This window comes from Aeromonas sp. ANP5, assembly GCF_963870295.1.
Classification (GTDB): Bacteria; Pseudomonadota; Gammaproteobacteria; order Enterobacterales; family Aeromonadaceae; genus Aeromonas; species Aeromonas veronii.
Genome location: NZ_CAWMRY010000009.1, coordinates 55,141 through 137,922, shown reverse-complemented (window position 1 = coordinate 137,922; position 82,782 = coordinate 55,141). Strand labels below are relative to the sequence as shown.

The 82,782-nt window shown below is 57.2% G+C and carries 86 protein-coding genes, 1 other RNA gene and 1 riboswitch (1 of these 88 only partly in view); of the genes, 18 read left to right on the top strand and 69 right to left on the bottom strand.

Annotation, left to right across the window (positions count from 1 at the left end; all coding sequences use genetic code 11):
• Window positions 1–257 precede the first annotated feature (257 nt).
• The 5 genes from lpdA to ampD form a co-directional block, all read right to left on the bottom strand.
• Window positions 258–1,685, bottom strand: coding sequence for a dihydrolipoyl dehydrogenase (gene lpdA, locus AACT07_RS07785; protein WP_005341659.1), 1,428 nt, complete (start codon window positions 1,683–1,685; stop codon window positions 258–260).
• Window positions 1,686–1,833: 148 nt separating this feature from the next.
• Window positions 1,834–3,705, bottom strand: coding sequence for a pyruvate dehydrogenase complex dihydrolipoyllysine-residue acetyltransferase (aceF, locus tag AACT07_RS07780; protein WP_069527082.1), 1,872 nt, complete (start codon window positions 3,703–3,705; stop codon window positions 1,834–1,836).
• A gap of 119 nt (window positions 3,706–3,824) precedes the next feature.
• Entirely contained in the window at window positions 3,825–6,485 is a 2,661-nt protein-coding gene (gene aceE, locus AACT07_RS07775) for a pyruvate dehydrogenase (acetyl-transferring), homodimeric type (RefSeq protein ID WP_005355086.1), read from the bottom strand.
• Window positions 6,486–6,564: 79 nt separating this feature from the next.
• Complete coding sequence (gene pdhR / locus AACT07_RS07770; protein ID WP_005336127.1) at window positions 6,565–7,329, bottom strand: pyruvate dehydrogenase complex transcriptional repressor PdhR; 765 nt, start codon at window positions 7,327–7,329, stop codon at window positions 6,565–6,567.
• A gap of 278 nt (window positions 7,330–7,607) precedes the next feature.
• Entirely contained in the window at window positions 7,608–8,183 is a 576-nt protein-coding gene (gene ampD / locus AACT07_RS07765) for a 1,6-anhydro-N-acetylmuramyl-L-alanine amidase AmpD (protein WP_069527081.1), read from the bottom strand.
• A 130-nt stretch (window positions 8,184–8,313) separates the two neighbouring features.
• On the opposite strand from ampD, the gene AACT07_RS07760 reads away from it, so the two are divergent.
• From AACT07_RS07760 to yacG, 9 genes are all read left to right on the top strand, one after another.
• On the top strand, window positions 8,314–8,784 hold the full coding sequence (locus AACT07_RS07760; protein ID WP_069527080.1) for a retropepsin-like aspartic protease family protein: 471 nt from the start codon (window positions 8,314–8,316) through the stop codon (window positions 8,782–8,784).
• Between the two features lie 3 nt (window positions 8,785–8,787).
• A complete protein-coding gene (gene nadC / locus AACT07_RS07755; protein ID WP_069527079.1) occupies window positions 8,788–9,651 on the top strand; it encodes a carboxylating nicotinate-nucleotide diphosphorylase in 864 nt (287 codons plus the stop codon).
• Between the two features lie 315 nt (window positions 9,652–9,966).
• Window positions 9,967–10,398 (top strand): type IVa pilus major pilin TapA, encoded by a 432-nt coding sequence (gene tapA, locus AACT07_RS07750; protein WP_083249929.1) that lies wholly within the window; start codon window positions 9,967–9,969, stop codon window positions 10,396–10,398.
• 6 nt (window positions 10,399–10,404) lie between these two features.
• Complete coding sequence (gene tapB, locus AACT07_RS07745) at window positions 10,405–12,111, top strand: PilB family type IVa pilus assembly ATPase TapB (RefSeq protein ID WP_069527078.1); 1,707 nt, start codon at window positions 10,405–10,407, stop codon at window positions 12,109–12,111.
• 239 nt (window positions 12,112–12,350) lie between these two features.
• On the top strand, window positions 12,351–13,592 hold the full coding sequence (locus AACT07_RS07740) for a type II secretion system F family protein (RefSeq protein ID WP_005336136.1): 1,242 nt from the start codon (window positions 12,351–12,353) through the stop codon (window positions 13,590–13,592).
• 61 nt (window positions 13,593–13,653) lie between these two features.
• A complete protein-coding gene (locus AACT07_RS07735) occupies window positions 13,654–14,526 on the top strand; it encodes a prepilin peptidase (protein ID WP_069527077.1) in 873 nt (290 codons plus the stop codon).
• Window positions 14,527–14,539: 13 nt separating this feature from the next.
• On the top strand, window positions 14,540–15,154 hold the full coding sequence (coaE, locus tag AACT07_RS07730; RefSeq protein ID WP_069527076.1) for a dephospho-CoA kinase: 615 nt from the start codon (window positions 14,540–14,542) through the stop codon (window positions 15,152–15,154).
• 37 nt (window positions 15,155–15,191) lie between these two features.
• Window positions 15,192–15,914, top strand: a complete 723-nt coding sequence (gene zapD / locus AACT07_RS07725; RefSeq protein ID WP_005336141.1) for a cell division protein ZapD — start codon at window positions 15,192–15,194, stop codon at window positions 15,912–15,914.
• A gap of 9 nt (window positions 15,915–15,923) precedes the next feature.
• A complete protein-coding gene (yacG, locus tag AACT07_RS07720) occupies window positions 15,924–16,118 on the top strand; it encodes a DNA gyrase inhibitor YacG (RefSeq protein WP_069527075.1) in 195 nt (64 codons plus the stop codon).
• 77 nt (window positions 16,119–16,195) lie between these two features.
• On the opposite strand, the gene mutT is transcribed toward yacG, so the two are convergent.
• The 18 genes from mutT to mraZ all read right to left on the bottom strand — a co-directional run bounded on the left by mutT (window position 16,196) and on the right by mraZ (window position 37,278).
• The gene (gene mutT, locus AACT07_RS07715) at window positions 16,196–16,600 is read right to left on the bottom strand and encodes an 8-oxo-dGTP diphosphatase MutT (protein ID WP_019444787.1); all 405 of its coding nucleotides are present in this window, start codon (window positions 16,598–16,600) and stop codon (window positions 16,196–16,198) included.
• Between the two features lie 74 nt (window positions 16,601–16,674).
• Entirely contained in the window at window positions 16,675–19,395 is a 2,721-nt protein-coding gene (secA, locus tag AACT07_RS07710; RefSeq protein WP_069527074.1) for a preprotein translocase subunit SecA, read from the bottom strand.
• 59 nt (window positions 19,396–19,454) lie between these two features.
• The gene (locus AACT07_RS07705) at window positions 19,455–20,360 is read right to left on the bottom strand and encodes a M23 family metallopeptidase (protein ID WP_005355107.1); all 906 of its coding nucleotides are present in this window, start codon (window positions 20,358–20,360) and stop codon (window positions 19,455–19,457) included.
• A 140-nt stretch (window positions 20,361–20,500) separates the two neighbouring features.
• Complete coding sequence (gene lpxC / locus AACT07_RS07700) at window positions 20,501–21,424, bottom strand: UDP-3-O-acyl-N-acetylglucosamine deacetylase (protein WP_005336146.1); 924 nt, start codon at window positions 21,422–21,424, stop codon at window positions 20,501–20,503.
• 99 nt (window positions 21,425–21,523) lie between these two features.
• Window positions 21,524–22,675, bottom strand: a complete 1,152-nt coding sequence (ftsZ, locus tag AACT07_RS07695; RefSeq protein WP_005336147.1) for a cell division protein FtsZ — start codon at window positions 22,673–22,675, stop codon at window positions 21,524–21,526.
• A gap of 39 nt (window positions 22,676–22,714) precedes the next feature.
• On the bottom strand, window positions 22,715–23,974 hold the full coding sequence (ftsA, locus tag AACT07_RS07690; RefSeq protein WP_069527073.1) for a cell division protein FtsA: 1,260 nt from the start codon (window positions 23,972–23,974) through the stop codon (window positions 22,715–22,717).
• Window positions 23,955–24,707 carry a cell division protein FtsQ/DivIB gene (locus AACT07_RS07685; protein ID WP_005336149.1) on the bottom strand — a complete coding sequence of 251 codons (753 nt, stop codon included), beginning with the start codon at window positions 24,705–24,707 and terminating at the stop codon, window positions 23,955–23,957. Before AACT07_RS07685 ends, ftsA begins: the two co-directional genes overlap by 20 nt.
• Window positions 24,708–24,804: 97 nt before the next feature.
• Window positions 24,805–26,259 carry a UDP-N-acetylmuramate--L-alanine ligase gene (gene murC, locus AACT07_RS07680; protein ID WP_005336150.1) on the bottom strand — a complete coding sequence of 485 codons (1,455 nt, stop codon included), beginning with the start codon at window positions 26,257–26,259 and terminating at the stop codon, window positions 24,805–24,807.
• Window positions 26,260–26,370: 111 nt separating this feature from the next.
• Entirely contained in the window at window positions 26,371–27,453 is a 1,083-nt protein-coding gene (murG, locus tag AACT07_RS07675; RefSeq protein ID WP_069527072.1) for an undecaprenyldiphospho-muramoylpentapeptide beta-N-acetylglucosaminyltransferase, read from the bottom strand.
• On the bottom strand, window positions 27,453–28,634 hold the full coding sequence (ftsW, locus tag AACT07_RS07670) for a cell division protein FtsW (protein ID WP_005336154.1): 1,182 nt from the start codon (window positions 28,632–28,634) through the stop codon (window positions 27,453–27,455). The genes murG and ftsW overlap by 1 nt, the downstream gene beginning before the upstream one ends.
• Entirely contained in the window at window positions 28,631–29,914 is a 1,284-nt protein-coding gene (gene murD / locus AACT07_RS07665) for a UDP-N-acetylmuramoyl-L-alanine--D-glutamate ligase (RefSeq protein ID WP_069527071.1), read from the bottom strand. The genes ftsW and murD overlap by 4 nt, the downstream gene beginning before the upstream one ends.
• Window positions 29,915–29,918: 4 nt before the next feature.
• The gene (gene mraY, locus AACT07_RS07660) at window positions 29,919–31,001 is read right to left on the bottom strand and encodes a phospho-N-acetylmuramoyl-pentapeptide-transferase (protein ID WP_005356635.1); all 1,083 of its coding nucleotides are present in this window, start codon (window positions 30,999–31,001) and stop codon (window positions 29,919–29,921) included.
• Window positions 30,995–32,350 carry a UDP-N-acetylmuramoyl-tripeptide--D-alanyl-D-alanine ligase gene (locus tag AACT07_RS07655; RefSeq protein WP_069527070.1) on the bottom strand — a complete coding sequence of 452 codons (1,356 nt, stop codon included), beginning with the start codon at window positions 32,348–32,350 and terminating at the stop codon, window positions 30,995–30,997. The genes mraY and AACT07_RS07655 overlap by 7 nt, the downstream gene beginning before the upstream one ends.
• Window positions 32,347–33,879 (bottom strand): UDP-N-acetylmuramoyl-L-alanyl-D-glutamate--2,6-diaminopimelate ligase, encoded by a 1,533-nt coding sequence (gene murE / locus AACT07_RS07650; RefSeq protein WP_069527069.1) that lies wholly within the window; start codon window positions 33,877–33,879, stop codon window positions 32,347–32,349. Before murE ends, AACT07_RS07655 begins: the two co-directional genes overlap by 4 nt.
• Window positions 33,812–35,566, bottom strand: coding sequence for a peptidoglycan glycosyltransferase FtsI (locus AACT07_RS07645; protein WP_005336163.1), 1,755 nt, complete (start codon window positions 35,564–35,566; stop codon window positions 33,812–33,814). The genes murE and AACT07_RS07645 overlap by 68 nt, the downstream gene beginning before the upstream one ends.
• The gene (ftsL, locus tag AACT07_RS07640) at window positions 35,563–35,877 is read right to left on the bottom strand and encodes a cell division protein FtsL (RefSeq protein WP_005336166.1); all 315 of its coding nucleotides are present in this window, start codon (window positions 35,875–35,877) and stop codon (window positions 35,563–35,565) included. The genes AACT07_RS07645 and ftsL overlap by 4 nt, the downstream gene beginning before the upstream one ends.
• Before the next feature lie 3 nt (window positions 35,878–35,880).
• Window positions 35,881–36,819 carry a 16S rRNA (cytosine(1402)-N(4))-methyltransferase RsmH gene (gene rsmH / locus AACT07_RS07635; RefSeq protein WP_005336168.1) on the bottom strand — a complete coding sequence of 313 codons (939 nt, stop codon included), beginning with the start codon at window positions 36,817–36,819 and terminating at the stop codon, window positions 35,881–35,883.
• Complete coding sequence (gene mraZ / locus AACT07_RS07630; RefSeq protein WP_013723406.1) at window positions 36,820–37,278, bottom strand: division/cell wall cluster transcriptional repressor MraZ; 459 nt, start codon at window positions 37,276–37,278, stop codon at window positions 36,820–36,822.
• 114 nt (window positions 37,279–37,392) lie between these two features.
• On the opposite strand from mraZ, the gene AACT07_RS07625 reads away from it, so the two are divergent.
• A complete protein-coding gene (locus AACT07_RS07625; protein ID WP_019444793.1) occupies window positions 37,393–37,842 on the top strand; it encodes a hypothetical protein in 450 nt (149 codons plus the stop codon).
• Window positions 37,843–37,922: 80 nt separating this feature from the next.
• The gene (locus tag AACT07_RS07620) at window positions 37,923–38,930 is read left to right on the top strand and encodes a lytic transglycosylase domain-containing protein (RefSeq protein WP_253182234.1); all 1,008 of its coding nucleotides are present in this window, start codon (window positions 37,923–37,925) and stop codon (window positions 38,928–38,930) included.
• On the opposite strand, the gene AACT07_RS07615 is transcribed toward AACT07_RS07620, so the two are convergent.
• From AACT07_RS07615 to lfgB, 22 genes are all read right to left on the bottom strand, one after another.
• A complete protein-coding gene (locus AACT07_RS07615) occupies window positions 38,863–39,324 on the bottom strand; it encodes a hypothetical protein (protein ID WP_083249928.1) in 462 nt (153 codons plus the stop codon). The two genes, AACT07_RS07620 and AACT07_RS07615, sit on opposite strands and share 68 nt — an antisense overlap.
• The gene (gene lafU / locus AACT07_RS07610; protein ID WP_021231289.1) at window positions 39,311–40,258 is read right to left on the bottom strand and encodes a lateral flagellar motor protein LafU; all 948 of its coding nucleotides are present in this window, start codon (window positions 40,256–40,258) and stop codon (window positions 39,311–39,313) included. Before lafU ends, AACT07_RS07615 begins: the two co-directional genes overlap by 14 nt.
• Window positions 40,258–41,115: a lateral flagellar motor stator protein LafT gene (gene lafT / locus AACT07_RS07605; RefSeq protein ID WP_019444796.1), complete on the bottom strand. Its 858-nt coding sequence runs from the start codon at window positions 41,113–41,115 to the stop codon at window positions 40,258–40,260. Before lafT ends, lafU begins: the two co-directional genes overlap by 1 nt.
• 50 nt (window positions 41,116–41,165) lie before the next feature.
• Window positions 41,166–41,882 (bottom strand): lateral flagellar system RNA polymerase sigma factor LafS, encoded by a 717-nt coding sequence (gene lafS, locus AACT07_RS07600; RefSeq protein ID WP_069527068.1) that lies wholly within the window; start codon window positions 41,880–41,882, stop codon window positions 41,166–41,168.
• Window positions 41,883–41,889: 7 nt separating this feature from the next.
• The gene (gene lafF / locus AACT07_RS07595) at window positions 41,890–42,312 is read right to left on the bottom strand and encodes a lateral flagellar basal body-associated protein LafF (protein ID WP_269428984.1); all 423 of its coding nucleotides are present in this window, start codon (window positions 42,310–42,312) and stop codon (window positions 41,890–41,892) included.
• A 71-nt stretch (window positions 42,313–42,383) separates the two neighbouring features.
• Entirely contained in the window at window positions 42,384–43,496 is a 1,113-nt protein-coding gene (locus tag AACT07_RS07590) for a flagellar hook-length control protein FliK (protein ID WP_069527067.1), read from the bottom strand.
• Window positions 43,487–43,888 carry a LafX gene (locus AACT07_RS07585; protein ID WP_253182233.1) on the bottom strand — a complete coding sequence of 134 codons (402 nt, stop codon included), beginning with the start codon at window positions 43,886–43,888 and terminating at the stop codon, window positions 43,487–43,489. The genes AACT07_RS07590 and AACT07_RS07585 overlap by 10 nt, the downstream gene beginning before the upstream one ends.
• Window positions 43,889–43,947: 59 nt before the next feature.
• Window positions 43,948–44,340 (bottom strand): lateral flagellar export chaperone LafC, encoded by a 393-nt coding sequence (lafC, locus tag AACT07_RS07580; protein ID WP_005336195.1) that lies wholly within the window; start codon window positions 44,338–44,340, stop codon window positions 43,948–43,950.
• 49 nt (window positions 44,341–44,389) lie between these two features.
• A complete protein-coding gene (gene lafB / locus AACT07_RS07575) occupies window positions 44,390–45,676 on the bottom strand; it encodes a lateral flagellar capping protein LafB (RefSeq protein ID WP_069527066.1) in 1,287 nt (428 codons plus the stop codon).
• Between the two features lie 121 nt (window positions 45,677–45,797).
• A complete protein-coding gene (locus AACT07_RS07570; protein ID WP_083249927.1) occupies window positions 45,798–46,913 on the bottom strand; it encodes a flagellin N-terminal helical domain-containing protein in 1,116 nt (371 codons plus the stop codon).
• Window positions 46,914–47,166: 253 nt separating this feature from the next.
• The gene (locus tag AACT07_RS07565) at window positions 47,167–48,174 is read right to left on the bottom strand and encodes a hypothetical protein (RefSeq protein WP_253182232.1); all 1,008 of its coding nucleotides are present in this window, start codon (window positions 48,172–48,174) and stop codon (window positions 47,167–47,169) included.
• Between the two features lie 14 nt (window positions 48,175–48,188).
• A complete protein-coding gene (gene lfgL, locus AACT07_RS07560; RefSeq protein WP_069527064.1) occupies window positions 48,189–49,106 on the bottom strand; it encodes a lateral flagellar hook-associated protein LfgL in 918 nt (305 codons plus the stop codon).
• Window positions 49,107–49,117: 11 nt separating this feature from the next.
• Window positions 49,118–50,455, bottom strand: coding sequence for a lateral flagellar hook-associated protein LfgK (gene lfgK / locus AACT07_RS07555; RefSeq protein WP_069527063.1), 1,338 nt, complete (start codon window positions 50,453–50,455; stop codon window positions 49,118–49,120).
• Window positions 50,455–50,853 (bottom strand): rod-binding protein, encoded by a 399-nt coding sequence (locus AACT07_RS07550; protein ID WP_019444809.1) that lies wholly within the window; start codon window positions 50,851–50,853, stop codon window positions 50,455–50,457. The genes lfgK and AACT07_RS07550 overlap by 1 nt, the downstream gene beginning before the upstream one ends.
• 8 nt (window positions 50,854–50,861) lie before the next feature.
• Window positions 50,862–51,968, bottom strand: coding sequence for a lateral flagellar basal body P-ring FlgIL (fgIL, locus tag AACT07_RS07545; protein ID WP_069527062.1), 1,107 nt, complete (start codon window positions 51,966–51,968; stop codon window positions 50,862–50,864).
• An 8-nt stretch (window positions 51,969–51,976) separates the two neighbouring features.
• Window positions 51,977–52,648, bottom strand: a complete 672-nt coding sequence (gene flgH / locus AACT07_RS07540) for a flagellar basal body L-ring protein FlgH (RefSeq protein WP_040068881.1) — start codon at window positions 52,646–52,648, stop codon at window positions 51,977–51,979.
• Window positions 52,648–53,433, bottom strand: coding sequence for a lateral flagellar basal-body rod protein LfgG (gene lfgG / locus AACT07_RS07535; RefSeq protein WP_069527061.1), 786 nt, complete (start codon window positions 53,431–53,433; stop codon window positions 52,648–52,650). The genes flgH and lfgG overlap by 1 nt, the downstream gene beginning before the upstream one ends.
• 78 nt (window positions 53,434–53,511) lie before the next feature.
• A complete protein-coding gene (gene lfgF / locus AACT07_RS07530) occupies window positions 53,512–54,246 on the bottom strand; it encodes a lateral flagellar basal-body rod protein LfgF (RefSeq protein ID WP_058057538.1) in 735 nt (244 codons plus the stop codon).
• Between the two features lie 9 nt (window positions 54,247–54,255).
• Complete coding sequence (flgEL, locus tag AACT07_RS07525; protein ID WP_069527060.1) at window positions 54,256–55,446, bottom strand: lateral flagellar hook protein FlgEL; 1,191 nt, start codon at window positions 55,444–55,446, stop codon at window positions 54,256–54,258.
• Window positions 55,447–55,464: 18 nt separating this feature from the next.
• Window positions 55,465–56,172 carry a flagellar hook assembly protein FlgD gene (locus AACT07_RS07520; protein WP_069527059.1) on the bottom strand — a complete coding sequence of 236 codons (708 nt, stop codon included), beginning with the start codon at window positions 56,170–56,172 and terminating at the stop codon, window positions 55,465–55,467.
• Between the two features lie 3 nt (window positions 56,173–56,175).
• Window positions 56,176–56,601 carry a lateral flagellar basal body rod protein FlgCL gene (gene flgCL, locus AACT07_RS07515; RefSeq protein WP_019444815.1) on the bottom strand — a complete coding sequence of 142 codons (426 nt, stop codon included), beginning with the start codon at window positions 56,599–56,601 and terminating at the stop codon, window positions 56,176–56,178.
• Between the two features lie 2 nt (window positions 56,602–56,603).
• The gene (lfgB, locus tag AACT07_RS07510) at window positions 56,604–56,993 is read right to left on the bottom strand and encodes a lateral flagellar basal body rod protein LfgB (RefSeq protein ID WP_019444816.1); all 390 of its coding nucleotides are present in this window, start codon (window positions 56,991–56,993) and stop codon (window positions 56,604–56,606) included.
• Between the two features lie 50 nt (window positions 56,994–57,043).
• On the opposite strand from lfgB, the gene flgA reads away from it, so the two are divergent.
• The 3 genes from flgA to AACT07_RS07495 all read left to right on the top strand — a co-directional run bounded on the left by flgA (window position 57,044) and on the right by AACT07_RS07495 (window position 58,636).
• The gene (gene flgA / locus AACT07_RS07505; protein ID WP_290439027.1) at window positions 57,044–57,844 is read left to right on the top strand and encodes a flagellar basal body P-ring formation chaperone FlgA; all 801 of its coding nucleotides are present in this window, start codon (window positions 57,044–57,046) and stop codon (window positions 57,842–57,844) included.
• Between the two features lie 76 nt (window positions 57,845–57,920).
• Window positions 57,921–58,196: a flagellar biosynthesis anti-sigma factor FlgM gene (flgM, locus tag AACT07_RS07500; RefSeq protein WP_005336222.1), complete on the top strand. Its 276-nt coding sequence runs from the start codon at window positions 57,921–57,923 to the stop codon at window positions 58,194–58,196.
• Window positions 58,193–58,636 (top strand): flagellar protein FlgN, encoded by a 444-nt coding sequence (locus AACT07_RS07495; RefSeq protein ID WP_069527057.1) that lies wholly within the window; start codon window positions 58,193–58,195, stop codon window positions 58,634–58,636. The genes flgM and AACT07_RS07495 overlap by 4 nt, the downstream gene beginning before the upstream one ends.
• 8 nt (window positions 58,637–58,644) lie before the next feature.
• Here the strand turns inward: AACT07_RS07495 and lfiJ are convergent, their stop codons facing one another.
• From lfiJ to rsmI, 16 genes are all read right to left on the bottom strand, one after another.
• Window positions 58,645–59,058 carry a lateral flagellar protein LfiJ gene (lfiJ, locus tag AACT07_RS07490; RefSeq protein WP_005336226.1) on the bottom strand — a complete coding sequence of 138 codons (414 nt, stop codon included), beginning with the start codon at window positions 59,056–59,058 and terminating at the stop codon, window positions 58,645–58,647.
• 9 nt (window positions 59,059–59,067) lie between these two features.
• A complete protein-coding gene (lfiI, locus tag AACT07_RS07485; RefSeq protein ID WP_005336228.1) occupies window positions 59,068–60,399 on the bottom strand; it encodes a lateral flagellar FliI-like assembly ATPase LfiI in 1,332 nt (443 codons plus the stop codon).
• Window positions 60,392–61,084, bottom strand: a complete 693-nt coding sequence (gene lfiH, locus AACT07_RS07480; protein ID WP_005336232.1) for a lateral flagellar assembly protein FliH — start codon at window positions 61,082–61,084, stop codon at window positions 60,392–60,394. The genes lfiI and lfiH overlap by 8 nt, the downstream gene beginning before the upstream one ends.
• A 12-nt stretch (window positions 61,085–61,096) precedes the next feature.
• Window positions 61,097–62,125 (bottom strand): lateral flagellar motor switch protein FliGL, encoded by a 1,029-nt coding sequence (gene fliGL / locus AACT07_RS07475; RefSeq protein ID WP_069527056.1) that lies wholly within the window; start codon window positions 62,123–62,125, stop codon window positions 61,097–61,099.
• Complete coding sequence (gene fliFL / locus AACT07_RS07470; protein ID WP_171902760.1) at window positions 62,112–63,860, bottom strand: lateral flagellar M-ring protein FliFL; 1,749 nt, start codon at window positions 63,858–63,860, stop codon at window positions 62,112–62,114. Before fliFL ends, fliGL begins: the two co-directional genes overlap by 14 nt.
• Window positions 63,861–63,877: 17 nt before the next feature.
• Entirely contained in the window at window positions 63,878–64,204 is a 327-nt protein-coding gene (gene lfiE, locus AACT07_RS07465) for a lateral flagellar hook-basal body complex protein LfiE (RefSeq protein ID WP_005336241.1), read from the bottom strand.
• Between the two features lie 3 nt (window positions 64,205–64,207).
• Complete coding sequence (gene lafK / locus AACT07_RS07460) at window positions 64,208–65,593, bottom strand: lateral flagellar response regulator transcription factor LafK (RefSeq protein ID WP_052200061.1); 1,386 nt, start codon at window positions 65,591–65,593, stop codon at window positions 64,208–64,210.
• Between the two features lie 135 nt (window positions 65,594–65,728).
• Window positions 65,729–65,816: riboswitch (cyclic di-GMP riboswitch) on the bottom strand.
• A 174-nt stretch (window positions 65,817–65,990) separates the two neighbouring features.
• A complete protein-coding gene (gene lfhA, locus AACT07_RS07455; RefSeq protein ID WP_021231850.1) occupies window positions 65,991–68,066 on the bottom strand; it encodes a lateral flagellar biosynthesis protein LfhA in 2,076 nt (691 codons plus the stop codon).
• 3 nt (window positions 68,067–68,069) lie between these two features.
• Window positions 68,070–69,206: a flagellar biosynthesis protein FlhB gene (flhB, locus tag AACT07_RS07450; RefSeq protein ID WP_069527055.1), complete on the bottom strand. Its 1,137-nt coding sequence runs from the start codon at window positions 69,204–69,206 to the stop codon at window positions 68,070–68,072.
• Window positions 69,203–69,985: a lateral flagellar biosynthetic protein LfiR gene (gene lfiR, locus AACT07_RS07445; RefSeq protein ID WP_005336245.1), complete on the bottom strand. Its 783-nt coding sequence runs from the start codon at window positions 69,983–69,985 to the stop codon at window positions 69,203–69,205. Before lfiR ends, flhB begins: the two co-directional genes overlap by 4 nt.
• Window positions 69,982–70,251 carry a flagellar biosynthesis protein FliQ gene (gene fliQ / locus AACT07_RS07440; RefSeq protein ID WP_005336246.1) on the bottom strand — a complete coding sequence of 90 codons (270 nt, stop codon included), beginning with the start codon at window positions 70,249–70,251 and terminating at the stop codon, window positions 69,982–69,984. The genes lfiR and fliQ overlap by 4 nt, the downstream gene beginning before the upstream one ends.
• A 1-nt stretch (window position 70,252) precedes the next feature.
• The gene (fliP, locus tag AACT07_RS07435; RefSeq protein WP_005336248.1) at window positions 70,253–70,987 is read right to left on the bottom strand and encodes a flagellar type III secretion system pore protein FliP; all 735 of its coding nucleotides are present in this window, start codon (window positions 70,985–70,987) and stop codon (window positions 70,253–70,255) included.
• Window positions 70,987–71,364 carry a lateral flagellar motor switch protein LfiN gene (lfiN, locus tag AACT07_RS07430; RefSeq protein WP_019444828.1) on the bottom strand — a complete coding sequence of 126 codons (378 nt, stop codon included), beginning with the start codon at window positions 71,362–71,364 and terminating at the stop codon, window positions 70,987–70,989. Before lfiN ends, fliP begins: the two co-directional genes overlap by 1 nt.
• A gap of 8 nt (window positions 71,365–71,372) precedes the next feature.
• A complete protein-coding gene (gene lfiM, locus AACT07_RS07425) occupies window positions 71,373–72,245 on the bottom strand; it encodes a lateral flagellar motor switch protein LfiM (RefSeq protein WP_171902758.1) in 873 nt (290 codons plus the stop codon).
• A gap of 227 nt (window positions 72,246–72,472) precedes the next feature.
• An RNA gene (gene rnpB, locus AACT07_RS07420) (RNase P RNA component class A) lies at window positions 72,473–72,859 on the bottom strand.
• Window positions 72,860–73,016: 157 nt separating this feature from the next.
• Window positions 73,017–73,850, bottom strand: a complete 834-nt coding sequence (rsmI, locus tag AACT07_RS07415; RefSeq protein ID WP_069527053.1) for a 16S rRNA (cytidine(1402)-2'-O)-methyltransferase — start codon at window positions 73,848–73,850, stop codon at window positions 73,017–73,019.
• Window positions 73,851–74,049: 199 nt separating this feature from the next.
• Here rsmI and AACT07_RS07410 point away from each other — a divergent pair, with 199 nt between their 5' ends.
• The 4 genes from AACT07_RS07410 to dolP are packed head-to-tail and all read left to right on the top strand — an operon-like array spanning window position 74,050 to window position 77,333.
• Entirely contained in the window at window positions 74,050–75,837 is a 1,788-nt protein-coding gene (locus AACT07_RS07410; RefSeq protein ID WP_069527052.1) for a penicillin-binding protein activator, read from the top strand.
• The gene (locus AACT07_RS07405; RefSeq protein ID WP_005341723.1) at window positions 75,779–76,150 is read left to right on the top strand and encodes a YraN family protein; all 372 of its coding nucleotides are present in this window, start codon (window positions 75,779–75,781) and stop codon (window positions 76,148–76,150) included. The genes AACT07_RS07410 and AACT07_RS07405 overlap by 59 nt, the downstream gene beginning before the upstream one ends.
• Before the next feature lie 9 nt (window positions 76,151–76,159).
• Window positions 76,160–76,750, top strand: a complete 591-nt coding sequence (locus tag AACT07_RS07400; protein WP_005336275.1) for a D-sedoheptulose-7-phosphate isomerase — start codon at window positions 76,160–76,162, stop codon at window positions 76,748–76,750.
• A 4-nt stretch (window positions 76,751–76,754) separates the two neighbouring features.
• Window positions 76,755–77,333 carry a division/outer membrane stress-associated lipid-binding lipoprotein gene (gene dolP / locus AACT07_RS07395; protein ID WP_005336277.1) on the top strand — a complete coding sequence of 193 codons (579 nt, stop codon included), beginning with the start codon at window positions 76,755–76,757 and terminating at the stop codon, window positions 77,331–77,333.
• 43 nt (window positions 77,334–77,376) lie between these two features.
• On the opposite strand, the gene AACT07_RS07390 is transcribed toward dolP, so the two are convergent.
• The 8 genes from AACT07_RS07390 to zapE form a co-directional block, all read right to left on the bottom strand.
• Window positions 77,377–77,802: a ClpXP protease specificity-enhancing factor gene (locus AACT07_RS07390; RefSeq protein WP_005336278.1), complete on the bottom strand. Its 426-nt coding sequence runs from the start codon at window positions 77,800–77,802 to the stop codon at window positions 77,377–77,379.
• A complete protein-coding gene (gene sspA, locus AACT07_RS07385) occupies window positions 77,799–78,428 on the bottom strand; it encodes a stringent starvation protein SspA (protein WP_005336279.1) in 630 nt (209 codons plus the stop codon). Before sspA ends, AACT07_RS07390 begins: the two co-directional genes overlap by 4 nt.
• A gap of 87 nt (window positions 78,429–78,515) precedes the next feature.
• Window positions 78,516–79,250 (bottom strand): cytochrome c1, encoded by a 735-nt coding sequence (locus AACT07_RS07380; protein WP_005336280.1) that lies wholly within the window; start codon window positions 79,248–79,250, stop codon window positions 78,516–78,518.
• Window positions 79,247–80,464 carry a cytochrome b gene (locus AACT07_RS07375; protein ID WP_005336282.1) on the bottom strand — a complete coding sequence of 406 codons (1,218 nt, stop codon included), beginning with the start codon at window positions 80,462–80,464 and terminating at the stop codon, window positions 79,247–79,249. The genes AACT07_RS07380 and AACT07_RS07375 overlap by 4 nt, the downstream gene beginning before the upstream one ends.
• Before the next feature lie 2 nt (window positions 80,465–80,466).
• Window positions 80,467–81,057: a ubiquinol-cytochrome c reductase iron-sulfur subunit gene (petA, locus tag AACT07_RS07370; RefSeq protein ID WP_005336284.1), complete on the bottom strand. Its 591-nt coding sequence runs from the start codon at window positions 81,055–81,057 to the stop codon at window positions 80,467–80,469.
• 295 nt (window positions 81,058–81,352) lie between these two features.
• Window positions 81,353–81,745, bottom strand: a complete 393-nt coding sequence (rpsI, locus tag AACT07_RS07365) for a 30S ribosomal protein S9 (protein ID WP_005336286.1) — start codon at window positions 81,743–81,745, stop codon at window positions 81,353–81,355.
• A gap of 15 nt (window positions 81,746–81,760) precedes the next feature.
• A complete protein-coding gene (rplM, locus tag AACT07_RS07360; protein ID WP_005336289.1) occupies window positions 81,761–82,189 on the bottom strand; it encodes a 50S ribosomal protein L13 in 429 nt (142 codons plus the stop codon).
• 266 nt (window positions 82,190–82,455) lie between these two features.
• Window positions 82,456–82,782: the final stretch of a cell division protein ZapE gene (gene zapE / locus AACT07_RS07355; protein WP_069527051.1), read on the bottom strand. Its footprint extends 768 nt past the window's final position; the window shows 327 of its 1,095 coding nt (coding positions 769–1,095); its start codon lies beyond the right edge, outside the window; its stop codon occupies window positions 82,456–82,458.

Below are 82,782 nucleotides of genomic sequence, written 5' to 3'. Positions count from 1 at the left end.
GCTCATTCGAGCTAATGCAAGTCAGTTAAGAGAATTTGAGTCCCAACCCGCGGGGTATAAGGGCTAACGAGTGAGGGAGGCATGATGCCTCCCTCTTTATTATTGCATGCCAGTCAGGGCAAGGGTTGGAGTCAAATTGACTCTTTAATCATGGAGCTACTTTTGATATTCAATATCTCGAATATTTAGTCATAAAAGTGCTTAACTGACTGGCATTAGCTCATTCGAGCGGCTTTTTAGACAAGCGGGGAAGAAAATTACTTTTTCTTCTTGGCCTTGGCGTTCGGCAGGTCGGTGATGGAGCCTTCGAACACTTCGGCAGCCAGACCCACGGACTCGTGCAGAGTCGGGTGAGCGTGGATGGTCAGCGCGATATCTTCGGCGTCGGCACCCATCTCGATGGCCAGACCGATTTCACCCAGCAGTTCACCACCGTTGGTACCGACGATGGCACCACCGATGACGCGGCCGCTCTCCTTGTCGAAGATCAGCTTGGTCATGCCGTCGGAGCAGTCGGACGCAATGGCGCGGCCGGAAGCAGCCCACGGGAAGGTGGCGACTTCGAAGTTCAGGCCCTGTTGCTTGGCTTCCTTCTCGGTCAGACCAACCCATGCCATCTCTGGCTCGGTGTAGGCGATGGACGGGATCACTTTCGGGTCGAAGTAGTGCTTCTTGCCGGCGATCACTTCGGCGGCAACGTGACCTTCGTGAACACCTTTGTGCGCCAGCATCGGCTGACCCACGATGTCACCGATGGCGTGGATGTGCGCCACGTTGGTACGCAGCTGCTTGTCCACCTCGATGAAACCGCGCTCGGTCACGGCAACGCCAGCTTTCTCGGCATCCAGCATCTTGCCGTTCGGCACACGGCCTACGGCAACCAGCACGTTGTCGTAACGAACCGGCTCGGCCGGGGCGTGCTTGCCTTCGTAGGAGACGTACAGGCCGTCTTCGCGCGCTTCAACTGCGGTGACCTTGGTCTCCAGCATGATGTTGAATTTCTTGGCGACGCGCTTGGTGTAGATCTTGACGATGTCTTTGTCGGCAGCCGGAACCAGCTGGTCGGCAAATTCCACCACGTCGATCTCGGAACCCAGAGAGGAGTAAACGGTACCCATCTCCAGACCGATGATGCCGCCACCGATAACCAGCAGTTTGCCGGGAACGGTTTTCAGCTCAAGTGCATCGGTAGAGTCCCATACGCGCGGGTCATCGTGGGGGATGAACGGCAGCTTCACCGGACGGGAACCGGCCGCGATGATGGCGTTGTCGAAGGTCACGGTAGTCTTGCCGTCTTCCCCGGTCACTTCGAGCGTGTTCGGGCCGGTAAATTTACCCAAGCCGTTAACAACCTGAACTTTACGCATCTTGGCCATGCCAGCCAGACCGCCGGTCAGCTGGTTGATAACCTTCTCTTTCCACAGACGGATCTTGTCGATGTCGGTCTGCGGTGCACCGAAGACGATGCCGTGCTCGGCCAGCGCCTTGGCTTCTTCAATCACTTTGGCAACGTGCAGCAGCGCCTTGGAGGGGATGCAGCCCACGTTCAGGCAGACGCCACCCAGGGTGGAGTAACGCTCGACGATAATAGTATCCAGACCCAGATCGGCTGCACGGAAAGCAGCGGAATAACCGGCAGGGCCAGCACCCAGTACTACGACCTGGGTTTTGATTTCTTTACTCATCATGACCTCTTTGTCGTTCTTATATCCCCGGACAGCGCAGTCTTATACCGAAACGGGTGGCTGCAGCCGTGAAAAAAACGGGGCAAGTTTACGATCATGTTAATGAAATGAGAAGTAAAAAGGGCAGGCTCTGGGCCCGCCCTCTCACTTACAGGACCAGTCGACGAATGTCGGACAGCACGCCGTTCATGGTGGTGATGAAGCGAGCCCCATCGGCACCATCGATCACGCGGTGGTCGTAGCTCAGAGCCAGCGGCAGCATCAGGCGCGGCGCAAACTCTTTGCCGTTCCACTTCGGCTTCATCTCGGACTTGGAGACACCGAGGATGGCCACTTCCGGCGCGTTGACGATCGGGGTAAAGCTGGTACCGCCGATGCCACCCAGGCTGGAGATGGTGAAGCAACCGCCCTGCATGTCGGCAGCGGTCAGCTTGCCGGCACGGGCCTTCTTGGAGATCTCGGCCAGATCGCGAGACAGCTCCATGATGCCCTTCTTGTTAACATCACGCACCACGGGCACAACCAGACCGTTGGGGGTATCTACCGCCACACCGATGTGGATGTACTTCTTCATGATCAGCTTGCTGCCATCTTCGGACAGGGAGCTGCAGAAGCGCGGGTGAGCTTCCAGCGCCTTGGCGGCGGCTTTCAGGATGAACACCAGCGGGGTGATCTTCACGTCTGCCTTCTGCTTCTCGAGCATCGCGTTCTGCTCTTTGCGGAACGCTTCCAGCTCGGTGGTATCGGCTTCGTCGAACTGGGTGACATGAGGGATCATGACCCAGTTGCGGTGCAGGTTCGGACCGGAGATCTTCTGGATGCGGGTCAGCTCGACCTCTTCCACATCACCGAACTTGCTGAAGTCTACCTTCGGCCACGGCAGTACGCCCAGACCGTTACCACCGGCTACGCCGGCAGAGGCAGGAGCGGACTCGGCACGCTTGATGGCATCCTTCACGTAGGCTTGCACGTCTTCTTTGACGATGCGGCCCTTGCGACCGGAGGCCCTCACCTTGGCCAGGTTGACACCGAACTCGCGCGCCAGACGGCGTACCGCCGGAGAAGCGTGCACGTAGGCGTCGTTGGCAACAAAATCGGTCGCAGCGGCAGTGGCCTGGGCAACCGGAGCCGGAGCAGCGGCAACAGGGGCTGTTGCGACCGGAGCGGCAGCTTGAGCAACCGGCGCGGCAGCAGGAGCAGCGCCAGCCACTTCGAATACCATGATCAGGGAACCGGTGGAGACCTTGTCACCCGCCTTCACCTTGATCTCTTTGACCACACCGGCGAACGGCGCAGGCACTTCCATGGAGGCCTTGTCACCTTCCACGGCGATCAGGGACTGGTCGGCTTCAACCTTGTCACCCACGGCAACCATGATCTCGGTGACTTCCACTTCGTCGCCACCGATATCCGGTACGTTGACCTCTTTGGCAGCAGCGGCAGCCGGGGCAGCTTGAGCCGGAGCAGCAACGGCAGCAGGCGCAGCGCCAGCCACTTCAAATACCATCACCAGAGAGCCGGTAGAGACCTTGGCGCCAGCGGCAACCTTGATCTCGACCACGCGGCCTGCGAACGGTGCCGGTACTTCCATGGAGGCCTTGTCACCTTCCACGGCGATGATGGACTGGTCAGCTTCTACCATGTCGCCCACGGCAACCATGATTTCAGTCACGTCCACTTCGTCGTCGCCGATGTCCGGTACGTGCACATCTTTGCGCACGGCAGCGGCAGGTGCGGCGGCCGGAGCAGCAGCAACCGGTGCAGCGACTTCCGCAGGGGCGGCAGCGCCTTCGGCTTCGAAGATCATGATCTGGGAACCGGTGGCAACCTTGTCGCCCACCTTGATCAGGATCTCTTTAACGATACCGGCAGACGGAGCCGGTACTTCCATGGAGGCCTTGTCGCCTTCTACCGCGATGATGGACTGGTCCAGCTCGACCTTGTCACCCACGGCCACCATGATCTCGGTGACTTCAACTTCATCGGCGCCGATATCCGGCACCATAATCTGTTTGGACATTGTGCTTTATCCTCTTGCGTCGATCCGCGTGGCTGGCTGATGCCGCCACGCACATCTCGCGTTAACCGTTTTAAATCCTGGCAGGGTCGCGCCGTATGACGGCGCGCCCCTTGATCAACTTACGCGTACAGCGGGTTGACCTTGTCGGCATCGATGCCGTACTTGGCGATGGCGTCGGCCACAACCTGCTTGTCTACCTCGCCGCGCTTGGCCAGTTCGGTCAGAGCAGCAACCACCACGTAGAACTCGTTCACTTCGAAGTGACGACGCAGGTTGGCACGGCTGTCGGAACGGCCGTAACCGTCGGTACCCAGCACGCGGTAGTTCTCGGTCGGAACGAAGGCGCGAACCTGATCGGCGAAGGACTTCATGTAGTCGGTCGCAGCGATGGTGGCTTCGGAACCCAGTACCTGAGCGATGTACGGTACGCGAGCTTCGGCAGTCGGGTGCAGCATGTTCCAGCGATCCGCGTCCTGACCGTCACGGGCCAGCTCGTTGAAGGAGGTGACGCTGAACACATCGGAACCGATGCCGTACTCGCTGGCCAGGATCTGGGCAGCCTTGCGCACGTGACCCAGGATGGAACCACAACCGAGCAGCTGAACTTTCGCCTTGGCACCGGCGACGGATTCCAGCTTGTAGATACCCTTGCGGATGCCTTCCTCGGCGCCTTCCGGCATGGCCGGCATAGCGTAGTTCTCGTTCAGGGTGGTGATGTAGTAGAACACGTTCTCCGGGTTCTCACCGTACATGCGGCGCAGGCCGTCCTGTACGATCACCGCCACTTCATAGGCGTAGGACGGGTCGTAGGAGATGCAGTTCGGGATGGTGTTCGCCAGGATGTGGCTGTGACCATCTTCGTGCTGCAAACCTTCGCCGTTCAGGGTAGTACGACCGGAGGTCGCACCCAGCAGGAAGCCACGGGCTTGCTGGTCACCGGCTGCCCACGCCATGTCGCCGATCCGCTGGAAGCCGAACATGGAGTAGTAGATGTAGAACGGGATCATCGGGCAATCGTTGGTGCTGTAAGAGGTCGCAGCAGCCAGCCAGGAGGACATGGCGCCCAGCTCGTTGATACCGTCTTGCAGAACCTGACCCTGCTTGTCTTCCTTGTAGTAGGAGACGATGTCGCGGTCTTGCGGGGTGTACTGCTGACCGTGCGGGCTGTAGATACCGATCTGGCGGAACAGGCCTTCCATACCGAAGGTACGGGCTTCGTCAGCCAGGATCGGAACGATGCGCTTGCCGATGGACTTGTCTTTCAGCATCACGTTCAGGGAACGCACGAACGCCATGGTGGTGGAGATTTCGCGCGCCTGCTCACCCAGCAGCGGACCGAAGGCATCCAGTGCCGGGATTTCCAGCTTGGTGGTACTTTCGCGCAGACGGGTCGGCACATAGCCTTTCAGGGCGGTGCGACGGTCGTGCAGGTATTTGTGCTCAGCAGAACCGGCTTCGATCTTCAGGTACGGCAGATCGGCCAGCTGCTCGTCGGCCACCGGCAGGTTGAAGCGGTCACGCAGGTGACGCACGGAGTCCAGCTCCATCTTCTTGACCTGGTGAGCGATGTTCTTGCCTTCGGCCGCTTCACCCATGCCGTAACCCTTGATGGTCTTGGCCAGAATAACGGTCGGCTTGCCCTTGGTCTGGGTCGCCTTGTTGAATGCGGCGAACAGTTTGCGAGGATCGTGACCACCGCGGTTCAGGGCGAAGATCTCCTCGTCGGTCATGTCTTTGACCAGCGCGGCAGTTTCCGGATAACGGTTGAAGAAGTGCTCGCGGATGTAGCCACCGTCGCGGGACTTCATGGTCTGGTAGTCACCGTCCACGGTCTCGTTCATCAGCTGGATCAGCTTGCCGGAAGTGTCTTTCTTCAGCAGCTCATCCCACTTGCGACCCCAGATCACCTTGGTCACGTCCCAACCGGCGCCGGCGAACAGGCCTTCCAGCTCGTTGATGACCTTGCCGTTACCGACAACCGGACCATCCAGACGCTGCAGGTTGCAGTTGACCACGAACACCAGGTTGTCGAGCTTTTCACGCACGGCAACGGTCAGGGCACCCTTGGCTTCCGGCTCGTCCATCTCGCCGTCACCCAGGAAGGCGTAAACGGTCTGCTCGGAGCAATCTTTGATACCACGGTCGGTCAGGTACTTCAGGAAGCGAGCCTGATAGATGGCGGCGATGGGGCCCAGACCCATGGAGACGGTCGGGAACTGCCAGAAGTCCGGCATCAGTTTCGGGTGCGGATAGGAAGGGATACCCTTGCCATCCACTTCCTGACGGAAGTTGTCCAGCTGCTCTTCGGTCAGACGACCTTCAGCAAAGGCGCGAGCATAGATGCCCGGGGAGATATGACCCTGGAAGTAAACCAGATCGCCACCATCCTTCTCGTTGCGAGCACGGAAGAAGTGGTTGAAGCAGACATCATAGATGGTCGCAGAAGAAGCGAAGGAAGACATGTGACCACCCAGGTCCAGGTCTTTCTTGGACGCGCGCAGCACGATCATCATGGCGTTCCAGCGGATGATGGCGCGAATGCGGCGTTCCATCTCCAGGTCACCCGGGTAGTCCGGCTCGTCGCTGGACGGGATGGTGTTGATGTAATCGCGATTTGCCTTGGCAGCCACGTCCACACCGCTTACGCGGGCTTTCTCGGCCAACTGTTCAAGGATGAACTGAGCGCGTTGCGGACCCTCTTCACGCAGCAGGGATTCCAGAGAGGCAAGCCACTCCAGCGTTTCTATCGGGTCCACATCGTTCTTCAGGATATCAGACATGGCTGGTTCCTATGTTGTTGTGATTGCACGGCATTGCACGGCGAAGGGCGCAAGCATTCGACAATAAAGCCTTGTGGGATTAGTTTTCCTGCTGACGGATCCGACGCATGGATCGCTGGATCCGGCTGTCTTCCCTCTGCATATCCAACAAGGTGTCCTCGATAAAGGCCAGATGCTCATGACAAGCTGTTCTGGCCCGCTCCGGAGCCCCCGAAAGAATAGCCTCGATCAGATTCGCGCGATGGCGACGTATCTTGGCTACCACTCCCGGGCGGCGATTCAAAATCTCGTTATTCTGCAGAATGTTCTGTTCGAGCATCGGGCTCATGGCCCGCAGCAGGTGCAGCAGCACCACGTTGTGGGACGCCTCGGCCACCGCCAGATAGAACTGGGTCACGGCTGCCGATTCGGCCACCAGCGAGCCCAGCTGGCCCGCCTCTTCGATGGTGGTTTGCACCTGACGAATGCGCTCGAAATCAGACCCGGTTCCCCGCAACGCCGCGTAGTAGGCACAGATGCCTTCCAGCGCGTGGCGAAACTCCAGCAAGTCATACTGGGCTTCCGGGTGGGTACTGAGCAGTTCGAACAGAGGATCGGCGATCCCCTTGCTCAGGGCATTCTGCACATAAGTGCCGCCGCCCTGACGGCGATAAAGCAATCCGCGCGCTTCCAGTCGCTGGATGGCTTCGCGCAAGGAGGGGCGCGATACCTGAAACTGGATGGCGAGTTCCCGCTCGGGAGGCAATTTCTGCCCCGGCTGCAGGCTGCCTTCCAGAATCATCTGTTCCAGCTCGGCGACAATGGAGTCGGCCAACTTGGGTTGCGTAATCTTGCGATAGGGCATGAGGCTACTTTGTTAAATTGGTATTACCAATTTTATGGATGGGGCGAAAATTAGCAGAGGCCTTTTGAAAAGTCCACTCAAAAGATGATCTGAGTCAAGAATCAGCCCCACCACTTAAGAGGTAAAGCAGGGGAAACATGATTTAACTCATAGAAAATGGTCTGACCAATATTCTTGACCGCGCTCACAAATAACATTTGCGCAACCAGAGACAAAAATGGCCTGCCAGATAGGCAAGCCATTGATTTTAAAATCCAAACTAAATTTGAATATTTGCTTTAGCTGTTTAGTAACTGACGGTAGTAATCCCACTGGAAACTGGCTCCGGGATCCGTCTTGCGTCCTGGTGCGATATCGCAATGGCCGACAATTTTTTCGTGGGTAATCGCCGGATAGCGCTCCGAGATGGCTCGGGTGAGCCCCGCCAGCGCCCGGTATTGAGCCTCGGTATAGGGGGTTTCGTCAGTCCCTTCCAGCTCGATGCCGATGGAGAAGTCATTACATGCCTCCCTCCCCTGCCAGCTCGAGACACCTGCATGCCAGGCGCGCGCGCCGAACGGCACATACTGCACCAGCTCGCCATCACGGCGGATCAGGCAGTGGGCCGAGACTCGCAGCTGATGGATACCGGCAAAATAGGGGTGAGCCTCGGGGTCGAGTCGCCCCATAAAGAGATCGTCGATAAAGGGGCCACCAAACTCCCCCGGCGGCAGGCTGATGCCATGCACCACCAGCAGGGAGATATCGTCCGGCGCGGCCCGTTCGTTGTGATGGGGAGAAGGCACCCGGCGCGCCTGCTGGCACCAGCCAGCGGCATCGATAGAGAAACAAGGTTGCGAAGGGAGTTGAGTCATCGGCTACTCGAATTGGCTGATAAATGGCGAGAAAACGAAGATACCTGATAGGCAACCCGACACCAACTCACTGAATCAAAGGGAAATGGTATGTTAGGCTGAGTCATCTTCCGCTCGATATGGATGGGGTATGCAGCACATGGCACGCTGGATGTGGTTACTGGCCTGGCTCTCTTTGATGGGCCTGCTGACCCTCTATTTTCACTCCCGCAACCAACCAAGCGTCACCGCCAGCGGCGAGCTGTTGCTGCGAGCCGACCAGAGCGGCCACTATCGTCTGGAGGGTGCCATCAACGGTCAGCCGGTGCAACTACTGCTCGATACCGGCGCCACCCGTATCACCATCCCGCAGCAGGTTGCCGAGCGGCTCGGCCTGACCGCTTATGGCAGCAGCCAGGTCAATACCGCTGCGGGGCAGATCCGGGTCGGCAACGGCACCATCGAAACGCTGGCGATGGGGCCATTGACCTTGTACGATCTGGCCATCTTTATCAATCCGGCGGCAGACGGTGACGAAGTGCTGGTTGGCATGAACGCCCTCGGTCGGCTGGAGCTGGTTCAAAAGGAGCGGCAACTGCTGCTCAGACCCTTGCAGGAATAAGGCATGTTTCAACAGGATGTCAGCCGCGCCGTGCGCGCCGCACTACTCGAAGATCTGGGCGATGCCCTCACCACGCTGGACCAACCGGACGCCAGCGCCGATATCACCGCACAGCTGATCCCGGCCGACCGGATGGCCAGCGCCCGGGTCATCACCCGTGAAGCAGGCGTATTCTGCGGCCAACCCTGGGTGGATGAAGTGTTCGTACAACTCGGCGGCGACGTGAAGGTGGAGTGGAAGGTGCAGGATGGCGAAGTGCTCTCCCCCAATCAGGAGCTGTTTCGCCTCCACGGCCCTGCCCGCCTGCTGCTGACCGGCGAGCGCAATGCCCTGAACTTTGTCCAGACCCTCTCCGGCGTCGCCACCCTCACTGCTCGCTATGTGGCAGAGCTGGAGGGTACTGATTGCCGTCTGCTCGACACCCGCAAGACCATCCCCGGGCTTCGCACCGCCCAGAAGTACGCGGTTACCTGCGGTGGTGGCAAGAATCACCGCATCGGCCTCTACGACGCCTATCTCATCAAAGAGAACCATATCCTCGCCTGTGGCGGTATTGCCGAGGCGATTAATGAGGCTCGTCATCTCAATCCGGGCAAACCGGTAGAGGTAGAAGTCGAAACGCTGGCAGAGCTGGAACAGGCGCTGGCGGCACACGCCGATATCGTGATGCTGGACAACTTCGACGTGACCATGATGCGGGAAGCAGTCGCCATCAATCAGGGCCGCGCCAAGCTGGAGGTCTCGGGCAATGTGACGCTGGATACCCTGGCCGAGTTTGCCGCCACCGGCGTCGATTTTATCTCGGTCGGGGCGCTGACCAAGCATGTACGGGCGCTCGATCTCTCCATGCGCTTTATCCAGCAGTGAGATTCACCCCGCAGGCCTGAGCAAATACTCGACCTAACCGGATAAACAACTTGCAAAAGGCGCCATAGGCGCCTTTTCTTTATGCAGGATCCCTCAGCAAAGGAGTGTAATGACGGACCCGCTTTCACCCGTAACAAAGAGTCATAAGAAGCCACTTATTTTATGACTCGCATCAAGTTTTTGGTAAATGACATGAAAGTGGTTAACAAAGGCAGCAATCTCTGTTGCCACCCCTGACAGCTCGGATAAGATACTGACGTTCGGATGGTTTTCTACCGACACTTCCCAGGAACCAAGGATAAAAGGATATTTCAAATGAAGAAACAATCGGGTTTTACCCTTATTGAACTGATGATCGTGGTCGCGATCGTGGCCATTCTGGCTGCAGTCGCACTGCCGGCGTATCAGAACTACACCGCCAAAGCCAAGTTTACTGAGGTGGTTGCAGCCACAGGGGCAGCAAAAGCATCAGTCGAACTCTGTTACAACAATTTGTCCACATTAACTGGATGTAGCGGCGGATCAAATGGCGTACCAGCTAACATAACGAATACTGGAAACGTAGCCTCTTTGACCACTACAGATGGAGTTATTACAGCGACAGCAGTTGGTGCGACTAATGCGCCAGTAAATGGTTTGAAAGGGCAAACATACATACTTACTCCAACCCTAACAAACAACAAAATCATTTGGAGTAATAATGCATCAGGTGCAGTCAGCTCCTGTATTGCAGATGGTGTTTGCTAATTTAGCATGACTTCTAGCCCTAATAGCGGCCTGGCGTTAAGCCTGGCCGCCTCTTCATTGATCAGTGAAGAGGACTCCCAGCGCTATCTGAGCCAAGCCAAGGCCCAGCGCAAACCTTTTGTGACATTTCTGATAGAGAACGAGATCCTCGACAGCAAGGCGCTCGCCGATTTTTGCGAGCTAGAGTATGGGGTACCTCTGCTGGATCTTGCCGCCTTCGACTTGGCCGAGATCCCGCAGAAGTACCTCAATCAGAAGCTGATTGAGAAACACCACGTCCTGCCCATCTACACCCAGGGCCACACCCTCTATATCGCCATGTCGGATCCGACCAATGTCTCGGCGTTGGAGGACTTTGGCTTCAGCTTCGGTCTTCATACCGAGGCGCTGCTGGTGGAGGAGAACAAGCTCACCGCCGCCATTGGCAAGCTGCTGGAGAGCGAAAATGACGCCCTCGGCATGGAGGATATCGACGAGTCCGATATTTCGGATCTCGAGGTCTCTGACGAGAACAGCCGGCTGGACGAGAGTGTCAATACCGCCGATGACGATGCTCCCATCGTCAAGTACATCAACAAGATCCTGATGGATGCAATCAAGCGCGGCGCCTCAGACCTGCACTTTGAGCCCTATGAGTTCAAGTATCGGGTACGCTTTCGCATCGACGGCATTCTGCATGAAATTGCCACCCCGCCGGTTAACCTCTCCAACCGCTTCTCCGCTCGCCTCAAGGTCATGGCACGACTCGATATTGCCGAACGGCGGCTACCGCAGGATGGCCGCATCAAGCTGAAGCTGTCGCGCAACAAGTCAATGGATATGCGGGTCAACACCCTGCCCACCATGTGGGGGGAGAAGATCGTTATCCGTCTGCTCGACTCCTCGGCGGCACGCCTTAATATCGAGCAACTCGGCTTTGATGACCGGCAGAAGGCGCAGTACCTGCGCGCCCTCTCCAAGCCACAGGGAATGATCCTGGTGACCGGCCCCACCGGCTCGGGTAAAACGGTCTCGCTCTATACCGGCCTCAATATTCTCAACACCACCGAGGTCAATATCTCTACCGCCGAAGATCCGGTGGAGATCAACCTGCCCGGCGTCAACCAGGTGCAGGTCAACCCCAAGGCGGGGCTCACCTTCGCCAGCGCCCTGCGCTCCTTCTTGCGGCAAGATCCGGATGTGGTGATGGTGGGTGAAATTCGCGATCTCGAAACCGCCGAGATCGCTATCAAGGCGGCGCAGACCGGTCACCTGGTGCTCTCCACCCTGCATACCAACTCCGCCGCCGAGACCCTGACCCGGATGATGAACATGGGGGTTCCGGCCTTCAACATCGCCTCCTCGGTCACCCTGATCATGGCCCAGCGGTTGGCCCGTAAACTGTGCGACCACTGCAAAGCGCCGGAAGTGGTGCCGGAAGCAGAACTGCTGGAGCTGGGCTTTACGCCGCAGCAGTTGGCGGCAGGGCTTCGACTGTTCAAACCGGTCGGCTGCAAGGAGTGTTCCGGCGGCTACAAGGGGCGGGTCGGCATCTACGAAATCATGCTGATGTCGGAGAACATCGCCAAATTGATCATGCAAGGGGCCAACTCCCTGCAAATCGCCGCTATCGCGCAGAAGGAAGGAATGCGCACCCTGCGCACCTCGGGACTGGAGAAGGCCCGGCTCGGGGTCACCAGTCTGGCCGAAGTCAACCGGGTCACCACCAACTGATCCACGTGCGGAACGACCCGCAGGTTTGGTTGGCACAAAGCATCATTCACCCACAAACTCGCTATGGATGACAACCCGAGCGACAGAATAATCAGGTATTAAAGTGACCGGGCTGGCGCCAAGAAGGTACCACCCACCCTATCAGTACCCCGCAGGCATCAAGCCAGTCGGGCACCTTGACCAGGTTGGTGACGTGCGGAGTCCGACTCTGACAACCAACCCCATTGCAGGATGCAAAGATGGCAACCCTAACGAAAAAGAACAATGCCCCCAAGAAAGTCTTCGCCTTCCGCTGGCACGGGGTAAACCGCAAGGGGCAGAAGGTCTCCGGCGAGCTGCAGGCCGACAGCATCAACACCGTCAAGACCGAACTGCGCAAGCAGGGGGTCAACGTCACCAAGGTGGCCAAAAAATCCCAGGGGCTCTTCTCCAAGGGCGGCGCCAAGATCAAGCCGATGGATATCGCCATCGTCTCCCGTCAGATCACCACCATGCTCTCCGCCGGCGTACCACTGGTGCAGAGCCTGCAGATCATCGCCCGCAGTCACGAGAAAGCCTCGATGCGCGAGCTGATGGGGCAGATTGCCGCCGATGTGGAGACTGGCACCCCCATGTCGGAGGCGCTGCGTCGCCATCCTCTCTATTTCGATGATCTCTACTGCGATCTGGTGGAAGCCGGTGAGCAATCCGGGGCGCTGGAGACCATCTACGACCGTATCGCTACCTATCGGGAAAAGTCGGAAGCGCTCAAGTCGAAGATCAAGAAGGCGATGTTCTACCCCACCATGGTCATTCTGGTCGCCATTGTGGTCACCTCCATCCTGCTGCTGTTCGTCATTCCGCAGTTCGAGGATATCTTCAAGAGCTTCGGCGCCGAGCTGCCGGTGTTCACCCAGTTTGTTATCGGCATCTCCCGCTTTATGCAGAACTGGTGGTATGTCTTCTTTGGTGGCACGGCCCTTGGCATCTTCCTTTACGTGCGAGCCTGGCGGGCCTCCCAGAAGGTGAAAGACAATACCGACAAGTTCGTCCTCACCATTCCGGTGGTCGGGATGATCCTGCACAAGGCGGCGATGGCCCGCTTTGCCCGCACCCTGTCTACCACCTTCTCCGCCGGTATTCCGCTGGTGGATGCGCTGATTTCGGCGGCTGGCGCCTCCGGCAACTATGTCTATCGCACCGCGGTCATGGCCATCCGCAACGAGGTGGTGGCCGGTATGCAGATCAACGTGGCAATGCGCACCGTCGATCTCTTCCCCGACATGGTGATCCAGATGGTGATGATCGGTGAGGAGTCCGGTGCCATCGATGATATGCTCTCCAAGGTCGCCACCATCTTCGAACAGGAGGTGGATGATCTGGTCGATGGCCTCACCAGCCTGCTGGAACCCCTCATCATGGTGGTGCTCGGGGTGCTGGTCGGCGGCATGGTTATCGCCATGTACCTGCCCATCTTCAAGCTTGGCGACGTGGTAGGCTGATTTATCAGGGCATGGCACCACCGCCATGCCCTCCCCCTCATCCAATAACTGACGGTTGGTTATGACACTTCTTCTCGAGCTGGCTCACAGCTTGCCCTGGCTCTACTTCTCGCTGGTTTTTCTTTTCTCCCTGATGATCGGCAGCTTCCTTAACGTAGTGATCCACCGCTTGCCCATCATGCTGGAGCGGGAGTGGCAGGCCGAGTATCACGGCTACTTTGCCCCCGATGAGGAGGCCGCTGCGCCAGAGCGCTACAACCTGATGGTTCCGCGCTCCGCATGCCCTCACTGTGGCCACGCCATCACTGCGCTGGAGAACATCCCGCTGTTGAGCTGGATCTGGCTCAAAGGGCGCTGCCGCGACTGTCAGGCCCCCATCTCGGCCCGCTATCCGCTGGTAGAGCTGCTGACCGCCCTGCTCTCGGTGGCCGTTGCCATGGTCATAACGCCGGGTTGGGGGACACTGGCTGCCCTGCTGCTGACCTGGGTGCTGGTCTCCCTCACCTTCATCGATCTCGACAAGATGTTGCTGCCCGACCAGCTCACCCTGCCCCTGCTGTGGGGCGGGCTGCTGTTCAATCTGGCAGGTGGCTTCGTGCCGCTGGCGGATGCCGTGATCGGTGCCATGGCGGGCTATCTGGTGCTCTGGAGCCTCTACTGGGCTTTCAAGCTGCTAACTGGCAAGGAGGGGATGGGCTATGGCGACTTCAAGCTGCTGGCGGCGCTGGGCGCCTGGCTCGGTTGGCAGGCGCTGCCCATAATTCTGCTGCTCTCATCTCTGGTCGGTGCCGTGATCGGCATCAGCCTGATCGCCTTGCAAAAACATCATCAGGGCAAGCCCATCCCCTTCGGCCCCTACCTCGCCATCGCGGGCTGGATTGCGCTGCTATGGGGCGATACCATCACCCGCTGGTATCTCTCTACCCTGCTTTGAGCAAGAGGCCCCCATGTATGTAGTTGCTATCACAGGTGGTATCGGCAGCGGCAAGACAACTATCGCCAATCAGTTTGCCGCGCTGGGTATCGAGGTGGTGGATGCCGATGTGATCGCCCGTGAAGTGGTCGAGCCGGGCACCCCGGCCCTTGCCGCCATCGCCGACCATTTTGGCCCTGATGTGATTGATCCGAGCGGTCAACTCGACCGTCGCGCCCTGCGCGAGCGGGTCTTCAGCGACCCGCAGGCCAAGGAGTGGCTCAATGCTTTGCTCCACCCGCTGATTCGCAGCGAAATGCTGCGCCAGTGCGCCGCGGCCAGTTCACCTTACTGCCTGCTGGTGGTACCGCTGCTGGTGGAGAACAAACTCACCGGCCTAGCCAATCGGGTACTGGTGATCGATGTGGACGAAGCCACCCAGATTGAGCGCACCTGCCGTCGGGATGGGGTATCGGCCGAGCAGGCCAAGGCCATCATCGCCGCCCAGGCGAGCCGGACAGAGCGCCTCGCGGCGGCGGATGATGTCATCGAAAACCACAATGACAGCGAAATGGCGATTAAAACGCGGATTTTGGCGCTGCACGAGACATATCTGGCAATTGCCTCTCAACAAGGCCGCCAAGTGTGAGTACACTAGGCCGGTTTATGGCTGGCCAGGATTAGGCATGATTTACGATTTCCCCCTCAATGAAAAAAGCCGGACCTATCTTCGTCTGGAGTCCCTGTTTTCCCAGATCCGCGACAATCTGGAGAGTGAACAATCCTGGGCACATATCGCCTTCTTCAAGGGGCTGTTCGATCTGCAGGAGTTGCTGGAGCGCGGTGACCTGCGCGCCGACCTCATCAAGGATCTGGAGCGTCTCGGCCAGCGTCTGAGCCACTGGGCCAGCCTGCCCGACGTCGATCTGGAGCAGATCAAACTGATGCAGCAAGAGAGCAGCCAGCTCTCTCGCAACCTGCTCAACTCGCCACGCCCGGGTGCCCGCCTGAAAGAGGATCGTCTGCTCGGCTCCATCCGCCAGCGCTTCTCCATCCCGGGTGGTCTGTGTGCCTTCGATGTGCCGCAGCTACACCACTGGCTCGGTACCCCGGCCATCACACGTCACCAGCAGATGCAAGGCTGGCTGAGTGACATTAACCTGCTGATGAATGCCATCACCCTGCTGCTGCGCCTGTGGCGTGAATCAGGCAGCTTCAGTGAGCAGGTTGCCAGCAACGGTTTCTTCCAGGACACCGCCGAGAGCGCCGAGCTGATCCGCATCAAGCTGCCGGGCAATCTGTTCTGCTACCCGACCCTGAGCGGCCACAAGAACCGCTTCGCCCTGCGCTTTCTGCCCACCGCAGAACAGCCAATTGGCGACGTGCCGTTCCAGCTCGCCTGCTGCTAAGGAGGGCTTATGGTCACCAAGGTAAAGTGTCCGACCTGTCAGAGCGAAGTGGAATGGGGCCTGCAGAGCCCGTTCCGCCCCTTCTGCAGCAAACGCTGCCAGCTGATCGATCTCGGCGAATGGGCCGATGAAGAGAAGCGGATCCCGGGGGAGATCAACCCGGATCTGCTGCCGGAGCCGGAAGAGGGCGATCAGTGGCTATAAGCCCCTGGTCACGCACCTCTACAACATGAAAAAAGGGCCGATTGGCCCTTTTTTGATGCTTGTTGATTGCTACCGGCTCACGCCAGCAGACCCTGTAGCCGCGCTACAATCGGGCCATTGGCATCGGGGAAGTGGTAGTTGTGCAGCTCGGCCACCGGCACCCACAGACACTCCTGCCCCTCCTTGCCGAACGGCTCACCGCTGAAACGGGTCACCTTCCAGATATCCAGCAATACCTGCTTCTCGGGGTAGTCGTGCTGCAGTTCCATAAAGGGGGCACAATCCAATACCCGGATGCCGATCTCTTCCCACAGCTCCCGATCCAGTGCGGTGAGCAGATCCTCACCCGACTCCACCTTGCCTCCGGGAAACTCCCAGCGATCACCCTGATGGCGATCGGAGGAGCGTCGGGCGATGAAGATATCGCCCCGTTCATTCTCGATGACGCCAACCGCCACCCAGATCCGTTTTTTCTGTTCCATCAATTACCTCTGTTCGCTTGTTGCCACCAATAACAAGGCGGGCACTTGGCCCGCCTGTTATGGCATAGCGTCGATCAGGTCAACTGACCGTGGCAGTGCTTGTACTTCTTGCCGGAACCGCACGGGCAGGGATCGTTGCGACCGACCTTCTGCTCGTCGCGCACGAAGGTGGTGTGCCCCTCTTCGCCTGCGGCCTGCTCATCGGCCAGCTGGCTCTCGGCAGCGGCGTGGGTATAGGTACGGGGAGCGGCTTCCGCCTGCTGGCGCTGCTGCTCTTCCATCGCTTCCACATCGCGCTCCTGCACCTGAACACGGCTCAGGATGCTGACCACGTCGCGCTTGAGGGTTTCCAGCATCTGGGTGAACAGATCGAAGGATTCGCGCTTGTACTCCTGCTTGGGGTTCTTCTGGGCATAACCGCGCAGATGGATGCCCTGACGCAGGTGATCCATGGCCGCCAGATGCTCTTTCCACAGACCATCCAGGGTTTGCAGCATCACCGCCTTCTCGAAGTTGCGCAGCACCTCTTTGCCGACCAGCTCTTCCTTGTGGGCATAGAGCTTGGTGGCTTCGTCCAGAATGCGCTCGCGCAGCTTCTCTTCATACAGCTTGTCATCTTCCGCCAGCCACTGTTGCAGCGGCAGATCCAGCGCGAAGTCGGCCTTCAGGCGTGCTTCCAGACCCGGCACGTCCCACATCTCTTCCAGAGACTGGGGCGGAATGTACTCGTCGATCACCGCGCCGTAGACGTCGTCACGGATAACGTGGATGGTCTCGGAGATGTCGTTGGTATCCAGCAGCTCGTTGCGCTGCTCGTAGACCACCTTGCGCTGGTCGTTGGCCACGTCATCAAACTCCAGCAAGCTCTTGCGGATGTCGAAGTTGCGACCTTCCACCTTGCGCTGGGCATTTTCGATCGCCTTGGTGACCCATGGGTGCTCGATGGCTTCGCCCTCTTCCATGCCCAGCTTCTTCATCATGCCGGTCACGCGGTCGGAGGCGAAGATCCGCATCAGGGTATCTTCCATGGAGAGGTAGAAACGGGAGGAGCCCGGGTCACCCTGACGACCGGAACGGCCGCGCAGCTGGTTGTCGATACGACGGGATTCGTGACGCTCGGTACCGATAATGTGCAGACCACCGGCGGCCAGCACCGCATCGTGACGCACCTGCCAGGCGGCTTTCAGCTCGGCAATCTGCTCGCTGGTCGGGTTCTCCAGCTTGGCAATCTCTGCTTGCCAGTTGCCGCCCAACACGATGTCGGTACCACGACCGGCCATGTTGGTCGCGATGGTGACCGCACCAGTCTGACCGGCCTGGGCAACGATCTCCGCTTCCATGGCGTGGAACTTGGCGTTCAGCACCTTGTGCGGGATCTTCTCCTTGGTCAGGATGCCGGAGAGCAGCTCGGAGTTCTCGATAGAGACGGTACCAACCAGTACAGGCTGGCCCTTGGCCACGCACTGACGGATATCTTCGATGATGGCGGCATACTTCTCATTGGCGGTCAGGTAGACCAGATCGCCCATGTCCTTGCGCACCATCGGCTTGTTGGTCGGGATAACCACGGTATCCAGGCCATAAATCTGCTGGAATTCAAAGGCTTCGGTATCTGCAGTACCGGTCATCCCCGCCAGCTTGTTGTAGAGACGGAAGTAGTTCTGGAAGGTGATGGATGCCAGCGTCTGGTTCTCGTTCTGGATCTTCACCCCTTCCTTCGCTTCAACGGCCTGATGCAGACCATCTGACCAGCGACGACCCGGCATGGTACGACCGGTGTGCTCGTCAACGATGACGATTTCGTCTTTCTGGACGATATAGTCCACGTTGCGCTCGAACAGGGTGTGAGCACGCAGACCGGCATTGACGTGGTGCAGCAGGCTGATGTTGGAGGCGGAGAACAGGGAGTCGTTCTCGTCCAGCAGCCCCTCTTTCTTGAGCAGCTCTTCCACGAAGATCTGACCGTTTTCGGTCAGCAGGGCCTGACGGTTCTTCTCGTCCACCGTGTAGTGACCGTCGCCGGTGTACTCTTCGGTGTCTTCCTTGTCCTGCTTGACCAGCAGCGGGATCAGCTTGTTGACGCGAATATAGAGCTCGGAGCTGTCTTCGGCCGGACCGGAGATGATGAGCGGAGTCCGGGCTTCATCGATAAGCACCGAGTCCACCTCATCCACCAGCGCGTAGTTGAGCGGGCGCTGTACCCGCTGCTCCGGCGAGAACGCCATGTTGTCGCGCAGGTAGTCAAAACCGAATTCGTTGTTGGTACCGTAGGTGATGTCGGCGGCGTAGGCGTCACGCTTCTGGGACGCATCCATACCGGGCACGTTGCAATCGACGGTCATGCCGAGGAAGGCAAACAGCGGGCGGTTTGCCTCAGCGTCACGTTTGGCCAGATAGTCGTTCACCGTCACCACGTGCACACCACGGCCACTCAGGGCGTTCAGGTAAGCTGGCAGGGTTGCGGTCAGGGTCTTACCTTCACCGGTTTTCATTTCCGCGATGCGGTTGGAGTTCAGTACCATGCCGCCAATCAGCTGCACGTCGAAGTGGCGCATGCCAAACACCCGCTTGGAGGCTTCACGCACGGTCGCGAACGCTTCCGGCAGCAACTGCTCCAGGGTCTCACCCTGCTCGATACGCTGACGATATTCAGCCGTTTTGGCCTGCAACTCGGCATCGGACAGAGCCTCGAACTGCGGCTCCATGGCATTGACCTGTTTTACAATTTTGCGCAAAGCCTTGAGCGTTCTGTCGTTCCGGCTGCCGATAATCTTGGTAAGCAGTGTGCTAATCATGGGTACCAACTATTTCTGGTTATAAAAGCGTTCCGTCACTGGAACCTGAAGAAAAAAACCTAACCCCGTCTGGCACTGAGAAAGCGTGCGGGGTTGACCTGACGACCATCTTTCAACACTTCGTAATGCAGATGGACCCCGGTCGCGCGACCGGTGCGTCCCATCAAGGCAATCTTCTGACCCTGATCAACCAGGGTGCCCACCTCGACCAGCAACTTGGAGTTGTGGGCATAGCGGGTGACCAGGCCATTGCCGTGATTAATCTCCACCATATTGCCAAATTCCGGATGACGGCCCGCCCAGCTGACAATGCCGGGCCCGGTGGCCAGAATCGGGGTTCCGGGTTTGCCACGGAAATCGACCCCTTTGTGCATCTTGGCACGCCCGTTGAACGGATCGACCCGTCCACCAAACCCGGACGAGACCCAAACTCGCTCCTGTTTGACTGGCGTGCCGGAAATAAAACCGGCATCGGTGATATGGTGATTCATGATGAAAGATTCAAGTACCGACAGCTGCTCTTCACGGCTGCTGAGCTGCTGGCTGAGGTGCTTCATCGAGGCTTGCAGCTCGTTGAGGCTCACTTCCAGCTCTTCATCATAAGAAGGGCCGCCCATGGGGGGCAGCTCTTTGAAATTGAACTCGTCGGGATCGAGATCGGCCTGCTCGGTCAATCGTTCACCGAGGGCATTGAGACGGCCAAGCTGGCCCTGCATGGTGCCCACCTGCGCAGCCAGCATTGCCAACTGTTCACGGGCTTCGTCGCCACTCTGGTCGACGGACTGTTGCTCGGCAACGGCAAGCGCCACTTCCAGCGCCTCCATTTTCTGGTGCCAGCTCTGCCAGAGCCAACCACCACCAAGGGCTAACAGGGAGAAGAGAATACCGCCGACCCAGGCCAGACGTTGTTTGGGCAGGTGCAACTTGCGTCGCTGCTTGCCGTGGAGGATCAGGGTAATGCTCATAGAAATCAGTCTGCTCGGTCAGGTGCGGCCAGGAGCCTGCACGGGAAATAAAACCGGGAGATAATCGGTATTAAAGGATGGAGTAAACAAATGACGGAACGTCGGTGCGGAGAGAGGACCGACGTTCCGTTGCACAGCTATCAGGCCAGAACCAGACCGTTATCGTAGTAAGCGATAGGCGCTTTGTCGCCCTCACCCTCGAAGGTCACCAGTTCCCAAGCCTCCTGCTCGGCCAGCAAGGCACGCAGCAGCTTGTTGTTCAGGGCATGTCCGGTCTTGTAGGCACGGAACTCACCGATGATGCTGCGGTTACACATATAGAGGTCACCGATCGCGTCCAGCATCTTGTGCTTGACGAACTCGTCCTCATAACGCAAACCGTCTTCGTTCAGCACCCGATAGTCGTCCAGTACCACGGCATTTTCCAGGCTTCCGCCCAGCGCCAGGTTCTGGGAACGCAGGTACTCGATATCACGCATGAACCCGAAGGTACGGGCACGGCTGATCTCTTTCACGAAGGAGGCACCGGAGAAATCCAGTACGCAACGCTGATTGCGCCCTTCAAAGACCGGATGCTGGAAATCGATCTCGAGGTCCATCTTGAAGCCGTTGCGATAAGGGTGGAATTCCGCCCACTTGTCGCCGTCTTCAACTCGGATGCTCTTCTTGATCCGCACAAACTGCTTGGCAGCATTCTGCTCACGGATCCCGACTTCCTGCAGCAGGTAGATAAAGGGATGCGCACTGCCGTCCATCACCGGGATCTCGGGCGCGTCAACCTCAACGTAGAGGTTATCGATCCCCATCCCGGCCAGCGCGGCGGAGAGGTGCTCAATGGTAGAGACACGGACACCGGCTTCGTTGACCAGAGCGGTACAGAGCACGGTATCGCGCACCTGATCGGCATTGGCTGGCAGCTCCACCACAGGATTCAGGTCGGTACGCAAGTAAACGATCCCTGTGTTCACAGGTGCCGGACGGAACGTCATGGTGACTTTCCGACCCGAATGCAGGCCGACACCAGTCGCCTGTACACTCGTTTTCAAGGTTCTTTGTCTAATCATGGGTGTACCCTAAACAGCTTAAAATCCGGACCAGATGGTCGTTGGCAGGCCATCTTAGCACATTCCTTGAACAACAAACAAACGAGAGCCATAAGAGGCTTAGTCAGCTTGCTTGCGCAGGAACGCCGGAATATCCAGGTAATCCGGTTCACGACGAGCTTGCGGCTCGGCGTTGACCACCTTGGCCGGGGCTTCGTCCATCACACGGCCTTGCATCATGTCGCTGACCAGCGGCTGACGTACCGGGCGCTCTTGCACCTGGCTGCTCTTGACTAGCGTGATGTCGGGCTTGCGCTCGGCACCGATACCGGTAGCAACCACGGTCACACGCAGTTCGTCGTGCATTTCCGGATCGATTACGGTACCCACAACTACAGTGGCGTTCTCGGAAGCGAAGGCCTTGACCGCGTTACCCACGGTTTCGAACTCTTCGATGGTCATGTCCATACCGGCGGTGATGTTGACCAGGATGCCACGGGCACCAGCCAGATCCACATCTTCCAGCAGCGGGCTGGAGATGGCTTTCTCGGCTGCTTCTTCGGCACGGTCATCACCAGAGGCGGAACCGGTACCCATCATGGCGGTACCCATTTCGCGCATAACGGTACGCACGTCCGCGAAGTCGACGTTGATCAAGCCAGGACGGGTGATCAGCTCGGCAATGCCCTGTACCGCGCCAAGCAGTACATCGTTGGCCGCCTTGAAGGCATCCAGCAAGGAGATACCGCGACCCAGCACCTTCAGCAACTTGTCGTTGGGGATGGTGATCAGGGAGTCGACGTTCTTGGAGAGCTCTTCGATACCGTGCGCGGCGAAGCCCATCCGCTTCTTCCCTTCGAAGGAGAACGGCTTGGTCACCACAGCAACGGTCAGGATGCCCATCTCGCGTGCCACTTCGGCCACGATCGGCGCAGCACCGGTACCGGTACCACCACCCATACCGGCGGCGATGAACACCATGTCGGAACCGGTCAGCAGCTCACGCAGTGCTTCGCGATCTTCCATGGCCGCATCACGACCCACTTCCGGATTGGCTCCGGCACCCAGACCCTTGGTGATCCCACCGCCGATCTGCAGGGTAGTGTTGGCGCTGGAGTTACGCAGTGCCTGGGCATCGGTGTTGACGGTAATGAACTCAACACCCTCAATATTTTGACGAACCATGTGCTCGACAGCGTTACCGCCGCCGCCACCTACACCGATCACTTTAATGACGGCTTCGTCAGTGTGGCTATCCATAAATTCAAACATGTTGTCTCTCCGCTTTATTTGCCTGACTCAGCAAAATTCTTAGAACTCGCCACGCAGCCAGTTGCTAACCCGTTTGACCAGGCCACCGACGCTTGCCTTGGCGGCATATTCTTTGTTGCTACCTGTGGCTTGATGGGTGCGGCCATATTGCAGCAACCCGACCGCAGTCGAGTACACCGGTGCCTGCACGTAATCACTCAAACCACGTATGTTCATGGGCTCTCCCACCCGGACCTGGCTCTGGAAGATCTGCTCTGCACACTCCACAATGCCTTCAATCTGGGCAGCGCCGCCGGTCAAGACCAAACCGGCTGCCAGCTGATGCTTGACCCCCTGCGCTTTCAACTCGCTTTGTACCCGCACCAGCTCATCATTCACCATGGAGAGCAACTCGGTGTAACGGGGCTCAATCACTTCAGCCAGTGTCTGCCGTTGCAGGCTGCGCGCCGGGCGACCGCCGACACTGGGTACTTCAATATTGTCTTCCTTGCTGACCAGACGGCCGAGGGCGCAACCGTAGCGCACCTTGATCGCTTCCGCGTCGAGCGGCGGCGTGCCGAAGGCGTACGCGATGTCGCTGGTCACAGTGCTGCCAGCGTACGGGATCACCTTGGTGTGGCGCAGGGCACCGCCGGTAAACAGCGACATATCCATGGTGCCGCCACCGATGTCCACCACGCAGACACCCAGCTCTTTCTCGTCTTCGGTCAACACGGCATAGCTGGAGGCCAGCGCGGAGAAGATCAGTTGATCCACGCGCAAGCCGACCTTCTCCACGCATTTCTCAATGTTGCGGGCCATGTCGTTGTGGCAGGTGATCAAGTGAACCTTGGCTGCCATCCGCACACCGGAGAGGCCGACCGGATTCTTGATCCCTTCCTGATAGTCGATGGCAAACTCCTGAGGCAGCACATGCAGCACACGCAGTTCATCGGAGAGGCGAACCGACTTGGCGGTGTGGATCACGTTGTCCACATCCTCCTGGGTCACCTCTTCATCGGAGATGGGCACCATACCGGTCTCGTTGCGGCAGTCGATATGCTTGCCGGACAACCCCAGATAGACCGAGCTGATCTGGCAATCTGCCATCATCTCGGCCTCTTCCACCGCGCGGCGCAGTGACTTGACCACGGAGTCGAGGTCATTGACCCCGCCCTTCTCCATTCCGCGAGAAGCGTGACTGCCCATACCGATGACGTTCAGTTCACCATCCGGCAATACTTCCCCGACCAGAACCGCCACCTTGGTTGTGCCGATATCCAGTCCGACAATCAAATTCCTATCTGCGGTGTTGGTCATGCACTTTCTCTTCGCTCTTCTTCCAGCCAACTGCCATTCCGGTGTCGTATCGAAGATCCACGTAGGCGACTTGCGCACGGGGTTCGATAACCGGGAAGGCATCGATAAACCGCTGCAGCCGGAGCGCAATGTCATTGCGTCCCAGGAACAGCTTGATATTGCCATCCAGGGTCAGTTCCCAGGCATGGCGGGGGGTCAGATTCACCCCCAGCAACTTGTATCCCTTGGCAGCCAGTTGCGACTCGTACTGCCGACTCTCTTTCAACACCCGGGCAGCCTGATCATCCGGCCCTGACAGCTGCAACAGCGGCGTCTTGACCCGATCCGGGGCACTGAATACCTTGCCCTTGGTGTTGACGAAGCGGTTGCCATTCCAGCGCGCCGCCACATCTTGTTCCGTGAGGTAGATCTTGATCTTGTTCGGCCACTTCTTGCGTACCGAGACCGAGGCCACCCATGGCAGGGCATTGAGCCTTGCCTGCAATTCGTTGACGTCCAATTCGAAGAAGTTGCGCAGCTCGGCGCCATCCAGCACGGCCATCCGCAGCTCTTCGGTTTGCAAATACTGGTGTTGCCCCTGCAGCAACAGCTCGCTCATGGGCAACCGGTTGGCATCTGTCAGCCAACCTTTAACATCCAGCGCCGTCCGGTAGCAGCCCCATATCACCAGCAGGAAAAATGCTACTCCTGCGATGAAGCCACCCTTGGTGCGCCCCTGTGCCCTTGCCTCCACCCGATCGATCCCCGTGTAACGCGCTAAACCGGCCTTTGACAGACCGGTTCGCCATTATATAGGCCCCGGCTTGGCGGTCAAAATACTCATTGGGCCCTCAGGCGCCAGATTTCATGCTATCTATGCTCAATTTCATCTCTCCGAGACGACGGGCCAGCGCCCCGACGTTCCCGGCACCTTGAGTCAGCACCAAATCCCCCTCGCCGATCAGGTCGGCCAGCACGGCTGGCACGTCATCCGGTGTAGCGACGAAGATGGGTTCCAGGTTGCCGCGCGAGCGAATGGAGCGGCACAGTGCCCGTCCATCAGCGCCCGGGATCGGCTCCTCACCGGCAGCATAAACCTCCAGCATCACCAGCACGTCTACCTTGGAGAGCACATCGGCGAAGTCCTCGTAGAGGTCGCGGGTGCGGGTATAACGGTGCGGCTGGAACACCATCACCAGACGCTTCTCGGGCCAACCGGCACGGGCGGCGTTGATGGTGACCTTCACTTCGCTCGGGTGGTGACCGTAATCGTCCACCAGCATCGCCTTGCCGCGACCGGTTTCAAACTCGCCATACTGCTGGAAGCGACGACCGACCCCTTCAAATTTGGCCAGTGCAGAGATGATGGCCTCATCGCTGACACCGTCCTCTGTCGCGACAGCTATCGCCGCTGCGGCGTTCAATGCGTTGTGAATACCCGGCAAATTGAGGGTGACCTGCAGCTCACCCGCCTCTTTGCGGCGAACACGGAAGCAGCTGTGGTTGGTGGTCTGGACAAAATCCAGCACCTGCACATCGGCATCGTCAGAGAGACCGTAGGTCAGGGTCGGGCGAGCAATCTCGGGCAACATGCCACGGATCACCGGATCATCGATACAGACCACCGCCAGCCCGTAGAAGGGCAGATTGTGCAGAAACTCGATGAAGGTGGCCTTCAGCTTGGAGAAGTCACCGCCGTAGGTATCCATGTGATCCGCTTCGATGTTCGTCACGATAGAGACCATCGGCTGCAGATGCAGGAAAGAGGCGTCGCTCTCGTCCGCCTCGGCAATCAGGTAGCGACTGCTACCCAGACGGGCATTGGTGCCGGCACTGTTGAGCAGGCCACCGATGACGAAGGTCGGATCGCGGTCGGCTTCGGCATAGATACTCGCAACCAGACTGGTGGTGGTGGTCTTGCCGTGGGTACCGGCAATGGCGATGCCGTGACGGAAACGCATCAGCTCGGCCAGCATCTCGGCGCGGCGCACCACCGGGATCCGCAGTTCACGGGCAGCCAGCAGCTCCGGGTTGTCCTGCTTGATGGCGGTAGAGACCACCACCACGCTGGCCCCCTCAACGTGTTCGGCACTGTGCCCGACGAAGATGTGCGCGCCCAGTCCGGCCAACCGCTCGGTCACGGCGTTGCGAGCCAGATCAGAACCCGTTACCTGATACCCTTCGTTGGCAAGCACTTCGGCAATCCCTCCCATACCGGCACCACCGATGCCGATAAAGTGGATGCGACGCACGCGGCGCATTTCGGGGATCACAGTGCGCAGTTTTGCCAGTTCAACCTTGGTCATAATCGTCTCTTTAGTCTGCCGCAGGCCATGTGCCGTCAAAGCGCGGCTGCACGGCGGCATCAATACATACAGGTACAAGGCTGCCCGGTGTCACCGCTGCAACCTTGCTCATCAATCTTTACCACGCTGCCCGGTTGCGAGCTGTTTGCACTCATCGGCAACCCGCTCGGCCGCATCCGTGATGGCGACGCGGCGAGCCGCTTTCGCCATGTTAAACAGGGTCTCCCGGCGACCTGCCAACCAGGTCAAGCGTGCCGCCAGTGAGGCTGTGTTCAGCTCGGACTGGGGCAGAAACTCGGCCGCTCCGCCGTCGACCAGGGTCAGGGCGTTACGGGTCTGGTGATCATCCACCGCATGGGGCAGCGGCACGAAAATGGCGGCCACACCGGCGGCAGCCACTTCGGAAACAGTCAGCGCACCGGCACGGCAGACCACCAGATCGGCCCAGGCGTAGGCGCTGGCCATATCCTTGATAAATTCGCTCACCTCGGCATTGATGCCGTGCTGGGCATAGGCAGCAGAGACAGCCTCGGCATTGCCCTTGCCACACTGGTGACGCACTTCCATGGGCACGCCGGATGCCGCCACCGCAGCAGGTACCTGCTCGTTGAGCACCCGCGCTCCCAGACTGCCACCCACGATCAGCAGATGCAGTGGCTCATCCCCGCTGCGCAGTTGCGGATCCGGCAGGGCGACCACTTCGGGACGCACCGGATTACCGACCACGGCGGTGCGACGGCTCGGCGCGAAGGCACCCGGAAATGCCATCAGCACCCGCCTGGCGATACGGGCCAGCAGCTTGTTGGTCATGCCGGCAGCGGCATTCTGCTCATGGAGCAGCAACGGGATACCGGAGAACCAGGCCGCCACGCCACCCGGGCCGGAAGCAAAACCGCCCATGCCGAGCACCACATCAGGGCGAACGGTCTTGAGTACCTGACGCGCCTGCAGGATCGATTTGACGATGCGATAGGGCGCCACCAGCAGTCGCTTGATGCCGTTGCCACGCACTCCCTGAATATCGATGAAGGAGATGGGATAACCGTGGGCGGGCACCAGCTCCGCCTCCATCCGGTCGGCAGTGCCGAGCCAGTGGACAGTCCAGCCTTGGGCCTTCAGGCGATCGGCCACGGCCAGACCGGGGAACACATGCCCACCGGTACCACCTGCCATCACCAAAAGAGTCTTGCTCACTAAACCTCCCGCACGCGCGCCTGGGCTGTCGCCTGACGCAACTCAAAATCGATTCGAATCAACATGCTCACCGCCACCGACATGATGATGAGACTGGAACCACCGTAACTCACCAACGGCAGGGTCAAGCCCTTGGTCGGCATCATGCCGCTGGCCGCGCCGACGTTGACGAAGGTCTGGAAGCTGAACCAGATGCCGATGCCGATCGCCAGATAACCGTCATAGAGCCGCTCTGCCACCAGCGCGCGATGCCCCAGCTTGAGCGCCTTGACCGCCAGCGCAAAAATCAGGAACAGGGCGCCCAGCACCCCGACGTAACCCAGCTCTTCACCGAGGATCGCAAACACGAAGTCGGTATGCGCTTCCGGCAGGTACTCCATCTTCTGGATAGAGTTGCCAAGCCCTTCGCCAAACCAGCTGCCACGACCAAACGCCATCAGCGACTGGGTCAACTGGTAGCCGCTGCCGAACGGATCGGCCCAGGGATCCATAAAGGAGGTCACCCGCCGCATCCGGTAGGGCTCGACGATGATCAACATCACCACCGAACCGAGGCCCGCGCCGATCAGGGTCAAAAACTGTCCCAGTCGGGCACCGGCCAGAAACAGCATGCCGAACGAGGTAACGAACATCACCACGGTGGAACCCAGGTCAGGCTGCAACAGCAGCAAGACCGCCAGCACCCCGAACACCGCCAGCGGTTTCAGGAAGCCGATCCAGGCTTCACGCACTTCGCTCTGGCGCCGCACCAGATAACCGGCCAGATAGACAAACAGCGCCAGCTTGCCAAACTCGGCAGGCTGCAGGTTGAAGGGGCCGAGCGGCAACCAGCGCACCGCACCGTTAACGTTTCGCCCCACCAGCAGCACCAGCACCAGCATCAAGATCGCCAGCAGCAGCATGGGGCCGTTGTGCTGTTGCCAGCGCGCCATCGGCACCTGCAACACAAACCAGGAGATACCGAGCGCCATCACCAGAAACAGGGCGTGACGCTTCACAAACATGAAGGGGTCATCCCCCAGCGCAATCCCCTCGGGGATCGACGCCGAGGCCACGATGACCACCCCGACCGCCATCAGGGAGAGCGCCAGCAGTACCAGCTGCCGATCGTAGAGACCGGCAGGACGCGCCGGTAACAACCAGCGCTGGAACAGACCTGCTGCTGCGCGAAGGGCGTTCATAGTGCCAGCACCATCTCGGTGAAACGATCGCCGCGCACCTCGAACGACTTGAACTGATCGAGGCTGGCACAGGCTGGCGCCAGCAGCACCCAGTCACCGGGCTTGGCATCGGCAGCCGCTTTGGCAACCGCAGCGGCCAGGTCGGCCACCCGTTCGGTCTGCTCGCCCAGTGCCAGCAGCACCTCGGCATCCTGACCGAAGCAGTACATGTGATCGATCTGGTTGCCCAGCAGCGCCTGGATCGGGCCAAAATCCTGCCCCTTGCCCTGACCACCGGCCAGCAGCAGCAGGCGCCCCTTGACCGACTCGCGCACACCGGCAACGGCAGCCAGCGTGGCTCCCACGTTGGTGGCCTTGGAGTCGTTGATCCAGCGCACCCCGTTCACCTCCCGCACGAAACGGGCGCGATGGGGCAAGCCCTCGAAGCGACGCAGCACGGTAAGCTGAGCCGCACGGGGAATACCGACCGCATCACACAGCGCCATGGCAGCCAGCGCGTTGGCCTGATTGTGGGCACCGACGATCTTCATCTCGTCTACCGCCAGCAGTGGTTCACCGTGCAACGTCAACCAGTAGCGGCCATCCAGCAGGCAACGGCCATAGCCATTGCAATCGAGACCAAAGCTCTGCCACACCTGACCCACATCGGGCAGGGTCTGGGCATCGTCACGATTGACCAGAATGTGTTTGGAGTGCTGATGGATCTCCATCTTGGCGGCGCGATAGTCGGCCATGCCCTGATAACGATCCATGTGATCTTCTGAGAGGTTCAACACTACGGAGGCGGCAGCACGCAAACTGTGAGTAGTTTCCAGCTGGAAGCTGGAGAGCTCCAGCACGCAGAGATCCATCGGCTGCTTGAGCAGCTCCAGCGCAGGCGTGCCGATATTGCCACCTACGCCGACATTGAGGCCGGCTTCGGCAATCATCTCGCCCACCAGGGTAGTGACAGTGCTCTTGCCGTTGGAGCCGGTAATGGCGATGACCGGAGTCTGGGTCTCGCGCACAAACAGCTCGATATCACCGACGATCTGCACGCCACACTCGGCAGCCGCTTTCAGTTCGGGGGTCGCCAGCGCGATACCCGGGCTCGCGACGATAATGTGCGCCTGCTTGAGCAGCGCCTCGTCGAGACCGTGAATGAGCTCTACCTCAGGCGGCAGTTGCTCCTTGCCGGGCGGGTTGGCACGGGTATCCATCACCAATGGCGTCACGCCACGGCCGAGGAAGTAATCGACACAGGAGAGTCCGGTTTTGCCCAATCCGATGATGATGACCATGGCCTTACCTCACCTTCAGGGTGGCAAGACCCAGCAGCACCAGCACGAGGGTGATGATCCAGAAGCGAACGATGACGCGCGGCTCCGGCCAGCCCTTCTTCTCGTAGTGGTGATGGATCGGCGCCATGCGGAAGATCCGCACGCCGCGCAGCTTGTATGAACCCACCTGCAGGATCACCGAGACGGTCTCCATCACGAAGACGCCGCCCATGATCACCAGCAGGAACTCCTGACGGACCAGCACGGCGATGGTGCCAAGCGCGCCGCCCAGTGCCAGGGAACCGACGTCCCCCATAAAGACCTGCGCCGGATAGGTGTTGAACCAGAGGAAACCAAGACCCGCCCCGACGATGGCGGTACAGACGATCACCAGCTCGGAGGTATAGGGCACGTAGGGAATGTGCAGGTAGCTGGCAAAGTTGACGTTACCGGTAGCCCAGGCGATCAGGGCAAAGCCCCCCGCCACCATCACGGTCGGCATGATGGCCAGGCCGTCGAGACCGTCGGTCAGGTTGACCGCATTGGAAGTGCCGACGATGACAAAGTAGGTCAGCACGATAAACATCAGGCCAAGCTGCGGCATCACATCCTTGAGGAAAGGCACCACCAGCTGGGTTTGGCCCTCATGGGTTGCGGTCGCATAGAGAAACACCGCCACCGCCAGCGCTACCGCGGATTGCCAGAAATACTTCCAGCGTGCGATCAGGCCGTCGGTATTCTTGCGCACCACCTTGAGGTAGTCGTCGGCAAAGCCGATGGCGCCGTAGGCACCCAGCACAAACAGCACCAGCCAGACATAGGGGTTGTCGAGGCGGCACCAGAGCAGCACAGACGTGAAAATCGCCGCAATGATCATCAGGCCACCCATAGTCGGGGTGCCCCGCTTGCTGAGGTGGGACTCGGGACCGTCGTTGCGGATCACCTGACCAAACTTCAGGATCTGCAGGCGACGGATCAGGCGTGGCCCCATCCAGAGGGCAACCCCCAGTCCGGTGATGATCGACAGGATGGCGCGAAACGTCAGGTAGGAGAAGACGTTGAAGAAGGTGAAGTGCGGGGTGAGCAGTTCGGCCAGCCAGACTAGCATGTGGCTGACTCCTGATGGCCTTTGACCATCTCGACGATATCTTCCATGCGGGAGCCACGGGCGCCCTTGACCAGAATCGAAATTTCCTGATGTGTATTTATCATTTGCGCAAGCACTTCAAACAACGACGCCTTGTTATCGAAATGTCGGCCCGCCGCGGCATCTGCGGTGTGGCGACTCTCTTCCCCCACTGTCAGCACGGCATCCAGACCGCGCTCGCGGGCATGACGGCCAACCCGGGCGTGTTGCTCGGCAGACTCCTCACCCAGTTCCCGCATATCACCAAACACCAGCACCTTGAAGCCACCCATGGCGGTCAGGGCATCGATGCCCGCCAGCACGGATTCCACGCTGGCATTGTAGGTATCATCCACCAGAGTCAGACCACCCCAGCGCTGGACGCAGAAGCGCCCCTTGACCGGCGCCATCTGTTCCAGCCCCGCCTTGACACAGGCGAGGGATGCGCAGAGGGCCAGACAGCCCGCGGCGGCAGCCAGTGCGTTGGCCACGTTGTGGCGACCCGGGATCGCCAGAGTCAGGCTCAGCTCACCCTGCGGGGTCACCATCACGAACTCGGCGCAGCCTTGTTCGTTGAGTACAAGGTTGCGCGCATGGAACGGCTGGCTCTGATCTTCGATGGAGAAGGCGCACTGAATGCCGCGTTCCCGCCACTTCGGCCAGAATTCGTTGTCGGCATTGACGATGGCGGTGCCGCCTTCGCTCAGCCCCTCAAAGATTTCGCTCTTGGCGTGAAACACGCCTTCCAGCGAGCCGAAGCCCTCCAGATGGGCCGCCGCCACGTTGTTGATGATGGCGGCATCGGGTTTGGCCAGCGAGGTAGTCCAGGCGATCTCGCCCGGATGGTTGGCACCCAGCTCCATCACCGCAAACTTGTGCTGCGGCTCGAGGCGCAGCAGGGTGAGCGGCACGCCCACCTCGTTGTTGAAGTTGCCAGTGGTGGCCAGTACTTCCCCTTCGTTGCGCAGGATGGCGGTTGCCATCTCCTTCACAGTGGTCTTGCCGCAGCTGCCGGTAATGGCCAGCACTTTCGGGTTGATGCGCTCGCGCACCAGTTTGCCGAGGCGGCCCAGTCCTTTCAGAGTGTCGGTCACCACCAGCTGGGGGATGGCCAGCGGCAGTTCACGCTCAACCAGCAGGGCAGAGGCCCCTGCCTGAACAGCCTGCTCGCAAAAATCGTGGGCATCGAAGCGCTCGCCGCGCAGAGCAACGAACAGGGCCCCCGCGCCCAGAGTGCGGGTGTCGGTACTGACGACGGTGATCTCGCCGTCGTCACCAATCAGACGGGCATCGAGTACCTGCGCCAGCTCGGCAAGCCTGAGGGTCATCATTTGAATGACTCCAATAATGTGTGCAAGGCGGCCGCGACGGTTTCCCGGTCGCTGTAGTGCCGCTTGTCGGTTCCAATGATCTGATAATCCTCGTGACCCTTACCGGCCACCAGGATGATGTCCTGTTTACTCGCCTGACCAATGGCCAGCACAATCGCCTTGACCCGGTCGTGCTCCACCTGCACCGCAGCAGGATCGCGAAGACCCGCCACCATGTCGGCCATGATCCGGGCCGGCTCCTCGGTACGGGGATTGTCGTCGGTCAGGATCACGCGATCCGCATACTGCTCGGCCATGGCGGCCATCATGGGGCGCTTGCCGCGATCGCGGTCGCCACCACAGCCGACCAGGCACCAGAGCTGGCCTGTGCAGTGCACCCGCAGGGCCTGCAATGCCTTCTCCAGCGCGTCCGGTGTGTGGGCGTAATCGACCACCGCCAGCGGCGTATCGCCACCGCCAAAACACTCCATGCGACCGGTCACCGGCTGCAATTGAGGCGCTGTCGCCAGCAGCTCGTTGAAGTCGTAACCGAGCACCAGCATCACGCCCATCGCGGCCAGCACATTGCTGACGTTGAAGCGCCCGAGCAAGGGGGCGGATAATACACCATTCCCCCAGCTGGAGTTAATCTGCGCGCGAAAACCTTGCTGGTGAAAATCGAGCTGCTGCGCCGTTAGTTGACGGCCAGAATGGTTTTCGATCGGGCCATTAACGCTGAACGCCACCGCTGCCGGGTATTTTTCGATCCACTTGGCACCCAACTCGTCATCACGGTTGATCACCGCATTCGACTCATCGACCAGCTGCAACAGCTGCTCCTTGGCGGCGCCATAGGCTTCCATGGTGCCGTGGTAGTCGAGGTGATCCCGGCTCAGGTTGGTGAAAACGGCAGCGGCAAACGGCAGTGCGGCAACACGGTGCTGTACCAGACCGTGGCTTGAAACTTCCATCGCCACCAGATCCGCCCCCTGCACTTGCAGCGCAGCCAGATTGGCTTGCACCTGCACGGCGCTACCGGTGGTATTTTCCGCTTCGATCAGATTGCCAAACAGGCCGTTGCCGATGGTGCCCATCACACCCGCCTTGCCACCCAGCAGGGTGCGCCAGTTGGCGACCAGCAGTGCCGTGGTGCTCTTGCCATTGGTGCCGGTGATCCCCACCAGTTGCAGCTTGTTCGCTGGCTGGTCGTAGAAATATCCGGAGAGCTCAGAGAGGTGAGCGGGCAGATCCCGCATCCCGATACAGGGAACCGGAGTCGATGGTGGGATAAATTCACCATCCTCCTCAAACACAACAGCGGTCGCTCCCTGAGCCACCGCCTGTTCGATAAACCGTCTGCCATCCACCTGGTGACCACGAATGGCCACGAAGAGCGAGCCGGGGCCAACCCGCCGACTATCCAGCTGGATATCGGTCAAGGTGAGCTCCGGCGCCAGGATACCGAAGGGGCGCAGTAATGCATCAAGTGCGCGGGACAAGAGAAGCCTCCGTACGGGCAAGTTTGGTGGGCACCGCTGGCGGCACCGCATCGGGACGAATATTGAAGAGCTGCAGCACCCCGCCCATGGCCTCTGCAAACGGTGGGGTAGCCACGGCGCCGCCATAATAGGCGCTGCCTTTTGGCTCGTTGATCACCACCACCATGACGAAACGGGGATCACTGGCGGGTGCGAAACCGGCAAACCAGGCCATGTAATCCTTGCCATAGCCACCGGCGACGGCGACCTTGGCGGTACCACTCTTGCCGCCAACCCGATAGCCCGGGATCTTGGCTTTGGGAATGGCGTTGTCGACCACATACTCCAGCGCCTGCAACATGGCAGCGGCGTTGTTGTGATCGATAACCTGCTCACCCTTGGGCGGCGTAGTCACCTTGACGATGGAGAGCGGCACCCGCTTGCCCTTGTTGGCCAGGGTGGCGTAGGCGGAAGCCAGCTGCAGCGGGGTGACCCGCAGACCATAACCGAACGAGAGGGTTGCCCGCTCGATATCGGACCAACGACGACGCTGAGGCAGCATGCCGCTACTCTCGCCCATCAGCCCGCTGCCGGTATCCATGCCGAAACCGAACATGCTGAGGGTATTGATCATCTCCTGCGCCGGCATCCGCAGCGCGATGCGCGACATACCGATGTTGGAGGAGTAACGCAGGATGTCGTAGAGGTTGGTCGCCTTGTGGATACTGACGTCCTTGATCTGCTTGGCACCGATAAAAAGCGGCCCACCGGGAATGAAATCCTTCCAGCTGGTGACACCTGCCTGCAAGGCACTGAGCAAAATCAATGGCTTGACGGTCGAACCCGGCTCGTAGGTATCGGTCACCACCCGGTTGCGTACCCGGAAGCTCTGATACTGGCCTCGGTTATTCGGGTTATAGGAGGGGGTGTTGACCATGGCGAGCACTTCACCGGTCTTGATATCCAGCATCACCATGGAGCCGGAGGTCGCCTTGTTCTCGTCGGTTGCCCGCTTGAGGGCACGGTAGGCCAGTGCCTGCACCCGCTGATCGATACTGAGCTGCAGATCGTTGGCGTTCTTGCCCTCTTTGACGATGCCAAGCCGTTCGATGACGCGGCCCTGCCGATCCTTGCGCACCCGCATTTCGCCGGGTGTCGCCGTCAGCCACTCGTTGTAGCTGCGCTCGATCCCTTCAATACCGCTGCCATCGATGTTGGTCACCCCCACCAGATGGGCACTGATTTCGCCGGTCGGATAGAAGCGGCGCGCTTCGGGGCGCAGGTAGACGCCACCCAGCTTGAGCCCCTTGATATATTCCGCCACCGCAGGAGTAACCTGACGCTGCAGATAGACGAAGCGCTTGCTGGGGTTGGCGATGCGGTGTTTGAGGGTATTGATGTCGAGCTTGAGCACGGCGGAGAGCGCCAGCCAGGCTCGCTCATTATTGATGGCACCGGACTCGTGTACCGTCTTGGGATCGGCCCAGACCGCTTCGACCGGCACAGAAACCGCCAGCTGCTCGCCGTTGCGATCGGTGATCATACCGCGCACCGCCTGGGTAGAGGTGGTACGCAGGGAGCGCATGTCACCCTCCTGACGCAGACGATCCGGATTGATCACCTGGATCCAGGCCAGACGCAGGATCAGACCCACAAACGCGATGCCGATAAACACCGCAAGCGTGCGAAAGCGCCACGGATAGATCGATGGCGCTTTGACATTCGCTTTGGCAGCTTTGGCTGTAGCCTTGCGTTTCATGGTTGGGTAATTACCTTCTCGGTGGTCACCAGCGGACGACCCATCTGCAACTTGTCCATCGCCAGACTCGCCACCCGGGAGTGTTCAGCCAGGGTGCCCTGTTCCAGCAACAGGTGGCGCCATTCGATATTGAGGCGATCCTCTTCCGCCATCAGATCGTTCTGCTTGGCCGTCAGACCACGGGTCATGTTGGTCACCAGGATCACGGCAAACGCGGTCACCAGCACGGCGACCGACAGAAAAATCTGCAGCTTGTGCCGCCAGAGATCGGCAACGATCTCCTTGGCCAGATGAACACGCACTTCGCTCATCGCTTACTCCGCCAGCCGTTCGGCAACCCGCAGCACCGAGCTGCGTGACCGGCTGTTTTCAGATACTTCATGATCAGAAGGCTTGAGTGCCTTGCCGACCGACTTCAATTTGCGACCCCCAGCCAGTTGGGCCTCGGTCAACGGAATGCCGTAAGGCACTTCCGGCCCCTTCTCGTGCTTGCGGATGAAATGCTTTACCAATCGGTCTTCCAGCGAATGGAAGCTAATCACTGACAGGCGGCCATGTGGTGCCAACACTTCCAGTGCACCGTTGAGCGCGGTTTCGATCTCGTCCAGCTCGCTGTTGATATAGATGCGAATGGCCTGGAAACTGCGGGTTGCCGCATGCTTGCCCTTCTCCTTGCTCGGATTGACCCGGGCAATCATCTCGGCCAGTTGGCGGGTACGCACATAAGGCTCGGTCACACGGTCATGCACGATGGCGCGGGCGATCTTCTTGGCAAAACGCTCCTCACCGAAGGTCTTCAGCACCCAGGCGATGTCATCCACATCGGCCTTGGCCAGCCACTCGGCGGCGCTCTGACCGGAGGTGGGGTCCATCCGCATATCGAGCGGACCATCTTTCATAAAGCTGAAGCCGCGCTCGGCATCATCCAACTGGGGTGAAGAGACCCCCAGATCCAGCAGGAAGCCATCCACCTTGCCCAGCAAACCGCGCTCATCCAGATAGGAGGCAATGCCAGAGAAGGGGCCATGCACGATTTCGAAACGGGGATCCTGGATCTTGGCCGCTTCGGCGATCGCCTGGGGATCGCGGTCGATGGCGATCAGGCGGCCATTGGGGCCAAGGTGCTGCAGGATCAGACGAGAATGACCACCACGGCCAAAAGTACCGTCGACGTAGACACCGTCCGGCTTGATGGCCAGGCCTTCAACGGCTTCGTGCAGCAGCACTGTGATGTGTTCAGCGGCTTGGGTCATTTATAAAGAGAAATCCTGTAGTCGTGGTGAGCTTGCCCAATCGTCCCCGGGCAGACCCAAGATGTCGTCATTGACCTGTTGTTGCCAGCGGGCTTCATCCCACAGCTCAAACTTGTTGAGCTGGCCCACCAGCATGATTTTCTTGTCCAGCCCCGCATGGTTGCGCAGTGGCTGACTGAGCAGCAGACGGCCATTGCCATCCAACTCGCATTCGGTTGCATGTCCCAGCAGCAGACGCTGCAAACGGCGCTCTTGCGGATTCATGCTGGAGAGAGTCTTGAGCTTGCGCTCGACCTCTTCCCATTCATTCAGGGGATAAAGCAGCAGACAGGGATGGGCAATATCGATGGTGCAGACCAGCTGGCCGTCGCTTTCATCGCGCAGCCAATCACGAAATTTGGTCGGAATTGCCAGCCGCCCTTTACTGTCCAGGCTGATGGCATGAGCGCCACGCAACAAATTGCATTCCCTGAAGGTGAATGAGCAGGCAGATTGCCCCTCTAAAAACCACTTTGATCCACTTTTCCCCACCTTGAAGTTTAAGGACGTGCAGGGGGCTTTTCAAGCAAGGAGATGGGACAGAGGGAACATATTGACGCAGCAATTGCATACCGCAGATTGAGTGGGTTGATTTTCCAAGAGTTATTGCTGAAAAAACAGAAAGTGATTAATAAGCAACAAGTCGGTGAGCGGTCACTATCTGGGCGATATGATGAAACGGAACAATACCACTGCACAGAGCAAAATACTGACACATATCACTGGATAGATGATGTAACCATCTTTCGAACGGCGAGCACGCAGAGACACCAACTGACAAAGCAACAGATTGTAAATAATCAGCAGGGATGTCAGCAGAATATTGGTGGCAAATGTCAGCTCTTGAGCGTAACCAATGTACAAGCCCATCAGAATGAAATTGGCGAGTATCAGATACAGCAAAAACTTCTGAATCGCTTTACCCGAATTTGGGCTCTTTTTTACTCGTGTTATCATGCTTGCTACGTCCTGGATTACACATGATCAGACGACCTTAAATTCAAAAAACTGTTGAGATATATCATGTTTTTATTATTGCGCGATCCTTGCTCAACAATTGCCCCATGACCCGGCTCGTTTTTTTGCTAATGAGCGGGATGTTAATGATATCAACATCTTGCCATGCTTATCACAATTATCAGTGGCAAGCTGGTTTCCCTGTCCCGATTCAGGGAAAAGGGGTCGACTTGGTCAGCCAGCAGCAGCAATTCTTGCTGAAGCAGCGCCCTTATCTTCAACAACGTCTTGCGGAGACACAGCCCGTTATTCGCTGGGTCGCGGAACAGGTTCACGAACGCAAACTGCCGCCCTTGCTTGCCTTTGTTCCTTTACTGGAAAGCAGTTACCGATTGGATGTGGTCTCTGCTGCAGGCGCCGCAGGCCCTTGGCAGCTGATGCCAGATACCGCCACCCGATTTGCTATTCCCATCACCAACGAATTTGATGGGCGCTATTCACTACCACTGGCGACAGAGGCAGCCCTTTCCTATCTGGCATGGCTGTATCGCTTCTTTGGCAATGACTGGCTGCTTGCTTTGGCCGCCTACAACGCAGGAGAAGGGCGGGTACTCAATGCGGTTTTAAAAGCGGGGACACGTAATATATGGGAACTGGAGCTTCCGACTGAAACACGCTTTTATGTCGCGCGCTTTGTTGCGCTGGCAAGACTGCTTGATATGGCTGACAGCTATCAGTTTCAACTTCCGCCATGGCTCAGCGGCAATGACTTGCAAATATTCCGTCATCCGGATGGCTGCTCACTACCCGCGTGGGCTCAGGCAAAGGGCGTATCAATGAATGAAGCCAGCCGCTGGAATCCGGCCTGGCAACTCCCTGTCGCACAAGGGATAACCAATTGCCCGATCGTCTATAGCAAGGGCAAGGCCCCCACCGCCAACCAGAAGAAAGGAGCGACCGCCATTGTCAAAGCGGTCTCACTGGACAGTCTGCATGATCCCCTGTTGCTGAAAGCTGCCAGGGGGCTTGATATGAGTCGAGGCGAGATCAGGCTGGAACGCTTGCCTGATCCTCTTGGGATTCAGCAGAAGCGGCCGCTGATTGCGGCACCATGAAACAGTGGCGCCAATGGCTCAGTACCGGAGCCAAATCAACCTCTTCCGGATATGACCAGCGAGCCCCGTAAAAGCAGAGCTGCCGGCCAATGGCGCGACGATGAGTGATGTTGCAATCCAGCGCAATTCGCGGCAACAGGGAGAGCGTCACCGTTTCGGGTAATTCAAATCGAGCCGGAGCAAGGAAACCGACCCCGCCCGGGCCAATATCTTTGATCACTGCGCGGCCGATACTCTTGTCAAACAGCAATCCCGAAATCAGCAATCTGGCCGCAATCCCGCAACTCTGTGACTCGAAAGGCGTTGTTCCATCGTGCAAATACCAGCGAGGTACCTTTCTGCGTGGATCATTGTGCGAGGAATGCAGCGGAAACTCGATCTCAGGGTCGTCCATGGGAAATCATCTCCTTGGCATGGGTGGCTGCCGCTTGCGTTTGGGAGCTGAAAAGTTGCTCCAGATTGGTTTCTGCCTGAGTTGTCATGACCAACAATTCAATGCGCCGATTACGGCTGCTTTGTGGATTCCGGGTATCTTCCAGCATGGTATCGGCCATCGCGACAACCTGCCCGACCCGTTCAGGTGGCATGCCGCCTGCCAGCAACACCCGTCTTGCCATCATGGCGCGGTCTGACGAGAGTTCCCAGTTGCTGTAGTTGTCACTGGCAAACGGTGTGCTGTCGGTATGGCCAGAAATCATGACCCGATTCTCGATACGCTGGAATATGGGGGCCAATGCCATCAACATATGGCGAAAGAAAGGGCTGATGCGGGCACTTCCTCGGCTATACATTTCCCGATCCGCGTCATCACGAATCAGGATCCGCAATCCTTGGGGAACAATTTGAATCTCGAGGTTATTCTTCGCCTGCATCTGCTCAGCAAGATGGTCGATAAAGCTGGCCAGCTGCTTCATCTGGGCCTCACCCTCAAGCTTACCTATCAACAGCTTTTCATACCCGCCGCCCGGGCCGTCAGAAAAAATGCTCTGATTACGGTCCATATGCTTGGGCATCAGCTGGCCCTGCTGATCGAACTTGGGATTCAACTCATCCATCACTGAAGGATTACCCCCGAGATCGACAGGATAGGGGCTGTTGCGAATATCAAACGGGTTGGCCTCACTGTCCATGATGCTGTAGTCCCGCAGGCGGCTGGCAACGACTTCCCGCTCCTCCTGATTTGACACAGCGAGGATCCAAAGCACCATGAAGAACGCCATCATGGCCAACGTGAAGTCGGCAAATGCCACCTTCCAGGCGCCTCCCCCTTTGGGACCGCTGTTACGACGCTGCTGGCGCTTGACGATAATCTGTTCGTGATTGCGCATTACATCGCCCTGTTGGTCACCCAATCTTCCAGCTCAAGGAAGCTTGGTTTGACTTCAGGCTCCAGGATCTTGCGACCCGAATCGACGGCAAGCAGCGGTGTTTTGCCACGCAACTGGGCAATCAGGATCGACTTGATGCACATCAACAAACCGATACGGCGCTTGACCATCTCTTCCATGGCATTGCTAATTGGCTCCAGCAAGCAGTAGCAGAGGAAAATACCGATAAAGGTGCCCACCAGAGCGGCCGCCACATGGACACCGATATTGCTCAGTGGGCCATCCAGTTGCTGCATGGTGATGATGATCCCCATCACCGCAGCAAGAATGCCGAAGCCCGGGCAGGCCTCGCCGGTTTTGTGCAAGGCATGGGCCGGTTTGAGCATGTCCTCTTCAATGGCCATGATCTCCTGCTCCAGCACTGTATCCAGTTCATGGGGTGTGATCTTGCCCATTCCGAGCAGACGCAGGTTATCGATAATGAAACCAAGCAGTTGGGGATCTTCCGAAATCTGGGGATACATCAAGAAAACCGAGCTCTGCTGGGGATTTTCAATATGCTCGTCGAGCGCCTTCATCCCCTTGTTGCGTGTCTCTTCAAGCAGTTGATGCATCAGAGTCAACAGCTCACGATAGACCTCTTTCTCTTCTTTGTTCGCTTTGAAGCACATCTTTATCTGCCGCCACATTTCATGCATCACCTCTTTCGAGTTGCCCAGAAACATGGAGCCTACCGCTGCGCCGATGATGATGATGAGCTCGGCTGGCTGCCACAAGGCGGCGAGGTTTCCCCCGGCCATCATGAAGCCACCAAGCACGCACACTAATATGACGCCGATGCCAATCTGTTTTTGCATGAATGTTCCCGCACGATACAAGAAGGGTCACCAGTAAAGGTGAAGCACTACTATATGGAGTCGACCAATCGCTGCTTTAGCTGAAGTACACATTGCTTGTGCAGCTGACAAACCCGGGATTCGGTTAATCCCAGCACCAGCGCGATCTCTTTCATATTGAGCTCTTGCTGGTAATAGAGGGAAAGCAATAACTGCTCTCGTTTATCCAGAGTGGCCAACACCTTGCTGATGGTCATCGCCATATCGACATCATCAGACTCTGTGGTCGGAGCTTTGCCGCCATTCTCCAGCCACTCTTCCAGACTCTGCAGCGCTTCAGCCTGGCTGGCGTAGGACAACTGACGCACCTCATCCACCGAACAGTCGAGCGCAGTAGCAAGTTCTTGCTCTGAGGGGGGGCGCCCCAAACGATTGTGCAGTTCACGCTGCACCTGATTATGGCCATGCACCTGCTGTCGCAGCTGACGGGGTCGCCAGTCCAGACGGCGCAACTCATCGAGCATGGCACCACGGATCCGTTTGAAAGCATAACTTTCAAACTGGGCATCGGGCTCGCTGCCATAACGGCGCCACGCCTCCAGCAATCCCATCATTCCCACCTGCTCCATGTCCTCCTGATCAAAACAGGCACTGACCTGGCTGCGCAGATGGCTGGCGGCTCGCTTCACCAAGGGTAGATAGCGAGCAAGAATAGCGGGCTCTCCCGTGCGAGGAAGTTGCGGAGTATCGGCAAACTCTTGTTGAGCATCCCAAACGGAATCAGTCATATCGTGGCTACTGTACCAGCACCTTGGTGATCAGCACTTCATCCAGATAGGGCTTGTAGCCATATCCCTGTACCGTAGTGACCAGCTTGTCGCGCAGTGAGACCTGCAACTTGGAAATATTCTGCAGTTCGACTTTTACGTCGTCATGGGAACGGTGGCTAAAATACTGCACCATGGCATTGCGGATCAGTGGCGTCAGTTCATCCAGCTTGGCAACCTGCGCCGGGTTATAGGTCACCAGTGCCAGCTCCAGCACCAGATAATGGGACTGTTCACCTCCTTCCAGACTGATGACAAAGCGTTCCATCGGCTTGAATAACGGTGTACTGCTCAGCTCTGGCTTTGGCTCTGCCAACCCGAGCCAGACTTCGACCACATCGCGTTTAAGCCATGCGCCATAGGCCAGTATGGCCAACAGACACAGAGCCATGACGAATATCATCAACCACTTCATGACACGCCGCATAATGTAAAACCACTCTCGTTATTACGGGTTAAAAATCAGACCAGTGTATTGAGCCAGTCGTGCACCGTATCCCATTGGGAGTCCGGATCATCCTGCCACTGGCGGCGGCCAGCCAGGATCTTATCCTGTTGCCACCGCTCCTGCTGTCCCTGTTCGCCGCCCTGCCCCACATTGACCTCGACCCCGCCGGCATGATGGGGCGCCAGGCTCATGCGCAAGCGCTCCATCGACTGGATCATCGCATCGCGCACCGCCGGATTGGTCACGTTCAACTGGACATTAAGCCGGTCACCATCGAGCTTGACGGTCAACTCCAGTCGCCCCAGCTCTGGCGGGTCCAGCCGGATATGAGCCTGTTTCACCTGTTGATTGACCTGCAGTTCAACCTTGTCCTGAAGCAGGTTAACCAGCTGCTGTCCCCATTGGCTCTGGTTGTCTGACAACCGGACAGGAGCCCACTGATAGTCGGCAGGACGCGGCGGTACAGCAGCGAGTTGTCCGACAGCCAGCTGGCGAGCATCTGGCAACCTGTTTTCTACCGCAGCGGTATCAGGCACATTTCCAGCATCGAGACCGGCGGCCATAATCGGCAAGGTGAAGCGGCCGGGCAATACACCGGTTTGTCCATTTGATTTGGCAAGCAACGTAGAGAGCGCCTGTTCCGCAGCAGCAGAGACCGTTTCACGACGCGGCATCACCTCTTGCTCGGGCAGCGTGGTCGCACTCCCCATCAAGGCACGAAGAGAGGGCGGCAATTTGTTATCCACCACCGGCTGGCAACTTTTTTCTCTGTCCACTCTGACAAGCTCACCACCACTATGACTCTCGCCTCTGGCTTGAACGTTGCTTAAACGAAAACCATCAAGATCGGCATCACTCACTCTGACAAAGAGAGGAGGCATATTGGTAAACGCTTGCAGCTGTTCAGCCGGGTCGCCTTCCGCCCCCGGCTGTTCTCTCTCTTTTTCCTCTACCGCAACATCGCTGGCAGCCAGCTCGGGCAAGGGCAACGCAAGCAGAGGGTCAACCGCCTCATCCAGCGGTTGATACAGCTCACCTTCACTGCCGGCTTGGCCGGACAAACGGTTCAAGGCCGTGACATCCGGCGAATTCACCGCATCAAAACCGCTAAATTGAATCAATCCCATTGCTCTATCTCACCGTAAGCAGTCAAGCCTTCACGAATCGAAGAAAGCTGCTGCCACTCCTGTTTACGAATCAAGGTCTCCTGCTCGCAAAGCTGCAATGCTTGTCGATACAACACCCGGGCTTTATCTCTTGCTGGTTGCAACGCAGCCCAGAGTTGGGGATTCCGGCTAACTTGAGAGACAAATTGCGCGAAGCGTCCATCGGTTAGCCTGACTGCATCCCACTGGCCAGCTTGCGCTTGTTGCAGCAAGAGCGTACCCAACCCCAATAACTGACGCTGGCGAGCCTGCAGTTCGGTCTCACGCAACACGGGAGCAATACCTGACATGACGAGCCCTAAAAAGAAGATGAACCAGCCCACAAGCAAGGAGTGGGCCAGACCGATAACCAAGCAATTTCAATATGTTGGGCGTGAGGAAGAACAGAGAGGGAGGAAGTACTACTTCCTTATTAACGAGGATGACGCGCCATTGCTTCCCAGCCCTCTTTCAGCTCTTGCAGGATTTTGCGCACTTCGGCAAATCCCTCAACATTGTTGGAAACGCTGATTTCGAACAATTTCTGACCGCAGTAGTCATAAAGACGATGCAGGTTAACCGCCAGCTCGCCCCCCTTATTCATATCAAGCGCACTGTCCAGCCCACCCAGGATCTGCAGACACTTGTTGATGGCCAACCCTTTGCGCTCAAACTGTTTCGCCAAGATATGCCCTTCGGCTCTGGCAATCTCGTCAAGCAAGCCATCCATCAACATCAGCACCAGCTGATATGGATCGGCACTGGCCGCCTTGGCTTCTGTGGCAGCAAATCGATAGGCGTCGTAGCCATCTTCGGATTCAAACATGGGTCACTCGCTATTGCAGGTTCAAAACCAGTTCATCCAGGGAAAAAGCTTAAAGTGCTCCCATGGTCTGCATCATCTGGTTCATGGTGGTGAATTGATTGAGGTAACGCTTGTAAACAGACTCCATCCGTTTATCCAGCGACTCCATTTTATCATCAAGTCGCTTTTGATTGGCTTCCAATGTGCTCTTGCGAGTGGCCATCACACCATTAGTCTTGGAGAAAGGATCGAGCACCTTGCTCATCCGTTTGAGCAAACCGTCATCCCCCATCAGCGCCTTGCCCAGCAGTTCGGGATCCTTCTCGAGCGACTTTTTGAAATCCGAGTCACTAAACGCCAGCTTGCCCGACTTCTCAGTTTTGATGCCAAGCTGAGTCAGGGTCATGCCAGCAGGAAGATTGCGAACCGCGTTGGCCAGCGCACCTTTCAAACCTCGCACCGTGGCATCAGAAGCCAGTACGCCTTTCGCCTTGATATCGGTGGATGTCTCTTTGTTCAACAGATCCAGCAACTCATTGTAACTATCAACAAATTTCTTCAATGAGCCGGTGACGGCTTCATTGTCATAAGCCACTGTCACCTGCATCGGGCCATCGGTTGGCTTTTGCACCTTGGTGAGATCCAGCGTCAGCCCTTCAACTACGTTTTCAATTTTGTTGGTCGGCGATTTGATCTCCAGCGCACCGTCGCCAACCCCCATCTTGATGATGGAGTCCTGACCCGGGGTGATCACCTTGCCATCGATAAAAGCCTTGCCGAACGCAGAAGCCGGGTCGCCATCATAGGTGGGGGTAAACACCTTGGCTACTCCGCTCTCTTTGCTGGTCAGCACCAGGTTAACCTTGCCATCCGTGCGGATCAGGCTTGCCTTGACCCCTGGGTTATCCGCCGAATCATTTATCGCAGAAACCAGACTCTGGGCTGTCGCCCCCGCAGGCAAGGTCGCCAAGTCGATAGCAAACGCCTTGCCATCAAGGGTGAACGACACTTTGCCGGAGGTTGGCAATGGCGCCTTTTCATCTGCCAGTTGCACCCCGAACTGATGGGCCTGTGCCAGTTGCTTGACCTCAAAGTTATATTGCCCCGGGGTCGCCTTGCCATTGCTGGTGACCGTCATGATCCCCTCTTGCGAGAGGCTGGCTTTCTGGGCCTGCAAAGCCGCAGGCTTGTTCAGATCTTTCAGCAGAGTCTGAAAGCTGGAGAGTTTGGAGTTAATGGATGACAGCGAACTCTGCTGCGCCTTGACATAGGCCAGCTGCCCCTTGAGCAGCTTGTCCATGTTCTTGCGCTCATTGGTCACCATATTCATCGCGGCTGAAGCGGGATCGACCTGCATATATCAACTCCTTCGGTATCAAGGCAAGACTTGCTTGTTGAAAAACGCTGTTTCGCCAGCACTTTTCAACAAGCAATGGGAAGAAAAGAGGCCGCCACACAGGTGGCGGCCCTTATAGCGATTAACGCAGCAGCATGGTGACCATGCCGGTCATCTCGTTGGATTTACCCAGCACAGACATACCAGCCTGTGTCAGCATCTGGTTCTTGGTCATGTTGGTGCTTTCAGTGGCGAAGTCAGCATCCATGATGCGACCCTTAGCGATATCGGTATTCTCTTTCATGTTGGAGAGGTTGTTAACGGTATGCTCCAGACGGTTGATATTGGCACCGAGAGAGGAACGTACGCTGGTGATATCCTGCATAAACTCTTCCATCTTGCCCATAGCAAACTGGGCAGAGGTCTGGGTCAGGCCGATCTCCAGTACGTTGGCATCCAGACCATTCCCCGCAGTCATCGCATCTTTGACCAGAGGCTTCAAACCATCATCATAGGCCTTTTGGGCGACAGACATCGCCTCAACGGCATCATCATAGGCTTTCTGTTCTGCGGTAGTTGGCTTTGCAGTAAGTGCTTTATACGTAGCCTCTGCCGTTGCAAACGTGTCTTTTGCCGCTTTCAGCTTCCCTGCACCAGAAGTAGCTACAGCTTCGTCCTGATAGTCCTTAACTGGCTTGAGGTTTGCCTGCGCGGTGGTTTTTCCTGCGGCACTACCCACAACCTTACCCAGCACCTCCTTCACATCCAGCACCAGTGTTTCACTGCTGGTGTTACCGATCTGGAAAGTGACCTCGCCCTTGGCAAACTTGCCATTTTTGCTATCCAACAGGTTTTCACCACCAAAGGTAGTGTTGCTGGCGATATTTTTCAGCTCTTTGGTCAGCTCGCCAAATTCGGCATTCATGGCGGCGATATCTTTCTCGCTGCTGGTGCCGTTGGCAGCCTGGGTGGCCAGATCCTTCATACGCTGAACGATATTGGTCATCTCGTCCATGGCACCTTCAGCAGTCTGCATCATGGAGATGGCATCCTGGGCGTTGCGCATACCCACTTTCTGACCATTTGACTGGGATTGCAGACGGGTGGCGATCTGCAGACCGGCCGCATCGTCAGCGGCGGAGTTGATGCGCAGACCGGTCCCCAGACGCTGCATAGCAGTGCTCGCCATCTTGTTGGTAGAGGTCAGCTGGTTTTGGGTGACCATGTTGGCAAAGTTGGTGTGGATTGACAGACTCATTTTCGTTTCCTCGAAATAGATGCTGCCACAGGCAGCGTTTGGGTTGACCCCAATGAAGAACGACCACGGCGTCGTGAAAATTAAATCTTTTTTTGTTGAACAGCAGTTTCTCTTGGCCCCCCCCATTCGGATACGAAACAGTGGGCCCGCGAGCAGACAGCGTCATCATTGGCACAAGAGGACATCACAGAGATAAAAAAAACCGCACAAGTCAGCTTGTGCGGTTTTTTAACGATGAGACAAGTCAGCGCTATCAAGTGAGTAACGCAACCACCCCTTGACGAGTGACATTGGCCTGCGCCAGCAGACCGGACATGGTGCCCATATAGCCGCCTTGTGAGAGGCGGGCGGCCAGAGAGGATTGCAACTGTGCCAGCTCCTCCTGTTTCAGGTTCTGACTGCGAGCCTTGACCTTGTCCAGTTGCAGCACCATCTTCTGGCGAAACTGTTTCAGCTCCCGTACCGATTGTTCAATCTCGCCAAGTACTTTTTGCAGCCGCTGCCGCTCCTGACGGATCTCCCCTTTGGCAATCCCTTCGGCCATGTGAGTCAGCGCTCCGGCCCTGGGCTTGAACTGCACCGGGATCGGGTTGCCTGCTGGGATACGAATCCCCTCGCCCCGGATCAGTACCGGCTCATCCAGTTTGCGACGATGGGGTTCAGCGACAGAGAGCTCCAGCTTGCCCAGCTCATTCAGCCGAGCCCGGATATGCTCTTTACGCAGCGCCCGATCGAGTATGGTTGCGACCTCCCCCTCTCGTGCTCCGGCGGGGATGGTCACCTCCACCGCACTACTACTTTGGGGGAAAGAGAACACCAGTCGCTCAGTACTATTTTTGGCGCTTAATAAATCCAGATGCTCGGCACTGAAGCGGGGGCGCAGCTCCTGAGGTGAAGCAAGCAGTCTGGGCTTGAGCTCGTCAGTCAAAGGGCCTCTCGGCAGAGTGACTTTCTCTTCCAGCATTTTTAAGCGGTTGGTCACTTCATCGCTGGCCAGCTCGCGTTGACCCAATTGGCGTTCCAGCCGCTTCAGTTCGCCCCAAACCTGATTGAGTGCCTGTTCCCCACCCTGAGCATGGGCAATGCGCTGTTGCGCTGCGCCGATCAGGGCCCATCTATCCATCCGGATAATGTTGGGGTGGCGCTCAGTCTGCTTGCGGTTTTCCGGAGTGTGAGCCTGTGCAGTTGCGCGGCCCTGCAACTTGGGCTTTGCCTGCGCCTCGGCAACGCCCCCAAGACGGGTTTGCTGGATCTGCATCATGACTCCTTCACTCGTTACGGCATGTAGTTGAACAGACTAAGGCCATTAACCTTGGCAAAAGCTTGCTGTTGCACCTGTAATGCCATCAGGACGTGGGCCTGTCGGGTCGCAGCCTCGGCATAATCCAGAGACTCTATCTGGTTGCTCACTTCCTTGCTATAGACACCTTTCTCGGCATGGCTCTCATCAATCTGATCCAGCAGATTGATCCGGGCACCAATCGTGCTCACCGCCTGGCTGATACTATCTTGCAGCGTCTGGCTGCGGCCGAGCATGGCTCGGGCTTGATCGACGGCGTCAGGTGCTGCGGCATTAATTGCCGTCACCATGCTATCGAGTCGCTTGAAAAAATCGTCAGGCTGCAGAAACAGCTGGTCAGCCGTCTGGTTCAAGCCCACAGTGACGCCGTTGGCAATACTGACATCGCGAATTAGACCATCGCCGTTGTACTTATAGCTCCCAAAATCAGCAGCCTTAGGGTCAGTCACCTTGACCAATGCGGTCTGGTCAACCTTGCTACCGGTAAACAGGCTGGAGCCACTCTCGTTACGCGCATTGGCCAGATCCAGCAGACCATCCTTGATAATGGCGACCTCGCTGGCTACCGCTTTACGATCCGCATCCGACAAAGAGCCTGTTGCAGCTGTCTGGGTCAACTCCCGCAACCGCATCAGCATGTTGGTCATGGTTTCAAACTGCAGTTCCCCTTGAGAGAGCTGGCTCTTGGCGTTGGCAATATTTTTCTGGTACTGCGCCATCGCCACCTGCTCTTTCTGCAAGCCCAGCAGTTGCACACTGCCAACAGGATCATCAGAGGGCTGAAGTATGCGTTTTTGCGTGGAGATTTGGCGATCGAGCCGGGCATATTCACCGAAGCCATGCTGCAAGTTGTCTAGCATGCTGAGCTGGATCTGGTTGGTACTGATGCGCATGGTCACCCTCCTCAGAACATATTCAGAATGGAATTGAAGAGTTGTTCCGAGGTGCTGATCACCTTGGCATTGGCCTGATAAGCCTTGGTGTAAGCCATCACTTTCACCCCTTCCTCATCGGTATTCACACCGCTGACACTGCTCAGCTTGGCCGCCATCTGTTTTTCCATATTGGCATCGGCCTGCATGCTCGCTTTCGCCTGCCCGCTCAGCACCGCCATCTTGCCAAGCAGGGCACTATAAGCATCGTATTGGCCATTTTTTATCGTCAGCAGGTCCTGCAGGTTGCGGTTGTCGCCCTTGCCACCACCTGCCTTGGCAAAAGCCAGGTCGTCTCCGGTAAAATCGACAGCGACTCGTAATGTTCCAGCTGGATTTAGCTTGTCATAGGTAAACATTTTTTTGCTGGCTGGCTTACCGGCTTCACCATTCCCATTAAGGTCAACCCCACCACTCTGCTTTGCATTGAATTCATCAGCAAGTTTGCTTGCAATTTGATTCAACGCCTCTCTGGTCGGCCGCAATACTGTGGTGCGATAATCCATCACACCCGCCAGCGAACCACCATGCAATTTAGGAACTTCAAACGTCTGACCACCGAAAGCGAGGCTGAGTTTATCGCCAGCAAGCGCGAGAGTACTGCTGCTTCCTCCCAACACCAGCGGCTGTCCTTGCGGCAGGCTGATCGCGAAAGCGCCGTCACTCTGACGATTAACCCGCACTTCCATATAGGTCGACAACTCACGAACAACCTGTTCGCGACTATCTTCCAGCGCTGAGGTATTGACTCCCTTGGCGGCTTGATCGCCAATCTGGACATTCAATTCGGCCAGTTGTGACAGGTAGCTGTTCACTTGGGAAACAGTGCTGCTCAACTGATCGTCGATCTGTTTTTCCTGGGTGACCAGGCTCTCGTCAAGCTGGGTAAAACGGTTGGCAAGGGCCCCTGCTGAACTGACAATCTGGCTGCGCTGTGCCGGGGTTTCCGGACTGTCGAGCGCAGCACTAAGCGAGGCAAAAAAGCTGTCGAGCCCTTTTGCGATATTCATCGACTCACTGCCCAGCAACTGCTCTGTCGTATTGATGTACTGATGAAAGGCATAAGAAGAACCGGTGGCCGAACGGCTACGCCAGTGTTGAGCAACCAGATAATCATCCGTTACCCTGCGCACCCCTGTCACCTCGACACCGGCACCATTATCCAACCGCCCGAAACCGGACAGACTGCCCATCATGGCTTCCTGACGGCTATACCCGATGGTATTGACGTTCGCGATATTCTGGGCGGTCAGGTTCAATGCAATCTGGGCTGCATTTAGTCCGCTGGCGCCGATATTGAGCAGTGACATCAGTCAACCTTCTTCATTTTTACCGAGTTGAGAGGCTGGCTGAACGCAGCCAGGGTCTGCTGCTCTGAAGCGACCACCCCGTCCGGATTCTTTAATGACGGAGCCAGCTGGTTGACCATCTGCTCCCGCAGACCTATTCCACCTCGCTTGACCATGCTCATCGCCAACTGGCTGTCATACATATCACGATAGAGGGATTGCCCCTTGATGATCTTGTCGTCCTCATCCTGCAGGGCATCCGTCGCCGAGCGCATATGTTTGAGCACGGTTTGCAGAAAACTGACTTCAAACTGACCGGCTGCAGCATCCAGCGCGGCACGCTGATCCGGGTTGCTTTTGATTTGCTGCAATTCATTGAGATCCTGATAAAAACCGGGATCCGAGCTAATTCTGGTCATGATAGTCCTTAGATAACCACCAGCTCACCCTCAAGGGCGCCAGCCTCATTGAGCGCTTGCAAGATGGCCATAACATCATCGGGGGTTGCCCCGAGTGAATTGACAGCCTTGACGATCACTTCCAAGGAAGTGCCATCCGGCCAGACAAACATGTTGTTACGTTCCCGATCGACCTGGATCTTGGAGTTGGGGGTCGTGGTGGTCTGCCCGTTGGAGAAGGCGTTGGGCTGACTGACCGTCTGACTCTCGCCAATGGTCACCGTCAGACTGCCATGACTGACGGCAGCCTTGTGAACCTTGACCCCCTGCCCCATCACCACAGTACCGGTTCGACTGTTGAAGACCACCTTCGGCCTCTCCTGGCCCGGATCCACTTTGATATCTTCCAACAGTGCCATAAACGCGATGCGCTGGCTCTCGTCCCTGGGAGCTGCAACCTGAACCCGCCCGGCACTCACCGCGCGGGCGACCGGCCCCAGCTGATGGTTGATGGCTCGCTCCACATTGCGCGCGGTCTTGAAGTTGGGTTGATGCAGATTGAGGGTCACTTCCGGCTTTTCGGCAAAATTGCTGACCACCTCTCGTTCGATGGTGGCACCGTTGGGAATAATCCCGGCTGTCGGCACGTTAATCGTGACCGATGAACCTGATTGCCCTTCCGCTTTCACACCTGCGACAACCAGATTGCCCTGCGCTACGGCATAGACTTCACCGTCGATACCACGCAGGGGGGTCAGCAACAGAGAACCGCCACGCAGACTCTTGGCATCACCAATGGAAGTCACGGTCACGTCGAGCAACTGCCCCTTGCCAGCCAAGGCGGGTAGCGTGGCCTGGACCGAAACGGCTGCCACGTTCTTGAGCTTGGGATCGATATCGTCCGGTAACTGCACGCCAAACTGTTTGAGCATGTTGGCCATGGATTGGCCGGTAAATTTGACCTGGCTTTTGTCGCCGGTCCCGGAGAGACCGACCACCAGACCATAACCCACCAGCTGGTTGGTTCTCAGCCCCTGCACATCGGCAATATCCAGCAAGGCTCGTTTGGCCGGTGCGGCAGCCTGACTAACCCAAGGCAAGCAGAGACACAGCAGGGCGATAAACCATCTGTTCATGTGATTCCTCAAAATGGCGCAAACGCCGAGCTAAAGAAGCGGCCCAGCCACCCCATCTGGTTACTGTCGGCGAGGGCACCACGACCGGCATAGGTGATGCGGGCATCGGCAATGCGCTGGGACGAGATACGGTTGCTCTGGTCAATATCTTCAACCCGAACCATGCCACCCAAGCGGATATACTCATCCCCCTGATTGAGGCGGATCCACTTTTCACCGCGGATCCCCAGCACTCCGTTGGGCATCACTTCTGCCACGGTCACAGTAATGGAACCTGCCAGGGTATTTTGCTGACTGGAGGTCGCTCCGCCATCAAAATCCCGATCCGCACTGAGGGCGGCCCCCCAGTCGGGGCGCAGTTTACCGCCAATAGAGGGGGCCGGCACATTCATGCTGCTGTTTTTGCTCATGCTGGTATTGGCTTTCTTGCTCGACTGGGTACGCTCTTCCAGCACCACGGTGAGAATGTCACCAACACGGTAAGCACGCCGATCCTGAAACAGGGTCATCATGTAGTTGCCCCGATAGAGGCCACCATCTTCGCCCTGCGCAGTCGCGGTCACCTTGGGACGGGATGGCGCCCATTTCTCGTCACCCGGCTCGGGCGCCTGCAGCTCATAGGTGGCACAGCCGCCCAACAGCAATACCAACCAGATATAACGCAGCATCGACTTCATCATTACAGAGCCTGAGTGACAAACTTGAGCATCTGGTCGGCGGAAGAGACCACCTTGGCATTCATCTCGTAAGCCCGCTGGGTCGTGATCATGTCAACCATCTCCTCGACCACGTTCACGTTGGAACTCTCCAGCGTGAATTGCTTGACGGCCCCCATCGCCTCTTCACCCGGTACACCTTCAATAGGCTCACCGGACGCGCCGGTTGCACGGTAGAGGTTGCCACCGAGCGCTTCCAGACCGGCCGGGTTGGCGAAATTGGTCAGGGTGATACGGCCCAGCTCGACGTTCTCTTGCTGACCGGGCAACGAGGCGCTGACAGTGCCGTCGGTACCAATGGAGATCTTGGTTACGTTATCAGGGATCTGGATCTGCGGCACCATGGGCAAACCATCCGCGTTAACCAGCTGCCCCTCGGCATTGCGATGCCATTGACCATTACGGGTATAGGCCGTCTCGCCATCCGGGCGCTCGACGCCGAAGAAACCGGCACCGACCACCGCCATATCCAGCTCCTGATTGGTATTCTGGAATTGGCCGGAGGTGAAGACCTTCTGGGTACCCACTACCCGCACACCATTACCCATCTGAATACCGATAGGCGCCAGATTCTGCTGATCCTGCTGAGCACCCGGCTGGCGCTGCACCTGATAGAAAAGATCTTCAAATGCCACCCGATCTCGCTTGAAGCCAACCGTGTTCACGTTAGCCAGGTTGTTGGAGATACTGGACATCTTGGCATCTTGTGCCGACAGACCTGTTTTACTGACCCATAATGCTGCGTGCATTGTTATTCCACCTTGTTCATCAAGCCTCATCCACTGGGATGTGGCAAGGCATCGGATATCTGCCCGATGCCGTCAAAATCAACCCTGACCGGAAATCAATTTGGCCCCTTGACGAGCCTGATCATCCGCCGTTTTCATCAACTTGACCTGCAGTTCGAAATTGCGGGTCAATGACATGCTGCTGACCAGCTCATCCACTGCATTGACGTTGGCCCCTTCCAAAAAGCCGGATGCCATCACCACCTGCTCGCTGCTTTCGGCATCCCCCCCCTGGCGCATCCGGAACAGACCATCGTGGCCTTTTACCAGCTCAGCCGGATCAGGATTGACCAGCTTCAAGCGGCCTACATCAAGCCGGGCGCCACCACCCGGAGGAGTGATGCTCAGGGTGCCATCCTTGCCGAAACTGATGTCACGATAAGCGGGCAGCACCAGCTCGCCCCCCTCCCCCAGCACCGGCCGACCATTGAGGGTCAACAGCCCGTCGGCATCGGCCTCCAGATTACCAGCGCGGGTATAGGCCTCTTTGCCATCAGGCGTCTGCACCGCCAGAAAACCCTCGCCACGAATCGCCACATCCAGCTTGCGACCCGTCTGCATCAGGGGGCCAGCTTTGAAGTTGGTCCCGGCCATCTCTTCTCTGGCCATCACCCGGCTCTGATAACCATCGCCCGTCAGGGCATAAGCAGAAACCCGCTCAAAGTCAGCCCGAAAACCGGCGGTATTGACGTTAGCCAAGTTATTGGCCCGGATTTGCTGGGCCATCAGGGTATGCTGCGCCCCGGACATGGCGGTGTAGATAAGCTTTTCCACGGGTTACCCTTAGAAGGAGTTGAACAGAACCTGGGTCATCTTGTCAGCGGAACTGATGGTCTTGGCGTTGGCCTGATAGTTACGCTGGGAAGTCATCAGGCTTACCAGTTCACCGGTCAGATCCACGTTGGAGCTCTCATAGGCCCCGGCGGTCAGCTTGCCCATGGTGCCGGTTCCCGGCGCCCCCAGTACCGGCTGGCCGGAACTGAACGACTGTTGCCAGGTGGTGTTGTTGGTCTGCAGCAGACCATTGGGATTGGTGAAGTTCGCCATCACGACCTGCCCCTGCAACAGGCTCTGACCGTTGGTAAAGGTGGCATAGACACCACCATCGGCATCAACCCGCACACCGGTCAGGTCACCTGCGGTATAACCATTGGACTGGTTGCGGGTAGCGTTGAAGTCAGAGGCATACTGGCTCACCTTGCTGATATCCACTGCCAGCGTGATATCTACAGCCCCTGGCGCATTAAGGGTCAACTTGGGCATTTTGTCAGCCGCAGGCGCATTCAATGTGCCGTTTTTGGTGAATTCCAGATCCGTTTTTGCAGCCAGATCACTACCATCGAGGGTGTAATGTACTGTCCACTTGTTCTCATCGGTCTTGACAAAATACTGGGTCAGGCTGTGCTCACTGCCGAGGGAGTCGTACACCTTGCTGGTCTGGGAGTAGTTATAGGTTTCCGAATTATCTTTGTTGAACACCTGGGTAATCTTGCTGGCATCCGCTTTTAGGTTCGCCACAAACTCCAGCTTGTCTGATGCCTTGGCTGGCAGGCTGCCCGCCTTGACCTGAATATCCCCGACCACACCCGATTGCAGCTTGCCCGCGTCATCAGTGGTATAACCTTGCAGACGTGTGCCACTCGCCGTGGTCAGATAGTTACCGCTATCACGCTGGAACATACCTGCACGAGTATAAGAAGTCTGACCGCTACCATCTTTCAGCACAAAAAAACCACTGCCAGAAATGGCCAGATCCAGCCCACGCCCGGTGCGCATCACATCGCCATTGCGATCAAAGTTCTGGGAGACGTTGTTCATCTCGACACCACCAGCCTGACCACCACCATAGATGGCAGCAAACTCGGCACGGCTGGATTTGAAGCCTGCGGTACTGGCGTTAGCAACGTTGTTACTGATAACGCTCAATTCCTGGTTTACGGCACGCAGGCCGCTCAATCCGATACTGAAAGACACAGTGTCGCTCCTTTCTGATTACGCTGATTTGCCGAACTGGATTGCACTGAACAGCGGGACATCGCCCACACCGGCAACCTGCAGCATGATTTCTCCCGTACCGGGCAAGGCAACACGTTCAACCTTGCTCGCTACATAATTTTTGGTCGCCACCAAGGTCTTGCCCACCGAGGCCTTGACCTCAAAGCGGTACTCTCCGGCAGGAAGGGGGGGCAGTTCATAATCCAGCCCGCCCGCTTTGCTCTCACCCCAACTCTTGCTGGCCACCAGCACGCCGTGCTGGTCATACACTTTGAGATCCACTTGCTCCGCCGCACTTTGCAGCTCGATTTGACCGCGGATCTTGTGCTCTTGCTGTTGTTTAAGGGTTTTGCTCGGCACCATGACCTCTTTGTCGACCAAAGCGGTACTCTGCAACACCTGCTGGGTATCCATCTTGGTGTTGCTCTGTAACTGAAGCTTCTTCAGTCCCTCGACACCCTCTACCATGCTGAACTGGGCCAGCTGGGCAACATACTGGGCACCATCAAGCGGGTTGGTGGGATCCTGGTTCTGGATCTGCGCCACCATCATCTGCAGGAATTCGTTACGTAGCTGCATCCCGCTATTCTGGTTGGCTTGCGTTTCCTGAGCAGCACCGGCGCCATTGCTGGCGATCTTGGGGTCAGCAACAGCCTGACCCGTACCACGCGCCGTATCCAGACTGCTTATCTGTGGCAGACTCATGGCTTAAGCTCCCTGACCAAGACGCAGCAAACCTTGCTGCATACTGTTGATCCGGTTGATCACCTCTACCGAGGTTTCAAAACCGCGAGAGGCGCTCATCATGTCGGCCATCTCTTCCACCACGTTGACGTTGGAGTAGTAAACAAAGCCATCCTGATCGGCCATCGGGTTGGTCGGCTCCAGCCGTTTCTCGACCTGACGGTCGGACTGTACGATACCCGCCACTTGCACCGACGCAGCTCCGAGGCCATCGGCATCCTGAATCTTCTGATAGAGAGTGGAAAAAACCGGCTTGATGGCACGAAACGCGGCGTCTTCACTGGCGGCCGCGCTATCCACGTTGGCCAGGTTGGAGGCAACGGTATCCAGCCGCACGGTCTGGGCGCGCATGGCACTGCCGGCAATGTCATAAATCTTGTTGAACGACATGGTTAACGGCCCTCGATCGCCTTGGCGATCCCGGTAATCTTCATATTGAGGAAAGTGAGACTGGTCTGAAAATCGGTGGCGTTGTTGGCAAATTTGCCCTGCTCAACCCCCAATTCGGCGGTATTGCCATCCATGGAGACCTGATAAGGAATGCGATAGAGGGGGTGACGCATATCGTCACGCATGGCGCCCTGGCTGATGGCCTGACTCTCCTCGCCCGCAGCAACTTGCTGCGCGACACGGCCCAGAATCGTCTTATAATCGACATCCCGAGCCAGATAGCCCGGTGTATCCACGTTGGCCAGATTTCCCGCCAGAATACGCGCCCGCTCCGCCCTGACATCGAGGGCATAAGGGTGTACGCCGAGGGCGCTGTCAAATGAGATACTCATGCTTCATCCTTTATCGTTCACTCAGACCGGGGTTACCCTTATCAAGACTCATGCCAACCATGAAGATACCTAGTTTCAAGCGGTTACCATCCACCATCCACTGCAAGCAGATGAGAAATGAGGAAGTGCGACTTCCCGTGTGGAAATGGAGCGGCATCCTCTGGCTACTGCTGAGCGCATTGGCTCATGGTGCCCCGCACGCGCAAAGCGCCATGCTTGAACAGTTGCTTGAACAAGATGCCCGCCAGAGTCTTGATGACTACATCACCCAGCAGGGATGGCCTGCAACCTCAGGGGAGTTTCGGGTCTGGCTTGCCCCTTCCGCCGAGCACCTTCCTCCCTGCCCCTCACACTCACTCTCGTTACAAGCAGGCGGTCAGTATCGGCAACCCTGGGGACGACGCCCCTATCTCATCGAATGCACAGATCCCGTCTGGCAGGTGCGCGGGCGGGTAGATGTCTCGCTACTGTTGCCGGTCTGGGTTGCTGCACGGGATATCGCAAAAGGTCAGGCCATCAGTGCCAGCGATCTGGTGGAGAAAGAGCTGGATGTCAGCCGTATACAACGCGGGTTTATCCCGAGCAATCACTCCCTGCTAGGCCATAAAAGCAACCGGCATCTAAGAAGCGGACAGCTCATCGGTGAGCTCGATTTACAAAAAAGTTGGGCGGTCAAACAGGGGGAAGGGGTACTGATCCGCGCAGGGAAAGGTGAGTTCTCCGCCACAACCAGAGGGGAGGCCCTCGATAATGGCGGAATAGGCGACGGGATCAGAGTGAAAAATCTTAGCTCTGGCAAAGAGATACAGGCATGGGTGACTGATATAGGGGAAGTTGAAACCCGTTTTTGAACCAAGATCGCAATTTGATTCAAGTTCGACAAGCCTTGGGTCGCTTGTCATAAACAGACCATCAGGAATTTATGTTATGAAAATTACCCGTACTGACTCGCTCTATATTCAAAATCAGCCTGGCCGCAAACCGGATGTAACGACCAAGCCGGAAACCAGGTCCGCACAGTCATCCGAAGCACGGATCAGCAGCACAGCGCAGTCAGTAGCCAACGCCCGCAGCCAGCTGGCCACCACATCCGACGTCGACATGGACAAGGTCAACGAGATCCGCAAAGCCATCAGTGAAGGCAAGCTGGAGATCGATCTGGATGCGTTGGGTCAGGCCATTCTGGATATGCATCGCCGATGAGCGTGGATACCAAGGCCACCGTCAAGGCATTGATCCTCGGGATCCAGCAGGATTACGGCCACTATACCGAACTCACCGCCCTGTTGCTGCGCCAGCATGCACTGCTGGCAAGCCATGATGTCGATGGTCTGCAAGCCCATAACGAACAGCAGACAACGCTGATGGCCAAGGTGACACAACAGGCAAAATTGCGTTGCCAACAGCTGCAGACATTGGGCCTCAAACCCGATGAGAAGGGGATGGCCACCCTGATAGCCAAGCTGCCACTTCCCCTGCGCACCAAGGTAGCCAATCAATGGCAACAGCTTGAACAGCTGCTGCACCAGTGTCTGCGCCAGAATGATCTCAATGGCCGCCTGCTGGCAGGCCAGATGGAGACGATTCATTCACTGTTGGGACAAGAGTCAGGTTATCGCGACCCGGACAGCATTACGGATTAACCTTGGTCTTACTCTTTGCGGGTCAGGTGACGCAAACTCGCCAGCTCATCCAGCTGCAGTTGATCCCGCCTCTCCTGCTGCTGGCGAGCAACATCATCACGTCGTGCCAGCAATAGCTCCAGCCCCTTGACCCGCCCGAACTGCCGGACAAGTTCCCCTTCGTGGCGCTCCAGATCCAGTCTGGCCAGCGCAGATTGCTGCACCTGATGGGAGAGCAAACGGCGCAACTGGCCATCCATCTGTTGCTTGTTTTGCCATAGCAAAGGGTGAAACTTGTCGGAACCGGGCCGCAGCGAGGAGATCACTTCCTGCAATTTGTGTGCTCGCTGCTCTTCCCGCAACGCCAGCTCCCGCAAGCGTCGACGCTCGGCGCCAAGATTTTCCAGCTCTTCCTGTTGCAACCCCAGATAAGACTTCAGCATAACGAATCCTTATCCCTGCCCCAGCACCTGCTTGAGACCAACCATCACCTGCTCAAAGGCCATCTCTTCATGCAAGCCTTGCTGCAGAAATGCCGCAATCCCCGGATAACGCTGAACAGCTTCATCCATCTGCGGATCGGCCCCAGGTTGATAACCCCCCAGTGGCAGCAGTTCACGCACCTGCTGATAGCGTCCCCACAGCTGGCGCAAGGTGACCGCCAGCTTTTGCCATTCGGCAGGCACGACTTGTGGCATAACCCGACTGACCGAGGCACCGATATCGATGGCGGGATAGTGGCCCTCTTCTGCAAGACGGCGGGTCAGCACGATATGACCATCGAGAATGGCGCGCGCCGCATCGACCACCGGATCCTGTTGGTCATCCCCTTCCGCCAGCACTGTGTAGAACGCACTCAAACTGCCATCCGGATGCGTGCCGTTACCGGCTCGCTCCACCAGCTGGGTCAGCATGCTGAATACCGAGGGTGGATACCCCCTGGTGGCAGGAGGTTCACCGATGGCCAGCGCGATTTCCCGCTGCGCCTGGGCATAGCGGGTCAGTGAATCCATCAGCAGCAGCACATCCTGCCCCTGCTCACGGAAATACTCGGCAATCCGGTGGCATAGCTGGGCCGCTCGCAGCCGCATCAGGGGAGATTGATCCGCTGGCGCCGCAATGACCACAGCGCGAGCCAGACCTTCCGCCCCCAGACTGTGTTCGATGAATTCGCGCACTTCACGGCCCCGCTCACCAATCAGTCCCACCACCACAATCTGGGCTGCGGTATTGCGGGTCATCATGCCCAGCAACATACTCTTGCCTACCCCCGAGCCGGCGAACAACCCCAAGCGCTGGCCTTTGCCAACAGTCAGCAGGCCATTGATGGCGCGGATACCGACATCCAGCGGTTCACGTACCGGGGTTCGCAATAGTGGATTGGGGGGAAGAGCAAACAGGGGGACACTGTCACCAACATCGGGTAACGGCTGCCCGTCGAGGGGCTGCAGCAGTCCATCGAGTACCCGCCCCAGCAGATGACGACCAAGCCGAACAGTTTCTTCTCCATCGATCGGTTCGACCTGAGCCCCCGCGAAGAGGCCACTCATCGGCTGCAGTGGCATCAGGTAAGAGATATCCCGGTTAAAACCGACCACCTCGGCCAGCAAGGGGGCGCCACTTGCCGTGCTGACACGACAACGCTGCCCCATCACAAGTTGGCAGCCGACGACTTCCAGAGTCAAACCGGTCACTCGCACCAACCGGCCAAAGCGACGAAATGCGGGTAGCTCATCCAGATTGTCCAGCGCACTGGTCAGTGCCTGCTGCAAGGCTTCATGCATCTTGCGGCACGTCCAGCGAGCTGTTGAGCTGTTCGATGCAAGTTGCCAGGCGGGAGCTGGTGCTTACCTCAACGACGGCAGCACGCGTTTCGATACGGGCATCGCCTACCCCAAGTGCTGCATCAACTTGCAATGGCCACCCTTCGCAGCGAGTCACCCCCTGCTCGGCGAGTCGCTGTCGGTCTCCCTCATTGAGGTAGATCACCAGCTCTTCCGACTCACTCGGCAAGGTAGCCAGCGCCTGCTCGACCTGATTCATCACCTGCTGCGGATTGAGGGTGAACTCCGCCATGATGACTCGTTTAGCAACCTGCGCTACCAGCTGGGCAATCAGCTCTTTCTGCTCGGCCATCCGGGCCCGGCTCAGTGACTCCCACTGCTCTTGCAGCTTGGCAAATGGCACCATTGCCTGTTCGAAGGCAGCGCGACCCTCCGAAAGGCCCTGAGCAAACCCGCGAGTTTGCCCTTGTTGCAAACCGGTGCTCTCGCCTTCCTGCAGGCCGCTGGTCAGCCCTTGCTGATAGCCGGCCTGATAGCCTTCGTCATGACCTTGCTCCAGCCCCTGCTGATAGCCGAATTCAAACTGTTCTTGCTGGCTCCGGGCCTCTTCCCCACTCTGACCGAGCGCAGGGAAACGATACAGTCTGGTCGCTCCAGGCATCAATTTGCGCACATTGTGACTCATGAATGCCTCCTGTTAACTGACGGTGGGCTCTTCGAACAGCTGGAACTCGATCTCGCCCTGCTCCACCAACTCGCGGACCAGTTGCATGACCTCTTCCCTTGCCTGCTCGACCTTGCGCAAAGAGACACTGCCCTGGTTCTGGATCTGATCGTCCAGCGCCTGAGCCATCCGCTTCGGCATGGCACCCAACACCACTTTGCGGAAGCTGGTTTCGGTGTTCTTGAGAGCCAATGCCAGCAATTCGCTGGGCAGCTCCTGTACCAAACGTTGCAAGGTGTCGTCGCTCTGACGGCGCAACGCCATGAAATCGAACATGTTCTTCTCGATCTCCAGCGCCATGTCACCGTCGTGTTCGCGCAACAGGGAGAGCATCTGCTCCTTGTCCCCCTGATAACGGTTGAGAATATCGGCTACCTGCCGTACCCCGTTTACCTTGGCACCGGATTGATCTGCCACGTAGGTGAGACAGCGATCCAGTGTCAGCCTGAGCTCACCCAGCACATGTTCACTGACACTGGTGAGACTGGCGACGCGCACCAGCAAATCGTCATGCACCGAGCCGGGTAAGGCATCGAGCACGGCTGATGCGGTCTGGGGCGGCAGGAATGCCAGCAGCACAGCCTGCATCTGGGGATGTTCGTTACGGAAGAAACGGGCAAGCACATCGGCAGGCACCCACTGCAGGCGCTGGATATCCTGACTCATCACATCGCCGTACAGACTGTCGAGCAAACTACGGGAGAGTCGTTGTCCCAGAGCAAGGTCGAGCGTCTGTTCCAGATACTCCCGTGAGGCACTGCCAATTCCGCTCTGCTCACGGTAGTGATTGAAGAACTGCTGCAACGTCCACTTGGCTTCCATCGAGCTGACGCCAGAGAGAGAGGCCATCTTGGAAATCAAACGCTGCACCTCGTCACGGGAGAGCTTTTGCATTACCTTGGCAGCAGACTCGGTCCCCATGCTCAGCAACAAGATGGCGGCCTTCTCGAGGTTGTCGATATCGATATCAACGGCACTCTGATTCAAGTTAACGCTGTTCATTGCCACTCACCCATGCTCTGACAACCTCCGCCACCCGGGCGGTATCTTTTTCAACCAGCAACTGCAAATGCTTGAGCTGAACCTCCAGCTCGGATCCCGGTTCCGGCAACGACTCCATATCGAGTGACGAGAACTGGGGCTCCATCTTGTTGTCAGTACGGATCAGACTATTTGAAAGAGCAGACGCCAGCTGGGGATCATCGTCATCCCTGCGCATGGACAATCCGACTGTGGGCTCCGGCTCTTCTTCAGTCTCACCCATTTCCATATCCGGCTGCTGCTGGGTACGAACCAGATGTTTCACCAACGGACGAATACCGAAGAAGACCAGTGTCAGGCCAAGTAAACCACCGACCAGATAACGCAAGGAGTCTTGCCAATAAGGGGTTTCCCACCAGCTGGATTCGGGAGCGGCTACTGGTACCGCACCATTGAAATCGAAGGCCTGCAGACTAATCTGATCGCCACGCGTCTCATCGAAACCGACAGCACGCTCTACCATCTGACGGATCTGTTCCAGTTGCTCGGCACTCCAGCCACCTTTCGGAGCAATCTGCTGGTTAAGCAGAATGGATACGTTAATTCGTTCCAGACGTCCCTGCTGGTAACGGGTGTGCACTATGGTGCGACTGTTTTCGTACTGCTTGCTGACTTCCTGACGCTCGGTACGAGTGTCGTTCTGTTGTGTAGCTGTATTGGCATTTGCATTGCCTTTGTCAGCACCAGCCTTTTCATCTTTTGCCGCGGTTTCTGGCGGGCGGTTTGATAACGCCCCCGGGATCCCCATCGCCAGCGCATCGATGGTCTTGTCTGACTTGTTGGACTCGCGGGTCACTACCCCTTGCGGATCAAGCTGCTGCTGGGTCTCTTCGACAGCGTTGAAGTTAACGTCTGCCGCAATCTGCACCTTGAAATTGGTGCTGCCCAGCATGGGATAGAGCATGTCATTGGCACGCTGACGAATGTATTGTTCCAGCTTGCGGACATACTCCATCTGTTGAACGCTCTGCTTGCCAAAACCGACCTTGTCCCCCAGCTCTGCGCTGAGCAACTGGCCGGATTGATCAACCACGGTCACGGCACCTGGTTTCATTCCGGAGATACTGCCCGCCACCAGGTTGGCAATCGCCTCGACCTGACCCGCTTCGATGGATTGGCCCGGTTGCATATCGAGCATTACCGATGCGCTGGGTTTCTCCTCATCACGTCCCACGAATAGCGTGCGCTTCGGAATAGCAAGATGAACACGGGCACTGCGCACGGCATCGAGGGCAATGATGGTACGGGCCAGCTCCCCTTCCAGGGCATGACGATAACGCGCCCCTTCCATAAATTCGCTGGTACCCAGTCCGGTTACGTTGTCCAGCCCTTCCAGACCAGACGGCATGGCTGCACGCACCCCTCGTGCTGCAAGTGCCATCCGGACATGAGCCAGCTGGTTTTCAGGAACCAGTACCTGACCGGTGCTCTTTTCCAGACGGAAAGGCACCTGCTCTTTCTCCAGCATCTCCATGATGTTGGCGGTATCGTATAGCTCCTGTTTGCCATACAGGGGCACATAGTTTTTGCTGGAGGTCCACAGGATAACGACTATGGTGCCTGCCACAATGGCAGCCAGCAGAGCAATGGTCAGGATCGATTTGTTGTCACGGGAGAGGGTACGCCAGTTGCGTAATCCCTCTTGTAACCTGATTTTGAGCGAATCAGGGGCTGCCCCCTGAGGAGACGTTACCAGTTCAGTCATCTGTTACCTCAGAGCGGCATGCGCATAATGTCGTCAAAACCGGTCATCAGCTTGTTGCGAACCTGCATCAAGGCTGAAAAACTCAAGCCGGCTTTTTGACTCGCCACCATGGCGCCCACCAGATCGTCGCTCTGCCCGGCATCTACGGATGCCATTAATTTTGACGCGACATTCTGCTGTTCATTGACGCGCCCGACCACATCCCGCATGGCATCGGTAAATGATGCTCCCGACAGATCATTGGATTCGATAGAAGGGGTCTGGCTTGCGACACGCTGCATCTCCTGCATCTGCTGCAGTAGTGTCACCTGTGATGACATCATCTGAATCTTCACTCTTTATCCCTCTGCTTGAATCTGCTGTTCAATATCAATGCCTTGCTCACGCATCGCCGCAAGCTTGTAGCGCAGTGCCCGGGTTGTCATGCCCAATGCATCTGCTGTGCGGGTACGATGGCCACGAAAGCGGCGCAAGGTCTCTAATACAAATTGGAACTCGGCATGCCGCCGGGTTTCACTTAACCCCTCGGGAGCATGCCACGTGTCTGCTGCGACTGTTTCTTCGGGAAGAATACAATTTGGCAACATCAAATCGACGGACTGTATATGCAAACCACGCGCCATGATTAATGACCGTTGAATGACATTATCCAGCTCTCGTACATTTCCTGGCCATTCATATGACAGCAACAACTGACAGGCACGTTCACTCAGGCGATAGCCCTGTTGGGATGCATAACGCTCAATAAAGTAGTTGGCCAGCGGAATAATATCCTCAGGACGTTCACGCAATGCGGGCCAATTCATTGGCAATACATCAAGACGATAGAAAAGGTCTTCACGAAATAGCCCACATGCAACCAGTTTGCGCAGATCTTTATTGCTGGCGGCAATGATTCGAACATCAAGAGCAATCGTTTGATTACTGCCAAGTCGCTCAACTTCTTTTTCTTGCAGCACCCGTAATAATTTAGCCTGCAGGTTCAAAGGAAGCTCTGATATTTCATCCAGCAACAGGGTCCCCCCCTGAGCCAACTCAAATTTGCCGGGCTGGGCAGAAACAGCACCGGTAAATGCACCTTTATTGTGGCCAAAAAGAATTGACTCAAGCATTGCCTCAGGAATTGCTGCACAATTAATCGCCAGAAATGGTTTTTCCGCTCTGACAGACATTTCGTGAATATAACGGGCCAACCGTTCTTTACCTGTTCCTGACTCACCACCGATCAGAATGGTGGCAGAGGTTTTGGCTGCTCGTCGGGCCAGTTGCAAGACCTGCAGGCTCATGGGCGACACAGCGATAAGATTGGGGATCGCCTGACGAAGGCGTAGAGCACCACGGACAGCATCGAGCAATTGCTGGGGGCAGAAGGGTTTGACAATATAGTCAACAGCCCCGGCACACATAGCTTCCGCAGCAATGGTGGCCTGGTGCTCATTGACCATGATGACACAATCAAGTCCTTCGAATTCACGCAGAATACGCGGCCCAAGCTCGGTCATAGCATCCATATCGAGCAGGATCAAATTGACATTACCATCAGCAATAATGCCCTTTGATTGTTTAACAGAATTAACGCTTGATACCCTGATGCCTTCCTTGGATAGGATTTTTTCAACCTCATTTTCGGCAACTATTAGCGGCTGAATCAATAATATATGTGGCCCAGCCAAGCTATCGCCACACAACCCGATTGCTGTATTTATTGGTAATCCCGAAGACATAGACGTCTGACACCTGTGATTGTGGATAGAACAATCAATAGAGCTGAATTATCAGACACAAAGGAGAAATACAAATTCGCACTTAAAAAAGTGAAATTTGTACCTAGATGGTAACAGAATTGTATCCAAACTCACCTTGGTAACCCCGCTGTCATTAGCTTTCCTGCTGTTAGACCGGAGGCTTTGCGTCCTGACTTTTCAGTTCAGTTTGCCCTTACAATGTGATAACACGCCCCGCCTGATGGGCTAAGCGTGTGGCAACACAATTAATATTGTTTTTGTTATTTAACTTTCACACATTGCTGCGTCAATTTTCGCCACATCATATAGTATTCATACGGCAATTCAAGCTGGGGCGGAAAAAACACTTCCCTTCAGGATATTTATCCAACAGTAATTAACCAAGTGTACCAATTACCTCCACCCGTAGCTCTTCAGGTATCTCATTGTAGGAAAGCACTTTGAGTCCCTTTGAAAATGATCGGGCATAACGGGCTATTAATGGTCTCAGTTGCGGCATAACAACCAACACAGGGGCATGTCCCAACTGCTGCAACTGCTCCTTCACCAACGGCATATTTTGCTGCAATTGGGCCAGCAGTTGTGGATCAACCGGGAAGCTGTCCAGCTGGATTTTGCCCTGCTGTTGTGACTGATTCATTGCGGCCAGCAATGTCTGCTCAAGGCGATCATCCAGCGTAAACGTAGCCAGCACATCGCGATTGCCAATGGCCTGCCGAACAATCTGGCGCTTCAAGGCACAGCGCACATCGGATGCCAGCAAGACAGGGTCTTTGGTCAGCTCGCTCGCATCCAGCAGCGTCGTGGCAACGGTTCGTATATCGGTAAGACTGACCTGCTCCTTTAGCAATTGACGAAACACTCTCAATTGCTGCATCTGGGTCAGTGCCAGATTCAGCTCTTCAGCCAACCGGGGGGACTGACTGGCGAGATATTGGCCCAGTTTGCCAACTTCATCGTGACCAAACAGCGCATCAAGCTGTTCACGCAACAGCTTGCTGGCGTGAGTGGCAATCACAGTGGCCGAATCTACCACCGAGTAACCAAGATTAAGGGCCTTGGCCTTTTGCTCCGGGGAAATCCAGACCGCACTCATGCCGTAGGCCGGGTCCTGGGTCAACTCGCCATCTAAAGCGCCATAGGTCTCACCACTGCTGATAGCCATCAAGCGCTGACAATCCACATTCCCCATCGCCAACGCGACACCGGACAACTTGATCCGGTACTGATCCGGCTGCAACTGCAGATTGTCGCGCACCCGAATCTCGGGGAGCAGAAAACCATATTGTTCGGATAGGGTTTTGCGTATCCCGCGCACTCGGGCAAGCAGTTCAGCCCCTTTATCCGTTTCAGCCAAAGGCACCAGACGATAACCAAGCTCGATGGCGACCGTATCGACTGGTGGCAAATCCTGCCACTCCAGTGCCTGCTGTTCAGGCTGAATCATTTGACGAGTCAACTCTTGCGCTGCATCCAGATCCGGCACATTGACGGCTCGTTTGCTGACACTCCAGCCAGTCCAGGCCAGTACAGCTGCGAAACTGAGGAATGCGAGCATCGGCATCCCGGGCACCAGACCCAGGATCAGCATGATGGTTGCAGAGGTATAGATAACGCGAGGCGATGCCAGGATCTGCTGACCTACCTGATCAGCCATCTCCCCCTCATCACTGACCCGGGTCACGATAATAGCCGCAGCAGTCGACATCAGCAGGGACGGGATCTGGGCAACCAGACCATCACCAATGGTCAGCAGTGCATAGCGCTGGAAGGCCTCCGCGACGGGCAAGGCATGCTGGAAGATACCGATGGCCAACCCACCCACCAGGTTGATGATCAGCACCAACATGCCAGCTATCGCGTCACCACGAACGAACTTGGAAGCACCATCCATTGCACCATAGAAGTCAGCTTCTCGTGCGATCTCCTCACGGCGAGCCCTGGCCTGATGCTGATCCATGGTGCCGGCATTCAAGTCGGCATCGATGGCCATCTGCTTTCCGGGCATAGCATCCAGAGTGAAGCGGGCGGATACTTCCGAAATCCGCTCACCACCCTTGGTGATCACCACAAAGTTGATGATCATCAGGATCACGAAGACCACCAGACCGACGACATAGTTGCCACCGATCACGACTTCACCGAATGCCTGGATGACCTTACCGGCTGCTTCATGCCCTTCGTGACCGTGCAGCAACACCACCCGGGTAGAGGCCACGTTCAGCGACAGTCGCATCAAGGTGGCCACCAGCAACACGGTTGGGAATACCGAGAAATCGAGTGGTCTGCGGGCCGAGACGGATACCAGCAACACCAGAACCGCCAACACGATGTTGAAGGTAAAGAGCGCATCCAGCAGCCAACCGGGCAGAGGCAGGATCATCATGGCCAGAATGGCCAATAACATTAGCGGAATTGCGGTATAGGATTGGGTGAATACACGCCAGTTCACAACTTACCTCTCAGGTTGACGTAACTCGGGCGGTACATATAACGGGGCAAGAGGGGTCGGTTTCCTCCCCTTGCCTGCCTCATACGCCCTTAACTGCAATACATGGTTCAATACATAGGCAACTGCCGTGTACAGCCCTGCGGGGACTTCCTGATCCACCTTGGTCGAGTGATAGATGGCTCGCGTCAACTCGGGCAAGCTCATCACCATTTTGTCATGCTGTTTGGCGACCTGACGGATCCGCTCGGCCATGCTGTCAACCCCTTTGGCAATCACGAAAGGGGCATTGGCACGAGTCGCATCATATTTTATGGCCACCGCATAATGGGTCGGGTTAACGATAATCACATCTGCCTGCGGTACCCGCTGCTCGATACGCGCACGAGCAAGCATTCCCTGCACCTGGCGGATTTTGGCCTTGATCTCGGGACGCCCTTCGCTGTTCTTGTGCTCATCCTTGACCTCTTGTTTGGTCATCCTGAGCTGCTTGTTAAGCGACCAACGCTGATAGGGCACATCCAGCACGGCAATCAGCATCTGTACGCTCCCTAGCAGAATAAATGCTTGGGAGAGGATCCGTAGCGCCTGCTCGAGGGCCGCCTGAGGGGGCATCCGGTTCATCATCAACAAGGAAGGCCATTGATGATTTAACATCAACGCCAATGTGCCACCGATCAGCGTCACCTTGAGCAGTGACTTCAGCAACTCCATCAGGCTGTTCTTGGAGAACATCCGCCCCAGCCCCTTCAAAGGGTTCATCTTCTCGCCACTGGGTAGCAGCTTTTTCCAGGTCAACGCCATACCGCCCGGCACTATGCTGAGCAACACCAGCATCAGAGCCAGAAAACCAAACAGGGGCAGCAGCACCCACAGCATGTTTATGAGCGCTTCACCCAACCAATGGATCATCATCTGCGGGTCACGGGCACCTTGCCAGTCAAAACGCTGCGGACGCTTCATCAACTCGGCAAAGAACTGACCAAACCCCGGCACCATCCACTGCATCACCAACCCGCCAAGCAGCAGCAAACCGGCAGAACTGAGCTCTTTTGAGCGGGCGATCTGCCCCTCATCTCTCGCTTTCTGGCGTTTCTGGCTGGAGGCCTCTTCGGTTTTGTCCTGTGCGCTGTTCTGACTCATGCCGGGGTCAAGCCTCGCAGCTGTTCAAGCACATGGGTCACCAAATCCAGATAACGGGAGGGCACACCACTGATGGAGAGCGCCATGGTGAGCAACCCGAGCAACAGGGTCATGGGAAAACCGAGGGAGAAGATATTGAGCGAAGGGGCGGTCCGGTTCATCACCCCGAAGGTCAGGTTAACCATCAACATGGCGACAACGGCAGGCAACGTCAGCAACAGGGCGGCACCGATAGACCAGCCAAACAACCCGATCACACCTTTCATATCGATCAGATCCAGAGATGAACCCGGCGGCCAGCTACGCAGACTCTGCACCAGAATATCCAGTACCACCAGGTGGCCATTCAGCCCCAGAAAGAGCAAGGCGCAAAACACCATCATGACCTGACTGATGATGGGGGCAGAATCCCCGTTGACCGGATCATTCATCACCGCCATCGCGAGCCCCATCTGCATGGAGAGGATCTGCCCCGCAGTGGTCATCACCATATAGAGCAACTGGACACACAGACCAAACAGCAAACCAAACAGCAGCTGCTCCACCGCCAGGACCAGCGCACCGGCACTAAAAGGATCGACAACCGGCATATCCTTCATCATGGGGGCGAGCAGCAGGCTGATAATAAACGCCAGCATCAGGCGAACTTGCGCAGGCACCCGGGTATCCCCAAAGACCGGCATCACCCAGAATGCCATACCGATCCGGATAAACGGCCACCACCACTGTCCCAACCATGCGGTCAGGTCAGCAGCACTGAGGGACAGCAGCGAATTCATCCGATAAACCCGGGAATTTTAAGAAAAAGATCCTGGAACAAAGTGGTGATCTGCGACAACAGCCAGTTACCCGTAAAGATAAGGGTCATCAGAGTCACGATAAAACGGGGAAGAAAACTGAGCGTCTGCTCCTGGATCTGGGTGGCCGCCTGAAAAATACTGACCACCAAACCTACGATCAGGCCCGGTACAATCAGCACCGAGACCATGGTCACCACCAGATTGACCGCGCCACCAACCAGGGCAACGCTCTGCTCAGGGGTCATATCAGCCTCCCCCACCAAAGCTGGCAGCCAAAGTGCCGACGGTCATCGACCAGCCATCGACCAGCACAAACACCATCAGTTTGAAGGGTAACGAGATGATCAGCGGTGAGAGCATCATCATCCCCATCGCCATCAAGACGCTGGCGACCACCAAATCGATCACCAGAAAGGGGATAAACAGCATAAAGCCAATCTGAAATGCGGTATTCAACTCACTCAATACAAACGCTGGCAACAGCACCCCGAAAGGCACATCCTCTTTGGCGACCGTAGTTGGTTCGCCAGAGATACGCAGCATCTGCTCCAGATCCGGTTCACGGGTCTGGGCCAGCATGAATTTACGCAGGGGTTTTTCTGCCTTGGCGATCCCCTCTGACAGGGTTATTTCATTCTGGTCATAAGGGACAAATGCATTCTGATACATGTCCGTCCAGACCGGACGCATAATCACCACAGTCAGGATGAGGCTGATGCCGATCAGCACCCGGTTGGGAGGGCTCTGCTGCAAGCCAAGTGCCTGTCTCAATATGGCCAGTACGATGATGATCCGGGTAAAACTGGTCATCATCAGTAACAAGGTCGGGAGCAGACCCAACAGGGTCATGAAGAAGAGGATCTGCAACTTGATGTTGTAGTCCTCGCCCCCTGAAGCGCCTGGCGATACCGAGAACAGGGTCATGTCCGCGCCCCAGCCGGGCAGCGAAAATAACAGCAGTGTCAGCAGCAGATAGCGCATCAGTCGTCCATGCCACCCAGCAGGTTGGTATCGATGACATCGACCAGGCGCAGACCATATTTGCCATTCACGACGACGACTTCGCCCTTGGCAAGCAGACGGCCATTCACCCGCACATCCAGCGGTTCGCCCGCCAGCTTGTCCAGCTCAATGACAGCCCCCTCCTCGACGCGCATCAAATCGCCGAGCGGCACTTCGGTACTGGCCACTTCCAGCGTCACCTTGACCGGGATCTGGCGAAAGAAGGAGAGATCCCGCTGTTTGCTGCTACTGGTGGGGGCCAAGTAGTCTGCAGCGCTAGGCATGCTGATGTCGTCACCAAACAGTTGATCCAGTCCATCCAGATCCAGCGGATCATTCATATTGTGCTCGCTCATGATTCAATTTACTCCTCTACAACCGTCGCAACCTGATAGACCAGGCTGCCTTTGTGTTCTGCGATTCGTCCACTGAAGCAGGGACGGCTGCCAATCAGTGCTGGCACAACTTCAGGCAAGTCCAGTGACAGCACATCACCCACCTTGAGACACTCGAGATCCGCCAGCGTCATGGACAACTGGCCCATCACCACCCGCAGACGAACCGGGACATGAGTCAGAGCCTGTTCCAGCTGACCTTGCGGCAATGAATGACTGACCTGAGAAATAGACTCCTCGGGGGGAAGCAGCCACATCTGCCAGTGATGAGTGCAATTACCTGCCTGCAGGGTTGCCTGCGTGGTCCAGAGCTGACGGTGGGCGATGGAATCCCGCGGCACGACATGCAACTGCCACTTCAGATCCCCTAACCCCAGACAAGCACACCAGATATCAACCTGATACTGGCAAAGCCGCAATAACAGCCGCTGTTCGGTATCGGTCAGCCCTTTGCCAGACTGAACATGCTCCTCGTTTTGCTGCAAGGTGCCGCCGAAAAAGAGGACTGCAAGACGATAGATGACCAGAGGTGCGATCGAGAAATAGACGGCGCGCTGTGGTTCAAGCGGACTTCTCGCTTCGACCCAGATATGAGCGTCATCTATCTCTGCAGGACCGGAAAAGGCGAACTCGCCATAATTCAGTTCGCACTCCGCACTATTGAACAGCTGGGCCATACAACTCGCAGCTTGCAGGGAAAATGTGCTCAACTGGCCATTGACCTGCTTTAAACGGGCGTGGTTTAACCGCTCGACACCCAACAGATCATAATGAGGCAGGGTTCTGCCCCGTTCTGCGCTAAGCAGCCGGGAAGGTGTGAGCATTGCGCTGCTTGATGACATTAATAATCCACCTTAACCATTTCATCTCGCCTTACTGCCACAGGGTCGCTCATCAGGCCAGCAGTGTGATAGATACAGACAGTCCAGCCGACGTATATCGACCAAAAAGGGTGAGAACTTTATTACAAATTCCAGAAAGCCGCCATGCAGTGCATCTCGGCGTGAATAATAAAAATCCCGGTGCCGTTAGGCACCGGGATTTTAGCGTGACGGTTCACGCGGAATGAGGTCGGAGTCGGCCTGTAAGCCGGGTTCTGTACCGGGTTGCCCCGGGTAGCAATCATTCCTCTAGGCCAGCAATCGCTCGCTGGCTCAAGCAACCTACCCGCCCCCAACGCGGGCCGCGCCAATAGGGGCCTATTTGGTCTTGCTTCGGGTGGAGTTTACCGTGCCACGAACTGTTGCCAGTCGCGCGGTGCGCTCTTACCGCACCCTTTCACCCTTACCTGATCCCTTGCGGGCCATCGGCGGTCTGCTCTCTGTTGCACTGGTCGTAGGCTCGCGCCCCCCAGGCGTTACCTGGCACCCTGCCCTGTGAAGCCCGGACTTTCCTCCCCTCCGCCCGTCTGTCCCGAGGGACACAACGACGAAGCAGCGATTGCCCAGCCAACTCCGAGGCGCGGATTATAGCCTTGCGATACGCACGGGGTAAACCGGCAATTCCCGTTTACAGCCATTTATCGCGCTTTGGTCCCCGTTTACAGGGTGAATGCTCACAGATATAGAGGAGCGTACTGGTCATAAAATAATCTGGCGGCCCATTCCACCGACTCAATAGTGCTCGAGACCATATTTATAGAGAGCATTCTTCTTCACGCCGTGGATCCCGGCGGTCAGGGCAGCCGCTTTTTTCAGTGGCAGCTCGGTTACCAGCAGACCCAGAGTACGGATCGCCTCGGCTGGCAGATCCTCTTCATCTTTGGAGGCACCAGCCACGACCAGCACGATCTCGCCGCGGCAGCGGTTCTCATCCTCACCAAGCCAGGCCAGCATTTCAGAGGCTGGCAGACCGTGGATCGACTCGAAGGTCTTGGTCAGCTCGCGGCACACCACCACCTGACGCTCGCCGAGAATGCGAGCAATCGCTTCCACTGTATCCTGCACACGACGCGGGGATTCGTAGAACACCAGAGAGCGGGTGTCTTCGATAACGGCTTGCAGACGATCATCGCGACCCTTGCTCTTGGCGGGCAGGAAGCCTTCAAAGGCAAATCGATCAGTGGGCAGACCGGCCGCGCTCAGGGCGGTGATGGCGGCACAGGGGCCGGGCAACGGCACCACTTTGACCCCGGCTTCACGACAGCGGGTGACCAAGTGATAACCGGGGTCGCTGATGAGCGGAGTGCCGGCATCGGAGACCAGCGCAACACTCTTGCCCTCTTTGATCCGGCCGATCAGTACATCGGCCTTCTGCTGCTCGTTGTGATCGTGCAGGGCGAAGGTCGGCACCGAGATTTGGTAGTGGCTGAGCAGGATACCGGTATGACGGGTATCTTCGGCTGCCACCAGATCGACACTGCGTAAAATGTCCAATGCACGCTGGGTGATGTCCGCCAGATTGCCGATCGGAGTGGGGACTATATACAGGGTTGGGATGTCACTCATGGGATCTCCGAGTGCCCCGACAATTGTGTCGCCATATTGGCCCGTTTACACTATGGGGAACTTCAACACTGGTCGGGGAATGAACTTGAACCGGGTTACAAAGCAGCTAAGTGTATCACGACTCTTCGGCATCATACTCGCGGCAGTACTGCTCGCCGCCTGTGCGTCGGAGCCCAATCAACCGTCAGGGCAGTCAGGCATGCCCTCTGCGTTCTCCAATCTGACCAAGAATGCCCAGTGGTATCTTGAGCAGGTGGACCCGGCCAAGCCGGCCGAGGCCTTTACCTGGCAGATGCTGGCGGCACGCAGCTATCTGGCGCTGGGCCAGGCCAAACCGGCCTCGGCACTGTTCCAGCAATTGCAGAAGCAGGCCAAGGATCCCGTTCAGAAGGCGCAGTTGCAACTGCTGCAAGCCCATCTGTTGCTGGCGCAAGGCCACGCCAATCAGGCGCTGATCCTGCTGGAAGGCAAACCCGAGGTGGTGCTGGATGCCGATACCCAGAAGGATTGGTATCGCCAGCGCGTGGTGCTGCAGCTCGACATCAATAACAAGTTTGGTGCCGCCAAGTCGTTGATTGCACTGGAGCCCTACCTCAATCAGAGCGAGCAGCCGACCAACCATCAGCAAATCTGGTCGTTGCTCAAAAGCATGACTCCCTCCACCCTGCAAGCGCTGGAAGAGGCTCCGGCCCCTGATGTGACCACCGGCTGGTTGCGACTGGCGGCACTGGTCAACGAGTTTGGCGCACAGCCGAACCTGCTGGCCCGCCAACTGGCAGGCTGGAAGCGCGACTTCCCCAACCATCCAGCCCAGAAGGATATGCCGGCAGGATTGGGCGATCTGGCGGCCACTGCCAGCACCTCGGTGCAACAGATCGCCGTGCTGCTGCCCCTCTCCGGCAATCTGGAGCCGCAGGGCGCCGCCATCCGTAACGGTATGCTGATGTCTTATAAGGAAAATCAGGGGCAATTCACCCTGAACTTTTACGACACCCAGAGCAAGTCGACCGGCGACCTTTACAAGCAGGCGATTCAGGAAGGGGCAGACATGATCATCGGCCCGCTGCTGAAAGACCGAGTCGAGGAGCTGCTCAAGGCCAATCCGACCGTACCAGTGCTGGCACTCAACGAGCTGGACAAGCCGGTCGTCAACGACACCACCTACTACTTCTCCCTCTCTGCCGCCGCAGATGCCGCGCAGGCAGCCCAGTACCTCTACACCCAGGGCTACCGCAAACCGCTGCTGATCGCCGCTCAGGGGCGGATCGGTTACAGCAGTATCAAGGCGTTCGAGCAGAGCTGGGCCACCCTGAGCCAGGATAAGCCGGTCGTGGCCACCTTCGGTGCCCGTAACGAAGTGCAGGGGATGGTCAAGAATGCCCTGAGCGGCCGCTCTACCGCCCGAGCTGGTGAAGTGGTGCAACTCTCTGATGCCGCACCGCGCAGCATCGATGCCGTTTATGTGGTGGCCAACAGCCTGGAAACCCGGATGATCAAGCCCTACGTGGATGTATCGGTCAATCCGATGGGCAGCCTGCCCATCTACACCAGCTCCCGTGGTTACGACAGCGCCGCCACCGAGGTCGCCTCAGAGCTCAACGGCATGCATATCGCCGATATGCCGCTGCTACTGGGCGGCTACGAGAAACAGCGCGAGCAGATCGCCCTGCTCTGGCCGCAGACCCAGGGTGACCTGCTGCGCCTGTTTGCCATGGGCTACGATGCCGTCAGCCTGGCTGAGAACCTGCAGCAGATGCGCAAGGTGGGTGGCATGCAGCAGGCCGGCATGAGCGGTCAGCTGAGCGTGGATGCCCAGGGTAATATCGTGCGGATGCTGAGCTGGGGTACTTACCAGAACGGCAAACTGGTCGACGAGAACGCCGTTCAGCAGCTGGAGGAGCCCTCCAATGAAGGAACTATGGAAACGGATGCGCCAGCAGTTGCCGAGCCTGTTCCCCTCACCAACGAGCAAGGGACAGCACTTTGAACAAGTCGCTGAACGCTGGTTGCAGGCTCAGGGCCTGCAACCGGTAGCTCGCAACTACCGCTGTCGTGGCGGTGAAATAGATCTCATCATGCACCAGGGCCAGACCCTGGTGTTTGTTGAGGTGCGCTACCGGGCCACCGGCAGCCATGGCGGGGCCGCCAGCTCGGTCACCCGCAGCAAACAGCACAAGATCATGCTGGCAGCGCGCCACTATTTGAAGCAACATGCCATCAACGAGGCCAATCAGGCCTGCCGATTCGATGTGATTGCGTTCGAGGGCGACCAGCCAGCCTGGATCCAGAACGCATTTTAAGAGGACCCTATGACTGACCGCATCAAAGAGAACTACACCGAAAGCATCCAGACCAAGATAGCCGCCGCCGAGGCGCTGCCGGATGCCATCCATACTGCAGCCCAGATGATCACCATCTGCCTGCTCAATGGCCACAAGGTGCTGGCATGCGGTAACGGTCCTTCTGCCGCACTGGCGCAACTGTTCATCTCCGAACTGGTCAACTGCTACGAGACACAGCGCCCCTCCCTGCCCGGCATGGCCCTGACCCCGGACATGGCAACCATCAGCGCCATCGCCACCGACCACGGTTTTGAAGAGGTCTACGCCAAGCAGATCCGCGCGCTGGGCCAGCCTGGCGACATTCTGGTGGTCATCACCACCTCCGGCCACAGCCGCAGCCTGATCAAGGCCGCCGAGGCTGCCCTCTCCCGTGACATGACCATAGTGGTGCTGAGCGGGGGGGACGGTGGCGAAATGGCTGGTCTGCTCGGCCCGAACGATGTGGAGATCCGTGTTCCCTCCGCCCGTCGCCCTCGCATTCTGGAAGTGAACCTGTTGACCCTGCACTGCCTGTGTGATCTCATCGACCAGACACTTTTCCCGCAACAGGAAGATTGAAACCATGAAAAAGCACACTATCCTGCTCGGTCTGCTGGTTAGCACCCTGCTGCTGCAAGGCTGCGCAGCCCTGGTTGTTGGCGGCGCCGCAGGGACTGCCAAGGCCTCTGGCGATCGCCGAACCCTGGGCGCGCAGTGGGATGACCAGACCATCGAGCTGAAAGCGGCCAATCTGCTGGCCGACAACAAACCGCTCAGCGCAGCCAGCAAGATCAGCGTCTACAGCAACAATGGCCGCGTCCTGCTGGTCGGCCAGACACCTTCTGACGTTTACAAGATTGAGGCGGGCAAAATTGTCAGTCGCATCGAAGGGGTTCGCCACGTCTACAACGAATTGCGCATCGGCCAACCTGCCAGTTTCACCACCCGCAGCAATGACTCCTGGATCACCTCCAAGGTGAAAGCCGATATGTTCGGCACCAAGAACTTCGACAGCACCAAGGTCAAGGTGGTCACCGAGAACGGCGAGGTGTTCCTGATTGGTCTGGTGACTCGCCAAGAGGGAGAGCAGGCAGTCAACATCGCCCGCCATGTCACCGGCGTGAAGCGCGTGATCAAGGCCTTCGAGTTCGCCCAGAACTAAGCTCGAACGCACATAAAAAAACGCAGCCAATCGGCTGCGTTTTTTATTTGATCACCTTCAGGGTCGGACGACCGCTTGGACGCGGCGGTTCCGGCTCAGGCTCCACCGGCGCTTCAGCCTGCTCCAGCCAGATATCGTAACCCGGCTCGGGCGGGAACATGGTGCCCACGCCGTTCTCCCGGGCATGGATAGCCAGCACTGCCGCCATCGGGATGTAAACCTGCTGGGAGACGCCGCCAAAGCGGGCACTGAAGCTGATAGCCTCGTTATCCATGTGAAATTGCATCACGGCTCGGGGTGCGATATTCAATACAATTTGCCCGTCCTGAGCAAACTGCATCGGCACCATCACATGGGGAATGTTGACGTTGACCACCAGATGAGGGGTCAGATCGTTGTCCAGCAACCAGTCAAAGAACGCCCGTAACAAGTACGGGCGGCTCGGTGTCATTGTCGGTTCCATGCTCATACGCCAGCACGGATCTCGCGTTCGGCTTCGGTCAGGGAAGCCTGGAAGGACTCACGCTCGAACAAACGAACCATGTAGGCCTTCAGCTCTTTGGCGCCACGACCGGTCAGGTCGATACCAAGACTCGGCAGACGCCACAGCAGCGGTGCCATGTAGCAATCCACCAGACCGAACTCTTCGCTCATGAAATAGGGCATTTCACCGAAGATCGGCGCGATGGCCAGCAGGTTGTCACGCAGTTCGTTGCGTGCCGCTTCAGCATCGGTACCGGCCATGATCTTGTCGGCCAATGAGTACCAGTCCAGTTCGATGCGGTGCATCATCAGACGGCTGTTACCACGGGCAACCGGGTAAACAGGCATCAGGGGCGGATGCGGGAAGCGCTCGTCCAGATACTCCATGATGATGCGCGAGGTGTAGAGTGCCAGCTCACGATCAACCAGGGTCGGTACAGAGTTGTACGGGTTCAGCTCGGCCAGCTCATCCGGCAGATTGGCTGGATCAACCTGGCAGATATCCACGCTAACACCCTTCTCCGCCAGGACAATACGCACCTGATGGCTGAACATATCGTTGGCACCGGAAAACAGCGTCATTACCGAACGCTTATTGGCAGCTACAGCCATTGAACCCTCCCGTCATTAAAAAGCAGAAACGGCAATGAAGCATCTTGGTCTTCATTGCCGTGCATTATATTACCCGTATCTGGTCGCTTAGTGAACGTCGCGCCAGAATTCCTTCTTCAACAGCACAGTGAAGATGAAGAAGATCACGATGAATCCAAGCACCCAGAAGCCCATGCGTTCACGCTCCTGTTGTACCGGTTCAGCCGAGTAGACCAAGAAGTTTACCAGATCCAGTACCGTCTGATCATACTCTTCGTCATCCATTTCACCATTACCGTCAGATTTGATGCTGACAACCTGCTGGGTTTCCACTCCGTCGACCGTGTGAGTAGCGAACTCTGCACGGGGGGTTCCCTGCAACGGCTCCAGCACATGGGGCATGCCCACGGACGGGAACACGGCGTTGTTCACCCCGAACGGACGGGTCTCATCCACGTAGAAGGAACGCAGATAGGTGTAGATCCAGTCTGCACCGCGCACCCGGGCAACCAGAGTCAGATCGGGGGGCGGCGCACCAAACCACTTGGCGGCATCCTTCTCTGACATGGCGCTCTTCATCAGGTCACCGACCTTTGCGCCGGTGAAAATCAGGTTCTCTTTCATCAAATCTTCGGGGATCCCGAGATCTTCTGCGACCCGGTTATAACGCTGATACTGGGTAGAGTGGCATCCGGCGCAATAGTTCATGAAGGTGGCCGCGCCACGTTGCAGCGATGCCTTGTCACTCAGATCGTAATTGGCTTTGTCCAGATGAACAGCTCCGCCACTTGCAAATACCAGAGATGGCAGCAGGGTCAGCACTGCAAATATTATTCTTTTCATTTAAATGTCACCCTCTCCGGCAGCGGCTTGGTGCTTTCATTCTTGCTATAGAAGAACAGCAGGACGAAGAACCCGAAATATCCCAGTGAACAGATCTGGGCAACCAGCGTCAACGTCGGCGTCGATGGCAGCACCCCCAACACCCCCAGGATGATAAAGCAGACCACAAACTGGGCAATGTTCAGCTTGTGCAGCATGCTGCGATAACGCACCGAGCGCACCTTGCAGCGATCCAGCCACGGCAGCAGGAACAGCACCACGATGGAGAGACCCATCATGATGACGCCAAGCAGCTTGTCCGGCACCGCCCGCAAAATGGCGTAAAACGGCGTGAAGTACCACACAGGCGCAATGTGCTCCGGAGTTTTCAGACCGTTGGCCACTTCAAAGTTCGGCTTCTCGAGGAAGTAACCCCACATATCCGGTTTGAAGAAGATGATGGCGCAGAAGAAGAACAGGAAGCCTGCCACACCGATCATATCCTTGACGGTGAAGTAAGGGTGGAACGCCACCGCATCCAGCGGCCAGCCGTTTTCGTCCTTGTGCTTCTTGATGTCAATACCGTCCGGGTTGTTGGAGCCTACTTCGTGCAGCGCCAGAATGTGCATGGCAACCAGCATCACCAGCACCAGCGGCAACGCGATGACGTGCAGCGCAAAGAAGCGGTTAAGGGTCGCACCGGAGATCACGTAGTCACCGCGGATCCACAGGGTCAGATCGTCACCGATGACCGGAATGGCGCCAAACAGCGAGATGATGACCTGGGCACCCCAGAATGACATCTGGCCCCAGGGCAACAAGTAGCCCATAAAGGCTTCCGCCATCAGCACCAGGAAGATCAGCATGCCGAAGATCCATAGCAGTTCACGAGGCTTCTGATAAGAGCCATAGATCATGCCACGGAACATGTGCATGTAGACCACGATGAAGAATGCAGACGCACCGGTTGAGTGCATGTAACGCAGCAACCAGCCGTACTCCACATCGCGCATGATGTACTCCACGGAGGCAAACGCACCTTCCGCGGAGGGGTTGTAGTTCATGGTCAGCCAGATACCGGTGATGATCTGATTGACCAGCACCAGCATGGCCAGCGAGCCGAAGAAGTACCAGAAGTTCAGGTTCTTCGGTGCCGGATACTTGGCCATGTGGTCGTTGTACATGGCCGTGAGCGGGAATCGATAATCGATCCAGCCCATCAGTTTACTCAACATGGTCAGGCCTCCTTGCCATCGGCACCGACCTGGATGGTGGTGTCATTAATGAATTGATAGGGCGGAATGACCAGGTTCAGCGGTGCAGGCACCCCCTGGAACACACGGCCGGCCATGTCGAACTTGGAGCCATGACACGGGCAGAAGAAGCCGGACGTAACGCCCTGCACCTGCTCGCCAAAGCTGTCAGGCAGATAGGAAGGTGAACACCCCAAGTGGGTGCAAATACCGACCGCGACAAAAATTTCGGGCTTGATCGATCTGTACCCGTTATGGGCATAGTCAGGCTGCTGCGGCTCTTCAGATGAGGGATCCCGCAGCTTGTCATCATGTGCGGCCAAGGCATCCAGCGTCTGTTTGGTGCGTTTCACCACCCAGACAGGCTTGCCTCGCCACTCGACACGGATGAGCTGACCCGGTTCCAACTTGCTGATATCGACTTCAACCGGCGCACCGGCTGCTTTGGCCTTGGCGCTCGGATTCCATGACTTTATAAACGGCACTGCGGTAAACGCAGCTCCTACCCCACCAACGGCAACCGTTGACCAGGTAAGAAATCTGCGGCGACCGGTATCAACTGGCGCATTGCTCATCCAAAAACTCTCCCATGTGGACTCCGCACATTCTTATAGTGTCCCTGTTCCCCATTTTTCCCGTGACAACAGCGGCGGAAGCTGGATTTACAATTGCCACAGAAAACAGGGGAAATTTTAAAGAAAAGATAACAACTTGACAAGAAAGAGCGGTGAGCAATGAAAACAATAAAGAAACAATTTTTTGTCTTTTGTGACGCGTGGTTAGCATTGATGTCGGTAATATTACCAATAAAAAAAGCCTGGCAACCGCCAGGCTTTTTTGACACTCGAAAGAGTGAGTACCAAAAGCGAATTAACGCTTGGAGTACTGCGGACGCTTACGAGCTTTGTGCAGACCAACTTTCTTACGCTCAACCTTACGGGCATCACGAGTAACAAAGCCAGCTTTACGCAGTTCGGAACGCAGGGTTTCGTCGTACTGCATCAGAGCACGAGTGATACCGTGGCGGATCGCACCAGCTTGACCGGAGATGCCACCACCGTTAACGGTGATGTACAGGTCCAGTTTCTCGGTCATCTCAACCAGTTCCAGCGGCTGACGAACTACCATGCGGGCAGTCGGACGGCCGAAGTACTGCTCCAGGGAGCGCTGGTTGATTACGATCTTGCCGCTACCCGCTTTGATAAATACGCGAGCAGTGGAGCTTTTGCGACGGCCGGTACCGTAGTATTGATTTTCTGCCATGTTGCCAGTTCCCGATTAGATATCCAGTACTTGAGGTTGCTGAGCAGCATGAGCATGCTCGGCGCCTGCGTAAACTTTCAGTTTACGGAACATGGCACGGCCCAGAGGACCTTTCGGCAGCATGCCTTTGACGGCTGCTTCGATTACCATTTCCGGTTTACGCTGAATCAGCTTGTCGAAGCTGATTGACTTGATACCACCCGGGAAACCGGAGTGAGCGTGGTACATTTTGTCGGTAAATTTCTTACCGGTTACGTGTACCTTCTCAGCGTTTACAACGATGATGTAATCACCGGTGTCAACGTGCGGAGTGTACTCAGCTTTGTGCTTACCACGCAGACGAGCAGCGATCTCGGTTGCGATACGACCCAGAGTTTTACCTTCTGCGTCCACAATGTACCAGTCACGTTTTACGGTTTCTGGCTTGGCAACGAAAGTTTTCATTAAGTTAAACCCAATTACCTGTTACAGACCCAATTGCTTATGGGGGCTCTCCCACAAACAACAAACGATGGCCTACCTGTACCCCTTCGAATACAAGTAAAGCTTAAAGTGTTGCTGTCTTATCGACAGCTGTAACGTGGGCCGGGCGATTATAAGTGAAGTTGCCTTAAATATCACCTGCTAATTTCACTGCCATGAAACCAGCAAATGTCGCCCGGCCCTACCTGCCGCAGATGCCCATCCGACTGGCAGGCGCGGTATTGTGACTAAGGAAGGTGCACTCTGGCAAGGTATTCGTGCGATTGCATTTCCTGAAGCCGTGAAAGACAGCGTTGGAATTCGAAATTCAGCAGCCCTTCGCCGTAGAGTTCTGTCATGGGAACCGCCGCCGACATGATGAGTTTGACGTGCCGTTCGTAGAACTCATCGACCATGGCAATGAAGCGGCGAGCCGCGTCATCCATGCCTGTGCCCATTGGCTGCACATTGGCCAGCAGAACGGTATGGAACAGCCTGGCCAGCTCGATATAGTCGTTCTGGGAGCGGGGAGTACAGCAAAGTTGCTCAAACTCCATATAGAGCACCCCTTCCCC

What these genes read in the sequence shown, in the direction of transcription:
- lpdA (WP_005341659.1), bottom strand. Translation starts at nt 1,685, where the DNA reads ATGAGTAAAGAAATCAAAACCCAGGTCGTAGTACTGGGTGCTGGCCCT.
- aceF (WP_069527082.1), bottom strand. Translation starts at nt 3,705, where the DNA reads ATGTCCAAACAGATTATGGTGCCGGATATCGGCGCCGATGAAGTTGAA.
- aceE (WP_005355086.1), bottom strand. Translation starts at nt 6,485, where the DNA reads ATGTCTGATATCCTGAAGAACGATGTGGACCCGATAGAAACGCTGGAG.
- pdhR (WP_005336127.1), bottom strand. Translation starts at nt 7,329, where the DNA reads ATGCCCTATCGCAAGATTACGCAACCCAAGTTGGCCGACTCCATTGTC.
- ampD (WP_069527081.1), bottom strand. Translation starts at nt 8,183, where the DNA reads ATGACTCAACTCCCTTCGCAACCTTGTTTCTCTATCGATGCCGCTGGC.
- AACT07_RS07760 (WP_069527080.1), top strand. Translation starts at nt 8,314, where the DNA reads ATGCAGCACATGGCACGCTGGATGTGGTTACTGGCCTGGCTCTCTTTG.
- nadC (WP_069527079.1), top strand. Translation starts at nt 8,788, where the DNA reads ATGTTTCAACAGGATGTCAGCCGCGCCGTGCGCGCCGCACTACTCGAA.
- tapA (WP_083249929.1), top strand. Translation starts at nt 9,967, where the DNA reads ATGAAGAAACAATCGGGTTTTACCCTTATTGAACTGATGATCGTGGTC.
- tapB (WP_069527078.1), top strand. Translation starts at nt 10,405, where the DNA reads ATGACTTCTAGCCCTAATAGCGGCCTGGCGTTAAGCCTGGCCGCCTCT.
- AACT07_RS07740 (WP_005336136.1), top strand. Translation starts at nt 12,351, where the DNA reads ATGGCAACCCTAACGAAAAAGAACAATGCCCCCAAGAAAGTCTTCGCC.
- AACT07_RS07735 (WP_069527077.1), top strand. Translation starts at nt 13,654, where the DNA reads ATGACACTTCTTCTCGAGCTGGCTCACAGCTTGCCCTGGCTCTACTTC.
- coaE (WP_069527076.1), top strand. Translation starts at nt 14,540, where the DNA reads ATGTATGTAGTTGCTATCACAGGTGGTATCGGCAGCGGCAAGACAACT.
- zapD (WP_005336141.1), top strand. Translation starts at nt 15,192, where the DNA reads ATGATTTACGATTTCCCCCTCAATGAAAAAAGCCGGACCTATCTTCGT.
- yacG (WP_069527075.1), top strand. Translation starts at nt 15,924, where the DNA reads ATGGTCACCAAGGTAAAGTGTCCGACCTGTCAGAGCGAAGTGGAATGG.
- mutT (WP_019444787.1), bottom strand. Translation starts at nt 16,600, where the DNA reads ATGGAACAGAAAAAACGGATCTGGGTGGCGGTTGGCGTCATCGAGAAT.
- secA (WP_069527074.1), bottom strand. Translation starts at nt 19,395, where the DNA reads ATGATTAGCACACTGCTTACCAAGATTATCGGCAGCCGGAACGACAGA.
- AACT07_RS07705 (WP_005355107.1), bottom strand. Translation starts at nt 20,360, where the DNA reads ATGAGCATTACCCTGATCCTCCACGGCAAGCAGCGACGCAAGTTGCAC.
- lpxC (WP_005336146.1), bottom strand. Translation starts at nt 21,424, where the DNA reads ATGATTAGACAAAGAACCTTGAAAACGAGTGTACAGGCGACTGGTGTC.
- ftsZ (WP_005336147.1), bottom strand. Translation starts at nt 22,675, where the DNA reads ATGTTTGAATTTATGGATAGCCACACTGACGAAGCCGTCATTAAAGTG.
- ftsA (WP_069527073.1), bottom strand. Translation starts at nt 23,974, where the DNA reads ATGACCAACACCGCAGATAGGAATTTGATTGTCGGACTGGATATCGGC.
- murC (WP_005336150.1), bottom strand. Translation starts at nt 26,259, where the DNA reads ATGACCAAGGTTGAACTGGCAAAACTGCGCACTGTGATCCCCGAAATG.
- ftsW (WP_005336154.1), bottom strand. Translation starts at nt 28,634, where the DNA reads ATGAACGCCCTTCGCGCAGCAGCAGGTCTGTTCCAGCGCTGGTTGTTA.
- murD (WP_069527071.1), bottom strand. Translation starts at nt 29,914, where the DNA reads ATGGTCATCATCATCGGATTGGGCAAAACCGGACTCTCCTGTGTCGAT.
- mraY (WP_005356635.1), bottom strand. Translation starts at nt 31,001, where the DNA reads ATGCTAGTCTGGCTGGCCGAACTGCTCACCCCGCACTTCACCTTCTTC.
- AACT07_RS07655 (WP_069527070.1), bottom strand. Translation starts at nt 32,350, where the DNA reads ATGATGACCCTCAGGCTTGCCGAGCTGGCGCAGGTACTCGATGCCCGT.
- murE (WP_069527069.1), bottom strand. Translation starts at nt 33,879, where the DNA reads ATGCGGTGCCGCCAGCGGTGCCCACCAAACTTGCCCGTACGGAGGCTT.
- AACT07_RS07645 (WP_005336163.1), bottom strand. Translation starts at nt 35,566, where the DNA reads ATGAAACGCAAGGCTACAGCCAAAGCTGCCAAAGCGAATGTCAAAGCG.
- ftsL (WP_005336166.1), bottom strand. Translation starts at nt 35,877, where the DNA reads ATGAGCGAAGTGCGTGTTCATCTGGCCAAGGAGATCGTTGCCGATCTC.
- rsmH (WP_005336168.1), bottom strand. Translation starts at nt 36,819, where the DNA reads ATGACCCAAGCCGCTGAACACATCACAGTGCTGCTGCACGAAGCCGTT.
- AACT07_RS07625 (WP_019444793.1), top strand. Translation starts at nt 37,393, where the DNA reads ATGGGACAGAGGGAACATATTGACGCAGCAATTGCATACCGCAGATTG.
- AACT07_RS07620 (WP_253182234.1), top strand. Translation starts at nt 37,923, where the DNA reads ATGACCCGGCTCGTTTTTTTGCTAATGAGCGGGATGTTAATGATATCA.
- AACT07_RS07615 (WP_083249928.1), bottom strand. Translation starts at nt 39,324, where the DNA reads ATGGACGACCCTGAGATCGAGTTTCCGCTGCATTCCTCGCACAATGAT.
- lafU (WP_021231289.1), bottom strand. Translation starts at nt 40,258, where the DNA reads ATGCGCAATCACGAACAGATTATCGTCAAGCGCCAGCAGCGTCGTAAC.
- lafT (WP_019444796.1), bottom strand. Translation starts at nt 41,115, where the DNA reads ATGCAAAAACAGATTGGCATCGGCGTCATATTAGTGTGCGTGCTTGGT.
- lafS (WP_069527068.1), bottom strand. Translation starts at nt 41,882, where the DNA reads ATGACTGATTCCGTTTGGGATGCTCAACAAGAGTTTGCCGATACTCCG.
- lafF (WP_269428984.1), bottom strand. Translation starts at nt 42,312, where the DNA reads ATGGCTCTGTGTCTGTTGGCCATACTGGCCTATGGCGCATGGCTTAAA.
- AACT07_RS07590 (WP_069527067.1), bottom strand. Translation starts at nt 43,496, where the DNA reads ATGGGATTGATTCAATTTAGCGGTTTTGATGCGGTGAATTCGCCGGAT.
- lafC (WP_005336195.1), bottom strand. Translation starts at nt 44,340, where the DNA reads ATGTTTGAATCCGAAGATGGCTACGACGCCTATCGATTTGCTGCCACA.
- lafB (WP_069527066.1), bottom strand. Translation starts at nt 45,676, where the DNA reads ATGCAGGTCGATCCCGCTTCAGCCGCGATGAATATGGTGACCAATGAG.
- AACT07_RS07570 (WP_083249927.1), bottom strand. Translation starts at nt 46,913, where the DNA reads ATGAGTCTGTCAATCCACACCAACTTTGCCAACATGGTCACCCAAAAC.
- AACT07_RS07565 (WP_253182232.1), bottom strand. Translation starts at nt 48,174, where the DNA reads ATGATGCAGATCCAGCAAACCCGTCTTGGGGGCGTTGCCGAGGCGCAG.
- lfgL (WP_069527064.1), bottom strand. Translation starts at nt 49,106, where the DNA reads ATGCGCATCAGTACCAACCAGATCCAGCTCAGCATGCTAGACAACTTG.
- lfgK (WP_069527063.1), bottom strand. Translation starts at nt 50,455, where the DNA reads ATGTCACTGCTCAATATCGGCGCCAGCGGACTAAATGCAGCCCAGATT.
- AACT07_RS07550 (WP_019444809.1), bottom strand. Translation starts at nt 50,853, where the DNA reads ATGACCAGAATTAGCTCGGATCCCGGTTTTTATCAGGATCTCAATGAA.
- fgIL (WP_069527062.1), bottom strand. Translation starts at nt 51,968, where the DNA reads ATGAACAGATGGTTTATCGCCCTGCTGTGTCTCTGCTTGCCTTGGGTT.
- flgH (WP_040068881.1), bottom strand. Translation starts at nt 52,648, where the DNA reads ATGATGAAGTCGATGCTGCGTTATATCTGGTTGGTATTGCTGTTGGGC.
- lfgG (WP_069527061.1), bottom strand. Translation starts at nt 53,433, where the DNA reads ATGCACGCAGCATTATGGGTCAGTAAAACAGGTCTGTCGGCACAAGAT.
- AACT07_RS07520 (WP_069527059.1), bottom strand. Translation starts at nt 56,172, where the DNA reads ATGAGTCTGCCACAGATAAGCAGTCTGGATACGGCGCGTGGTACGGGT.
- flgCL (WP_019444815.1), bottom strand. Translation starts at nt 56,601, where the DNA reads ATGTCGTTCAACAAGATTTATGACATTGCCGGCAGTGCCATGCGCGCC.
- lfgB (WP_019444816.1), bottom strand. Translation starts at nt 56,993, where the DNA reads ATGAGTATCTCATTTGACAGCGCCCTCGGCGTACACCCTTATGCCCTC.
- flgA (WP_290439027.1), top strand. Translation starts at nt 57,044, where the DNA reads ATGCCAACCATGAAGATACCTAGTTTCAAGCGGTTACCATCCACCATC.
- flgM (WP_005336222.1), top strand. Translation starts at nt 57,921, where the DNA reads ATGAAAATTACCCGTACTGACTCGCTCTATATTCAAAATCAGCCTGGC.
- AACT07_RS07495 (WP_069527057.1), top strand. Translation starts at nt 58,193, where the DNA reads ATGAGCGTGGATACCAAGGCCACCGTCAAGGCATTGATCCTCGGGATC.
- lfiJ (WP_005336226.1), bottom strand. Translation starts at nt 59,058, where the DNA reads ATGCTGAAGTCTTATCTGGGGTTGCAACAGGAAGAGCTGGAAAATCTT.
- lfiI (WP_005336228.1), bottom strand. Translation starts at nt 60,399, where the DNA reads ATGCATGAAGCCTTGCAGCAGGCACTGACCAGTGCGCTGGACAATCTG.
- lfiH (WP_005336232.1), bottom strand. Translation starts at nt 61,084, where the DNA reads ATGAGTCACAATGTGCGCAAATTGATGCCTGGAGCGACCAGACTGTAT.
- fliGL (WP_069527056.1), bottom strand. Translation starts at nt 62,125, where the DNA reads ATGAACAGCGTTAACTTGAATCAGAGTGCCGTTGATATCGATATCGAC.
- lafK (WP_052200061.1), bottom strand. Translation starts at nt 65,593, where the DNA reads ATGTCTTCGGGATTACCAATAAATACAGCAATCGGGTTGTGTGGCGAT.
- flhB (WP_069527055.1), bottom strand. Translation starts at nt 69,206, where the DNA reads ATGAGTCAGAACAGCGCACAGGACAAAACCGAAGAGGCCTCCAGCCAG.
- lfiR (WP_005336245.1), bottom strand. Translation starts at nt 69,985, where the DNA reads ATGAATTCGCTGCTGTCCCTCAGTGCTGCTGACCTGACCGCATGGTTG.
- fliQ (WP_005336246.1), bottom strand. Translation starts at nt 70,251, where the DNA reads ATGACCCCTGAGCAGAGCGTTGCCCTGGTTGGTGGCGCGGTCAATCTG.
- fliP (WP_005336248.1), bottom strand. Translation starts at nt 70,987, where the DNA reads ATGCGCTATCTGCTGCTGACACTGCTGTTATTTTCGCTGCCCGGCTGG.
- lfiN (WP_019444828.1), bottom strand. Translation starts at nt 71,364, where the DNA reads ATGAGCGAGCACAATATGAATGATCCGCTGGATCTGGATGGACTGGAT.
- lfiM (WP_171902758.1), bottom strand. Translation starts at nt 72,245, where the DNA reads ATGTCATCAAGCAGCGCAATGCTCACACCTTCCCGGCTGCTTAGCGCA.
- rsmI (WP_069527053.1), bottom strand. Translation starts at nt 73,850, where the DNA reads ATGAGTGACATCCCAACCCTGTATATAGTCCCCACTCCGATCGGCAAT.
- AACT07_RS07410 (WP_069527052.1), top strand. Translation starts at nt 74,050, where the DNA reads ATGCCCTCTGCGTTCTCCAATCTGACCAAGAATGCCCAGTGGTATCTT.
- AACT07_RS07405 (WP_005341723.1), top strand. Translation starts at nt 75,779, where the DNA reads ATGCGCCAGCAGTTGCCGAGCCTGTTCCCCTCACCAACGAGCAAGGGA.
- AACT07_RS07400 (WP_005336275.1), top strand. Translation starts at nt 76,160, where the DNA reads ATGACTGACCGCATCAAAGAGAACTACACCGAAAGCATCCAGACCAAG.
- dolP (WP_005336277.1), top strand. Translation starts at nt 76,755, where the DNA reads ATGAAAAAGCACACTATCCTGCTCGGTCTGCTGGTTAGCACCCTGCTG.
- AACT07_RS07390 (WP_005336278.1), bottom strand. Translation starts at nt 77,802, where the DNA reads ATGAGCATGGAACCGACAATGACACCGAGCCGCCCGTACTTGTTACGG.
- sspA (WP_005336279.1), bottom strand. Translation starts at nt 78,428, where the DNA reads ATGGCTGTAGCTGCCAATAAGCGTTCGGTAATGACGCTGTTTTCCGGT.
- AACT07_RS07380 (WP_005336280.1), bottom strand. Translation starts at nt 79,250, where the DNA reads ATGAAAAGAATAATATTTGCAGTGCTGACCCTGCTGCCATCTCTGGTA.
- AACT07_RS07375 (WP_005336282.1), bottom strand. Translation starts at nt 80,464, where the DNA reads ATGTTGAGTAAACTGATGGGCTGGATCGATTATCGATTCCCGCTCACG.
- petA (WP_005336284.1), bottom strand. Translation starts at nt 81,057, where the DNA reads ATGAGCAATGCGCCAGTTGATACCGGTCGCCGCAGATTTCTTACCTGG.
- rpsI (WP_005336286.1), bottom strand. Translation starts at nt 81,745, where the DNA reads ATGGCAGAAAATCAATACTACGGTACCGGCCGTCGCAAAAGCTCCACT.
- rplM (WP_005336289.1), bottom strand. Translation starts at nt 82,189, where the DNA reads ATGAAAACTTTCGTTGCCAAGCCAGAAACCGTAAAACGTGACTGGTAC.